We start from the raw sequence: 115,343 nt of genomic DNA on the forward strand, positions 1-115,343 counted from the left end.
AAACGTGTAGCTTCGTGCCGCTGTATTACAAAACGACCTCGATTTTCAGTAGAAAAATCGGCGCCCGGTTCAGGCGTATTTTTAAAGTTTCGCTTATTTTTATAATCGTCTAAACTCATCGCTTAGGATGCTTTAGACTTTTTCTTTTTATCAAGACTGGCCTTTAATTTCGCCATGAGGTCTTTAGCCTGGGTAGGTTCTTCCTTAAATTTTTGCGGCTTGGGTTTCTTGCCGGTGCTTTTAGATTCAATGATTTTCATCAACTGATCATTATACACATCTTTGAACTTATCAGGATCAAATTCGGTAGTATATTGTTCAATTAAGGAGATTGCCATATCCACCTCCTTTTTGGCCACTTTGGTTTTTGGCAGTTTCAGATCTTTAGTTTCCCTAATTTCATCAGAAAACCGAATCACGTGCAGTACCAGTGCTTTGTCATACACCCCTACCAAACTTAAATGTTCTTTTTGGCGCATTACAAATGTAGCTACCCCAAGTTTCCCGGTTTTCTTTAAGGCGTCGCGCAATAAATTATAGGATTTGCCTCCTTCTTTTTGCGGTTCCAGGAAATAAGGCTTTTTATAGAGGACTTCAGCTACATCATCTTCGGCAACAAATTCTTCAATATCTATAGTTTTACTTTTTTTGAGGTTGGCATTTTCAAAATCTTCTTTTTCCAGAACTACGTAATCTTCATCATCCTGCTTAAAACCTTTTACAATATCTTTCCATTCTACTTCTTTGCCTGTATCTTCATTTACACGCTTGTACCGTATTCTCGCATTATCGTGCCTATCCAGCATATCGAGATCTAGTTTTCTGCTTTCTGAAGCAGAATATAATTTCACCGGGATTGAAACCAGTCCGAAGCTAATAGAGCCATTCCATATAGATCTCATTTTAGTGGTTTCTAAGGGCTTTTATTAATTCATCTTTAGTCATATCACTTCGTCCTTCAATTCCAATTTCCTGGGCTTTCTCGTAAAGTTCTTCTTTGGTACGTTCCTCATATTTATCGGCTTTTCCGCCTTTCTCTCCAGAATTAGAATCGTTAGCAATTCTGGCTGCTTTAGACTTACTCATTCCTTCATCCCTAAGTTCCTCGTACTGTTCATCATTTTTAATTGATGGTCCATGATCTTTAGCCATAATATTCAATTTTTTTTTAGTGATTGTTTTCTACTTAAAATTAAAGGAATTAGCGCGTAAGCTTAGTTGTAGCTTTGTTAAAATTGGCAAGAGCTTTCAGCAAAAAAATTAAGGAATAAACAACAAAGCTTTACCACTCATTTAACTACTAAAAATATGCTTTGCTTATAAATTTATCTATCAATTATTAACCAATAAATATTTAATCATGAAGAAGTTAGAAGATTTATTCGAGCACCAGCTAAAAGACCTTTATAGTGCAGAAAGTCAATTGGTAAAAGCTTTACCTAAAATGGTAAAAGCCGCTAATGATGAAAAACTAAAAAAAGCTTTTGAAGAGCATTTAGAAGAAACCAGGGAGCATAAAAAGCGCCTGGAAGAAATTAGCAAGGAACTTGGTTTTAAACCTACAGGTGAAGAATGCAAAGCCATGAAAGGGCTTATCGAAGAAGCTGAAGCTTTTCTAAAAGAGGATGCGGAAGTCGATGTAAGAGATGCAGGACTTATTGCAGACGCTCAACGTGTAGAGCATTATGAAATTTCAGGGTATGGAACTGTAGTGCGTTATGCAAAAGAATTAGGGCATAAAGCGATTGCAAATAAATTACAAAAAACACTGGATGAGGAGTATAATGCAGATAAAAGTCTGGATAAATTAGCAGAAGGCAGAATTAATAAAAAGGCAAAATAAGCTGATATTAAAAGAAAAAGGCTGTTTGAATTCCCTTTTAAACCGTCATCCTGAACTTATTTCAGGATCTAATAGGTTAGAAGCTGAAACAAGTTCAGCTGGACGAAGACAGGAAAAATCAAACAGCCTTTTTTATTTTATAATATTCTTCAATTTTAAATTGAAGCAGAAGCAGTTTCCATTTGCCTGTCAATCTTTTTTACTAATCCCTGTAAAACCTTACCGGGACCAACTTCAGTAAAACTTTTTGCACCATCTTTAATCATATTTTGAACACTTTGTGTCCATTTCACCGGTGCGGTTAATTGAAAAACCAGGTTTTTCTTAATCTCTTCAGGATCTGTGACAGCAAAAGTGCTTACGTTCTGATAAATAGGGCAAGTTGGAGTATTGAAAGTTGTATTTTCAATAGCCGCGGCAAGTTCTTTTCTGGCCGGTTCCATTAAAGGAGAATGGAAAGCACCACCTACTGGTAACATCATGGCTCTTTTTGCTCCGCGCTCTTTTAAGCTTTCACAAGCGGCTTCCACAGATTTTATATCACCAGAAATCACTAATTGGCCGGGACAGTTATAATTTGCTGCCACCACGGTTCCTTCGGTTTCAGCACAAACGGCTTCAACAATCTCGTCTTCCAGGCCTAAAACGGCTGCCATGGTAGATGGTTCCAGTTCGCAAGCTTCCTGCATTGCCATTGCGCGTTTATAAACCAATTTTAATCCGTCTTCAAAAGAAAGCACATTATTTGCTACCAGGGCAGAAAGTTCCCCAAGGGAATGACCGGCCACCATATCTGGTTTAAAATCGTCGCCCAAAACCTTGCTCAAAATTACAGAATGTAAAAATACAGCCGGTTGTGTAACCCTGGTTTGCTTAAGATCTTCAGCAGATCCTTCAAACATAATATCGGTAATTGAAAAGCCCAATATAGCATTGGCTTTTTGAAAAAGTTCCTGTGCTTTAGCAGATTTTTCGAAAAGGTCTAAACCCATTCCTGAAAACTGCGCTCCCTGGCCGGGAAAAATATATGCGTTCATAAGTTTCAATTTAGATTCAGCTAAAATAGAAATAATAAAAAAGACCTCATAACGAATGCGTTGTTACGAGGTCTTTTCACTAATAAATATAAGGTTTAAAGGTTTAGTTTCCCTTTTTCACCAATATCTGTATTTTTATCGCCGGTTACTGCTGCCGATCCTATTTTTAGGAAAGTCACAAATTTATTCTGCTTATTATCCCAAAAATAAGCTTCTTTAGGAACCACTTTAATCGCGGTTAAATTAGGATCATCTACCCCATTAAACCAGGCATCGTCCATTTTTCCGTAGAATTCTTTTAGAACAGCTTCATTGGTTTCAATACTGGCTTTACCATAGATGCTAATAAACTCCATATCTGAGGTGTCACTATACAAAAGTTGCACATCATCATCTTTAGCAATATCGCCATTGTGATCACTATCTAACCTGCTAAAGAACCAGATATTTCCTTCTTTATCTACTTCTTTGGTAGTCATAGGTACAGCGCTTAATGGTTTATTACCAAAGTCTGTAACGAACATACAGGTTTTAATGTCATTTACCATAGACTTCATTTTAGACAAAGCCTCTTTATTATTCAAATTTTCAGTACTCATTTTTTTTTAGTTTAAGTTGGAAAGTTGAATTTAACGAGTAAATCTGCCTATCTGCGCTAATAAACTCCTAAAAGAATAAAGCGGCCTGTTAAGAATTGTGAAATTAGCTGAATTGCTTAATAATACTGGCAACTTGAGGTCTATAACCTGCACCAAATAGATTGAGATGAACCAATAAGTAATAAAGTTGCCATAGCGGAATTCGCTCCTCTAACCCGGACACTAAAGGAAATTCCTCTTGATAAACTTCGAAAAGTTCTTTGTCAAAACCGCCAAACAATTTCATCATTGCAAGATCCATCTCGCGGGGAGCAAAAGCTGTAGCAGGATCTATTAGGCATGGGTCACCATTTGCATTTACCAAATAATTACCGCCCCAAAGATCACCGTGAATTAGCGCCGGTTTCTCATCTGATATTATCGCTGAAATATTACTGAAAAAAGATTTTCCAATGTCAAGATCATATCCCTTTTCAGTGGCGAGTTTTATTTGTGGTTCCAGGCGTTCTGAAATATAAAAATCTGCTGCTGAAGATTTAGCATTATTTCGCTGCGGAAGACTACCAATATAATTATCCTGATGAAATCCGAATTCTTCTGAAGTATTTTTATGCAAAGCAGCCATTTGTTTTCCAAAGTCTGCCCAGAAATTGGAAGATTTAGCGGCACTTTCTTTAAATTCTAAAAGTAAATATGAAGTTTTATCAATTTCACCAACTCTCAAAACATTTGGAACATCAATTACTTTTGGTTCTTGAAGCGCTTGCAAACCGGCCTTTTCTGCTTCGAACATTCCCGGAAATTTTTCAGCAGAATTTAATTTTATCACATATTTACCAGAATCGGAAGTAATAAGAAAGACCTCATTAATATCCCCGCCGGTAAGTCGGCTAAATTTTGGGATTGTGAGTTTATTCTCTTCAGCTATTTGGTCAAGCGTTTTATTTTCTAACATAAGTAAGGTACGTAAAAGCGTATTCGTGTTTTTCGTCCTTAGGGTGAAATTCTTCAGTTTCTAACTTCCATTTAGCCTCGTCAATTTCCGGAAAAAAAGTATCAGCTTCAAAAGTACCGTGTACCCTGGTGAGTTCTATTTTATCGGCTATATCCATCCCTATTTTATAAATTTCCCCTCCGCCAATTATAAAAGGCTGCTCATCGGTTTTAGTAAATTCCAGTGCTTTTTCTAAAGATCCCACCACGGTAGCATCTTTATTTAAGTAATTATCTTTCCTGGTAATTACGATGTGGGTTCGATTGGGAAGTGGCTTATTAAAAGTTTCAAAGGTTTTTCTCCCCATAATAATATTGTGCCCGGTAGTTAATCTTTTAAATCTTTTAAAATCATCTGGCAGGTGCCAAACCAATCCCTGGTCTTTTCCCAGTGCATTATTTTCCGCAGCGGCGGCAATCATTGTAATCATATATCTAAGTATTGTAAGGTTGGTCCGGTTTTTCTGGATCGTTAGTTTTGGGTTTAAATCGCTCGTTTTCTGCTTTTAACTCAGACTTGCTTTCGGGTTCCGGCGTAGTTTTTTTCTGAGGTGCATTTGTAGGAAAATCTTTCTCCACCTGCTTCTGCATTTTAGCGATCTTTTCTTTTTGTTTCTGCACCAGTTTCGAGATTTGTTTGTCCTGCCATTCCTTACCCAGGAATTTATTGGTAACAAAAACATTAAAAACGTGTACCAGGAATATAAAAGCCCAAATTAAAATAGCCCATACAAACCAATTATAACCCAGCGGCATAAAATTCTCCTGGTAGCCAATTACCACATTCAATACGATGAGGAAAACGGCACCGATAAGGAAAATAATAAAATGCTGAAATAACCTTTTCTTTTGCAAGGTGCGTTTACGAGCGTGTTCGTATAGTTCACGCTGTTCGGCATCTAGTTTTGATGTGCTTTTCTTTTTAGAAAACATAATTTAGAAGTACTTTAGTGTCTATTCCAAATTTACAGTTTTCGTTAACAATTTGCATAGGATTATGGAGAATTTAAGAAAAGGCTTTCCGGTTTTAGAACAATTTACTTATCTAAATACAGCTGCCTCGGGCTTATTACCAGAGGCAGTTTGGGAGTTTAGACAAAACCACGACTTAGATTTTCTATTAGGTGCAAGTGTATTTAAAGATAAACAAGCTAAAATTTTAAGCGAAACCCGGGAACTAACCGGGGAAGTTTTTGGCTGTCCCCCTTCCCAGGTAGCTCTGGTTCCTAATTTTTCCTACGGATTTAATACCTTATTGGAAGGATTTGAAAAACCCCATAAAGCATTATTGTTGAAAAATGATTATCCCTCGCTAAACTGGTCCGTAGGATCAAGGGATTTTGAAATTAATTATGCCGAAATTAATGCAAATTTAGAAAGAAATATAGCTGAAGCTTTTGTAAAACAACAACCCGATTTTTTTGCTTTTAGTATGGTGCAATATCTCAACGGTATAAAAATAGACCTGGATTTTATAAGAGATTTAAAAGAAAAATATCCAGAGACTTTGCTTATAGCTGATGGCACCCAATTTTGCGGAACAGAACAATTAAACTTTGAACAAAGCGGTTTGGATGTTCTTATTTGTAGTACTTATAAATGGTTAAATGCCGGTTATGGCAATGCCTTTATGCTCTTTAAAAAAAAATTAGAAAACAAAATCTCGCCTAAAACGTTAGGGTTTGGCTCTTTCCAGGGAAAATATAAAGCCCATGAAGGAAATTTTATAGGGAAATTTGAACCCGGCCACCAGGATACTTTAAATTACGGAAGTTTAGCCGAAGCTTTAAAATTGACTAAAAAAATAGGAATAAATGAAATTTCTTCACGCATTAATTCTTTGAGCAAAAAAGCCAAAACTGAGTTTATAAAATTAAACTTGCTGGAAGAAAGCGTAGTAAAGCGAAAAGCACATTCCTCAATTTTTAATCTAAAAGGAGACGACAAATTATTTGAATATTTAAAAAGCAAACAAATTATAGTCTCCAAACGTGGGGACGGTATAAGAGTAAGTTTTCACTATTTTAATACTGAAAAAGAACTGGATTTTTTATTAAAGGAATTAAAGAAATTCGGTGTTTAACTTTTCTTCCTGAAAATGTAATTTTTATAGCAATTCTCATTATCCTGAAAGCTCGTTTGAATTTCCAAACCGGCTTCTTCCGCCAGCCAGGCAACAACCGTATCGTCATATTTTTGTGAAATTTCGGTATGTATGCTTTCCCACGCGTCAAAATTCACTTCCAAATCCAATCTATTAATGGCTATCTTTTGCTGAACTTTACTTACCAGAAAACTTTTTGCAGTACCAGATTCAGGATCATAAGTTTCCCAATGCAGAAAATTATCAAGATTAAAGTTAGCATCCATTTCACGGTTAATCCTGGTTAGAAGATTTTTATTAAATGCTTCAGTAATTCCAGTTGGATCATTATAAGCATCCAGAATTTTTTGAGGATCTTTTTTCTGGTCAAAGCCCATAAAAAGCATATCCTCCTGCGTCATAGCCTCTTTTATATTCCGAAGAAACTCAATCGCATTTTCGTGCAAAAGGTTTCCAATGTTGGAGCCAAGAAATAAAATCACTTTTTTTCTTGCACTATAATCGGCAAGGTTTTCAAGTGTTTTAAAATAAGTTCCCTGTTGGATCTTTACCTTAACTTCAGGGATTTCGCTTTTTAAAGAGCTCTCCAGTTCTTCTAAAACATGCTGACTAATATCTATAGGTAAATAATTAAAATCGTATTCTTTATCTACCAAATGTTGCAAAAGAATCTTTGTTTTCTTGCCATCGCCGGCACCTAATTCAATAAGATCAAATCCGCCTTCTTTATTAATTATATCCGCTATTGCGTCTTTATGATTTTTTAGGATATTTAATTCGCAGTTGGTAAGATAATACTCTGGCATCGCCATAATTTGCTGAAACAGCTTATCTCCTTTTTGATCATATATATATTTTGAAAGCAAATATTTTGGAAAACTGGTAAGGCCTTTATAAACATCTTCTTCAAAAGCCGATTGAAATGTGGTTTGTGTGGTTTTCATTTAGGTATGTAAGTTATTTGGTCAGTCTCAATCCTGTGAACTGCCAGCGTAAATGTGGGTGAAAAAAATTGCGATAAGTTGGTCTTGTATGTTTCGAAGAAGTAGCTACTGAAGCTCCTCTTAATACTTTTTGACTTACCATAAATTTGCCGTTATATTCGCCAAGCGCGCCATCTGGCTTTATGTAATTTGGGTATGGGGAATACGCACTTTCTGTCCATTCCCAGCGGTCTCCCCATTTAAAATATTGTTGTGCGGTTTCCCATTCAAATTCGGTAGGCAGTCTCAAACCTTTCCATTGCGCAAAAGCAAAAGCTTCAAAATATGAAATGTGACTTAGTGGGGCTTCAGGAATTAATTTCTTAAGTCCGTTTAGGGTATATTGCTGCCATTCCCCATTCACTTGGTGCCAATAAAAAGGCGCTTCAATTTTGTTGTTGTTTACCCAGTCCCAGCCTTCAGCGTGCCATAGAAGTACATCTTTATAAGCTCCAGCTTCTATAAATTCTATAAACTCAGCATTAGTGACCAGTTTATTTGAAATTTTATAATCATTAAGGTAAACCTTATGAACACCCTGCTCGTTATCGTAACAAAAATCGTCAGATTTATGGCCTACTTCATAAACACCTTCAGAAATTGAGATCCATTCCTGCTTAAAATCCTGGATGGGATTTTCTCTAAATTGATCGTTATATTCTGGAAATAACGGATTGTTTCCGAGGATATATTTAATATCGGTAAGCAGAAGTTCCTGGTGTTGTTTTTCATGATGACAACCAATTTTAACAACACTGCAAAGCTCTTCTGAAATTTTTTCATCTTTCAGAAATTGCTGCATGGCTTTAGAAACGTGATTTCGGTATTCGTAAACCCAGGCAACTGTTGGTCGTGATAAATTACCACGATTGGTACGTATTACTTTTTCACCTACGCTTTCGTAATAACTATTAAAAACGTAAGCTGAATTTTCATCGAAAAGCTTATAATCTTTCGAGTTTGGTTTTAGAACAAATTCTTCAAAAAACCAGGTAGTATGCCCCAGGTGCCATTTGGGTGGAGAAACATCTTCTGTGGGCTGCACCACGTAATCTTCGATTTCCAAAAATGAACAAATAAGTTCAGAATGGGCCCTGGTTTCATTAAAAAATTCGAGTAATTGTTCCTGTGACTGCATAAAAAAAGTGGTACTTTTATGGGTACCACTCAAATTTACAATTTTTTCGTTCCGTCTGAAACCTTTGGTAGTTAACGGCAAGTTAAAGTATAACGCATCTCTTAAAGATTTAAAGGTAGAGTGTAGCTAATCTTAGTCGCTTTCCCTCCACGGGTGCCTGGTTTCATTTCTGGAATCTTTTTTAGCATCTCTTCAACTGCGGCAATTACCGGTTTTTTATCCCCTTTTACTGAAGTTACTATTGTTTTGCCTTCCTCGTCTACATGCATTTTAACCACTACCTTTCCTCTTACAAACTCGCCTTTTTCATCACGCGGATATTTATAATTATTCTTTACGTGATCTAAAAGCTGTTGATCAAAACAGGCTTTTTGGTCTGCATTAGATTCGCATCCCGGCCATACCGGTGCTTTTTCTTTTGTGGTAACCGTGTTACCTTTTACATCTACATCCTCTTGCGCAAAGGCAAAAGTACCGCTTAGAAGGAAAAAGTAAAACATTAGTTTTTTCATAGCTTAAAGGTTTCCGGTTATTACACGGTGTTTCTAGAAATTAAAAGGAACGGTGAAATTACGATCATCTGGTTCTCCCTGTAAAGTTCCAGGCTCCATATCTGGAATTTTTTCAATCATTTCTTTAGCTGCCTCATTTACTTTTGGCTCAGCACCTTCAACTGAATTCACTACAGCTTTTCCTTCTTCTGTTATCGTAAAAGAGATTTTTACTTTACCCCTAACATAATCGCCATCTTCGTTTTGTGGGTATTCATAATTCTCTCTTACATGTTCTGATAGTTTTTGATTAAAACAGGCTTTTGTATCTTCAGCATCTTCACACCCTGGCCAAACCGGTGAGGTTTGTTGCGCTTCAGCTGTAGTTAGACCTCCAATAACAAAACATGCGATAAGCATTAACTTTTTCATAAATTTTAAAATTTTTAATTATTGATTTTATTTTACACCGCAACCTTCGCTTTAATTCCCGGATGCGGATTATAATCTTCTAATTTAAAATCTTTATAGTCAAATCCAAAAATATCTTTTATTTCCTTATTGATTTTCATTTTTGGTAAAGCCCTGGGTTCTCTGGAAAGTTGCAGTTTCACCTGCTCCATATGATTACTGTAAATATGAACATCGCCAAAGGTGTGAATAAAATCTCCCGCTTCGTAGCCGCAAACCTGCGCCATCATCATCGTGAATAATGCATAAGAGGCGATATTAAAAGGTACCCCAAGGAAAACATCGGCGCTTCTTTGAAAAAGCTGCAGTGACAGTTTTCCATCGGAAACATAAAATTGAAAAAATGCATGACAAGGCGGAAGTGCCGCTTTTCCATTCGCTACATTTTCTGAAAAGGATTTTGAAGAATCTGGCATCACTGAAGGATTCCAGGCTGAAACAAGCATTCTTCGACTGTTAGGATTTTTCTTTAAAGTTTCTACGATCTCAGCAATCTGGTCTATTTCTTCGCCATTCCAGTTACGCCATTGTTTGCCATAAACGGGACCAAGATCGCCCTTCTCATCGGCCCATTCATTCCAAATTCTAACTCCGTTTTCCTGCAAATATTCAACATTGGTATCACCCTTTAAAAACCACAGTAATTCATAAATAATAGATTTTAAATGTAGTTTTTTAGTTGTAACCATGGGAAAACCCTCGCTAAGATCAAATCGTAATTGGTGGCCAAATACGCTTCTGGTTCCAGTGCCTGTACGGTCTCCTTTATCGGTTCCGTTATCTAAAATATGTTGTAAAAGCTCGTGATATTGTTTCATAAGTTTAGGGTACAGAAGATTAATTTTGCTAAAATAGCAAAAGCAAAAGCTTCTCAAATAAAATTCGGAAAGGTATTTTTTAAATTAACCAATGATCATCCCGGCGATCGTTGCTGAAAGTAACGATGCAATAGTTCCGCCAATTAGTGCTTTCATACCAAATTCAGATAAAGTTTTTCTTTGCCCCGGTGCCAGCGAGCCAATTCCACCAATTTGAATTCCTATGGATGCAAAATTTGCAAATCCACAAAGCATATAAGTAGCCATAATTACCGATTTTTCATAATTAAGACTCAGTGCGTTTGCAGTGTTTTTAAGATCAGCCAATTGAACATATCCTACAAATTCACTTGCAGCGAGTTTAATTCCCAGCAGTTGGCCCATAAGCATCATATCTTCCTTCGCGACACCGATAAGCCACATTAAGGGTGCGAAAATAATCCCAAGAATAGATTCCAGGGAAAACCCGGAATATGGAGTATTTTCAGCTAAAATAGCATTTAGACCTGTCCAGGAACCTGTCCAGTTTAGCACATAATTTATCATTGCGATAAAGGCAATAAAAACCAAAAGCATCGCTGCCACATTGGCTGCGAGTTTTAAACCTTCGGTAGTACCATTGGCTATAGCGTCAAGAATATTCGATCCAATTTTATCAGAAGAAACATCTACATTGGTATTGACTTTATTTTGCTGCGGATATAATATTTTTGAAACTACAATCGCTCCAGGTGCCGCCATTACTGATGCTGCCAGCAGGTGTTTTGCGAATTGAAGCCTAAGTTCTGGATCATCGCCACCCAAAAAGCCAATGTAAGCGGCTAAAACTCCTCCGGCAACCGTGGCCATCCCGCCAATCATTACCAGAAGTATTTCAGAACGCGTCATACGTTCCAGGTAGGCTTTTATCATAAGCGGGGCTTCGGTTTGACCAAGAAAAATATTACCGGCAACGCTCAAGCTTTCCGCACCAGAGATACCTAGTAGCTTAGTAAGAATATAGGCCAGTCCCTTTACTACAATTTGTATCACACCCAGGTAAAATAATACCGAAGTTAAAGCTGAAAAGAAAATAATGGTAGGTAAAACCTGAAAAAGGAAGATAAAGCCAAAACTTTCTACATCCATCATACCACCAAGCAGAAATTCACTACCTGCGGCAGTAAAATCAAGAATAAGCACGAAAATATTACCCACAAATTCGAATATATTCTGAATAAACGTAACCTTTAAAACTCCGATAGCGAGCAATAGTTGCGCACTAAGACCAATTAAAACGGTCTTCCAGTTAATCGCTTTTCGATTACTACTAAATAAAAACGCGATTATAAGCAAGGTGAACATCCCTAGTACACCACGGCCAATACTGCTTACAGAAAGTCCTGCACTGGGTATCATTTCCTTTACCATGGGAGCCGGGATAACCTCCTGTGGATCATTGAAACCGGAATCTTTAAAATAAAATTCCTTATTCGCCTGGTTAATAACGAGACTGGAATCGGTTAATGTGGAAACCCTGTAATTTACAATACTATCTTCGGGGCTGTTATAAAAAAGTACAAGCAGTTTGTTTTGAAAGATATAATCTCCTGTCGCAAGCGTGTCTTCAGCTTTAGTTATGCTGAATAAACCTTCGTCTAGATTTAAAGTGTTCCCGTTAATGAAAGTCTCCTGGCCAGAATCTTGTTGCTCTGTATCTAAGCTCCAGGTTTTTGAAATGTTTTGAGAAAAAGTGCTGGTAACACTTAACAGAACTAAAATCAGGCAAAACCAGGTTTTATTCATAAATGCGAGCATTATTTGCGTTTGGATATTTCGTCCCTTATGCGTGCCGCCTTTTCGTAATCTTCATTGTTTACGGCCTGGGAGAGGAGCGTTTTAAGCTCGTCTAGAGAAAGTTTTTTGTAATTTGTATCGTCAGATTTTATATCAATATCATCGGGAAGTAATTCCTCTGAAATTATTTCTTCTTCTTGTTTTTCTGAAGGCACCTGTTCGCCTTCATCGCCTTTTAAGAAGATACCGGCCTTGTCAAGAATATTTTTATAGGTAAAGATGGGGGCGTCAAATCTTAAGGCCAAAGCAATGGCATCGCTTGTACGCGCATCTATAATTTCTTCAATCTTATCGCGTTCGCAAATAAGACTGGAATAAAAAACGCCATCTACCAGTTTATGGATAATTACCTGTTTAACGGTAATTTCAAACCGATCTGCAAAATTTTTAAAAAGGTCGTGGGTTAACGGGCGTGGAGGTTTAATCTCTTTTTCCAGGGCAATCGCGATAGATTGCGCTTCAAAAGCTCCAATAACTATGGGAAGTTTACGTTCACCATCTACCTCGCTCAGGATTAAAGCGTAAGCTCCGTTTTGGGTTTGACTATAAGAAATTCCTTTTATATTAAGGCGCACTAAACTCATATATCATCAATTAAAAAGGGCTGTCTAAAGCAGGACTTTTCACTACATTTAGACAGCCCTTTTAAGGGGTGCAAGTTATAAAAATTATGCGTTTTTCGCTTTAAATTCCTTTAGTTTTTCGTTTAGCTTAGGTACGATCTCAAAAGCATCACCCACCACACCATAATCTGCAGCTTTAAAGAAAGGCGCTTCAGGATCGTTGTTGATCACTACTTTGGTTTTAGCAGCGTTAATTCCAGCTAAATGCTGAATTGCTCCTGAAATACCCACAGCTATGTAAAGATTTGAAGCAACAGGTTTTCCTGTTTGCCCCACGTGTTCACTATGTGGTCTCCAGCCCATATCACTTACAGGCTTGGAGCAAGCGGTTGCTGCACCCAAAATATCGGCCATTTCTTCAATCATCCCCCAATTCTCAGGGCCTTTAAGTCCGCGGCCACCAGAAACTACTACTTCAGCATCTGCGATGGTTACTTTATCTTTGGCTTTATCAACCGATTCTACATTCACTGTAAAGTCTCCTTCTTTTAGTTCCGGAGAAAAATCTTCAACCGTAGCATCACCTTGATTCTCCTTTAAACCGAAAGCATTTTGAGACAATCCTACTATTTTCACATCGGTAGTGATTTTGGTAAAATTGAATGCTTTATTGGTAAAAGCACTTCTTTTAACCGTAAAAGGATCGGTGCTTTCTGGAGCAGCCATTACGTTTGAAGCGTAACCAGCATTTAAATGTACTGCTAAAAGAGGCGCTAAATATCTGCTGTTCGCACTCTGGCTTACTACAACTATTTTACTTCCTTCTTTTTTTACAGCTTGTGTCAATGCATCTGCATAAGCTTCAGCATTAAATTTGCTCAATTTATCATTCTGGATGTTAAGCACTTTGCTAACACCATAATTTCCAAGTTCAGAAGTATCAGTTGCGTTAAAACTAACTGCAACAACTTCATCGCCACCGGCTACTTCTTTTGCATAAGAAGCAACTTCAAAAGCAGCTTTTTTAAACTTGCCATCTTCGGTCTCTGTATATACTAAAACTGACATATCTATTTATTTTTGTCATTTCCGCGAAGGCGGAAATACTATTTTATATTTTTTCCACATTCTAAAGCGGAAATCTTATTTAATCTTTTCAAATCTCAAAGGTTTTAAAAACCTGTGAGGCTTCTTCTAAATTATATTGCTTTTGCTTCGTTATGAAGTAAATCTATCAATTCGTCAAGATTTTCAGGGTCAATAAGTTTTACATCTCCTTTTGGAGCTGGTTTTTCAAATTTCACAGCTTCGGTTTGAACAGAAACTTCTTCTGCAGCCACAACATTTAAAGGTTTTTTACGCGCTTGCATAATTCCACGCATATTTGGGATCTTAAGGTCGCTTTCTTCAACCAAACCTTTTTGACCACCAATTACCAATGGAAGAGAAGCTGTTAAAGTTTCTTTACCACCGTCTATTTCACGAATAGCTTTGGCTTTATCACCATCAATTTCTAAACTGATGCAGTTATTTACAAAGTTAGCATCCAGAATTGCAGCAAGCATTCCCGGTACCATTCCGCCATTATAATCTATAGATTCACGGCCGGCAATAACAAGATCATATCCGCCATCTTTCGCAACTTTTGCAAGTTGTTTGGCTACCTGGAAACCATCGGTTGCAGGAGTATCTACTCTTATAGCATTATCGGCTCCAATAGCCAGGGCTTTTCTTAAAGTTGGTTCTGTTTCAGCGCCACCTACATTTACTACATCTACACTTGCGCCTTGCTTTTCTTTAAACCACATAGCGCGAGTAAGTCCAAATTCATCATTTGGGTTAATTACAAAATTCACTCCGTTGGTATCGAATTTCGAATCGCCGTCGGTGAAATTGATTTTTGAGGTAGTATCAGGAACGTGACTAATACATACTAATATTTTCATTATAGCGAGTTTTTTAAATTTATAACGATTTCGTTTACGAAGTTACATAATTTAATTCGAAAAATGCTATGCACGCATAATAAATTTCAAGAATTTTATCTACCCATAAATTATGGAATTCCTAAATAAGTTATATAAATGATGAAATAAAGTCGCAAAAGCTTAATGAAAATGATTATTTACTAATTGGAATATTAGTTTTTATTAGAGATTAAAAGGACCTACAAATTTTTGTGGATTATTAGTGGTGAAAACTTTATTGAATTACTATTTTTGTTCCTTTAATATGAATAAAAATATTTAGCATTATATATAATGAAGACAATTCAATTTAGGGAGGCCATTCAGCAAGCAATGAGCGAAGAGATGCGAAAAGACGATACCATTTATTTAATGGGCGAAGAAGTAGCAGAATATAATGGTGCTTACAAAGCCTCTAAAGGTATGTTAGACGAATTTGGCCCTGATCGTGTTATAGATACCCCAATTGCCGAGCTTGGTTTTTCGGGAATTGGTGTAGGTTCAGCAATGAATGGTAACAGGCCAATTATTGAGTTTATGACCTTTAATTTCTCTTTAGTTGGAATTGACCAGATTATAAATAACGCGGCAAAAATGCGCCAAATGAGTGGTGGGCAATTTAATATTCCTATCGTTTTTAGAGGGCCAACCGCCTCTGCAGGTCAATTAGGTGCAACGCACTCACAGGCTTTTGAAAGCTGGTTTGCTAATTGCCCGGGCTTAAAAGTTATTGTTCCTTCAAATCCTTATGACGCGAAAGGCTTGCTTAAAGCTGCCATTCGTGACGATGATCCTGTGATCTTTATGGAAAGTGAACAGATGTATGGAGATAAGGGTGAAGTGCCAGAAGATGAATATGTAATTGAAATTGGGAAAGCCGATATTAAAAGAGAAGGTAGTGATGTAACTATTGTTTCTTTCGGAAAAATTATAAAAGAGGCCTATAAAGCAGCAGATAAATTAGCTGAAGACGATATTTCTTGTGAGATCATAGATCTTAGAACCATTCGACCAATGGATCACGAGACCATTCTTGAATCTGTAAAGAAAACCAATCGTTTGGTGATTTTGGAAGAGGCCTGGCCTTTTGGCAATATTGCTACCGAAATTACTTACCAGGTGCAATCTAAAGCTTTTGATTATTTAGATGCGCCAATAGTAAAAATAAATACTGCCGATACTCCAGCTCCTTACTCTCCTGTTTTACTTAAAGAATGGTTGCCAAATAGCGACGATGTAATTAAAGCAGTAAAGCAGGTTATGTATATTGACTAAACCAGCACAATGCCGGTGGCAAAAATTAGCAATACAGTCAATTAATTGTAAGTTTATGTGTAACTCCAAGTATAGGCTTAAACTTATAAATAAATAGAAAAATTCCTTATAAATTTGAAACTTCATCGGATGTTAATTCGGTGAAGTTTTTTTTGTCTTATGATTAATAGATCACAACTCTTCACTTTCCTCTTCTTATTTACCTGTATTCTGGGAATAGCCCAAACCAAAGTTGGTGGTGTGGTGAAAGATTCTACCGGGCAATCGCTTCCGTTTGTAACGGTGATTTTTAATAAATCTTCAGAAGGAACAACTTCAGGCGAAAATGGGAAATTTTATTTACAAAGTAAAAATGATTATGCCGAGCTTAAAATTTCTTCTGTAGGTTATAAGACTGAAATAATCCAACTTCAGCAAAAAACAAACCTTGATCTGGAAATTGTTTTAAATGAAGAAACTTCTAATTTGGACGAAGTTCTAATTTCAAGGGGAAAAACTTCAAAAAACAACAACCCGGCATTAGATATTCTTCGAAAAATATGGGAAAATAAGCGAAGCAATGGGGTTTCGGCTTTTAAACAATACGAGTATAAAAGATACGAAAAATTGGAGTTTGACCTGGATGGAATTGACAGTTCCGTGGTAAAAAACCCGCTTTTCAATGGGATGGAATTTATTTTTGATTATACCGACACTAATAGGATTTCAGGAAGAAGTTATTTACCAATTTTCATCAATGAATCTGTTTCAAAAGTTTACGGTGACAATGTTGATAATGAGAAAAGAGAAGATCTCTTAGGAAATAAAAATTCCGGCTTTGAGCAAAACCAAAATCTTATCGCCGCCGTTAAAGATGTAGCCGATGAATATGATGTCTATAATAATTATATCAAGGTTTTTGACAAGAGTTTTGTGAGTCCCCTTTCCAAAACAGGCATCAACAACTATAATTATGTATTAAGCGATAGTACATATATAGAAGATAAATGGTGTTATAATATTATTTATTATCCAAGACGGGAAAACGAGCTGACTTTTAAAGGAGATTTTTGGGTTAATGATACCACCTGGGCGGTAAAGAAAATTAATCTTGAAGCTTCTCGTGATGCCAATATAAACTGGGTAAAAGAACTATATATAGAACAGGAATTTGAAGTGCTTAACGATTCTGTTTTTCTGATTTCTAAAGATTATTTTCAGGCTAATTTCTCATTAACCAAGAAAGAAACTTCAAAAGGAGTTTACGCAAAACGCACTCGCATTTTTGATGAATATACCTTTAACCAGAAAAAAGCAAAAGAATTTTATAATAAAAGAGTATATAATTTCAACGAAGAAATTTATAAAAGGGAAGAATCATTTTGGAATGAAAACCGCCTCGAGAACTTAAATAATGAAGAAGAAGGTATTTATGCTATGTTAGATAGTTTAAGGAAGGTACCTGCTTTTAGGAGGATATATGATATCGCAACTATCGCGGAATCTGGTTATGTAGAATTTAATGGCTGGGATTTTGGACCGGTTTATTCATTATTTGATTATAACCAAATTGAAGGATTTAGAACTCGTGTGGGTGGAAGAACCTATTTTGGCCAACACGATCCCTGGAGAATTGAAGGGTATTTAGCCTACGGGTTTAAGGATGATAAATTTAAATATGGAATTTCAGGAAAATGGTTGTTAGATCCCCAATCCCGTTTAATTATTTCTGGCGGAAAAAGACGGGATATTGAGCAGTTAGGCGCTAGTTTAACCAATAACACTACCGATGTTTTGGGGCGTAGTCTCGCCTCTTCGGGACTTGTTAGTGTTGGAGATAACACGAAACTAAGTAATATAGATTTAAGCACTTTTAATCTGGAAATTGAACCCTGGTATAATTTTAATATTCGATTTGGTGCTGCCTACCGCGAAATAAGCTCGGCCTCCCCTACTTTTAGTTTAGATTATTATATAGATGAAACCTTTACAGAAACGGCTTCAGAAATAAAGCAAACCGAAATTTCCAGTATTTTCACCTATACCCCCGGCAGAGAAACTTCGGGATTTGGAGTAGAACGAAATGTGGTGAACGATGAAGAATTTCCTACGTTTTTCCTAAACTATACATTAGGTCTTAAGAATATTCTAAATAGCGATTTCGATTATAAAAAACTGCAATTTTATTACGATCAGCCTCTTAGAATTGGTGGATTTGGGAGAGCTAATGCCAGTTTAGAAGCAGGAAAAACCTTTGGAGAAGTTCCTTTAGGACTCTTAAATGTAGTCCCGGGAAATCAAACATATTTCGCAATGTACAATTCATTTCCCGTACTTAATTTCTATGAATTTGTAACGGACACCTATATTTCAGCACATTTTAATCATAATTTCAATGGAAGGCTTTTTGCCAGGATTCCACTTTTACGAGATTTAAATTTGCGAGAATTAATAGGTATTCGCGGGGTTTGGGGAGAAATTTCAGAAGAAAATAAACAATTAAACGCATCAGGAATAATGCTGCGAGCGCCCAACAGGGAACCTTACTATGAGTATAGTTTTGGTGTTGGCAATATTTTTAAATTTTTAAGCCTGGAAGCGCATTTTAGAGGTAATTATCGTCAAATTCCCGAAGCCCGAAATTTTGCAATTACAGCTTCCTTCGGTTTTCACTTCTAAATAAGCCGAATTAATATTGATTTTCACTATATTTGCCGCCCTTAATTGAGAAAAACGAAAGAAAATGTCAGATAGTTTTGATGTATTAATAGAGATCCCGAAAGGGAGTAGAAACAAGTATGAGTATGATTTTGAGTTAAAGAAAGTCCGTTATGACAGGATGATCTTTTCTTCCATGATGTACCCTGCAGATTATGGGTTTATCCCCAACACGCTTGCTCTGGATAGTGACCCATTAGATGTTTTAGTGTTGGTAAGCGAGCCAACTTTCCCTGGTGTGGTTATGGAAGTTAAGCCAATTGGTGTTTTCCATATGGCCGATGAAAAGGGACCAGATGAGAAAATTATTTGTGTGCCGGTTTCAGATCCTATTTGGAATAGATTGAACGATCTTAAAGAACTTAATGGCCACATGATCAAAGAAATTGAACATTTCTTTAAAGTTTACAAAGATCTTGAGAAGAAAAAAGTAGATGTTGGTGGTTGGGGCGATGCTAATGAGGCGCGTAAAATTATTCAGGATTGTATAGACCGTTTTGAGAATTATGATGGTGACAAGGACCGTTTTGGAATACTACCATAATTAAAACAACATATTTTTGATAATTTAAAAGCAATAACCTTAAAAAGTTATTGCTTTTTTAATTATAGCCGATTTACTACATTAGCCATATTAACTAAAACTTAACAATTAATATGGAATCAATGATGATTTATATGCCTGCAATATTGGCTATTATAGGACTCATTTTTATGTGGGTTAAAAGATCCTGGGTAATGAAACAGGATGCCGGGGACGGAAAAATGAAAGATATTGCTGCTCACATCTACGAAGGAGCACTTGCCTTTTTAAATGCAGAATATAGATTATTAAGCTTTTTTGTAATTGGTGCCAGCATTGCCCTGGCCGCAGTTGCGTACATAGTACCTACTACCCATTATCTAATTATTGTTGCTTTTATCTTTGGTGCATTCTTCTCTGCCCTGGCAGGAAATATGGGAATGAAAATAGCTACCCAAAGTAATGTGCGCACCACCCAGGCAGCCAGAACCAGCCTACCCCAGGCCTTAAAGGTATCTTTTGGAGGTGGTACTGTTATGGGATTGGGGGTTGCCGGTTTAGCCGTACTTGGGCTCACCGCATTTTTCATATTCTTCTATCATTTTTTTATGGGTGGAGCATGGACAAGTACTGGCCAGATGACTATCGTTCTTGAAACGCTTGCCGGATTTTCACTTGGAGCTGAATCTATAGCCTTATTTGCCCGTGTTGGTGGCGGTATCTATACCAAAGCTGCCGATGTTGGTGCCGATTTAGTGGGTAAAGTAGAAGCGGGAATTCCTGAAGACGATCCAAGAAATCCAGCTACCATTGCTGATAATGTGGGGGATAACGTAGGTGATGTAGCAGGAATGGGAGCCGACCTCTTTGGAAGTTATGTAGCTACTGTTCTCGCCGCAATGGTATTGGGAAATTATATAATTGAAGATATGGGTGGAAATATCGTCGATTCCGGGTTTGGCGGAATAGGCCCTATTTTATTACCAATGGCTATCGCCGGCGCCGGAATTATAATTTCAATTATCGGAACACTTTTAGTTAAAATTAGCAGTAATACAGCAAAAGAAGCTGAAGTCCAAAAAGCCTTAAATATTGGAAACTGGACAGCAATTGCTCTTGTAGCCGTAGCCAGTTATTTCCTGGTAACCTGGATGCTCCCAAAAGAGACACTAACTATGGGCTTCTTTATTGGTGGCGCTGAAGGCTTCGAATATATTGCTATAGATTCTATTAGGGTGTTTTATGCCTGTTTAGTGGGAATTGTAGTTGGTGGGGTAATTTCTGCAGTAACTGAATATTATACAGGTTTGGGTAAAAAACCAGTACTTTCTATCGTACAAAATTCAAGTACGGGAGCCGGAACAAACATAATCGCTGGACTCGCAACCGGAATGATCTCTACTTTTTTATCTGTTTTGTTATTTGCCCTGGCCATTTGGGCTTCTTATGCTTTCGCTGGATTTTACGGAGTCGCTTTAGCAGCTTCAGCAATGATGGCTACAACCGCTATGCAATTGGCAATTGATGCTTTTGGACCTATTGCCGATAATGCCGGTGGAATCGCAGAAATGAGTGAACTTCCCGCTGAAGTTAGAGAACGTACCGATATATTGGATTCCGTAGGAAATACTACTGCGGCTACTGGAAAAGGTTTTGCGATTGCTTCAGCAGCACTTACCTCTTTAGCACTTTTTGCCGCTTATGTAACTTTTACCGGTATTGACGGAATCAATATTTTTAAAGCTCCTGTTTTAGCAATGTTATTTATTGGTGGAATGGTGCCGGTTGTTTTTTCGGCATTAGCGATGAAATCGGTTGGGAAAGCGGCTATGAAAATGGTAGAAGAAGTGAGACGACAGTTTAAGGAAATTCCCGGAATTATGGAGGGAACCGCAAAACCGCAATATGATAAGTGTGTGGAGATCTCAACACAAGCTGCACTTAAAGAAATGTTGTTGCCGGGTGTTTTAACCATTGGCTTCCCTATTGCTATTACTTTATTACCCATGATTTTTGGTTATGAAAATGTTTTAATTGCTGAAATGCTTGGGGGGTATATGGCGGGAGTTACCGTAAGCGGTGTACTTTGGGCGATTTTTCAAAATAATGCCGGTGGCGCCTGGGATAATGCAAAAAAGTCTTTTGAAGCTGGGGTTATGATTAATGGTGAGATGACCTACAAAGGCTCTGAAGCGCATAAAGCTGCGGTTACCGGAGATACTGTTGGCGATCCGTTTAAAGACACCTCAGGACCTTCTATGAACATTCTAATTAAACTTACCTGTCTAATTGGTTTGGTGATCGCGCCAATTCTTGGTGGGCATACCGAAACCGACGTTCCAAATGAAGGCGCTTTTATAGAAAATGAACAAAATGCTACGGAAATTACCGGGAATAGTTCAGAAGAAATCCAGGTGAATATGACATCCAAAGGAAATGAAACTATTGCTAAAGTTAGGATCACCACCACTAGAAAAGGAGAAACCAAAGTTCAACAAAAAACCTTTACCGGAAGTAAAGCTGAAGTAGAAAAACAAATACAGGATTTAAAAGACAAGGCCTGATAATTTTTAAATTTTAGAAAAAAGAGGCTGTTTGAATATACTCTTTTCGTCAACCTGAACTTGTTTCAGCTTCTAACATGTTAGATCCTGAAACAAGTTCAGGATGACGGTTTTAAGATTTCTCAAACAGCCTTTTCTCTTTCAATTCCCTTAATAAATAGGAAAAGCGCCATTACCATAGGGACGGTAACAACGCTCTTCCACAACCTAACCAATAAATAAAACCAACAATTATGACATATAATCGCGGAACTTGTTCACCTCGATTTTTGCTTCGAGATCGTGCAATAAATTATATAATCCAAAAAATGTTCGGTTGATATACAGGAAGTGTTTACTACCACGATTTCCGTTCATTTTTCTCAGTTCTGTATCTTTACTGTATTTTTCACTTAATTCGGTTATTGAACTCCAAAATGTTTCATCTGCAAAATCAAAAGTTTCTTCATGAAACGGACTCGTAAACAAGCTCAACATTTGATAGAATAACTCTGAAAAATATTTGATTTCTCTTTCAGTATCATCTTCCCTTAAAATTTCCAGTTCAAATAATTTTTTATTGAAAAATTCAGGATTATTGATATTTTCTTTCTTCGCTAATTCAAAGTACGGCACATAAAAATCATCTGGCACCTGCTTGATGCAACCAAAATCTATCGCTATAAGATTTGCATCTTTATCTATTAAAAAATTTCCCGGATGAGGATCGGCGTGTACTTCTTTAAGCACGTGCATTTGGTACATATAAAAATCCCATAGCGCCTGTCCTACTTTATCTGCTTTTTCCTGACTTTTGTTTTCTTTGGCAAACTCGCTTAAATGCTTACCATCCATCCAATCCATTGTGATGATTCGCTCACTGGATAGATCCTCGTAATATTTCGGAAATTTTAGATTTGGAATATGGGAACAAGCTTCAGAAATCTCTTTACTCTGTTTTACTTCAAGAATATAATCTGTTTCTTCGAGTAATTTCCCTTCAACTTCCTTAAAATATTTCTCAGAATCCTTTCCTTGAAGATTGAACATCCTGGTTGCAATTGGTTTCACCATCGCAAGATCTGAACTGATACTATCTGCAACCCCAGGATATTGAATTTTCACAGCAAGTTTTTTCCCATCTTTAGAAGCCTTGTGAACCTGGCCTATACTGGCCGCATTCACCGACTGGGTTGCAAAAGTATCATATAGTTCTTCGGGATATCCCCCATTATATTTTTTAAAAGTTTTTCTTACTAAAGGCGCAGAAAGCGGCGGAACGCTAAACTGCGCAAGGCTAAATTTCTCCACATAAGCATTTGGTAAAAGGCTTTTTTCCATGGAAAGCATTTGTGCCACTTTTAGCGCGCTTCCTTTTAAGCTTTTAAGGCTATCATAAATATCATCAGCATTATTTTGATCTAATTCATCACGAGTAAAATCAGAATTAAAAGCTTTCTTGCTATAATATTTAAGGTAATTACCTCCTAACTTCACACCGGTTTGCATCAGTTTTGAAGTTCGGCCAATTTTGCCTGTTGGTATTTTATCTATTGTTTTCATTTGTTGTTGGGGTAGACTTTATTAAGCCATTTTTTCTTTCCACAGGAACTTTCCTAAATCTATAACCCGCTCTAGCGGGGTGTTATCAAACACATCAAAAACTGTGTTTACCGATTTTTCTATCGCAACATCTGTACTTTCGAATTGCGCAGAATTATCATCCATCCAAAATTTCATTAGGAACATTAGTTGTACCCAGGCCGCTTCAGAAAAAATACTTTCAGACTGCTGTAAAGCTTTTACAGCTTTATCGGTATTTCCGTCCTGAATTAGGTCTCTGGCAAAAGATTTCACTCTTTTTCTTAATCCTTTTAATTGTTCCAAATTTTTCATTTGGCTCTCATGCTCTTTCAATGAAAATAATACGTAACTTCTATTTGCCGTTAGCATTTCAAAGAAGGTATAATAAAAAGTGAGCATTTTTTCACGGTTGGTGAAAGTTTCAAATTCAGGGCTTTTATTTAATACCGTAATTGTATGCTCGTAAAAACGCTCCCAGATACCTTTTTGCAATCCTTCAAAACTTCCGAAGAAATTATAGAATTCCTCCTCCTTAATTTTATTCTCCTTGCAAAATTTATATACCGTTTTAGGTCTATGCTCCTGCTCCAATACATAGTCCATGTACATCGCAATAAGCTTATCCTTATCTAAAACTTTTTTCGTGGTAGTCTTCTTATTTGTGGTAGCCATAATTTTTATTTCTTTTCCAAAGATACAACCTTGTTTAATCTTTATTTCATAATATTAAACAAAATGTTTGTTAAAAATATCTTTGCTGGTTAAAATTGTATTTCAGATGTTTAGACGTGAGCTCGCTTCTTTAATTACAACTTATGCCAGTTTGTCAGCGGGCTTTTAATGGTATTTTTTTTGACTGTAGGTAAGCAACAATAAATAGTATTAAAAACGAAAATATATGGCAACCGGAAAAATTAATGTTTCTGTAGAAAACATTTTCCCACTGATAAAGAAATTTCTTTACAGTGATCACGAAATCTTTCTAAGGGAATTGATTTCTAACGCAACAGATGCAACTTTAAAACTAAAACACCTTACAGATATTGGGGAAACCGATGTAAAGTACGGTAACCCGGTAATTGAAGTAAAAGTAGACAAAGAAGGAAAAAAACTTCACGTTATAGACCAGGGTGTTGGGATGACGAAAGAAGAAGTTGAAAAGTACATCAACGAAGTAGCTTTCTCTGGCGCTGAAGAGTTCCTTGAAAAATATAAAGACTCGGCTAAAGATAGCGGGATTATTGGCCATTTTGGTCTTGGATTCTACTCTGCCTTTATGGTGGCGAATAAAGTAGAAATTATTACCAAATCTTACAAAGACGAACCTGCAGCCCATTGGGTTTGTGAAGGAACTACTGAATTCACCCTTGGAGATGCCGACAAAGAAGTGCGAGGCACCGAAATTATTCTTCATATAAATGATGACGAAGAAGAGTTTCTAGAAGAAAACAGAATCCAGGAATTGTTGGTGAAGTATAACAAGTTTATGCCAATTCCAATTAAATTTGGAACTAGAGAAGAAACTTTGCCCCTTCCGGAAGATGCTCCTGAAGACGCTGAAGCAGAAACCAAAACGGTGGATAACATAATCAATAATCCTGAACCGGCGTGGACTAAGCAGCCAACCGATTTAGAAGATAAAGATTACAAAAGTTTTTACCGCGAATTGTACCCAATGCAGTTCGAGGAACCTTTATTCCACATTCACCTTAATGTAGATTATCCTTTTAATCTTACCGGGATTCTTTATTTCCCTAAGATGACGCAGGATATGAATATTCAAAAGGATAAAATTCAGCTTTACCAAAACCAGGTTTATGTAACCGATAATGTTGAAGGTATTGTTCCTGAATTCTTGACGATGCTTCGCGGAGTAATTGATTCTCCAGATATTCCATTAAACGTTTCCCGTTCTTACCTACAGGCAGATGGAGCTGTTAAGAAAATCTCCAGCTACATTACCCGTAAAGTAGCCGATAAGCTAAAATCCCTTTTCAATAATAATCGTGAGGATTTTGAGCAAAAATGGAACGATATTAAAATCGTTATTGAATACGGAATGCTCTCTGAAGATAAATTCTACGAAAAAGCACAGAAATTCGCACTTTACCCAACGGTAACTAACGAGTATTACACTTTTGATGAACTTCAAGAGACAATAAAAGATAACCAGACCGATAAAGATGGAAACCTGGTAGTGCTTTATGCTTCTAATCAAGACGAGCAACACAGTTATATTGAGGCAGCTAAAGCCAAAGGCTACAAAGTGTTGTTATTAGATTCTCCAATTATTTCTCACCTGCTTCAAAAAATGGAAGGTGAAAAAGAGAAATTCACTTTTGTTCGTGTAGATTCAGATCAGGTAGATAACCTCATCAAAAAAGACGAAGAGAAGATTTCTAAACTTTCTGATGAAGAAAAAGAGAAGTTAAAGGGAGACTTTGAAAAAGTTATTCCGAAGGAAAAATATACCGTACAGTTAGAAGCTATGGATAGCGATGCTGCGCCATTGTTAATCACGCAACCAGAGTTTATGCGCCGAATGAAGGAGATGCAGCAAACCGGTGGCGGTGGTATGTTTGGAATGGGCAATATGCCAGAGATGTACAACCTGGTGGTAAACACCAATCACCCATTAATTTCTGATATTCTAAACACCAAAACCGAAAAGAAACAGGAACGCTTAATCAAGCATTCTTTAGATCTTGCGAGATTATCTCAAAACCTGCTTAAAGGGGAAGAGTTAACCAACTTCGTAAAACGTAGTTTTGATATGGTAAAATAATTTCTCTTACGAGGAAAATTATAAAAGGTCTGGGAAGTCTTGTTACCGTCAAGCTGAACTTGTTTCAGCTTCTAACATCTTAGATCCTGAAACAAGTTCAGGATGACGATTAAAACAACTTTTCAGACCTTTTTATTTTAAAATAAAACGATAATTATTCTAAATATCTGAGAAAGATAAATTATTTGAAATCTAACTTTTAGAAGTGACTTCCATATTCAAGCTCAGATTACGTTTTATAATTTGATAAAAACGCTCTACATCATAAGGTTTTACGATAATATCGTTCATCCCTGCCTCGTGAATTTCCTGTCTAACTTCTTCTATTTCTACTGCGGTTAAAGCAACTACAGGCACGTGTTTATTGAATTGCCTAATGCGTTTGGTTGTTTCCATACCATTAATACCCGGCATATTCAAATCCATTAAAATAAGATCAAAATTCTCAGCTGTTGCCCTTTCTATAGCTTCAACCCCATTTGCCGCAACCACACATTCAAAATTTTGCTTCTCCAAGATTCTCTTAGTAACTACCTGGTTAATTCGGTTATCATCTACCACCAAAATTCTTTGAGCTTCCTTTAGATTATCTAAATAAACTTCATGTGCAAAACCGGCTTTCTTTGATGGGGATTGATCTTCTTTTAAACTTAGGCTAAAACAAAAGGTAGAACCTTCGCCTTCCTTACTTTTTAGATGAATTTGAGAATCGAAAAGTTCCAGCAAACGTTTAACAATGGGCAGTCCCAGGCCGGTCCCCTGGTAATTGTAATTTGATGATTTAAGCTGGGAAAACTCTTCAAAAATTATTTTCTGTTTACTTTTCGGAATTCCAATCCCGTCGTCTTTTACTTCAAAATAAATCACCGATCTGTCCTCTACCCTCGCCTGCAATTCAATATTTATAAAGATGTTCCCGTTTTCTGTAAATTTTACCGCATTGCCCACCAGGTTCATTAGAATTTGAGATAACCTAACGGGGTCTCCTATAAGATCTACCGGTATTCTTTCATCTATACTGTAGTGCAACTTAGATTTATTTTGAAGACGCGTAAATTCAAAAGTATTTACGATGCTAAGCACCAATTCCTGAATATTAAACGGAATATTCTCCAGTTTTACCTGGTTAGATTCCATCTTGTTCATTTGTAACACATCGTTGATAAGCGCCAAAAGATAATCGGCTGAGAATTTTAAGGATTTTAGATCACTTTCGTGCTTTTTCAGGCTTTTATCATCTAACAATAATGAAGTAAGTCCCACTACGCCATAAAGCGGAGTTCTTAACTCGTGACTTACAGTAGATAGAAATTCGGTTTTCAATCTGGATAGTCGCTCGGCATTATCCCGAGAATCCAGCAACTGATTATTTTTCTCCTTTAGCTCGTCAATAAGCTTTTTTCTATCCTGGTTTATTTTATTTAAGATAAGTAGAATTATTATAAGGATTAGTGAAGCTACCACCATAATCAAAATCTTCTCAGTAGATTTACCGATTAGTTCATCTTGATAAGCTTTTTCTTTTCTGGAAATTTCCAGGTTACGGCGATATTCATCTACATCAAAACGAGCATTGACAGCTTCTATTTCAGCTATTTTCTCATTTTCAAATAATTGCGAGTTATTTACATTATGCTTTTCAAGATTTTCATAGGCCTTTTCATAATCACCATTTTCAAAAAGCATATTGGCGTAATCTTTACTTAAAAGGGAGATTGGAAGTAATAGCGAATCTTTTTCAGCCAAACGAAGACCTTCACTAAAATAATAATCTGCCGAATCTAATTCATTTGTTTTATGATGATATTTTCCCAATAACATATAAAGCTGGGAACGAACATTATTATTTTCTTCAGCCCCAAGAAGTTTTAAGGATTTCTTCAAATATGGATAGGCAAAAGAATATTTTTCACAATCCATATACGTCCATGCAATATTCACGGTGGGAAATAACTTCTCTTTTTCAACAGCTATAGAATCAGCAAGATTAATCACTTTATTATAGTAAGCTATCCCCTTATCTTCACTCCCTTTAGTTTCAGAATAAATATTCCCCAGGTTGTTATATATATATATAAGAAGGGTATCATTTTTTAATCCGTTCGCATAATCTAAAGCCTGTAAATAATTTTTCTTGGCTCTAAGGGTATCCTTTAAATCATTATATGCATTTCCAAGAAAATTATGGGCGTGAAACTTATAGTAATCATCCTTTACACTTTCAGCATGATCAAGCAAAAGATATGCGTTTTCAACACCATCTTTATAATTGTACTTCTTTAAATATTCAGAAGTAATATTGGCAAGATTCTCCAGGCTGTCTTTTGAAACAGGATTTTCCTGTGCAGAAAGCAAATTGAGACCTAATAAATAAAAAGTAAAAAGTAAGTAGTTATGTTTCAATATTACAATAAGTTAGGTTGTAGAAAGGGCGGTGAAAAATACTCTATTTTCACGAATTATACAACAAATTTGAGCTTAGACCGATTATAATTTATAAAAAATAGCTAGTCCTTATAATATATTTTTATCTTTAAATTATGCAATATCCCTGGCACCTTTACGTAATGGGCGCGATGTATATCGTTGCCGGAACGCTCCATTTCATCAAACCCAAAATGTATATGCGCATTATGCCGCGTTACTTACCGGCGCATAAAGCTTTAGTTTTATTAAGCGGACTGGCAGAAATTCTTCTTGGTCTACTCTTGTTTTTTCCTGAAACCAAAGATCTCGCGATCTATGGAATTATCTTAATGTTAGTCGTTTTTCTGCTGGTACATTTTTATATGCTTTCTTCTAAAAAAGCAGCTGCCGGCATTCCAAGATGGGCCTTAATGCTAAGAATACCACTTCAATTTTTTCTTATATATTGGGCCTGGTTCTATTTACAATTTTAAAGATGAAATCAGAAATATTTAGTTTGCCAGATGCGGAGCTGCGGTATTTTCCAGATTTTCTTAGCTCCGAAAAAGCCGATTTCTTTTTGGAAAAATTACTGAAAGATATTCCCTGGAAACAACAAAATATTAAACTCTTCGGAAAAGAAATTCCGCAGCCACGTTTAACCGCATTTTATGCCGAAAAGGGGATTTCCTATACTTACTCGGGCCTGCAATTAGATCCAGAATATTTTTCAGCTGAAATTTTAGAATTGAAACAGAAAACCGAGAAAATTTCAGGATTTGATTTCAATACCTGCCTCGCTAATCTTTATCGCGACGGGAATGATAGTATGGGCTGGCACGCCGATGATGAAAAAGTTTTAGGCAAAAATCCTGTAATTGCTTCTATAAGTTTAGGTGGTGTTCGTAGTTTCCAGTTTAAACACAAAAAGGATAAAAACCTAAAAGAAAAAATTGAACTGCAACACGGTAGTCTTATAGTTATGCAGGGAAGTATGCAGCATTTTTGGAAACATCAGCTTCCTAAAACAAAAAAAGAAGTACCGCCAAGAATCAATCTTACTTTTCGGAAAATTCAATAAAAAAAGCCATTATGAATACCAAGTCACAATGGCTTTTACCAATTAATTTTAGACGGAAATTACCCGTAAATCTCGTTTAGTATTTTCGCAAGGCGAATTCCACCTTTTTGCAGTTGCTCTAATACAGTAGGAAGGTGATGATACATATATTCGTAACCTAACTTCTCACCCATTTCAACCGAATCATAAAGTTCGTTGGCCATATCTCCAGATTCATAAACCCAATCTAAAACCTCACCATCTTCTATCGCTTTAATCTGCGCTCTGTTTAGTTGCCTGGTATTCGCGGCAAGCTCAGTATAACTCATTTGGTAAGAATCTATCATTTGGCTATCCCATACCCTGTGAATATTAGAACCTTCGTTATACCAACGCACCTGCACATCGTTACCACCTTTATCGGCAGCTCTTCCTACGTGAAAAGGTTGATGAAGATCTCCTACAAAATGTACTAACATTTTAAGGTGAAATTGTTTGTCTTCTTTAGATGCATTTTCATTCTTTAAAACTTCCTTGCACTTTAAAATCGCCTGGTAAAGATCTCCTTTAGGATTTGCGGCTTTCTCATCATATTGAGTTTGTCCTTCGGCTAAATTCACATAATGCCAGGGGCCATACTGTCTGAAATCGGGGTCACTTTTAATATCATCGGCATAATTAGCCACAAAAGCTAAACCCTGCCCGTTTAAAATTTTATCTATAGCTTTTTTAGCTTTTTTACTTAAATAATTTTCAGCTATTTCCCCGGTTGCACGGTGTCCTGTTTTCCCCCAGTCATTATCATTAGCAAACCCGGAGGTTAGGCTTAATAAAACCAAAGTAAGAATCAGCAATTTTTTCATTTATAGATTTTTTTGAGATTATAGAGATAATATCTCTACCATAATTTTCGCAAATATAACGAAGCACATATTTTTTAAATGTTAAATCTTTTTAGATTCTAAATTATTACAATATATTTATGATATCATTTTAATATCAACCAATTTAAAATATCATGACTCAGGAAAAAGATCTCAAAGCATCAAACGGCTATATCATGTTGTTTGTTTTTCTATTTTTATTCTTCGGAAGTATTATCAGTTTTATTGTACTCAGTAATGCCTGGTTTATTCTTGGAATAGTTATCTCATTATTTATACTTCCCGGACTTATCCTTGTAAATCCTAACGGCTCAAGAGTACTTTTACTTTTTGGAGATTATAAGGGTACTGTAAAAAAGAACGGACTTTTTTGGGTTAATCCATTTTATACTAAAAAGAAGGTTTCATTGCGAGCCCGAAACTTTGACAGTGAACGTCTAAAAGTAAATGACAAGTTAGGAAACCCGGTAATGATAAGCACTATACTGGTTTGGCGTGTACGCGACACCTATAAAGCATCTTTCGACGTAGATAATTTCGAAAATTTTGTCGTGGTACAAACTGATGCTGCCGTAAGAAAACTTGCCAGTCTCTATCCTTATGATAATTTTGCAGATGAAGGTTTAGACGAGGATATTACGCTGCGATCTAGCGTAAATGAAGTTAGTGATGCATTAGAAAAAGAGCTCGAAGAGCGCTTGAATATCGCCGGGATCGAAGTTCTGGAAGCCAGGATTGGCTACCTGGCCTATGCCAATGAAATTGCAAGCGCAATGCTAAAGCGCCAGCAAGCCACCGCCATAGTTGCTGCACGCCATAAAATTGTGCAGGGCGCCGTAGGAATGGTAGAAATGGCACTGCACGAGTTAAGCGCAAAAGAACTGGTAGACCTTGATGCTGAACGCCGCGCCGCAATGGTTAGCAACTTAATGGTAGTTCTTTGTAGTGATAAAGATGCAACCCCGGTAGTAAATGCTGGCACTTTAAATCACTAGACAATGAAGGTTTTCGAAGAAAAACAAAGCTTTAGGCAATGGTGGCTACTGCTCGTTGCAGTTGCCGCGTTAGGTATTCCTATGGCATTTATTATAGACGATTTATTAATCGGGAACCTGGAAAACATAAGTATTGAATTACTAATAGCTCTAATAACATTGCTCCCATTTATATTCTTATGGAAGTTAAGTCTTCACACAAAAATAGACCAAAGTGGAATCACAACTTGGTGGGAGCCTTTTCATTTCCTGGAGAAAAAATTTCTTTGGAAAGATTTAAAAGAAGTTTACGTAAGAAAATATAACCCTCTAACGGAATATGGCGGTTGGGGAATAAGGGGTTTAGGAAAAACAAGAGCTTATAACGTTTCTGGCAAACAGGGAATTCAGCTGGTAAATCCTAAAGGGAATTTTCTAATCGGTACACAGAAGCCTACTGAAGCAGAAGCAATAATAAAAAAATACACAGTATGAAGATCGCTCAAAACATATTCATAGGCTTTTTCTTTATCAGCATAAGCTTGTTTGCACAGGAGAAAAATTATACAGAAGATACCTTATCTATAAATCAATTTACAGAAGGTAACCTTGTAACTCCAAAGACAGCACAGAAACCTCCCCTGGTAATTTTTATTCAGGGATCTGGGGGTACCAATCGTGACGGTAATCAAAATTCTTTAAAGAGTGATTTTGCGAAAAAAATAGCCTACGAATTAGCCCGGGAAGAAATTGCAAGCTTTAGATTTGATAAACGCAGCATAAAAGCCAAAGAATTAAATTTAAAAACAATTTCCTTTGATGATTTGGTATTTGATGTGGAAAGCATACTTAGCTATTTTAATGAAAAAGACAACTTCAGTAATTTAGTTTTCGCCGGCCATAGCCAGGGTTCTTTAATAGGAATGCTGGTAGCAAAAGGTAATGCTGACGCTTTTATTTCTATCGCTGGACCAGGAAAAAGCATAGATCATATTTTAGCAGATCAACTTTCGGCGCAACTACCGCAACTTAAAAATGATATAGAAAAAAGTCTGCAGGAAATAAAGAAAAATGGAAGCTCTACAGATTATCCGAAAAATTTTGAAAACATTTTTCATCCCAGAAATCAGCCTTTTTTACATTCCTGGATGAAGTATGATCCTGCAGAAGAAATCGCCAAACTTGAAATTCCTGCTTTAATTATCAATGGAACCAATGATTCCCAGGTAAAGGAAGAACAGGCTGAATTACTACATACCGCAGCTAAAAATTCAGAATTAGTTTTATTGGAAGATATGAATCATGTTTTTAGAAAAGTTAGTTCTAATGATTTAACTAAGAACTATCAAACTTACAATAATGCTGAATTACCATTGCATCCCGAAATAATTCCGGTTTTAACCGATTTTATTAAAAATCTGGAAAATAAATAAAATGAGTAATAAAAAAGCATTCGCCCTTAGAGTCGATGAGAAGATGCTGAAAGCCATTGAAAAATGGGCTGCTGATGAATTCAGGAGCACCAATGGGCAGATCGAGTGGATGCTAAACAAAGCCCTAAAAGAAGCAAATCGCCACCCAAAAAATAAAAAAGAAGAATAATGGCATACAAAATAGTATTTTCAGACATTGATGGAACTTTATTAAACCACGATAGGGAATTATCTCTCGCTACCATCTCAACAATAAAAAATTTAAAAAACAAGCTTCCCTTTGTACTTATTTCAGCAAGGATGCCATCAGCGATGCGCCACCTTCAAGCCGACCTCGATATCGAGGAGCAACCTATAATATGCTACAATGGAGGTTTAATTTTGGTAAATGGCCAGGCAGTAAGTTCAACTGAGATCCCATTTAATATATTAGAAAACCTCTGCGATTTCAACAAAAGTATGAATTGCCATTTAAGTCTTTATAACAGCGATGAATGGTATGTGCCGGAATACGATCAATGGGCAGCAAGGGAAGTAAACAACACTAAAGTAAAACCAGAAATTAAATCGAATAACGAAGTTCTTTCTACCTGGAAAGAAACAAATAAAGGAGCACATAAAATTATGGCGATGGGAGATGAAGCACATATTGATAAAATCAAGGATTATTTGTCAGAGAATTTCCCAGGGCAATTACATCTGTATCGTTCTAAAGCCACTTACCTGGAAATTGCTAACAAAGAAATTTCAAAACTTACGGCGATAAAATTTTTATTAGACAATCATTTCAATATAAAAACTGAAGAAACTATAGCTTTTGGGGATAATTACAATGATGTAGAAATGATAAAAGGTGTAGGAATGGGTATTGCTGTGGGAAATGCAAGAAAAGAAGTGCTAGAAGTTGCCAACATTGTAACCCAAAGCGGTAAGGAAGACGGGGTTGCCAATAGCCTGCAGGAATTGTTCAAAACCCAGGTATAGAATCCCCTATTTCTTTAAGAAGAGTTTAAGAAAAATTGTATTTTGGCGCCGCTTATAAAATATTTTCTATGGAAGATGCACCGGTTTTCACCAATGATGCAGTAGTATTTGGACTTTTAATGCTCGCGCTGGGCTTCGTATTCTATACCTCTTCAAAAAAAGAAGGTTTCTGGAAAAAATTCTACGCAGTTGTACCGGCACTTTTAATGTGCTACTTAATACCGGCAATCTTTAATTCCCTTGGGTTAATTGACGATGGTACTTCTCAACTATACTTTGTAGCCAGTAGATTTTTATTACCTGCTGCCCTGGTATTAATGACATTAAGCATAGACTTAAAAGCTATTTTTAACCTTGGGCCCAAAGCACTTATTATGTTCTTTGCAGGTACCGTGGGAATTATTGTTGGCGGGCCACTGGCCGTTTTAATTGTTTCGGCAATTTCTCCTGAAACCGTGGGCGGCGTTGGCCCCGATGCTATTTGGCGTGGTCTTTCTACCATTGCCGGTAGTTGGATTGGTGGCGGAGCCAATCAGGCGGCAATGCTCGAAATTTATGAATACAACCCCGATCTTTATGGTGGGATGGTACTGGTAGATATTGTAGTTGCCAATTTACTCATGGCTGGATTACTTATGGGTATTGGAAAAACTGAAAAAATAGATAAATGGTTAAAAGCCGATAATTCAGCTATTACAGAGCTTAAAGACAAAGTTTCTAATTACGCAGCCAGTGTAACCAGAAACCCAAGCCTGCCAGATTATATGATTATGCTTGCTCTTGCTTTTATAACCGTAGGAATTGCACATTGGGGAGCCGATGAAATCTCAGTATTTCTATCTTCTAATTTTGAAATTTTCACCGACAATAAAAGTGCCCTTTCTTCATTTTCATCATCGTTCTTCTGGATGATCACCATAGCAACCGCCATTGGAATCGGTCTTTCTTTTACCAGGTTTAAAACCTATGAAGGTGCAGGAGCCAGTAAATTAGGAAGTATCTTTATTTACATTCTTGTGGCCACTATAGGTATGAAAATGGATCTTGGGATGGTTTTCGATAACCCGGGACTTATTGGCATAGGGGTTATTTGGATGCTTGTTCACGTTATTTTTCTATTTGGTGTCGCAAAACTTATAAAAGCTCCTTACTTTTTCCTTGCAGTAGGAAGCCAGGCAAACGTAGGAGGCGCCGCTTCGGCACCGGTAGTAGCAGCGGCATTTCATCCTTCTCTGGCCACGGTAGGCGTATTACTCGCTGTATTTGGCTATGTTGTTGGAACCTATGGTGCAATTCTTACCACTATTTTAATGCAAATCGCGGCCGGGAGTTAGTTTAAAATAGAAAATTATAAGATATTTGCCGCCTAAATCAGAAACCTGAAACCAGCTAGATACTGGATAAAAAATTAGGAGTACATAATAAGATTTATCGCTTGTCAAGTATTTCCTATTGAAAGAAAACTATAAAACAAAATGAAAAAAATTAGCATTCTTTTACTGGCCATTATCGCCCTTAGTTCCTGCAATAATAAAGAAAGCAACCTTATTGTAAATGCCAATATTGACGGACTTAGAAAAGGAACCGTTTATCTTCAAAAAATAGAGGATACGCTTATGGTAGATCTAGATTCCGTAGAAGTTAATGGAGATGCTAATATAAGACTGGAAACATTTATTGAAAGTCCACAAATTATGTATCTATATCTTAAGAAAGTAGATAATTCTCAATATGATGATCGCATAGATTTCTTTGCTGAAGAAGGAGAAGTAAACATAAACACCAATTTGGAGAAGTTTGTAACCGATGCAAAAATAACCGGGGCTAAAAATCAGGAAAAACTGGAAGAGTATAGAACAATGATGAAGCGTTTCAATGACAAAAATTTGGAACTTATACAGCAGAATTTTAAAGCACAGCAGCAAGAAAATGAGGAACAACTTATTGCCATAGATAAGCAATATGAAAGTTTACTTAAAAGAAAATATCTTTATACTGTAAATTTCGCCATAAATAATAAAGATTTAGAAGTAGCCCCTTACCTCGCGCTTTCTGAAGTATTTGATGCGAATATTAAATACCTGGATACAATCTACACTTCTTTAGAGCCTAAGGTTAAAAACTCTTTATATGGAAAAGAGTTAAAAGAATTTCTAAAAGAAAGAAAAGCTGAAGAGGAGGAAATAGAAAATATACAATCTGAAGAAAACAATGAAGATGCAGAAGGCGTAAGTTAATTAAGCATCTTTGTTTACTCTCAAGCCTGCAAAAATTTGCAGGCTTTTTTTATAGAATCTTCTCTAATAAAGAGAGGAATTCACTTATATTTTCGCAATAAAAACTTATACTTGTTATCGTATTGAATCAAATACGATAACATCATTGCAAAATCAATTTAAATGAGTTCTTCAAAGAAAAACCGTTGGCTAATTGCCGCTTCTGCAGTATTTATCCATCTTTCTATCGGTGCGGCATACGCTTATAGTGTTTATACTCAACCTCTGGTAGAAACCCAAGAATGGTCAATGGCTTCAGTAACCACAGCATTTACTATAATGATGGTTTTAGGAGGTGGTTCCGCCGCATTATTTGGGAAGTTTGTAGAAAGAAGTGGCCCAAGGAAATCGGCTATGCTAGCTGCTATTTTATTTGGATTGGGCCAGGCGGGTTCCGGTTTCGCCATTTCTATGGATTCTCTAACAGGATTTTTACTAACCTATGGACTTTTAAGCGGATTCGGTTTGGGAATTGGTTATATTTCACCGGTTTCAACCCTGGTTAAATGGTTCCCAGATAAAAGAGGTCTTGCAACGGGTATGGCGGTTCTTGGCTTTGGTACTGGCGCACTTATTACCGCTCCCGTAGCTGCCAGCCTCATAGAATCTATTGGCATTAGCAACACTTTTTATATTTTAGGAGGCTCATATTTTATTCTAATGATGCTTGGCGCATCTTATATCGCACCCCCACCAAAAAATTGGATGCCTGAGGGAATGAAGGAAGCTGTAAAAGCAGGAACCCGAAAAATAAAGAAAGACTTATCACAAGCGACTTCAGGAGAAGCAGTTAAAACTAAACATTTCTGGATGCTCTGGACGATGATGCTTATTAATACCAGTGCAGGAATTATGATGATCTCGGTAGCCTCCCCAATGGCACAAAATATCGTAGGACTTTCGGCAGGTGCAGCGGCTACAATGGTGGGGATTATGGGGATATTTAATGGTGGTGGCAGGTTAGGCTGGGCTGCGGCTTCAGATTATATTTCACGCCCAAAAGTTTTTATTATTTTTTTCGTAATTCAGCTTATTGCCTTTATAACATTACCAATTATTACAAGCGCCTTTATCTTTCAAATTTTTATATTTTTTGTAGTAAGTTGTTATGGTGGCGGTTTCTCTAACCTTCCAGCTTTTATTGGCGATCTCTTCGGAACAAAAGAGTTGGGCGCTATTCACGGTTATTTATTAACAACCTGGTCTTTAGGAGGTCTCATTGGCCCCACCCTGGTTTCTCAAATTTATACCAGAACCGGGAGTTATATTCCGGTATTTTATGTGTTCACAGTATTAATAATTATCGCTCTGATTATTAGTATATTATTAGACAGAAGTATTCAAAAAGTAAGAACTGAACACAAAGAACTCAAGTACGAGAACTCAACTTCTTAATTTGAAGAGTAAAAGAAGCTAATGAAATTATAAGTTTCCACCTCCACCCCTTCCGCATATAGCATAAAAAAACCTCTCAAAAAATTGAGAGGTTTTTAATTAAGAGCCGATGGAGGGACTCGAACCCACGACCTGCTGATTACAAATCAGCTGCTCTAGCCAGCTGAGCTACATCGGCCAGTAATTTTTATAATGCGTTGATCTTCGCGATAAGAGCTTCAGCTTTTGCTTCCAACTCTTTTTCTATTGCTTTAAAATGTTGTTTTTTATTCTCAACATCTTTCTGATTGATCTTAGTGATCAATTCGTCAAAATCTGCAATGGCTTCATCTACAATCGCTTCAGTTTTAGATGCGTCTTCAGGGTTAGCCATTTGATGTATATATGCGGCATCAATAATGTCTCCCATTACGTAATTCACATCTCTTTTCAATAATCTTTTACTTGCCATATCACTTAAATTTCGGCTGCGAATTTAAACTATTTTCTAATACAAAAAGCAAGATATAAAGAATTATTTTTCCTGAATTTTCTTTAGGGAATTAAGTGCTTCAGGAATATGCTGTGAAGCTCCCATATTATTGAATTTATGAATTAATCTTTTATTCTTATCAAACACAAAAGTTTCCCTTCCTGGCAGTAAACCAAGCAAACCTGCTTTTACTCCAAAAGCCTGGCGTGCACGTTTTTCCTTATCTGAAAGTAAAATAAAGGGCAGTTTGTGCTTTGTAGCAAATTTTTTATGCGAATTTTCATTATCTGTACTTATGCCAATCACCTCAGCACCTAAATCCTGAAATTCTTCGTAATGGTCTCTAAAACTGCAAGCTTCTTTTGTACAACCCGGTGTAAAATCTTTTGGATAGAAAAATATTACCAGGGCTTTATCTTCCACACGGGAAAAATGATAATTTTCCCCTTCCTGATCTTTTAGAGTTAATCTCGGTAATTTATCGCCAATTTTAAGTGCCATCTATTCTCCTTTATAGGTTACGTAATTCCGTGGAGTTTCATATAGAGTAATCTCCAAATCTAAATCGGGTTTTAATTGCTCCCTTATTCTATTCCAAATCACTACAGCAATATTTTCTGCCGTAGGATTAAGTTCATCAAAAGGAGCTACCTCTTCATTTAAATTCTTATGGTCAAAGGGCACTTCTACCTCTTTATAAATTAGATCTTTAAGTTGCTTTAGATCCATTACAAAACCAGTTTCCTGGTCTATCTCACCGGTTACTGTTACGATTAGTTCGTAATTATGACCGTGATAGTGAGGATTGCTGCATTTTCCAAAAACCGTGAGGTTTTTCTCATCACTCCAGTCTTTGCGAAACAAGCGATGCGCCGCATTAAAATGAGCTTTTCTATGTACACTTAATCTCATTTTTGAATACTTGAATAATATTTATCAAAAATAATTTTGAACCACTCTGTATAACCCCCTGGATTCACTTCCATATCAGATTTTATGGCTCCAAGACTCATCCATTTCCAACTGGCAACTTCATCTGGATTAGGTTTAGGATCGGCTTCATAATTTCCAATCATAATATAGTCAAATTCGTGCTCGGTTAGTCCGTTATCAAAAGGCGCTTTGTAAATAAAAGACATAATTTCCTTTAGCTCAGTGCTAAAACCCATTTCTTCCTGGAGTCTTCTCTTTCCCGCGGCAATATTACTTTCCCCTTCTCTCTGGTGACTGCAACAAGTGTTGGTCCATAAACCGGGAGAGTGATATTTAGAATGCGCACGTTGTTGAATCATCAACTCATCTTTATCATTGAACACAAAAACTGAAAATGCCCTATGCAGCAAAGCTTTTTCGTGAGCTTCTATCTTCTCCATAAGGCCAATTTGCTCGTCCTTTTCGTTAACTAATATTACTTTTTCTTTTCCCATTATTTTTATTGAACTCCAAATGTACAAAATCACCAGGGGGTTTTACAAGTCCACATTTCCTAAAATTAAGCCACTTTTCCTCTAAAACGCTGTAAGGATTGGTTCATTTTTAAAACTCTTTTGTTGAATATAAATCACAATCAATGGCAAGAATAAATTCTGAACGTCTATTTCTTTCGTGATCGGCTTCAGTACATATTCTATTATTTCCACAATTATTTAGCAGCTCTGTTTCGCCATAACCTCTTCCTGTAATTCGTGTGCTCTCAATCCCTTTATTTATCAAATACTGAATTGTTGCCGCCACCCTTCTTTCAGAAAGTTCCATATTATAGGCATCGTTCGCCCTGCTATCGGTATGTGATCTAATATCAAGTAAAAGTGCAGGCTGTTCTATCATAAAAGCTACAATACTATCTAAGGCCGGCTTATCGCCAATTCTAATTTCGGCTTTATCAAGATCAAAGTGAATGGGGTTTAAACTTAATACCCCGGTAAGATCATCGCCAACTTTTGCACCAACTACCGGCAGGCCTTCTTTATTTCCAAATTCCAGTGCATTTTTTCTTCGTTTGATTTCCGCAGCATAAAAACTCCAGTTAAAGAAAGCTCGCATAGCTGCAATATTTGCGGGATCTTTACCATAAATATCGTGTCCCGACTGGTACATAACCAGGCCATTATCAGGATTACCATAAGCGTGACCATAAGCAGTAATTACTGCAGTATCTTCGGAGATTTCAGGAATATCGGGAGCGTTGTAGTCTACCACTATCTTTTTTGTCTCTTTACGCCACCTGTTTATTTTCTTCGGAAGGAAAATCCTCTCAGACCCGTTCAAATGAGCTTCATCTGGATTACCTAAATATTGTGCAACTGGATCTGCCGGTAATAGGTTTTCATAAGGCGGGGTACCGTGACGATGATCTTTATAAGGAATCAAGCCAGCACTCTGCGCACCCGGAAATCCCGAACTCAGAAAATTAAGCTGAATAAATTCAGTGGTGTCTTTTTCTTCAATTGCTATATTTCCAGTGAGATTTTCTAATTTACTTACCGCGTGGCAACCGGCCCAAATCGCTCCTTTAAACTTTTTATTCCAATGATAGAGGTTTTTATGGGTACTAAAAGCAGGATCTGCATGTGGCATTACAAAGATATCATCACATACCCCCAGATCTTCAGGCGATTTCCAGTTTTCTCCTTTGCTTCCGCCATGAGCATGATCAGGTATTGCAGCAGCTTTAAAAAAAGGCAAAGCGATATACCCATTTTCCCTATCTAAGGTCCACCGGGGCGCTACCGATAGAGTAGTAAAAACCGGTACACTAACAACTTCCTCTGTATAAAGCCCAACTATTCCCTTTTCTTCCCACTTGCTAATAAGGTTTTTAACTTCATCGTTTAAATAGGAAACAGGAATAATAAAAGCACCTCCTTTAAATACGGTATCCAGGTAGGTGAAATCGGCAGCATCTTTCTCTTTATTGGGGTTGATGATCCATTTAATTTCAATTTTCTCATACTTCAACAATTCATAAATCAACCCATAAGCCTGCAAAGAATTTTCTGTAGTTTGCGGATTTACGCCCATATTAATCACGTAAGCGCCTGGAGCGATAAGCTGTTTTCGTTGTTGCCCAAACAAAGGAAGCACGGAATTAATCAGCAATACAAAAGCCATTAATATTTTAAAAGAAAGCCCCATAAATGTAAAATTACTGAATGTTTTCTACGCCGGATTTTTTTAACAAATTTTAGCTAAAATCTTAGTGTCAGATAGAAAAAATGGGGTTCTAAATTATCCCGAATTTTCCTTAAAATAATAGTACTTTTGCAGCTCTAAATTATCTGGTTTAAAAGCTAAAATCAACTTTTTCCAGAGAAGAATTGCTATTTCTATTTGAGCAAGTCAGGACCCGTTAATATTTTATAGATGAAGAGTTTTCAGAAAGAACTAAAACGAAGAAGAACCTTTGGAATTATTTCCCACCCCGATGCGGGTAAAACCACGCTTACCGAGAAACTGCTGCTTTTTGGTGGTGCTATTCAGGAAGCCGGGGCGGTAAAATCTAACAAGATCAAAAAAGGTGCGACCAGTGACTTTATGGAAATTGAACGCCAAAGAGGGATTTCGGTAGCTACTTCGGTTTTAGCTTTTGAATATAAAGACATAAAAATTAATATCCTGGATACACCGGGTCACAAGGATTTTGCTGAAGACACTTTTAGAACTCTTACTGCGGTAGATAGCGTTATTGTAGTGATAGATGTTGCCAAGGGTGTAGAAGAACAAACCGAAAAACTCGTTGAAGTTTGTAGAATGAGAAACATCCCGATGATCGTTTTTATCAATAAAATGGACAGGGAAGGTAAAGACGCTTTTGAACTGCTTGACGAAATTGAACAAAAATTAAATCTTACCGTAACCCCTTTAAGTTTCCCAATTGGAATGGGGTACGACTTTAAGGGAATTTACAATATTTGGGAAAAGAACGTAAACCTGTTTACCGGGGACCCAAAAAGAGATATTGAAGATACTATTGAAATTTCTGATCTAACTTCTAATGAATTAGATGAGTTAATTGGCAAGACTGCAGCAAATAATTTAAGGGAAGAATTAGAATTGGCCCAGGGTGTTTATCCTGAATTTGATAAAGAGGCCTATTTGGCAGGTCGCTTACAACCTGTATTTTTTGGTTCTGCCTTAAATAATTTTGGAGTTCGAGAACTTTTAGATTGCTTTATAAATATTGCACCCACCCCAAGACCAAAAGAAAGTGAAGAACGCCTGGTTAAACCAGATGAAGATAAATTTACCGGCTTTGTGTTTAAGATCCACGCGAATATGGATCCTAAGCATCGTGACAGGCTTGCTTTTATAAAAATTGTTTCAGGAAAGTTTGAGCGAAATAAAGCTTATTTGCACGTAAGGCATAATAAAAATCTGAAATTCTCCAGCCCAAATGCATTCTTTGCTGAAAAGAAAGAAATAGTAGATGTTTCTTATCCCGGTGATATTGTAGGCTTACACGATACCGGGAATTTCAAAATTGGAGATACACTTACCGAAGGTGAAAATTTAAATTACCGCGGAATTCCAAGCTTCTCTCCGGAGCATTTTAGATATATCAACAATGCCGACCCAATGAAATCTAAACAACTAGCCAAAGGAGTTGACCAGTTGATGGATGAAGGTGTGGCACAGCTTTTCACATTAGAGCTAAACGGAAGAAAAATCATAGGAACCGTGGGTGCCTTGCAGTTTGAGGTTATTCAATACAGGTTGGAACACGAATACGGTGCTAAATGTACCTACGAAAACCTAAACGTTTACAAGGCAACCTGGGTAGAGGCTGAAGATGAAAAAAGTGAGGAATTCAAAGATTTTAAGCGATTAAAAGCGAAGTTTCTCGCGACGGATAAAAAAGGACAATTGGTGTTTTTGGCAGATTCTCAATTCTCGCTGCAAATGACCCAGGATAAATATCGTACTATTAAATTTCATTTCACTTCAGAATTTTAAATTATTGATTGCTAAGTATTAAGCTATTGCAATAAAGAAACCTATTAGCGCGCTGTGTTAAATAGGACTTAATTTCATATATTTTCAGCGTAATTAAGGTTTTATGAATGCATTAGATGAACTCATTTCCCAATTTGCATCAGCCGTTTGGGGACTTCCATTAGTAATTTTATTAATTGGCGGCGGATTTTACCTCCTCATTCTATCTAACTTCCTTCCGTTTCGCTACCTGGGGCATTCCCTGGATCTTTTACGCGGAAAATATGATAACCCTAACGACCCTGGGGAAATTAGTCACTTTCAATCGCTTTCTACCGCATTATCTTCTACCGTGGGAATGGGAAATATTGCAGGTGTTGCTGTAGCAATCGCTTTGGGTGGTCCCGGTGCGATCTTTTGGCTTTGGGTAAGTGCCGTTGTTGGGATGGCCACAAAATTTTTTACCAATAGTCTTTCAGTAATGTATAGAGGGAAAGATACCCAGGGAAATATCCAGGGTGGTGTCATGTATTTTATTGAAGAAGGCCTGGGAAAAAAGTGGAAATTTCTTGCTATATTTTTTAGTGTTGCTGGCCTAATTGGCGCTCTCCCGGTTTTTAATGTTAACCAACTTACACAGGCTATAAATTTTATTTTATTAGAACCTAATAATATACCTACAGGATTTGGTACTAATCTAATCATAGGTATTATTTTAGTGGTCTTAACTTCAGTAGTAATTTTGGGCGGTTTGCAGCGAATAAGTAAAACTGTTTCGCGACTGGTGCCGGCTATGGTAGCCCTTTATTTTATTTCGGTTCTCATTATTCTGGCTGTTAATTTTGATGTTGTTCCGCAATACTTCTCCATGATCTTTACCGATGCCTTTGCTGCTGAAAATTATAAAGGCGAGCCTATGCTAGGCGGAGTTTTAGGTGGCTTAATTATCCTCGGGGTACGAAGAGGTGCTTTTTCTAATGAAGCAGGTATAGGAACCGCTACAATGGCTCACGGAGCCAGTAGAACCTCTGAGCCAATTAGAGAAGGTTTAGTAGCTATGTTAGGTCCTGCGATAGACACATTGGTGGTTTGTACCTTAACCGCTCTTGCAATTTTAGTAACCGGAATTTGGCAAACCACAGATGTAAACGGAGTTAGTCTTACCGCTGCTGCTTTTGAAGCTTCTATTCCTGTAGTTGGAGACTATTTATTGCTCTTGTGTATTGCCGCATTTAGTATTTCCTCGCTTTTTTCATTTTCTTACTACGGAACAAAATGTCTTTCTTATTTGGCGGGAGCCGAAAACAAACATTATTACAACTATTTTTATATCATTAGTATTCTGTTGGGTGCAACTACTTCCCTGAATATGATGATTAACCTAATTGATGGATTCTTTGCTTTAATGGCTATCCCTACAATGATCTCAACCTTAATACTTGCTCCCCGGGTTATGAAGGCTGCAAGGATTTATTTCAAGAAATACCTTAATTAATACTTTGAACTAAACGTCATCTTTTTCCAGGATTTGAAAAACCTTAAGTTTCTTTCCGGTTAATTTTTCCAACAACTCGCCTTTTCTCAAAGTTCCCCATATTTCTAGCTCAGGATCAGCTTGCGTTGTGATAAAAAGATTAAGTACTTCTTTTTCATTTTTAATTTCCAGTTTTTGCACATTTTGATAATGGCTGCGATCCAAACCATCGGCAACCCTTAAAAGCGCAGAAAGCTTTTTAACCCTTTTTCGGTTTTTTTTATTTAATTGTTTATAGCGAGTATGACGCTTGTGTGGGGTAGATTTTCTATGATATCTGGCTACATTGGCCATTACATTAATTTCATCTTCCTTAAAACCAAGCAAATCTGAATTCCTTATCAGATAAAGCGCGTGTTTATGGTGCTTTCGGTAGGAAATATAATACCCAATATCATGCATTAAGCTGGCGTATTCTAATAATTCTTTATGCGATTCCTCTAACTCCAATTCTTCCTTAAATGCATCGAAAAATTGCAAAGCAAACTTAGCTACTTGTTTAGAGTGCGCTTCAGCCCAGTTACATTTTCGCAGTAATTCATAAATACTTCTTCTACGCGGATCTTCAAAATTCGCTAATAAATCAAGGTTAAGCTGCTCTTTTTTATTATTGATAAAATTAATGATCATACCTTCTCTAAGAGCCGCTTCCGAAATTTTTATGTTTTCAATCTTAAATTCATCAACCAGGAATTTCAAAAGTACCATCCCGGGATTTATAATATCTACTCTCTTTTCTTCTAAATCCTTTTCCTTTAAGCGCTTCTTTTTATCAAATTTGATAAAATCCTCATATAATTCATTAAAATCACCGGCACTAAATTCCAGCTCATTTAGGCTCATTTTGGCAGTAAGGGAATTCCTATTAGCCACCATTGCGCCTATATTTTCCATAGTACCAGAAGAACCAATTATGGTTTTTACATTATGCTCTTTTGCGAGTTTTGCAACTGCTTCTAACTCATTTTTAAAATGCTTTTGAAGCTTTGTGATATCTTTCTTTTTAATAGGATCGGAATCCACGAATTTAGCAGCCATCCTGGCAACTCCCAATTTCAAACTATTGTAATAAATAAATTCTTCGTTATTACCAATTATAAATTCTACGCTTCCACCTCCAATATCCACCATCAGCACTTTTTCATCACCTAAAACAATACTATGTCTAATGGCTAAACCAATCATCTCGGCTTCCATTTTTCCGGAAATTGCGCGCACTTTAACCCCAACCAGGTGCCCTACTTCTTCAATAAAATCGCCTCCATTTTTGGCTTCTCTAATAGCGCTGGTTGCGTAGGCCAGAATATTTTCTACATCATGGCTATCACATAAAAATTTAATTCGTTTAAGTGCTTCCAGGCCGCGATCCATAGCATCACGACTAAGTTTATTTTCAAGTCCTTTTTCTGCTAGAACCACCATTTCTTTAAGCTTATTTACCGTTCTAAAGCTCCCGTCTGGATAGATATCTACAAGTACCGCGTGGAAAGAATTAGTACCAAGATCTATTGCGGCTATTCGTTTGGTCGGTAAAGATTGGGTAGTGTTATCGGTCATAATTTTAATTTTAAAATGCTGAAAACTTATTTAGACTGGTTTAGTGGGATGTTATGTAATTTACCGAATTACATTTATTTAAACCTTTATGATGACTGAAGATTTTTTTAATACTGAGGAGAAAATTAAAAAACCTCATAGTATTTAAAGATCTATGAGGTTTTCTTAAAAGTTTTAAACGGGATAATGCCCGGAATTCTATAAGTATTAAGCCTGCCCCGTAGGCCCAAAATTTAATGGTACTGGTGCCTTCTCGTAATCTCTAATTTCCCCATGGGCTTTTTCAAAACGATGAATATTATCATTTAAAGCCTTTAACAGGCGTTTCGCGTGTTGTGGTGTTAAGATTATTCTGGATTTCACCTTACTCTTAGGTCTTCCAGGCATAATATTCACGAAGTCTACCACAAATTCTGAAACCGAATGATTAATAATAGCCAAATTGGAATAAGTCCCTTCAGCTATAGCTTCATCAAGTTCTATGTTTATCTGACCTTTTTTAGGTTTCTTTTTTTCTTCACTCATAATATTAAATTCAATTTTATTTAAAAGATTCCGAAGTACTTAACGGATTGTCTTATTTAGTGCTAAATATAAAAATACAAAAAATCCCGACTTAAGATCGGGATTCCCTTTTTTATAAAAAGAAAAGAGCCGCAAATGCGGCTCTTTTTATTGACACTAGTTATAATTAACTTCTTGCTTGTGCTCCATTCTTTCGTCAAATTCTTCTTTAGAACCAACGATAATGCTATCGTACTCACGCATACCCGTACCTGCAGGAATTCTATGTCCTACAATTACATTTTCTTTCAATCCTTCAAGCTTATCGATCTTACCGCTTACGGCAGCCTCGTTCAATACTTTTGTAGTTTCCTGGAAGGAAGCCGCAGAAATAAACGATTTTGTTTGTAGCGATGCTCGAGTAATACCCTGAAGAACCGGTGTAGCGGTTGCAGCGGTTACGTCTCTTGCAGTTGCAAGGTTTTTATCTTCACGTCTTAACAACGAGTTCTCATCTCTAAGCTCTCTTGGTGAAACGATTTGTCCTGGTTTCAGATTTTCTGAATCTCCAGCGTCTTCAACTACTTTCATGCCGAAGACTTTATCATTCTCCTCGATGAAATCTGATTTATGAACAAGTTGGTTTTCAAGGAAAATAGTATCTCCCGGATCCTGAATTCTAACCTTACGCATCATTTGTCTTACAACAACCTCAAAGTGCTTATCATTAATCTTCACACCTTGAAGTCGGTAAACTTCCTGAACTTCGTTAACAAGATACTGTTGTACTGCGTTTGGCCCTTTGATATTAAGAATATCTTCTGGAGTTACAGAACCATCAGAAAGTGGCATACCTGCACGAACATAATCGTTTTCCTGAACAAGGATCTGGTTAGATAACTTCACTAAGTATTTCTTAACCTCTCCTAATTTAGATTCAACGATAATCTCGCGGTTACCTCTTTTGATTTTTCCGAAGGAAACAACACCGTCAATCTCACTAACAACGGCTGGGTTAGATGGGTTACGTGCTTCAAAAAGTTCTGTTACCCTTGGAAGACCACCGGTAATATCACCTGCTTTAGATGATTTACGAGGAATCTTAACCAAAATCTTACCAACTCCAATTTTCTCTTCGTTGTCTACCATAAGGTGAGCCCCTACCGGAAGGTTATAAGAACGAATTACTTCGTCTTTTTTACCTAAAATATGAAGGGTTGGGATAAGCTTTTTGTTACGGGATTCAGAAATTACTTTCTCCTGGAATCCTGTTTGCTCATCTATCTCTACCTGGTAAGTTACGCCCTGTTCAACATTTTCATATTTAATCTTACCGGCAAATTCTGAAATAATTACACCGTTATATGGATCCCACTGGCAAACTACATCACCTTTGGAAACTTCAGCACCGTTATCGATAAAGATTTGAGAACCGTAAGGAATGTTATTGGTACTCAATACCACGCCGGTCTTCTTATCTTTAACTTTAAGCTCGGCAGTTCGTGAAATTACAATTTCGGCCTGGCTACCATCAGGAGCTTCTCCTTTTACAACTTTAAGGTCTTCAATTTCGGCAATACCGTCAAATTTAACCTCTAGTTTGTTATCTTCTGAAATGTTACCTGCAATACCACCCACGTGGAATGTACGAAGTGTTAACTGTGTTCCCGGCTCTCCAATAGATTGGGCAGCAACAACTCCTACGGCTTCACCTCTTTGTACCAGTTTATTAGTAGAAAGGTTTCTTCCGTAACATTTCACACAGATTCCTTTTTTAGCTTCACAAGTTAGTGGGGATCTTACTTCTACACTTTCTATTGGAGCATTTTCAATCTTAGTAACAATTTCTGAAGTAATCTCATCTCCCGCGCTAACTAAAAGTTCGCTAGTAGAAGGATTCACAACATCGTGAAGTGAAATACGTCCTAAAATACGCTCTCCAAGAGATTCAACAATTTCTTCGTTCTTTTTAAGTGGTCTAACTTCTACTCCTCTTAAAGTTCCGCAGTCTTCTTCATTAACAATAACATCTTGCGAAACATCTACCAATCTACGAGTTAAGTAACCAGCATCGGCAGTTTTAAGTGCGGTATCGGCAAGACCTTTACGTGCACCGTGAGTAGAGATAAAGTATTCAAGAATTGAAAGTCCTTCTTTAAAGTTAGAAAGAATTGGGTTTTCAATAATTTCACCTCCACCAGAGTTAGATTTCTTAGGCTTAGCCATAAGACCACGCATACCGGTTAGCTGGCGAATCTGTTCTTTAGATCCACGAGCACCTGAGTCAAGCATCATAAACACAGAGTTGAAACCTTGCTTATCTTCACGAATACGTTTCATCGCCAATTCGGTTAGACCGGCATTGGTAGAAGTCCAGATATCAATTACCTGGTTATAACGTTCGTTGTTAGTAATAAGACCCATATTATAGTTTCCTACAATACCTTCAACCTGCTGATTTGCCTCATCAATCATAGTCTGTTTCTCTTCAGGGATAATAATATCACCTAAACTGAAGGAAAGTCCACCACGGAAAGCATATCCATATCCCATCTCCTTAATTGCATCAAGGAATTCTCCGGTTTCAGGAACGCTGGTTTTAGCTAATACATCACCAATAATATCCCTAAGGTTTTTCTTGGTTAAAACTGTATTTACATAACCTACTTTTTCTGGTACAGCCTGATTAAACAATACTCTACCAACTGTAGTTTCTATAATCTGGTAAGTTAACTCACCTACTTCATTAAAATCTTTAGCGCGAATTTTAATTTCAGCATTAAGATCTACTCTCTTCTGGTTGTAAGCGATTACCACTTCTTCATCAGAATAGAAAGTAAGTCCTTCTCCCTTAACCTTAAGTTCGTCTGAAGATTTTCTAGACTTGGTCATATAATAAAGACCAAGAATCATATCCTGAGACGGTACTGTAATAGGCGAACCATTTGCAGGGTTGAGGATATTATGAGAAGCAAGCATTAATAACTGCGCTTCTAAAATAGCCTCTGGCCCAAGCGGTAAGTGAACCGCCATCTGGTCACCATCAAAGTCGGCGTTGAATGCCGTACAGGCTAATGGGTGTAATTGTATCGCTTTACCTTCAATAAGTTTTGGCTGAAATGCCTGGATACCTAAACGGTGAAGCGTAGGAGCACGGTTAAGTAATACAGGGTGTCCTTTAAGAACGTTCTCAAGGATATCCCAAACTACCGGCTCTTTCTTATCTATTATTTTCTTGGCAGATTTTACTGTTTTTACAATTCCTCTTTCAATTAGTTTTCTAATTACGAAAGGCTTGTAAAGTTCAGCCGCCATGTTCTTTGGAAGACCACATTCGTGCATCTTCAACTCAGGTCCTACAACAATTACCGAACGTGCTGAATAATCTACACGTTTACCAAGTAAGTTTTGACGGAAACGTCCCTGCTTACCTTTAAGGGAATCTGAAAGCGATTTTAACGGACGGTTAGAGTCTGTTTTTACCGCTGAAGATTTTCTTGTGTTGTCAAACAATGAATCTACTGATTCCTGAAGCATACGTTTTTCGTTACGTAAAATCACTTCAGGAGCTTTGATCTCCATTAATCTTTTTAGACGGTTGTTACGAATAATCACCCTTCTATAAAGATCATTTAAATCTGAAGTCGCGAAACGTCCACCATCAAGAGGTACAAGAGGTCGTAATTCTGGTGGAATTACAGGAACCACTTTCATAATCATCCATTCCGGAAGATTTTCGCGATTGTTATTGGCATCCCGGAAAGCTTCTACAACCTGAAGACGCTTAAGCGCTTCAGTTTTACGTTGTTTTGAAGTCTCGTTATTTGCTTTATGTCTTAACTCGTAAGAAAGTTCGTTAAGATCTATTCTTCTTAATATTTCAATAAGACACTCTGCTCCCATTTTAGCGATAAACTTATTTGGGTCGCTGTCCTCTAAATACATATTTTCCTGCGGAAGGCTATCTAAAACGTTTAGATATTCTTCTTCAGTAAGGAAATCCATTTTCTTTAATGGTTCACCTTCTTCGTTTTTAGCAATACCGGCTTGAATTACTACGTAACGTTCGTAGTAAATGATCATATCTAATTTCTTAGATGGAAGACCAAGCAGGTATCCAATTTTATTAGGTAAAGAACGGAAATACCAGATATGTGCTACAGGAACTACCAAATTAATGTGCCCAACACGGTCTCTACGTACTTGTTTTTCGGTTACTTCTACCCCACAACGGTCACAAACAATTCCTTTGTAACGTATTCTTTTATATTTACCGCAGGCACATTCGTAATCCTTTACAGGACCAAAAATACGCTCACAAAACAAACCGTCACGTTCGGGTTTGTGCGTACGATAATTGATAGTTTCCGGTTTTAGAACTTCACCACGAGATTCTGCGAGGATAGATTCCGGGGAAGCCAAACCGATAGAGATTTTATCAAATCTCTTTACTGTATTCTTATCATTATTTCTAGCCATAATAACTCTGCTGCTATAATTATTGTGAAAAATCTGTTTTTGGGGCGCCGTAACGCCCCTTTAAAACAGTATTTTATTCTTCTAATTTAATATCCAAACCAAGACCTTTCAATTCGTGCATAAGTACGTTGAAAGATTCCGGCAGGCCGGGTTCTGGCATAGGCTCTCCTTTTACGATAGACTCGTAAGTTTTAGCCCTTCCTATCACATCATCTGACTTCACTGTTAAGATTTCACGCAAGGTTGCTGAAGCTCCATAAGCCTCAAGTGCCCAAACCTCCATCTCACCAAAACGCTGTCCACCAAATTGTGCTTTACCACCAAGTGGTTGCTGTGTAATAAGCGAGTATGGTCCAATAGATCTGGCGTGCATCTTATCTTCAATCATATGTCCTAACTTCAACATATAGATTACACCTACAGTTGCAGGTTGGTCAAAACGATCTCCTGTTCCACCATCATAAAGATAGGTGTGCCCGTATCTTGGAATTCCAGCTTCGTCTGTAAGCTCATTAATCTGATCTATGGTAGCCCCGTCAAAAATTGGAGTTGCATATTTCTTACCAAGCTTTTGTCCTGCCCATCCAAGTACAGTTTCATAAATCTGACCAATGTTCATACGTGAAGGTACCCCAAGTGGGTTCAACACGATATCAACCGGTGTACCATCATCAAGGAATGGCATATCTTCCTGGCGAACTATTCTTGCAACAATACCTTTGTTACCGTGACGTCCCGCCATTTTATCACCTACTTTTAATTTACGTTTCTTAGCGATGTAAACTTTAGCAAGCTTAAGGATTCCAGAAGGAAGCTCATCTCCAACAGAGATCGTAAACTTCTCTCTTCTAAGGTTACCCTGAAGATCGTTTTCCTTAATTTTATAATTGTGAATAAGGTTTGCTACTAAAGAATTTAAATGATCATCTGTAGTCCAGGTACCGTGAGTTAAGTGGGTATAATCGTCTACTGCATTAAGCATTTTCAACGTATACTTCTTCCCTTTTGGCATTACCTCTTCCCCAAGATCATTTTGAACTCCCTGAGCAGTTTTTCCACCTATAATAGCAAATAACTTATCTACCAGATCAGCTTTTAAATTGGCAAATTTAGCATCGTACTTTTTCTCAAGTGCTGCGACATCTTCCTTATCCTGAGCTCTCTTGCGCTTATCTTTAATAGCACGTGCAAAAAGTTTCTTCTCAATCACCACTCCATTAAGAGATGGAGAAGCTTTAAGCGATGCATCTTTTACATCACCGGCTTTATCTCCAAAAATGGCACGAAGTAACTTCTCTTCTGGTGTTGGATCACTTTCTCCTTTTGGAGTAATCTTACCAATTAGAATATCACCAGGTTTAACCTCGGCTCCAATTCTAATCATCCCGTGTTCATCAAGGTCTTTAGTAGCCTCTTCTGAAACGTTAGGAATATCGTTGGTTAATTCTTCGTTACCCAACTTAGTATCACGAACTTCAAGAGAGTATTCATCTACGTGGATAGAAGTAAAAATATCTTCTCTAACCACCTTTTCAGAAATTACAATCGCATCCTCAAAGTTGTAACCTTTCCAGGGCATAAAGGCAACCTTCATGTTTCTACCTAAAGCAAGTTCCCCAGCTTCAGTTGCATATCCCTGACATAAAACCTGGCCTTTAGCGACTCTATCTCCTACCCTAACAATTGGCTTAAGGTTAATAGAAGAACCCTGGTTGGTTTTACGGAACTTAATAAGATCGTATGACTTTGAATCGGTATCAAAGCTTACCATACGTTCCTCTTCAGTTCTATCGTACTTTATTATTATTTTCTTAGCGTCTACATATTCTACTTCACCTTCTCCCTCAGCATTAATCAATACACGAGAATCTGTAGCTACCTGTCGTTCCAATCCAGTTCCAACAATCGGAGAATCGGCTTGTAACAATGGTAATGCCTGACGCATCATGTTAGATCCCATTAACGCACGGTTCGCATCATCATGTTCAAGGAACGGAATTAACGAAGCCGAAATAGAAGAAATCTGGTTTGGTGCAACATCGGTATAATGAACCTCTTTAGGATCTACTACCGGGAAGTCACCTTCCATCCGGGCAATTACTCTTTCAGAATCTATAGTTCCATCTTCTTTAAGCGGAATGTTAGCCTGGGCAATTTTCTTGTCCTCTTCCTCTTCAGCACTTAAATAAATAGGTTCTTCTGAAAAATCTAATTTTCCATTTTCAACTTTACGATATGGCGTTTCAATGAAGCCCATTCCGTTCACTTTAGCATAAACTGAAAGTGAAGAAATAAGTCCAATGTTTGGACCTTCAGGAGTTTCAATTGGGCAAAGTCTTCCGTAGTGAGTGTAGTGAACATCACGTACCTCAAAACCTGCTCTTTCTCTAGATAAACCACCTGGCCCTAATGCTGAAAGTCTACGCTTGTGCGTAATTTCTGCAAGCGGGTTGGTTTGATCCATAAATTGAGACAACTGGTTGGTACCAAAGAAAGAGTTGATCACAGAAGATAATGTCTTCGCGTTAATCAAATCTATCGGGGTAAATACCTCGTTGTCACGAACGTTCATTCTTTCACGAATGGTACGTGCCATACGAGCAAGACCAACACCAAATTGCTGAGACAATTGCTCACCTACAGTTCTAACGCGACGGTTAGACAAGTGGTCAATATCATCAATCTCAGCTTTAGAGTTAATAAGCTCGATTAAATATTTAATTATGGTAATAATGTCTTCTTTGGTAAGCACTTGCTTATCCATAGCCACATCAAGACCTAATTTTTTGTTCATTCTATATCGACCAACTTCTCCTAAGCTGTAACGCTGATCTGAGAAGAATAATTTATCGATAATTCCACGTGCAGTTTCCTCATCTGGCGGTTCTGCATTACGTAGTTGACGATAAATATGTTCTACCGCTTCTTTTTCAGAGTTGGTAGGGTCTTTTTGTAATGTATTATGAATAATAGCATAATCCCCGGTAGAATTATCCTCTTTGTGAAGAAGAATAGTTTTACTTCCGGTTTCAAGAATTTCTTCTATATGCTCTTTATCAAGTTCTGTATCACGATCTAAAACGATCTCATTACGCTCTATTGAAACTACCTCTCCTGTATCTTCATCTACGAAATCTTCATACCAGGTATTCAATACACGGGCCGCAAGTTTACGACCTAATACTTTTTTAAGTCCTGTTTTTGAAACTTTCACCTCTTCTGCAAGGTCAAAAATTTCTAAAATATCTTTATCGCGTTCAAAACCAATGGCGCGGAAAAGTGTGGTAACAGGTAATTTTTTCTTTCTGTCGATATAAGCGTACATAACGCTGTTAATATCGGTAGCAAATTCTATCCATGAACCTTTAAAAGGAATTACACGGGCAGAATATAGTTTTGTTCCGTTTGCATGAAACGATTGTCCAAAGAAAACTCCAGGTGAACGGTGAAGCTGAGAAACTACCACACGCTCTGCCCCGTTGATACAAAAAGTACCACTTGGCGTCATGTAAGGTATAGTCCCTAAGTAAACATCCTGTACGATGGTTTCAAAATCTTCGTGTTCAGGGTCGGTACAATATAGTTTTAATCTTGCCTTTAGCGGCACACTATACGTTAAACCACGCTCTATACATTCCTGAATGGAATATCTTGGCGGGTCCACAAAATAATCTAAAAATTCTAGTACAAATTGGTTACGGGTGTCCGTAATAGGGAAGTTTTCCAGGAAGGTATTATAGAGACCTTCATTTCCCCGCTCTTCTGATTTGGTTTCTAATTGAAAGAAATCCTGAAAAGACTTGATCTGGATATCCAGGAAGTCCGGGTACTCAGGTCTGTTCTTTACAGAAGAGAAACTCACTCTTTCAGTTTGCTTTGCTAACATCAATGGACGGATTATAATTTATAAAAAAACGGGCGTTTAAGAGGTTAATCCCCTATATACGCAAAAGGGTTTAGACCTTCAGGAGCGCATCCTGAGGTCTAAACCTAAATAATATTGCTGCTGGCAAGCTTATTTAAGCTCAACCTCAGCTCCTGCTTCTTCTAGCTGTGCTTTAAGTGCTTCTGCTTCGTCTTTAGCTACTCCTTCTTTAACTGGAGCTGGTGCGCCATCTACTAATGCTTTAGCATCTTTAAGACCAAGACCGGTAAGTTCTTTTACCAATTTAACTACTGCAAGCTTAGATCCACCTGGAGCGGTAAGAATTACGTCGAATTCAGTTTGCTCTTCAGCTTCTTCACCACCACCAGCAGCACCGCCACCAGCAACAGCTACTGCAGCAGCTGCAGGCTCTATACCATATTCATCTTTTAAGATATCAGCTAACTCATTTACTTCTTTTACAGTTAAGTTAACTAATTGTTCTGCGAATTCTTTTAAATCTGCCATTTTCTATCGTTTTTAAAAAGTTCTTTGATTATAATTGTTAAAAAGTGCGTACTTATTATTCTTCCTTTTCAGAAAGGGTTTTAAGGATTCCTGCGATTTTACCTCCACCAGACTTAAGTGCTGAAATAACATTCTTAGCAGGTGATTGTAATAATCCAACGATATCCCCAATAACCTCTTCTTTAGACTTGATGTTAACCAAGGCGTCAAGGTAATCGTCTCCCACATAAACAGCTTCTTCAACAAAAGCTCCTTTAAGTAGAGGTCTATCATTTTTCTTTCTAAATTCCTTAATTACTTTTGCTGGTGCATTTCCAGTTTCAGAAAACATTATTGAAGTATTTCCTTTCAATACTGAAGGAAGGTCTCCAAATTCTTTATCTGAAGCTTCCATAGCTTTAGCCAACAAAGTATTTTTAACTACCGCAAGTTTTACGTTAGCTTTAAAACAAGCTCTACGTAAATTTGAAGTCGTTCCGGCGTCAAGGCCAGATATATCTGCTAAATAAACGACAGAATTATCTGATAACTGGGCAGTTAAATCTTCAATTACTATTGATTTTTCTTCTCTTGTCATAATCTATACTATTATTGCTCAGTGAACCTTTTAGTATCAACCTGAACGCTCGGGCTCATTGTAGAAGACATGTAGATACTTTTAATATACACACCTTTAGAGGCCTGAGGTTTCAATTTCACTAAAGTAGTTAATAATTCTCTCGCGTTTCCTGCAAGCTTTTCAGCTTCAAAAGATGCTTTCCCAATTCCAGCGTGAACAATACCAGTTTTATCAACTTTAAAGTCAATTTTACCAGCTTTAACATCAGATACTGCTTTTGCAACATCCATTGTTACTGTTCCTGTTTTTGGGTTAGGCATAAGTCCTCTTGGTCCAAGTACACGTCCCAAAGGTCCTAATTTACCCATTACGCTAGGCATAGTGATAATTACATCAACATCTGTCCATCCACCTTTTATCTTGTCTAGATATTCATCAAGACCAACATAATCGGCTCCGGCTTCTTTAGCCTCTTCTTCCTTATCTGGAGTAACTAACGCAAGTACTTTTACATCTTTACCAGTACCGTGTGGAAGGGTTACAACACCTCTTACCATTTGGTTGGCTTTTCTAGGGTCTACGTTCAAACGAACCGCTAAATCCACAGATGCATCAAAGTTTTCGTTAGCAACGTCTTTAATTAAAGCAGAAGCTTCTGCAACCGAGTATGCTTTATTGCTCTCGATCTTAGACTGGGCTTCTTTTTGCTTTTTAGTTAATTTTGCCATTTTTAATTTCTTTTTGGATTAAAACGGTGCATCACCTTTTACAGTTATTCCCATTGAACGAGCTGTTCCAGCAACCATTTTCATTGCAGATTCTACGGTGAAGGCATTTAAATCCTGCATCTTATCTTCTGCAATAGTTCTAACCTGATCCCAAGAAACACTTGCTATTTTCTTTCTGTTTGGTTCTCCTGAACCTTTTTTATTCTTCGATGCTTCCAACAATTGTACTGCAGCTGGTGGGGTTTTAATAACAAAGTCAAAAGACTTATCTTTATAAACCGTAATCGCAACCGGCAATACTTTACCTTGTTTATCCTGAGTCCTACCATTGAATTGCTTACAGAATTCCATGATATTTACCCCGGCAGCACCTAAAGCAGGTCCAACTGGTGGTGATGGGTTAGCAGCACCTCCACGAACTTGTAGTTTTACAACTTTACTTACTTCTTTTGCCATTTTATAAATTTTTAAGGTGATAGTTTATTAGAGTGGAAGCTTTAAAAAACCATCAAAAAATATGTAACTAAAATTTTTATACTTTTTCTACTTGCATATAACTCAATTCTAATGGCGTTTTTCTTCCGAAAATCTTAACCATCACTTCAAGTTTACGCTTTTCTTCATTTATTTTCTCTACAGTTCCATTAAAGCCGTTAAACGGACCGTCTATAACTTTTATGGTTTCTCCTATAGTGAATGGAATCGCAACATTATCGGTTTTCACTGAAAGCTCATCTACTTTTCCAAGCATTCTGTTCACTTCAGATTTTCTAAGCGGAACAGGATCTCCTCCTTTAGTTTCGCCCAAAAAACCAATAACACCGTTAATATTTTTAATTACGTGCGGCATCTCCCCATCAAGGTTAGCCTGAATCATTACATAACCAGGAAAGTAAACACGTTCTTTGTTTACCTTCTTGCCGTTCCTAATTTGGATCACTTTTTCGGTAGGAACTAAAACCTGATCAAGATAATCTTCCATTCCAAGATGGTTAACTTCTTTCTCAATATAATCCTTAACCTTGTTTTCCTGACCACTAACGGCACGAACTACATACCACTTTTTTTCCTTTCCTTCTGCCATCTTAATATCTTTAAGATTTAATCCATTTGAAATATTCCTCGATAGCGGAGCTAAATACGGTATCCACACCCCAAATTGCTAAAGAGAAAATTATAGAAAAAACCGCAACAAGTATGGTAAGCCTTTGTGCTTCTGGCCAACTTGTCCAGGTAACGTGGTTTCTTAATTCGTTATAAGATTCTGATATATAATTGCCGATTCCTGCCATGTGATTCTAAAGGTATTTGCACGAATTGAGAGGCTTCCTATAATTATCCTAAGGATTGGCTTCTCGCCTCGCTTTATCTGCACGGGTTGAGAGGCTCGAACTCCCGACACCTGGTTTTGGAGACCAGTGCTCTACCAACTGAGCTAAACCCGTAAATATAATATAAAGGAAGGTTTCCCGCCCTGGCGGGAAACCTTTTTATATTTAAACTGTAATTAGTCTAAAATTTCAGTAACCTGTCCAGCACCTACTGTTCTACCACCTTCACGGATAGCGAAACGTAGACCAACATTCATTGCAATTGTCTGGATAAGTTCAACAGTAATTGTAAGGTTATCACCAGGCATTACCATTTCTACTCCATCAGGAAGATTAATTGTTCCTGTTACATCAGTTGTACGTACATAAAACTGGGGACGGTAGTTGTTATGGAATGGAGTGTGACGTCCACCTTCTTCTTTCTTAAGGATATAAACCTCTGCTTTAAACTTAGCGTGAGGAGTTACAGATCCAGGCTTAGTGATTACCATACCTCTTGAAATCTGAGACTTTTCAATACCTCTAAGTAGAATACCTACGTTATCTCCAGCTTCACCTCTATCAAGAATCTTACGGAACATTTCAACCCCAGTAATAGTAGAAGTAAGTTTTTCAGCCCCCATACCAATGATCTCTACAGAATCTCCAGTGTTAGCTACACCAGTCTCAATACGACCAGTTGCAACAGTACCACGACCTGTAATAGAGAATACATCTTCTATAGGCATCAAGAAAGGCTTATCTACATCACGCTCTGGCAATTCGATCCAGTTATCAACAGCTTCCATCAAATCAAGAACTGTTTTAGACCATTTCTCATCTCCTTCAAGTGCACCAAGAGCAGAACCTGAAATTACAGGACCATTATCTCCATCATACTCATAGAAAGAAAGAAGATCTCTAACCTCCATTTCAACTAGCTCTAAAAGCTCTTCATCATCAACAAGGTCAACTTTGTTCAAGAATACAACGATTCTTGGAATTCCAACCTGACGCCCTAAAAGGATGTGCTCACGAGTCTGAGGCATCGGACCATCTGTAGCAGCAACCACAAGAATAGCACCGTCCATTTGAGCAGCACCTGTAACCATGTTCTTTACGTAATCGGCGTGACCAGGACAGTCAACGTGAGCGTAATGACGGTTAGCAGTAGAATACTCTACGTGAGAAGAGTTAATTGTAATACCTCTTTCTTTTTCTTCAGGAGCATTATCAATTTGATCAAAAGCACTAGCTTCTGAATATCCAGCATCAGCCATTACTTTAGTAATCGCTGCTGTTAAAGTCGTTTTTCCGTGATCTACGTGTCCAATTGTACCTATGTTAAGGTGCGGTTTGGAACGATCGTATGTTTCCTTTGCCATAATTAATACTTATTTAATCTTAGTTATATATTAGTGTTCAATTTAATACAATCTAGAGCCAACGACGAGAATTGAACTCGTGACCTCTTCCTTACCAAGGAAACGCTCTACCCCTGAGCTACGTCGGCAAGCCGAAAGTTTCCACTTTCAAGGTTCACCGGTTCAAAACAAGAAAAACCATAAACCAGCATTGGTTTACGGATGTTTAATTTTTACTTAAACCGGAAAAATAAATTTAGAAAACAAGAAATAAATTCTCTTGCTTTCTAATTAAGAGCGGGAGACCGGGTTCGAACCGGCGACATTCAGCTTGGAAGGCTGACGCTCTACCAACTGAGCTACTCCCGCATTACCATTAAATCTAATTAGATCATCTTCTAAGCTTGATGATCTCGTTTGGATGGTTCCAAACTTCGACTCAAAAACTACTGTTTTTAAATCTTTGTGGGGAGAGCAGGATTCGAACCTGCGAAGACGTAGTCAGCAGATTTACAGTCTGCCCTCGTTGGCCGCTTGAGTATCTCCCCAAATTTATTTTTCCACTATTTCATAGAACCATAGCTGGCAAGCCAACTAAGCTTTATGACGGTTTGTTTTTTTAACGGCTGCAAATAAACGTAATTTTACAGCACCGTCCAAAGCATTTTTTAAAATTTTTCTATAAAATTTTTAGCAACTTAATTTTCAATAAATTAAGTTTAAAAAATACATTTTATTTCAAAATTTCAAGAGCCGATGGAGGGACTCGAACCCACGACCTGCTGATTACAAATCAGCTGCTCTAGCCAGCTGAGCTACATCGGCCTTTACGCTACTTTTTAGCATAAAAAAGTCCGCTATTTCTAACGGACTGCAAATGTATATAAATTATTTCTTTCACAAAACATTTCTGCCAAAAAAATATTTAAACATGCGCACTTAATTTTTCTTTGCGTTTAATTAACTGTCTTTGCAGGGATGTAGCACATTCATCTACACATTCCTCAAATTTCTTACAGGTTTTTTTAACCATGATATCTCCACCGGGAATACTCAATAAAATTTCAGTTACCTTATTATCTTTTCCGCTGGTATTTTGAACTTTTAGAAAGACATCAGCATAAATAATTTTATCGTAATAATTTTCAAGCCTATCCAATTTTCGTTGGATGAAATCAATTAATTTTTGATCGGCATTGAAGTTAACAGATTGCACATTTACTTTCATCTTCAGTAGAATTTAATTAAACATTATTTTAATTGGTCTTTTTATTACGTGGGTGCGCCATTTGATGAACTTTACTAAGTTCTGAAATACTATTGTGGGTATATACCTGCGTAGCTGCAAGACTGGAATGCCCAAGCAATTCTTTTACGGCGTTTAGGTTAGCACCCTGGTTTAATAAATGCGTAGCAAAGGAATGCCGCAGGATATGCGGACTTTTTTTTATTTTGCCAGACACCTTACTAAAATAATTATTTATAATTCTATAAACAAGACTTTCGTATAATTTAATACCTTTTTGAGAGACAAATAGATAGGGAACCTCCTGGCTTGTTAATATCGTTGCGCGTTGATCTATATAGTTTTTCAGATTTGAAATTACGCCGGGTAAAAGCGGAATAATTCTTTCTTTCTGCCTCTTACCCAGAACTTTTATATATTTCCCGGCTAAATCCACGTTCTGGACCTTGATATCAATAAGCTCTATACGCCTTATTCCCGTAGTATAAAAAAGCTCTACAATTAGCCTATCCCGAAGTCCCTCAAAATCTGAAGTATCAATTTGTTCCAAAACCTCTTTTATTTCTATTTCAGAAAAGGGAACCTGGATCTTAGATGCAGTTTTTAAAGCTTTATGTTTCGCCAGAGGTGAAAATTCTATATCAGCCGTTTTCTGAAGAAATCGATAATAAGCCTTTAAAGAACTAATTTTTCGATTAATACTTCTATTAGATACCCCCTGATCTACCAAAGAAACAATCCAATTTCTTATTTGGGCATAATTCACTTTACTCAGATCATTTTCTTCAAATTCAAATTGAATAAATTCAGAGAAAGATTCTAAATCGTTCTTGTAAGCAGTTAAGGTATTGGGAGAATATTTTTTCTCTAATTGGAGGTAATCTAAAAATTGAGGAAAGGGCATAAAAAAACTGTTGATAGACAAAGTTAGCAAACTTTAATCTATCAACAGTTATATTGTTTTCCCGAATAGCTTCGGGGAAATTCGATTATATCTTACTAGATATCTTCCTGATCTCTCAAATGCTGAATGTACTCGGCTTTTTGAACCTGAGCTCTCTTCGCAACAGAAGGTTTCGTAAAATGCTGGCGGCTTCTCAGCTGGCGCATTGTTCCGGTTTTATCGAATTTTCGCTTAAAACGCTTTAGCGCTCTATCTATATTTTCTCCGTCTTTTACTGGTATTATTAACATAGTGTCATCACCCCCTTTCTTTAGAAATAGGCTGCAAAGATAATTTAAATCTAAGAACCTGCAACCAATATTTTAATTAATTATTTAAGCCTATTTTGCTGCCGGCTTATACTCTTTTTTATCGATAATCATTTTAGCGATAAATGTGGAATTTTCGCTAAAATAATTACCTCAACTATCGTGCTGCAGGTTTGTACTCTTTTTTATCGATAATCATTTTAGCGATAATCTCTCTTAAAATTTCAGAAGTTCCTCCTCCAATAGGTCCTAAACGACTATCGCGAAACATTCTGGCTAAAGGATAATCTTCCATATAACCATACCCTCCTAATAATTGCAGACAGTCGTAAATAACTTTATCGGCCATTTTAGTGGAAAGCAATTTAGACATACTTGCTTCTTTCACTACATACTGCCCGTCATTAAGTCTTTTAGCGATAGAATAGTTAAATTCCTTATTCATCTCTACTTCGCTAGCCATATCGGCTACCGAATGTCTTAAAGCCTGAAATTTATCTATAGTGGTACCAAAAGCTTCTCTTTCGGCCATATAGCCTAGAGTATAGTCCAGGGCATATTCTGCGCGAGCGTGGGCGTTAATTCCCATAATAAGACGCTCTAAAGCAAAATGTTGCATGATATAAGAGAATCCTTTTCCTTCTTCACCCATTAGATTTTCAGCAGGAATTTCTACATCATCAAAGGCCAGCTCAGCAGTGTCTGAAGCTCTCCATCCTAATTTATCTAATTTTGAAGCCGAAATTCCTGGAGTATCGCGATCTACAATAAAAATACTCATTCCTTTATTTCCTTTATCAGGATCAGTTTTGGCAGCAATTGCCAAATAATCTGAATATACCCCATTTGTAATAAAGGTTTTGGAACCATTTAAGATATACTTATCTCCTTTTTTTATTGCGGTACTTCGCATTCCTGCCACATCAGAGCCACCAAAAGGTTCTGTAATACAAAGGCAACCAATTTTTTCACCCTCAATACTTGGTGTTAGGTATTTTTTCTTAATCGCATCGTCACCTTCTTTATTTACGTGAGTCATTGCCAAATAGGCGTGTGCCCACATTGCAGCAGCAAAACCACCGCTGTTTATCTTTTGAAGTTCTTCAAGAAATATTACGGTATAAAAAATATCAAGATCCATCCCGCCATATTCTTCGGGTTGATTAAGACCAAAATATCCCATTTCCCCAAATTTCTTCCAGATAAAACGTTCTATAGTTCCAGATTTCTCCCATTTATCAATATGAGGCACCACTTCTTTTTGCAAAAATTCCTGAAAACTTTTCCTAAAGAGTTCGTGTTCCTCTGTAAAATACATTGTATTCATAATAATTTCTTTTTTCTTTTATTGCGAAAGGGAAAGAAATCCCCGGTTCACTAAAATAAAATCATTTTTTTAATATTAGAGATATTCGTACTTATTAAATAAAATTCTTTTAATTCCGAATAATCAATCTAAGCTCAAATATAATTGAATTCTATCGATTTTATCTGAAGGAAAACTTTCTATTTTTGATAATTCTTCAAAAGACCTGATTTCTTCGTGCAGTTGGCGATAGTCGATAATTTCTCTGGCAAGTTCATATCTTATATAAGGCACCTCAACCAATTCTAAAACTTTCGCTTCGTTAATATTTATTAAACTGAAATTTTCAAGCTTAATAACACGAAATTGTCTTTGAAGATTCTCCCGGGTTTCATAATTTAAACCATAGATATCTTTTAATTGGAGTTCACTTCTAAAACCACCAATTTTGGTTCGGTAGTTTACAATACGGTTTGCAAGCACCTCTCCTATTCCGGTGACCTGACGCAAATCTTCTGGTTCCGCATTATTCAAATCTGAAACAGCTACAAGAGATGTAGGCTCTGCAAACTTCTTTTCCTTTTCAGCTTCAATAACCCAATCTGGAAATTTAAAGTATGGCGAAATAACAGCAAGTAAAGAATCTGAAACCCCGGTAACTCTCTTAAAATCTTCCGCAGAATTAATCCATTTATTTTCATTTCTAAATTGATGAAGCCTATCAATTTCTGCAAGACTCATTCCAAGACTGTAACCTTTAAAATCGGTTATATAATTAGGATTAAAAGGAAATATTTTCACCGAATCTGCTTCGGCTCTGGCGAGTTTTATGGAATCTATTTGAGCCTGGAAACCTTCAATTTCCTCCTGGCTTAAATCGCTTTTTGTACTTTCAGTAGAAAAATTAGAGAAATAATAAATAGCCTGAAGCACAATTATAATACATACCAAAAGAAAAATCCCATTTTGTTGGCTCCTTGTGAACACAAAATGGGATTTTATCGGTTTCATATTATTTAAAGATTAGCTAGCATTCGCTTCTCGTTGCTTCTTAAATAATTCCCCGGCTTTAAGCTTTCGGGAGTATTCATTAAGGTCTCTTCTAACTTCACTAGACATTATGTAAAGCCCTATTATATTAGGGAAGGACATTGCAAGAATCATCATATCAGAAAAGTCAAGTACAGCACCTAAACTAATAGAAGCTCCTACAACTACAAAAACAAGGAATAGTATTTTATATGCCAATTCGGTCTTTTTACTTTTTCCAAATAAATAGGTCCAGGAACGCATCCCGTAGTAAGACCAGGAGATCATTGTAGAAAAAGCAAATAGGAATACCGCCATTGCCAGTACGTAAGGGAACCAGGAAACTACACTGGCAAAAGCATCTGAAGTTAATTGAACTCCACCTACTCCCTGTACTTCGTGCATTCCTGTGAAAATTAACACCAATGCTGTTAATGTACAAACTACTACAGTATCTATAAAAGGTTCCAATAAAGCTACAAAACCTTCAGATGGCGGATGGTTTGTTTTCGCTGCCGAGTGGGCAATCGCTGCCGATCCAACCCCGGCTTCATTAGAGAATGCCGCACGTTGGAAACCAACGATTAATACCCCAATAATTCCACCTTTTAAGGCTGTGGGGTTAAAAGCACCGTCGTAAATAGCTCCAAATGCCGGACCTATATTTTCAATATTGATAAATATTACAGTTAAAGCTCCAAGTACATATACTGCAGCCATAAACGGTACAACTTTACCAGTTACTTTAGCTATACTTTGAATACCTCCAATAATTACAATACCTACAAGTACCGCTACTCCTAAACCAAACCAAAAACCATTACCGATTAAAAAAGTAAATTGCCCGGAAAGTATTTCAAAAGACTGGTTGGCCTGAAACATATTACCACCTCCAAAAGAAGCACCAATACCAAGTACGGCAAAAAATGCAGCAAGGAATTTACCTAAACCGCGCATATTTCTTTTTTCAAGGCCATAACGCAAATAATTCATTGGTCCTCCAAAAATTCTACCTTCAGAATTGATAAAACGATACTTTACACCAAGTGTACATTCCACAAATTTTGATGCCATCCCTAATAAACCTGCAATAATCATCCAAAAAGTTGCACCTGCACCACCAAGGGAAATTGCAACGGCAACCCCGGCGATATTACCAAGCCCTACTGTTGCAGAAACTGCTGTAGCCAGGGCCTGGAAGTGAGTAATACTACCCGGCGCGTTAGGCTCATCATATTTTCCTCTGGCAAGATCTATAGAGTGTTTAAATCCTTTAAAATTGATAAAGCCCATTTTTACAGTGAAAAATGCGGCTCCAAAAATTAACCAAACAACAATAAATGGAATATTATGCTTTTGTGGCGTTCCATTTGGATTGGTTAAAAGTTGTGGCTCGTCATATTGAATTCGAGCGAGCATGTGCGCGTTTGTTTCAATAAGATCTGAGCTATTTTGGTAATCCCAAATAGTTCCACCTTCATCTACGAGGTAACTTACAGTTCCGGTAGCATTAGCAGTAGCTTCTAAGTCTCCACTGTTGTCTGAACTTACAATAGCAATAAGATCGCCTTCATTTACGTGGCTACCTTCTTCTACCCTCCATTCTTTTAAAGTGAACTTATCTTCAGTATCAGCGGCCCAATCTGGAGTAGGTACCATTCTTTCTTCAGCATAAACTTTTGGATCGTAGACACCAAGAGCTGTAAAAGGATCCCAGAATAAAACTGCTGTCATCCCTTCTACGATAGGCACAAAAGTCCCATTAAAATGTTCAGTAATGGCTTCAGCCTTAATCTCAAAGCTTTTGGTTACAGAATTCCCCTGACTATCGCTAACAGTTACTTTATAAGGAACACCCTCGGTAAGACCTTCAGCACGGGAAGACTCCAAAGAAGTATCCGGGTCTGACCATTCATACTTGTAAGGGGGTTCCCCACCTGTTACTTCAAGATCAATAAAACCGTTATTGATGACGTTAGATGGATTGCCAACTTTGGCCTGTACATCCAGTTCTTGTGCATTAATTGCTAAAATTGAAAACAAAAAGAACATTGAAAGTAGATACTTTCTCATATAGAATAGTGGTTGTTTAATTTAGAATGAATATTTCCGCGAAGCAAGATGCTAAAAAAATAGGCTTTTTCAAATTTTTACGAGTTAAATTGTAAAGGTTTGTTAAATTAAATTGGTTTAAACTTGCCAATTCTTCATTTTCCCTAAAAAAATGCAGCTAAATACAGCTTATAGGTCAAAAACTGAAGTTCTTTTAGTGTAAACTAAATCTTTAAGTTTTAACCAAAATGCCAGGGTTAAATAAACAACAAACCAGGAGCCTAAAGTAAAAAATGAAGCATAAATAAAAAACAGGCGAACACTTTTAGCGCGCATTCCCATTTTATCTGCTACCCGGGAAGACACATAAAAACCGTGCCTTTCAAAAAAATACCGAATATTATGCACCATCTTTTTCATAGTTGCAAATATAACATTTTAAGCTCTTCTTTGCAGTAATTTGATACCAATACCACATTCCAAACACTTGTTTTTATTACAATAATTACTTTTTAATTGTACCATTGCCTGGGAATGCATCGCATTTTCTACAGTGCCTTTACGTATCTTTTTAAAATTCTGAATAATTTTATTCCCCTCTGAAGGTATATTCTCCATCATCAAAAGTAAATCATCAACCTCATCATTGCCGCAAGCACGTGAATAACAAAACCGCAAAGGAATAATGGTATTAATTAGCACCAGATCTTTAAATGCTGAACTCAACTTCTTTTGTCTTTCTATATGTTTCTTCGGAAAAGTAAAATGCTCTTTCCAAAAGGCTGAAGTTTCTACATCCAGGATTTTATAGGTATCCTTCAATGACTTTGAGGCGATTAATACTGAAAATAAGTTTTTATGCTTAGAATAAAGGGAAGCTAATTGAGAAAGTCTGATATTAGGAAAATTATCTGGTCTCAACCTGAAATACTTTGGAGGAATTATTCCGGAATTGGATAAGGTATATTTATGTTTTAAATAAGAATACTCTTGTTTTAAATCTTTAAAATAAGTGATATTAAGTTGCTTTCTCAGCAAACCAGCCTGACCAAAAAATAATGCTTCTAAAGTAAAATTATTATTAGAAGCCTTCTTGACCACTGAAAAATCAAGACTTTGCGCCATACTTAAAAAAGCATCGCCGTTAAGATTAAGACCGAAATTCTTGGCCAACATTTGGAATAAAACCGCTTCCCAATTGTTATCTGACTTTTCTAACAATTCCGTAATAAGTCCCGATTTCTCCTCCAAACGTTCCAGGTATAATCGTTCCTGCCAATGCCGCAGCGTAAAATCATCTATATCTTTAAAGTTCTTTTCGCAATTAATCCAGTTTTGTGAGGAAGAAAAAAGTTGCCTGTAATCATCTAACAGGTTTTTATCTACCAGGTTTTTAAGGCTTAAAGCAGGAATTGTAGTATCATTATCTCTTTGAATCTCGGTGTCGTTTTCCCAAACCACGTGAAGAATAACATTATTGTAGTTTCTATCTTTTTCGTGTTGATGAAAATACCAATCGGAAGCTTTTATGTGTAACTCGACATTTCCAGCCCAAAGCTGTTCTCCTATTTTTAACCGGGCATTAAAAAAATCGGGGCCTGAGTTGAAATTATGTGTACCACTATCTATAAGAAGTACTTTCTCTCCCTGCGTAGTTTCAGCATTGGTAAAATCGAATTTCTTATATTTCCAGAGATAATGTAAAAAGTCTTCCCGCATCTTTTAAAATTAAAAAAATGCGGCCTAAAACTAAGCTTTTAGGCTATTGCGGTAACATTTGGGGGATTTCATCTATAACCTCATCAACCCAATAGCGGTACATCAATGCGCTGGGGTGCAAACCGTCTTCAGCAATAAGATCTCCATCTCTTGCAGCTTCTCTTGAGATTGGGGTTATATTATAAAAGTCAACTTCAAATTCAGAAGTAACCTTTCTAAAAACTGCATTAAATTCATCGATTTCGACTCCAATAGTTTCGGCATTTTCTTCACCAAAAGGCGTTGCTCCATAATCTGGAATACTCAAAGCAAAAACTCCCTTTTCCCTTAGTTTAGAATGATTAAGCGCCAGTTTAAAGATTTCACGTAATTCTTCTTCATATTCCTTAATAGTCTTTCCCTGATATTGGTTATTAACACCAATTAAAATAGAAACCAGGTCAAATTTTCGGGTATAATTTAATTCTGAACGCATTGCAGACAAAAGATTTCCGGTGGTCCAACCAGTTTTAGCAATAATCTTTGGAGGTGCAACTTTATGACCTCTTTCATTAAGTTCTGCTACCAGCTGCACCGGCCAGCGGTCTTTTTCGGCTACACTCTCCCCAATAGTGTAAGAATCTCCAAGGGCGAGATAACTATAATCCATTCCTGACGGATTATCGGTTTCGGTATTTGTTGTTACTGAATTTGAAGAACTGCAACCAATTAATAAAGAAGCAAAAAATAATAAGTATAAATTTTTCATAGGATATCTTTCTAAGGCAATAAATAGTGTATTTTGCAGCAATTTATAACTTTTACATCATTTTAAATATGAAATTATATTACTTTTTATTCTTTTTCAGTACAGCCATAATTGCTCAAAATAGTCCGTCGGAAGAATTTTGGAGCAATCTGCAAAACCATTGCCGCAAAACTTATGAAGGCACTATAACCGAAGGGATGGGTAATGATGATTTTGATGGTAAAAAACTAATAATGCACGTTCGTTCCTGTGAAGAGAATGAAATTAAAATTCCGTTTTTTGTAGGAGAAAATAAATCACGAACCTGGATTTTAACGCTTGAGGATGATAAAATTCAGCTTAAACACGATCACAGGCAGCCTGATGGCAGCGAAGATAAAATCACCCAATACGGCGGAACTTCTTCAAATACCGGCCTTGCAAACATCCAGGTTTTTCCTGCCGACGAGGAGACAGCAGCTTTAATTCCAGCAGCGGCTACCAATGTTTGGTGGATTACTTTAAATGAAGAAATCTTCAGCTATAACCTAAAGAGAATAGGTTCTAAAAATAACTTTACGGTAGAGTTTGATCTCTCCAAACCGGTAGATACTCCAGCTGCACCCTGGGGATGGGAAGACTAATTGAATTTAAGATAGTTTTAAAAGCTACGCCTAAATTCAGGTTAAACTTTAAAGCAAAAACTCGATTTTAATAATTTTGCTTATCTTATTTTTGAATAGGAAATCAGCGAGAAAATTATGAGACCTAACCACAAGAAAGAAGTTGAAACCGGGAAAACTTCAAAGCAGGCACAAGCTAACCCTTCGCCAGAACAGGAGGAATCAAAAAATGCATTTGCTCGTTTTTTTTCTAAAATGGGATATTCAATCTGGTTTGCAGTTATGGTTATTGGCGGCGTAATCGCCTTCATTGTTTCACTGCTAGTTCTATGAAAAGCCTAAAATCAGTATTTTTTATATGTTGCCTTCTTTTCGCTATTCTTCAAAGCCTTTATTTTTTAGATCAACCCGTCCCACAACTTTTAAGGTTCTACCTGGCAGATTTTCTTTGTATGCCTATTGTATTAAGTATTTGTCTTTTTGCGGTTCAATACCTTAAAAAAGATAAAAACATTCGTCTAAATCTAATAACAGTATTCTCGGTATTTTTAATGTACACTATTTATTTTGAAGTAGTTCTCCCACCCTTACACTGGAGATATACCGCCGATATTTTTGATGTTTTCCTTTATCTCATTGGAAGCGGACTTTTTTATTTGCTGCAGAAGCTTCCTTAAGATTGCAATAAATAAAAAACGTCATGCTTAACTCGTTTCAGAGTGCAGCATGACGAGATAAAACTTTTATTAATTCTGTAAGTTTATTAGGCCTATTTTAATCTAAAAAACCCTGTTTTTTCATCCATTCATCGTTGAAAATTTTCCCTACGTAACGACTTCCGTGATCGTGAAATAAAACTACCACAACATCATCCTTGGAAAAATGCTCTTTTAACTGAAGTAAACCTTTTGCCGCAGCACCCGCAGAATTCCCTAAGAAAAAACCTTCTTCTTCAGCAAGTTTTCGCGTGTATACCGCTGCGTCTTTATCGGTGACTTTGGTAAAGCCGTCAATTACACTAAAATCTACATTCTTTGGTAGAATATCTTCTCCAATCCCTTCAGTGATATAAGGATAGATCTCTTTTTCATCGAACTCGCCGGTCTCGTGGTATTTCTTAAAAACAGAACCGTAGGTATCAATTCCCCAAACTTTAATATTTGGATTTTTCTCTTTTAAATATTTACCAACACCAGAAATGGTTCCGCCAGTTCCTACACCCACTACAAAATGTGTCACTTTGCCATCGGTTTGCTCCCAGATTTCAGGACCGGTGCTTTCGTAATGTGCTTTGGTATTGGCCAGATTATCATACTGATTCACATACCAGGAATTTGGTGTTTCCTCTGCCATTCTTTTGGAAGTCGAATAATAAGACCTGGGATCCTCTGGAGCAACATCGGTTGGGCAAACAACTACTTCACAACCCACAGCCTTTAGAATATCAATTTTTTCCTTGCTTTGCTTATCAGAAAGCACGCAAACCATTTTATACCCTTTTACAATAGCAGCAAGTGCAAGGCCCATCCCGGTATTTCCAGAAGTTCCTTCAATAATAGTTCCTCCGGGTTTTAAGATCCCATTAGCTTCAGCCTCCTCTACCATCTTCACCGCCATACGATCTTTAACCGAATTTCCAGGATTAAAGGTTTCATATTTAGCCAGCACAAGTGCATCAATCTCTTTAGTAACTTTATTCATTTTCACCATTGGCGTATTCCCAATCGTGCCTAATATATTTTCTACGTAATCCATAGTTTAATTTTTGAAGTTGCAAAGGTAGAAAATTGAATCTATTTCAACTTAAATACCAAAAACTCCTGATATTTTAAATTAACTCGATAATCGAGATTTATATATTCCGAGGTGGGCAATAAGAGCTTAATTGTCTCGTGAAACAGTTCTGGAGTAGTTTATTCAAATTTAATTGCTCTGGAAGGAGAAATCTTTGAAATAATTACTGAAGGAATTATTAGCATCAACATACAAAGAATTAAAGTACCCAGGTTTACCGCAAGGATATAATCCCAACTTAAATAAACGGGCACTTCAGTAACATAATAGGTTTCTGGATTTAATGGAATGAGTTTAAAATATTTCTGAAGTAATAGAAGCCCCAGCCCGATTAAATTTCCCCAAAAAAGTCCTTTAATAATAAGATACCCGGCATTATAAAGAAAGATTTTTCTAATGCTCCAATCGTCTCCTCCCAACGCTTTTAGAATCCCTATCATTTGAGTGCGTTCAAGAATTAACACTAGCAAAGCGGTAATCATATTAATACCCGCCACCAGGATCATAATTCCTATTATAAGCGCAATATTAAAATCGAAAAGCGCGAGCCATTCAAAGATCGAGTAATACTTCTGGGTGATCGTTTCTGTATCTAAAAAGGAGCCGGTATTTTCATAAACCTCCTGGCCTTTTTCGTTTATTTTATCGAAATCATTTAGAAACACTTCAAAATTCCCAATTTCGTTATCTTCCCAACGATTTATTCGCTGAATATGCCGAATATCAGCCAGCACATACAGCTTATCAAATTCCATAAAACCTGAATCATATATCCCGGTGATCAAAAAGCCTCGCGTTAAAGGCCTGTCACTTCCATCTCTTAAAAAGTAAGTAGGCACTCTATCCTCAACTTTCAATTGAAGCCTATTTGCTAAATATGCCGAAATTAAAATTTCATCATTAAGCTTATTATTATAATCGGGTAGTTTTCCTTCAGTCAAAAATTCTTCAAAATAACTCCAGTCATAATCGGTTCCCACACCTTTAACCACAACGCCTTCGAAATCGGTTTCAGTACGAATTATCCCAAACTTGGTGGCCACCGCCTGCATGTGAGAAATCCCTTCTACGGTTTCAAACTCAGGATAAAAATCCTGGTTTTTATCAACGGGAACTAAGGTGACCTGTGAGCTATTATTATCGTAGTTAGAAATATTAATATGCCCATTAAAAGCAGCGATTTTATCTCGTATTTTTTCCTGCAAACCAAGACCCGTGGCGAAAGAAACCAGCATCATAACCACACCAATCGCAATTGCCGCGATCGCTATTTTTATAATAGGAGCAGAAATACTACTTTTATGGCTTTTACCGCCAATTAGGCGTTTAACAACAAAAAATTCGAAATTCAAATTATCACGATGCTTAAAAGGTTATTCAAAAGTACATTTTTATTCGCTTTTATAGGTATTCTTTCCTGCGGAAACCAAAATAAGAAAGAGCAATCTTCAAAAGAAATTGCTATCAATAATCAGCAAGAAAATCAAGTTGAAGAAATTATTCTTGCCGCCAATCGTACTGAAGCTTATCTCCCCTTGCTAAAAAACAAGAAAGTGGGAATTGTAGGCAACCAGACTTCAATTATGAAGAATAAAAACGGTGAATTTACGCACGTGGTAGATTCTTTGCTGGCATTAGAAGTTAACCTTGTAAAAGGTTTCGCCCCAGAACACGGATTTCGAGGCACTGCAGATGCCGGCGAAGCGGTAAAAGATGGTAAAGATGCGCAAACCGGTTTACCTGTAATCTCTCTTTATGGCGATAACAAGAAACCGAAAGCAGAACAGCTTGAAGACCTGGATGTATTAATTTTTGATCTCCAGGATGTAGGCACCCGCTTTTATACTTACATTTCTTCCCTTCATTATGTTATGGAAGCCTGTGCCGAAAACGATATTCAACTTATTGTTTTTGACCGTCCCAACCCAAACGGGCATTATATAGATGGTCCTATTCTGGAAACCGAATTTAAAAGTTTTGTCGGGATGCATCCAATTCCCACGGTCCATGGATTGACCATGGGAGAATATGCCCAGATGATCAATGCTGAAAAGTGGTTAAAAAATGGAATTACTTGCGAGTTAGAAGTTATAGGAATGGAAAATTATAACCATTCTAAAGGTTACGACCTACCGGTAAAACCCTCTCCGAATTTGCCTAATGCGCAGGCTATAAATTTATATCCAAGCCTATGTTTCTTTGAAGGAACCAATGTGAATGCAGGTCGAGGAACCGATAAGCAATTCCAGGTATTTGGCTCGCCTTTTTTAGATGAGAATCACTTTGATTTCACCTATACCCCTGAATCTAAAGCAGGAGCTAAAAGCCCAAAACATCTTGGAAAAGAATGTTACGGAAGGGATTTAAGCGAAATTGCCAGGATAGATCAAATAAATTTAGAATGGCTCATTGAAGCTTATCAAAACACCGAAAACAAAGGAGAATTCTTCAACGCTTTTTTCACAAAACTGGCGGGAACCAAAGAATTACAAACTCAAATTGAAAAAGGTTTATCTGCTCAAGAAATAAGGGAAAGCTGGCAGCAAGGTTTGGAAAATTTTGAAGTGAAAAGAAAGCAATACCTAATTTATTAAGGGGGTTGCGGGATACGAGTTGCGGGTTTCGGAATATTAACTTTTCCAGTTCAATTCTACATATTGGATGAATTTATTAATTTTTGCTCCCAGAATTTCGTAGTTCTTAACAAGGTCTTCCTGAGGTCCCATAATAGCAGGATAAAGGTGTAATAACTTATTAAAATGTAAAATGGTTTCATCATTACTGGCGTGGGAATAAGTTAAGAACTTAATGAAGTCAGCTTTGTACCGCTTTCTTCCATAACCTTCAACAATATTTGTAACTACAGAATCTGAAGATCTTCTTATCTGACTCCCCAATTCGTACAATTCATATTTTGGAAGCTTTAAACTTAGAGAATGAACTTGAAAGAATAAATTAAGGGAAGACTTGTAAATATCAAGATCGCGGTAATTAGAACTCATATTTTAGGTTTTATTTTGTTTCAATATATAAAAATGAATCAAATTCTTAACGCGCAAACCGAAACACGCAACAACTACTAAGAAAACTACGGCTACGAACAACGCGCATCTTGCAACCCGCAACAAAATCAAGAACAAACCATCTTAAATCACTACAATTCATTCGAAGCCATAACCTAAACAAGCATTCTAAGTCTTCACCCTCCTTTTCATCTCCTCAACGATATTGTAAGCAGCAGGACAAATGGCGGTATTTTTAATCGTGAGATTGGAGATTTTATGAAAATCCTTCCTATCGGTATGCGGAAATTCCCGGCAGGCTTTTGGGCGAACATCATAGATTAAGCAATAATTATCGGGAGCCAAAAAAGTACAGGGCACTTGCTGCAACACATAGTCATTATCTTCATCTATTCGCAAATACTGCTCAATAAACTGCTGCGGTTTTTGCTTTAAATGCTTGCTTATTCGCTCTACATCTTTGTTTGTAAAGAGCGGCCCGGTAGTCTTACAGCAATTTGCACAATCCAGGCAATTGGTTCTGGAAAATTCTTCCTCATGCATTTCCTGCATTTGCCTATCCAGATCTTTGGGCGGCTTTTTTCTAAGTTTTGCAAAAAACTTTTTATTTTCCTTATGCTTATCTTTGGCCTTTTCAGGGAGATTTTTAATAATTTCCTCCATTAGGCAAAGATATAAAACGAACCTACACCGCGTTAATGAATCAGCAAACTTCAGTAAAAGACATTTTTGGAAAAGCGATCTCAGCTTATTATCACCAAAAAGATGAAACCGATATCCAGGTGCATTCTCCCGATTTTGATGATGATATAATTCCTGTCCCCTATTTATTCCGAGGTTATGCCGAAATGCCTCCTTTAGAAAAAAAAGCCCTGCAACTTGCTAAAGGTCGGGTTTTAGATGTTGGTTGCGGCGCCGGCAGCCATTCGCTTTATCTTCAGCAGGAGAAAAAATTAGAAGTGATGGCTATTGATACTTCAAAAGGAGCTATTGAAGTTTCCCGTCTACGCGGAATTAATGATGCCCAAAACATTGATTTCTTCGAATTAAAAAATGAAAAATTCGACACCATAGTCATGCTAATGAATGGCAGCGGAATCATTGGTAAACTCAAAAATTTGGACAAATTTTTTAAAAAATCTAAAGAATTACTAAATCCCGGCGGAAAAATACTCCTGGATTCTTCAGATCTAAGTTATTTATTTGATCGCGACGAAGATGGCGGAATTTGGATAGATTCTGAAGCGCCTTATTATGGAGAGTTAGAATTTAAAGTAACTTACAAGGGAGAGAGTTCAGATTATTTTGATTGGCTTTATATAGATTTTCAAACCCTTAAATTTGCCGCCGAGACAAACAATTTTAGTTGCAATCTTATTAAAAAAGGAGAGCATTTCGATTATTTAGCTGAATTACAGCCTTTAAACCAATAAATTTATATTTTTACAAAAAAATGCTTTTCAATGTTCAAATATAAATACGCACTTCTCCTGTTTTTTATTTCTGTTTTAAGTGTCTCCTGTTCCTCAGAAACTGATGAAGATGATGGTGGAATTCCCGGAATTGATAGAACAGCCAACTTACAGGGGCTTGGGGATTCAGCGGGTGACCTCCTTAGCGATATGAATTTTACTTCAATGAATATTGAAATTGTATATGTAAATGGATTTGAACCCAATGCGGCAGCCCTGGCAAATTTCAAAAGTTTCCTTGAAGAACGCACTTTTAAACCAGATGGCATCAATATTAGCCTTAGAGCTGTTTCCTCCTCAGGGAAAGCGCCTTTTTCTATAGAAGAAATTGTTGAAATTGAAAAAGATACCCGAACGATTTATAATGCAGGTGATGAAATTGGAATCTATATTTATATTGCTGATGGCAGTAGCGAAAAAGACGAAGAAAACAAGTTCACTTTAGGTTCTGCATTTAGAAATACTTCCATGGTAATTTTTGGGGAAACCATACAAAACTTTGCCGGTAGACCAAATGCACCAAGCGAAAGCGATATTGAAGCTGCAGTGTTAAACCACGAGTTTGGCCATTTATTTGGACTGGTTGATATTGGTACCGAGCCACAATCTGATCATAAAGATGAAGATAACGAAGGACATTGTAATGTTGATGATTGCCTAATGCGCGCTTCTATTGAATTTGGTAGTGGAGTTATGGATGGTATTGAAGGTGGTCGTATTCCAAGACTTGGCCCAGAATGCATAAGAGATCTGCAAGCTGCCGGGGGGAGATAATCTGTTAAATACAAGGTTTGAAATACGAGGTACGAAGTTTAAAATCGTAACAATTCACTATCATCCGCAAAACCTGTTTTCAAATGTAATCCCTAAATTCTTTCAAAGCCTGCCCCGATTTTTATCGGGGATCTAAGATGTATTGAATAAAACGTGTAAGAAGCTAAAATGAGTGCAACTTAACGAAAACCATAATTCTTCACTTCAAGCTCCACCTTAATTCGCCACTTCACTAATAAATTTAATGCGGTATAGCCTCAATTCTTCATCGTCGTAATCACCGTCAAATTCCTGGATTGCTTCATCTATTTTATCGGTTTGAGCTTCCAGGAAATAGTCATGAATTTCTTCCTGTTGGTCTTCATCTAAAATATCGTCTATCCAGTAATTGATATTCAACTTGGTTCCGCTATATACAATGGCCTCCATTTCCTTAATAAACTCTTTCATCTCCATACCTTTAGCGGAAGCAATATCATCTAAAGGCAATTTTCGGTCTACATTCTGAATTATATATAATTTCAAAGCCGAATTAGCGCCGGTACTTTTCACCACCAGATCATCGGGTCTAATAATTTCGTTATCTTCTACATAGCGCTGAATTAGCTCTACAAAATCTTTTCCGAATTTTTTGGCTTTGTTCTCTCCTACGCCAAAAATATTGGTAAGCTCTTCAATAGAAACCGGATATTTTATAGCCATATCTTCCAACGAGGGATCTTGAAATACTACAAAAGGCGGCACCTCATTCTTAACAGCTACTTTTTTCCGAAGATCCTTAAGCATTTTAACCAATTGCTCATCTATACCCCCTGCAGATTTATTGGTGGTTGGAACAGCTTCAGTAGTACTGTCAAAAATATGATCGTCGGTCATCATAAAAGATTTCGGATTTTTTAGAAAATCCTCTCCTTTAGGAGTTAGTTTGATCACGCCATAAGTTTCAATATCCTTTTTCAACAAACCGGCAACCAAAACCTGGCGTATTAAAGCCATCCAGTATTTACCATCCCTGCCTTTTCCTTGTCCAAATAAAGGATGTGCATCGGTTTTATGAGATAAAATAACCGCGTTAGATTTACCAATTAAGGTTTTCACAACCTCCTTGGACTTATAAAGCTGTTTGGTTTCTTTTATTGTTTTTAGAAGTAATTCTACCTCCTGCCCGGCTTCATGTTGTTTTTTAGGATTTCGAACATTATCATCCATCGAGGCACCCTCACCGGTTTCACCGTCAAATTCTTCTCCAAAATAATGGAGAATAAACTTTCTACGGGAAATAGAGGTTTCAGCATAAGCCACAACTTCCTGTAGAAGGGCGTGACCAATTTCCTGTTCAGCAACAGGCTTTCCGCTCATAAATTTTTCCAGCTTTTCTATATCCTTATAGGAATAAAAAGCAAGGCAATGACCTTCTCCTCCATCACGTCCTGCACGGCCTGTTTCCTGGTAATAACTCTCTATACTTTTTGGAATATCGTGGTGAATTACAAACCTAACATCGGGTTTGTCTATTCCCATCCCAAAGGCTATCGTAGCCACAACTACATCAATTTCTTCCATAAGAAACTGATCCTGGTGCTTGCTTCTGGTTTTTGCATCCAGCCCAGCATGGTAAGGCACGGCATTTATACCGTTTACCTGCAATGTTTGCGCGAGTTCTTCAACTTTCTTTCGACTTAGGCAATAGATGATTCCAGATTTTCCATCATTCTGTTTTATAAAACGAATAATATCGGCATCAACATTTTTTGTTTTCGGCCGTACTTCATAATATAAATTTGGGCGGTTAAAGCTCGCCTTAAAGGTATTGGCATCTGTAATACCCAAATTCTTTAAAATATCTTCCTGCACTTTTGGGGTTGCAGTAGCAGTAAGCGCTATAATTGGAATATTATCTCCTATTCGCTGTATTATGCTTCTTAAATTCCGGTATTCCGGTCTAAAATCGTGACCCCATTCACTAATACAGTGAGCTTCGTCTATAGCCAGAAAAGAAATTTTCTGTTGCTTTAAAAACTCCACGTGATCTTCTTTAGTAAGCGATTCTGGAGCTACATAAAGCAATTTCGTGACACCGTTAGCGATGTCTTCTTTAACCTTTCTAACCTCGGTTTTATTAAGGGATGAATTGAGCACATGCGCTACGCCGTGCTCTGAAGAGATACTACGTATAGCATCTACCTGGTTTTTCATTAAAGCGATAAGGGGCGAAACGACAATTGCCGTTCCTTCTTCAATCAACGCAGGGAGTTGGTAACATAGGGATTTCCCTCCTCCGGTAGGCATCACCACAAAGGAATTATTCTTATTCACAATACTGGTAATCACCTCTTCCTGAAGCCCTTTGAATTGGCTAAATCCAAAGTACTTCTTTAGCTGTTGGTGTAAATCAATTTCCGTCAAACTCATTCAATTGTGTTACAATTTTACATACATTTGCATAACTAAAGATACATATTTCTTTAAACTCACAATCCTTAATTTTATCAAAATTTGAAACTGAAGGAAAAAATTCTTAACGCAGCAAAAGAAACCATTTCCATTGAAGCCAAAGCAATTGCAAACCTGGAAAATTATATTGATAGTGAGTTTGCTGAAGCCGTAGAACAAATTTATAAAGCCAAAGGAAGGGTAATTGTTACCGGTATAGGAAAAAGTGCCGTGATTGCTACAAAAATAGTTGCTACCCTAAATTCTACAGGCACTCCAGCAATTTTTATGCACGCTGCAGATGCCATTCACGGCGATCTTGGAACCATACAAAAAGACGATGTGGTAATTTGTATTTCTAAAAGTGGAAATAGTCCTGAAATTAAAGTTTTAGTACCCTATATAAAGGATTTTAAAAACTTGCTTGTAGGAATTACCGCCGATAAAGAATCTTTTCTGGGAAGGGAATCTGATTATGTTTTAAATTCCTATGTTGAAAAAGAAGCCTGTCCAAATAATCTTGCCCCCACAACCAGCACTACTGCGCAAATGGTAATGGGAGATGCGCTGGCAATTTGTCTTTTAAAATTAAAAGGATTTTCAAGAAAAGATTTTGCAAAATATCATCCCGGTGGTTCGCTTGGTAAAAAGCTTTACTTGCGGGTTAGCGACATTACCGCTCAAAATATGAAACCCCAGGTTACTCCAGAAACTTCGGTTACCGATGCAATTATTGAGATTTCAGAGAAAATGCTTGGAGTTACCGCGGTACTTGAAAACGATAAGATTATTGGAATAATTACCGATGGTGATATTAGAAGAATGCTTAAAAACAATACGGAATTTAAAAATCTTACCGCAAGAGATATTATGAGTCCAGCACCAAAAACTATAGATCAGGATTCCCTGGCGGTAGATGCATTAGAAATGTTGGAAGAAAATAAGATCTCACAATTACTGGCACTGGAAAACCAAACCTATGCGGGTGTCGTACATATCCATAACCTAATTCGAGAAGGAATTTTATAATGAAGCAAATTGGCACCCCTGAACCAGAGATGTCCTTCTTGGACCATTTAGAAGATTTAAGATGGCACTTAATAAAGGCGGTTATCGCAATAGTTGTTGCCGGTTCCATAGCCTTTGTTTTAAAAGGCTTCATCTTTGACGTATTACTTTTTGGCCCCAGTAGAGGCGATTTCTTTTCCTACGATATGCTATGTAGAATCTCTACATCGCTTGGTCTGGATGCGGGATTCTGTTTTGATGAGATGCCATTTAGAATTCAAAGTAGAACTATGGGCGGTCAATTCTCTGCCCACGTTTGGACCTCTATCACAGCTGGTTTTATTATCGCATTCCCTTACGTAATCTATCAATTTTGGTTATTCGTATCCCCTGCAATGCACGATAATGAACGTAAGCATGCAAAAGGATTTATTTTCATAACCTCTCTATTATTTTTTATTGGGGTAGTTTTCGGATATTACGTAGTAACTCCTTTATCAATAAATTTCCTTGGAAAATATCAGGTAAGTGAAGCCGTTTTTAACGATTTTGACCTTAGTAGTTATATTGGCCTGGTTAGAGCTTCGGTGCTTGCCAGCGGACTTATTTTTGAATTGCCCATCGTGATTTACTTCCTTACTAGAGTTGGGGTAGTAACTCCGCAATTCTTAAAAAAATATCGAAAATACGCGTTAGTAATAGTGCTGATTCTATCAGCTGTAATAACGCCACCGGACATTGTTAGCCAGATAATTGTGGCCATTCCGGTATTGATACTTTATGAAGTAAGTATTGTTATTTCAAAAGTGATTTACAAACAAGAATTAAGAAAAATTAATCAAAAATAGCTATGATCAATAAAGTTGACGAATTCAATGCTTACCGTCAGCAGATGAATGATAAAATTCTGGGCGAGAACAATAAGGTACTCAAAAGAATTTTTAATTTAGACACAAATGCTTTCACTGAAGGCGCTGTAGATAAAAAAACAAAAGAATTATTAGGTCTTGTGGCCTCCCTGGTTTTACGTTGTGATGATTGCGTAAAATATCATTTAGAGTCCAGTTATAAACAAGGTCTAAGCCGGGAACAGGTAATGGAAACGCTTAGTATTGGGACTTTAATTGGCGGCACTATTGTTATTCCTCACCTAAGAAGAGCTCACGAATACTGGGAAGCGCTGGAAAATGCCGACGTATAATAGGCTGGCATAAAAAATGTACCTTAGCTCTAAAATGCTTTTTGAATGAAATTACGCGCCGAGAATTTAGTTAAAGCCTACAAAGGAAAAAAAGTTGTAAAAGGAATTTCCCTGGAAGTAAACCAGGGAGAGATCGTTGGTTTATTGGGACCAAATGGTGCGGGAAAAACCACTTCCTTTTATATGATCGTAGGCCTTATTAAACCAAATTCAGGAAAGATAATTTTAGACAAAGAAAACATCACTAAATTCCCAATGTATAAAAGGGCGCAGCACGGCATTGGGTATCTCGCGCAGGAAGCTTCGGTTTTTAGGAAACTAAGTATTGAAGACAATATTATGAGTGTGCTGGAACTAACCGATCTTTCGAAAGAAGAACGCCACCATAAGATGGAAACCCTTATCGAAGAATTTGGTTTAAGCCATATTCGCAAAAACCGAGGTGATCTTTTAAGTGGTGGTGAAAGAAGACGTACAGAAATTGCCCGGGCACTGGCAACCGATCCTAATTTTATACTACTCGACGAACCATTTGCGGGAGTAGACCCGGTAGCGGTAGAAGACATTCAAAGAATTGTCGCACAATTAAAGGATAAAAATATCGGGATTCTTATTACCGATCACAATGTACAGGAAACCCTTGCTATCACCGACAGGACTTACCTGATGTTTGAAGGAAGTATTCTAAAACACGGGCAACCCGAAGAACTCGCAGAAGATGAAATGGTACGAAAGGTTTACCTCGGACAAAACTTTGAGTTAAGGAAGAAGAAGTTGTTTAAGTAACTATTCGGTTATATTTTTCAATCATTGATTTTTTAGTTTTTTCGTATATTAGACTTTGCCAGAGATCAGTAGGTTTTATGGAATAGTCATCTATATGTTCTTTAACGACCATAATCCCCCTCATTTTCACGTAAATTATCAGGGATATGAGGCAATTATCGAGATAGAGAATGGCACAGTTACCGGGCAGATTCCAAGAAGAGCATTAAAGATGATTTATGAATGGCTGGATTTACATAAGGATGAACTTATGAATAACTGGGAAAAAATGACGCAAAGAAAACCACTTTCTAAAATAGAACCATTAGATTAAGATGAAAGTAATTCGAATAATATCGGCTGATTACCTTGAGGATTATAAAATTAAACTAAAATTTAATGATGGTCTGGAAAAGAGGATTGATTTGGAGAAGGAACTTTATGGGGAAATCTTCGAACCCCTAAAAAATATGGACTATTTTAAAAACTTCAGTTTGAATCACTTTACCATAGAATGGCCAAATGGAGCTGACTTCGCACCAGAATTTCTTTACAATTACAATAAAGAATTAGTTTAAGTGTAAATTAAAATTTCAGGCTTAATCTTTCTCTCACAACTCCTCTTTCTTTGGAAATACTACCGACAAAAGCACATAACTTAATATAATAAGTGGCACAGCTACAAACTGGAACACCAGGATAAGGGCCAGGCATAAAAGCAGGAAGAAGTATCTCAATTTATTATCGGCAAAACCCCAATTTTTAAATTTAAGGGCGAATAATTTTATTTCTGCATTTAAAAGATAGCAGCTTAAAAAAGTGAGACCAATCAAAAACCACTCGTTTAAAATTAAGCCGGTTAAAAAGCTATCAGGTTGGTAAGTGAGAATAAGCGGAAAACTTAAAATTAAAAGTGCATTGGCAGGCGTTGGAACTCCTATAAATGAATCGGTTTGGCGATCGTCCACATTAAATTTAGCCAATCTGTAAGCTGAGGCTAAACTAATTAACAAGCCAATTAAAGCCAGGGGGTTAAAATTCCAATCCCACCAACCGGGATTTACTTCCCAGCCGGTATTTTCTACTCCAGAACTACCGGGCAACGCATTATCTAATAATTGATACATCACAATGCCAGGCACCACACCACTGGTTACCACATCGGCCAGCGAATCTAGCTGCAAACCAAGCTCTCCTGCAACTTTCAAACTTCGGGCGGCAAGTCCGTCAAAAAAATCGAAGAATATTCCACCGGCAACAAAGATTGCAGCCATAATGAGGCTGCCCTGCACCGCAAAGATTACGGCTATAGTTCCGCATAGAAGATTTAGAAGCGTAATAATATTCGGAATATGTCTTTTTATCGTCATAGATTGGTTTTCTAAAATACTAAACTAAGCAATTGCAACCTGTTTCCATAAGTTTTTTTAATTTCAGAATAAACAATTACAAAAGCTTTAACTTCAAAGAAATTATTAAAAACCAAATAAAGATGACTGATTTTTTTGAAAATCGTCATTCTGAATTCATTTCAGAATCTAAGATATTGATAATCAAACCATGTGAGAAGCTGGAACAAGTTCAGCTTGACGAAATCAGACTTTTCACGCAACCTCGGGAATCGGAAAAAAATCTTGACCTTCGGTACAAGCCCGCCATTCCGCGCAGGCCTCGGGAATTAATCCCTCAATGAGGGATTAAAATATAATAGTTTGCTATTTTTGAAAAGAATTTCCTGAGTATGAAAAATCTTCTTTACGCAATTTCAAGCGGAATTTTACTGGCACTGGCCTGGCCAACTTACGGCTTTCCCTTGCTTCTATTTTTTGCATTCGTCCCCCTACTCTATGTAGAATATAAAGTAAGAAATTCTAAAAAGAAATTTATAAAATGGAAGGTTTTTGGACTGGCGTACCTGAGCTTTTTCCTTTGGAATCTTATTACCACTTACTGGATTTATTTCTCAACAGCTTTTGGTGGTGCCTTCGCTATTTTAGTGAATTCCCTGCTTATGGCATTGGTCTTTATGTTATACCACGTTGTAGCAAAAAGAACCGGATTTAGTGCAGCCTCGGCATTTTTGATAAGTATTTGGATGGTTTTTGAAAAACTGCATCTCGCCTGGGAATTTTCCTGGCCCTGGTTAAATCTAGGTAATGCATTTTCTGAATTTCAAAACTGGGTACAGTGGTATGAATATACCGGAACATTTGGCGGTACACTTTGGGTTTGGCTGGCAAACATCGCCGCCTTTAAAGCCATTTTGCTTTTTAAAGAGTTTAAAGACAAAGCTGTAATCTACCGCGGAATTTTCAAATTAGCATTACTCATTTTAATTCCGATAGGGATTTCTTACTTATTGCTAAGCCAGGTAGAAAAAAAGGGAGAAACGATGGAAGTGGTAATCCTGCAACCCAACATTAATCCTTATACCGAAAAATATAATACTAACGATACTCGTATTGGAGAATTATTACTGAAACTAAGTGCAGAAAAAGTAAGCGAAAACACCAGGCTCATTGTAGCCCCTGAAACTGTTTTTGCCGATGGAACCGTACTTCCAAATTTTGAACAATCTGAAGCTGCTTTTTTCTCCAGGCAACTTATTAATAAATATCCGCAAACTAATTTTCTTAGCGGAATTTCCTTCTACGAAAGATTCAAGGATCCTGGAAAAGTTAGAGAGCAAAGCAACCAATTAGGTACCGGCGATTGGTATGATGATTATAATTCGGCTTTTCTAATGAATTCTGAAGATACGCCACAGCTTTATCATAAATCGAAGCTTGTAGTAGGTGTTGAGAATTTTCCTTACCAGGAAGTTTTAAAACCTATTTTGGGAGATGTAATGATTGATCTTGGGGGCACCGTAGCTATGAAAACCACACAGGAAGACCGCGAAGCTTTTGCGCTAAATAATAATTCATTTACAGGCCCCATCATTTGCTACGAATCTGTTTACGGAGAATATGTAACAGGATACGTAGAAAATGACGCCGATTTTCTTAGCATAATTACCAACGATGCCTGGTGGGGTAATACTCAAGGCCACCAACAACATCTTAGCTACGCAAAATTGCGCGCAATAGAGACTCGTCGCGATGTGGTGCGAAGCGCTAATACCGGAATTTCAGCATTTATTAATCAAAAAGGGGAAGTAACCGAAAGCTTGGGATATGAAAAACAAGGGAGTATTAGAGCCGTTATTCATTTAAATTCAGACAAAACCTTTTATGTAAAATATGGAGATTACCTGGCGAGAGTTGCGCAGTTCCTGGCTTTATTTATTTTCTTATTTGCAGTGGTAAAATATAAACGCAACAGACCTTCGTAAATTTTATTGTTTACTGAAACTGCTCACTGCCAACTGAAAACTGAGAACCGACAACCGAGAACTGAGAACTAACAAACTGCTTACTGCCACTGATTACTGGATACTGAAAACTGGATCACTGTCCGCGAAAGAAAATAATGGTGCTTAGGGTTTTTAAAATGATATTTAAATCCAGGAACACACCCCGGTGTTTAATATAATATAGATCATACTGAAGTTTTATAAGGCTATCGGTTTGGCAATTTCCATAATCGGCTCTCACCTGTGCCCAGCCGGTCAGCCCGGGTTTTATAACATGGCGGGTTTCGAAAAAAGGAATCTTTTCAGATAATTCCTTTACAAAAATCGGTCTTTCAGGCCTTGGACCAATCAGGCTCATCTCTCCCTTTAAGACATTGTAAAACTGCGGAATTTCATCAAGTCTGGACCTTCTTAAAAACTTTCCGAAGCGAGTAGTTCGCAAATCATTCTTTTCAGCATATTGTGGACCGTTTGGCTCAGCATCTTTTACCATAGTCCTCAATTTTAAGATCTTAAAAACTTCTCCAAATTTCCCTATTCGTTCCTGCCGGTAAAAAAGTGAGCCCTGGTTTCCAACTAAATTTGCGAGAAGGATTATTGGTAAAATCAACAAAAGGAATATCAATCCGAAACAAGCGACAATAACATCGAATATTCTAAAGAAAACCTGGTAAAATTTATTTTGATTACTTCGGCTAAACGGAAAATATCTATAAAAATCTTTATCTACATGCTGCACCGGGATTCGCTGCGTTACTTCCTCGTAAACCTGGTTATAATCTTTAATAGGAAAACCGGCTTTCAGCAAATAGCTAAGTTGATTGTATAAAGGAAGCATCAGCCCTTTTTTATATCCGCTTGCTACTACAACCTCATTAATATGATGCTCTTTTATGGCTTCCCTAATATCCTTAACTTCAAATCGTATCAGCTTTTCCGCTTTAATTTCCGATGGGATTCGGTCTTCAGTTTTAATATAACCTACCACCATATAATTAGGATCCGATTTCTGAAGATCGGAACTTATAAGATTAATATCAAAAGAATTCCCAACCACTAAAACACGTTTATAGAAGCGCGGAGATGAAATTAAAGTGATGTAGACAAGCCGCCATAAAAGCAGTGGCAGCAAAATAGCCAGGAAGAAAAAGAGTATTTGCAATCTGTTTTCCGGAAGGCTTGGGGTTAAAAGTGGCGTAAGCATATAGAATAAAACCGTAGCCCCGGAGCTTAAAACCGAATTCTGTAAAACGCTATCAAATTTTGAAGCCTTTTGCAGATCGTAAAGCTCGAATATACTGGCGAAAAGATTAAAGTAAAGAAGTAAAACCAGGGTCCAGTACCAGTTTTGAGAATTTACCCGAAAGTAATCGAATTCAAAGATAATTCCTACCAGGCTAAGGCAGGTTAAAATACACAGAGAGTCTAACAAACGTAGTAAAACCTTGCGCTCAGAGATTTCAAAATGTACAAGGGGCCGTTGAGACATGAATTACCTGCTTACGGGTTAAAGATAGAATTTTTTTGATTTCTACATCCTTTTATCCGGTAAAATGAGACAGGAGCATTTTGGGCACGAATACACTAAAATCTTTTTGATGGAAGTGAAGAAATCCCGCCGTCTTTTAAGCTGTGCTGAAAAAATCATATAATCGTTACCCTGAACTTGTTTAAAAGGCTGCTCCGGAAATTATTCGGAGGTCTAAGTTGATTGAAATTCTATTCATGTTAGATGCTGAAATAAATTCAGCATGACGCCTTCGTTGATTTAGGGTAAAAATTTCAAAAACTCCGTCATTGCGATGGAGGAACGACTGAAGCAATCTTTTCAAACGGAAAACTTCCCATTAAAAAGAATAAACAAAACCTGAAAGTGAAAGCTCCAGAGGAAAGGCATTTATTAAATTAACCTTGTTTTATTTTAAAAAAATATCCTGGTCACGAATACACGAATACACGAATATTTTTTTGCTTTTACTGAAATCAACATAACCCCTCCGACTTTTCCGCTACCGCAGAAAAGCCACCTCCCCTTGAAAATAAGGGGAGGAGCTTTTTGGGATAATTCTGAAAAGATAATAAAATCGTCACTCTAAACTCGTATAAAAGTCTGCTCCGGAATCTATTCGAAGGTCTAAGTTGATTGAAATTATATTCGTGTTAGATGCTGAAATAAATTCAGCATGACGCCTTCGTTGATTTGGGGTAAAAATTTCAAAAACTCCGTCATTGCGATGGAGGAACGACTGAAGCAATCTATTTAATTCCCATAACCTCTTTAAAAATATAAAATAATTAAAGCTCCTCCCCTTTTTTCAAGGGGAGGTGGATTTTCGTTTGCAAAACGAAAAGACGGAGGGGTTCTTTTCTGTTAAAAAAAGTCATTAGTCGTTAGAAAATAGTCATTTGAAATATGCTCTAACAATAACTCATTTTATTTCAGAATCTAAGATAGTAGTAATTCAAAACATATTAGAAGCTGAAACAAGTTTAGCTTGACGAAACCAAATCTTTTCAGACAGGCTACTTTCTCAAAACCAAGAGCCAGAAAAAACGGTATATTATCTAAATTTTATTCAGAAAGTAAAATTTCTTTCCAATCTTCTTTTACTCTCGCCCAATCAAATTTTTCTGCCTGATTACGAGCATTTTGACTTATATTTTCGGCTAAATCTGGATTTTCCAACAAGGTGCTAATTGCCTCTACCATTGCTGATTTGCTATTATACGGAACTAGCAGGCCGTTTTCTTGATCCTTGAGTAAGTATGGAATTCCACCAACATTTGTAGAAACAATCGGAAGGCCCAGGGCCATGGCTTCAATTAAACTCACCGGGGTATTATCTACATTGGTTGTATTAAGAAAAATATCGTAATCTTTTGAAAGTTCGGTCCATTCCTGCTTAGTTAGTTTTCCGGTAAACTTTACCGGTAACTTCTTACTTTCAGCATAATTAAAACATTCTTTATAAGATTCATCCTTTTCCGGCCCCACCATACAAAGTTCAGCTCCGGGATATTCTTTTAAAAGTTCCTCCAGAACCTTTATCGCAAGCATAGGATTATAAATTTCAGCAAAAGCACGTACCCATAATACTTTTGGTTTTAAATCTCTTCTAATCTTAAATGAATAATCTTTTAGAAAAATAGAATTCGGAATGTATTTCAGGTTTGTAAATCCGGCTTGCTGAAATACTTCATAAAGATATTTGGAAGGCGCAATATTCAACTTCGCATTATTGAACAATTCAGCAGAAAGCTTGGGGTTTTTCTTCAATCTCAAAGGGAGATCACCACCGTGAAGAATGGGAATATAATCCAGTTCCAAAATTTTACAAAGTTTTGCTGTGACTACGGCGTACCAAAAATTTCGGGTGCTATAAACATCGATGAGCACTAAATCAGCCCAGGATCGATTTTCAAGCAGCGATTGCTGCATATCTAATAACCTAAAAAACTGATTTTTTCTAGTAGAAGCTGTTTTCACCTGAAAACCTTCTTTTCTAAACAGGGGCGCCAACCGATCTATCGATGTGGATGCCCCGCCGCGGGATTCCAGTTCATTACCTATATAAAGCAGCTTTTTCATCTGTTTATATTTTTAACCCCAATGCTGGAATTAGGAACAAATTTATAATTATATACTTCAATTTGTTGCCAATTTTCGGGTCCAGTATCGTGTTGGCTTCATGCTTTAAGCACGCTATTCCAAGCGGTCTTCACCTTTTCCCAGGCAAAATTCTCTACTTTGCTTCGGGCATTTTCAGTCAGGATTCTGGCTTTCTCGGGGTTTTCAATAAGTTTAGTAATTTCAGCAGCCATAACCTCAGCATTATTTACCGGTACTAATAAACCATCCTTATTATTATTAATTAACATAGGCATTCCGCCTACATCGGTAGAAACAACTGCCAAACCAAGACTCATAGCTTCTATGACACTTATTGGCGTGTTGTCTATATTGGTAGTATTAATAAAAAAGTCATAGTCTTTAGATATTTTAGCCCAGTCCTTTTTCTTCAATTTACCGGTGAATTTAAGATTGAGGTCGTGTTTCGCGGCAAACTTTTTACAGGTTCTCATAGTCCCGTCTTTATCGGGCCCAACCATACATAATTCAGCATTCGGGTAATCCTTTTTCAGCAATAATAGCACTTCAAGTGCCATCACCGGGTTGTAGCGTTTCTGGAATCTACGCACCCATAATAATTTCGGTTGAAAATTCTCCCGCTTTTTAAACGGATAATTCTTCATCTGGATCGCATTGGGTATAATCTGGGTATTATGAAATCCTTCCGCTTTAAAAATATCATATAAAAATTTAGAAGGCGCAATATTGATCTTTGCTTTTCCGAAGAGACTTGCACTGTATTTCTTTGTAACGCTTAAACGCTCAGGTAGGTTTCCACCGTGTAGAATAGGAATATAATCTAATTTATAAGCCTGGCATGTTTTGGCTACCAGGTAGGCGTAATAAAAATTCATTGCGCCGTAGGTATCGATAAGAACAACATCTGTAGTTTTGTGATAACGAACAATAAGCCCAAGCATTTCGATTAATCTCAGGCCTTTATTACTTCGGGTAGAAGCTGTTTTCACCTTATAACCTTCTTTCCGCAACATTTTGCTAAAAAAAGATATATAGGTTGCCGTAAAGCTGTTAATCTGTAAGTCGTTTCCTATGTACAGGATGCTTTTTGTCATCTACTATATATAATAAGGCCAGGCCATAAACGAAGCCTGGAAGTGCAATTCGCATCGCCGAATGATTAACGGTTAAAAACCAAAATGCTAAGAACGCCAAAAAATAATAATTGTTCTTAAACTTTGTCCAGAAAATTATAGGAACTAAGATAAGAATTAGAATAGCAACCAGCCCCAAAAGACCATGTTCTGATAATAATCTACTAATTTCATTATGTGAAGCAGTAGCAGTACCGGTCATTTCGCTTCGCATTCCCTTTCCCTTGCCAACACCAATACCAATAACTGGGTTATAATAAAATCCCTGCAACTCGGTAATAATAAGTTCGGCTCTTCCGGTAGTGATATCATCCTCAAGTTTACCAGCTGCATCTCTATTCGTATATCTATTAACGATAAGACCGCCAGTTTTAATAGCTGTAAACATCCATAAAACAAAGCCTATCACAGCAAAGACTCCCATTTTAAATACAATTTTACTTTGCTCCCTGTTTTCTTGTTTATAGAAATAGACTATAATAAACGCAAAAATACAGATAACAGAAGTTATTACCCCGCCGCGAGAAAATGTTATAATAGCTCTATAGCTCATTAAAGCTAGTAAACCCAGATCTATGAAATTTATCGCTTTATTTTTTATTAAAAAAAATCTAGTGAATAAAATTATGGCCCCCATCCCCATTACTGTTGAGATTTGATTGGGTCCATACCCTCCTGAAGTGGCATAATTAGAATTTGTACCGCTCATTAAAGCCTCACCCACACTGGGTGTATATAGAAATAAATAGATCATGTTTGCTATTAGCGGAAGTAAGAGCATTAACAAAACATAATTAAACTGCGTTTTAGTTATTTTCTTATAATAGCAGTATAATGCTGAGACTCCTAAAGTCACCGGGCCACTAAGATTAAAAGCTACAGCTTTTCTAAAAACAACATCATACTCTAATGTAAACGAAGCCACGACCACACCAGGAAAAAGAATAAGAAGATAAAACCAATACGAAACAGTTTTTATAGAAGTCCCCTTATAAAACATTCCAATGAGCAGAAACAAAATGACGGAATATTTTCCGGTTTCATAAAAAACCATAGAACCGGTCATTCGATAAAAAACCTCAGCCCCGGAAATATAGGCCGCAGCCATAAGAGCTTCATTATTTTTATTTTCTTTTAAAATGACATAAAATATCCAAAACCCTAGCGTACCGAATAATAAAAACTGGCCTGCCGGTCTATACATATATACCACCACTGCTATCAAAAGATGAAGCAATAATAATTTTAGATAATTTATGTATTCTAGCTTTTTAATAATGTTTCCTTTTATATATAATTTTAAAATGGAATCATTGAATAAATTTTAATATCCTAAAACCTGTTCATTTCTTCACTTGTTTCAATAAGATTTCGCTTGAATAAACTTAAATTCTTTTGTAGAATTTAAGTAAATCTAATCTATATGAATTTTCTCCAAATCGAGAACTTATTCTACTTTTTAGTTCTGCTCCTTTAAGTAAGCAAAGTTCATTATTTTCGGCAAAACTTAAAATCGCCTGAGCAAGTTCTTCGGAGTTGTTCCGATCCACCAAAATTCCGGCGTTTCCGACTACTTCTGAAATCTGCCCCACATTTGTGCATACCACCGGTAGAGCGGCCATTCCATGTTCCAATAATGCCAAAGGCATACCTTCTGAACGAGAAGATAAAATTCCCAGGTTTGCCTGCTCCAATATTTTAGGGATATTCTTTTGGGTTCCATAGAAAAAGATTCTATCAGCGACTGCAGATGAAGAAATTTCTTCCAGCACAGCTTTAGAGTAGACAGTGTCAGGATCTTCTCCTATTAAATGTAAACTAATTATCCGGTTAGATACCGCCGCTATTTCGAAAGCCCTCAAGAGATTAAGATGATCTTTTTGCGGTCTTATATTTCCGACACATATAATCTTAAAACTGTTAATTTCTCCTTTTAATTTAGGAAATGGACTTTTTATTCCATTTTCAACAATAAAGTTATTTAAGTGAATTACCCGTTCAGCCTTCAGTGTTTTTTCGGCCCATCCTTTCAAAACTATATTTACAGATATAATTCCATCAAAATATCCTGAAAGTGGCTTAAGAACTGTTATACTTCTAGCTTCCAAATTTTCGCTTTCGCCATAATGATCGTGCCATACGAGTTTTATTTTACTAGATAACTTCATTAAGACTCCCAAAAACCAGGAAGTCCCGTGAGCATGAATAATATTAATTTTATTTTCACGAATATATCTTGTCAATTTTAAAATCGCTTTTGGATCGAGACTGGATTTTTTATCCAAAAACAGATACCCCACCTCAGGTTTTAATTCTTTTTTAAATAAACCTTCCTGCCGTGCACAACATAAGAAAGAACCATTCACAAATGACTCTAAAGAATTAGCGGTATTTACCGCCATTCTTTCTGCTCCACCCGGTCTCAAACTATCTATTAATTGTAGTACTCTTAATGGTGCCCGGTCTGGGGATTCTTGGTCTATGCTGTCGGTTATGGGTTGTGAGTTGTCAGTTATTAGTTGTGGATTTTCGGTTTTCGGTTTATTGTTTGATGTTTGTTGTTTGGGGTTATCGCTTATCGGTTGGCGGTTGTCGATTGTGAGTTCTCGGTTATGGGTTTTCAGTTGTAGGTTTTCGGTTCCCGGTTCTCGGTTCTCGGTTTTTGGTTCTCGCTTGTGGGTTGTGGGTTGTTGGTTGTGCTTTCCTAAAATTTCCTGAATTGCCGTTTCAAATTTTTCTAAAGTATATTGCTGACTCCATTCCTGGGCAGCCACAGACATCTTTTTTAATTTTTCGGGATTTTCTATTAGCCTCGCTATTTCTGACAAGTCTTTTTCAGAAAAACCTGTTCTAGATATATTCCGACTCCCTTTGGAATACTCGAATTGACGGCCTTTTTGAAATTTAATTGAATATATATTATTTAGTAAAATTCCTCTTTTCGCAAGTATAATTTCGCCAGTTTCCCCTTCGGGGGCGGAGGGGGCTTTTAACATCCACGGCACGCAACTCACTGGTGTAGCGACGGGAATACAACCGTACCACATCCCTTCCGCCAGGGCTTTGGGCCAGCCTTCGCTTTTTGAGAGTAAAATAACAAAATATGCTTTTTTATAAGCCTGCTTTAATTCTTCCAGACTTTTACGGCCATTTAGTTTTACGAAACTTTGGAGTTTTTTCTCTTGAATATACGATCTTAAAGAATCTTCCAATACTCCATCACCATAGATATCAAGTTCTGAAATCACTCCCTTATTTTTTAGACTTCCAATAAGGTCTATAGCTTCAAAAATCCCTTTATCTTTTACCAGGTTACCCGTGAAGATGAATTTATAGGGCTGTTTAAAATTTTTAACAAGGGATTCTCTTTCCTTTTCCGAAAAACTCGCGGTAAAAAATGGGACTATATTATCTGACTGATTCGGCCAATTCCCATAGACCAGAACTTTAATGTTCCTGCTCAACAACCTGTTACTTAAAATCCATTTCTGAAGTCTGTAGGTCCAGGGCTGTTTTGCTTTAGGATCCCAGTTTCCTGCATATTTAACCGACTTAGGTTTCTTCGGAAAAAAGACCTGAAGTAAACATCCTATTAGACTAATGTTGCCGGGACAGCGCAAATGGATGTGATCTGCTCTCTGCATTACTTTAAATACAGTAAAAAAAATATAAGGTAATTTTATTAATGAAGTAAGAACCTTTTCAATTCCTGTAAAACTTATAGCTGGAACCTTAAAAAAATAAAGGCTATTAATATTATAGGCTTCTTTTTTATTCAATGGTTTTGTAATATCTGCAGGCGCAACTATCAAAACCTCATTCACCTGCTGGAACCATATATTCATTTCTCTAATATATGGCGTATAGCTGTAGTACCTATTATTTTGAATTGAATGGGGAATATATGTGATTACAGCGAAACGCATTTATTGAAAAAGATTATAAAGATCTATAAAATTAAATTTTAAAGTTCTTTTATATTGAAAAGCCTTTTCTCCATTTGTATTTCTATCACCATCATATACCATATAATATCCCTTTTCGTTTGACTGTACATCCAGGTGATGCATACCACGATTAAACCAGGGAATTTCTGATTGAGGACCGAGATACATTTTGTGAGCTAAAGTTAAGTCTAATTGTCCAGAATTGTTCTCCAGTTTATGTATTGAAATACCGGTCCCATATCCCAGTGTTCTGTTTTGAACAGGCAAATACCAGTCGCCTTTTATTTTAAAAAATCGACCTCCGGGTCTACTCTCATTCCCCCATCTCGATTTATAATTTGGATGTTCTTCCCATTTTCCATCTAAAGAATCTGCGGTGAAGAAAAATTGTTCAAGATTATCATTTACCCCCACTATAAGGTTCAGTTCTTCACTTAATAAAATAGAAGGGTCTTTAATTCCAGTATTAAACAGTAAAGTATCTTCTACCTCCCATTCCAATGGAAATTTTCTTGCTTTATATAATAAAACATTTCCGCTTCCCTTAGTTTCCGGAAGCATATAATATTCATGCTTATATTTAAAGACTTGCGGATAAGAAAGATGAAAATCTTCATCCAGAACTATTCCCCGATATTGATAATTCTTTCCATCCTCTGATGAGAACAAAGCAATATTGGCATTCTCTCTTCCTTTTAACTCGGTAAAGAGATAAAATTTTGAGCTATCCTGAATAAAAAAGGGATCAGCTATATAATCAATATCTTCGGAAATTAAAGCATCGATTTCTTTATAACTAAAAATATTGTTTTCGTCCAATTTCGGGACAGGAAACAGCTTTTGGGTTTGCATATAGCCAACTGACCAATTTCCTACGGCCGGAGTTATAAAAGGATATCTATAATTAAAGATCATGAGAACGATCAATCCACAACAAAATGCGATAACAGCAAACTTAATTATAGATTTTCTCATTTATCACTTTTCGGTTTATTCCAGAGCAAACTCCACCATCCTATAGCTCGTCCCAGACTCTCGGTAAAAGCCTTTTTTCTTTGTGAAGTGGTAATTACATTACTGAATCGAACTAAAGTTAGCAAAAAAGCTATAGCGTGCCATTTTACCTTCGACTTTAAACCTGGTGAGGGATATTTTATCCGCCATACATACCAGCCATTTCTTATTACCATTTTGCCGTATTTAAACTGATTGGGACGACCAGATTCATGATGATGATGATAAAGTTTGGCTGAAGTATTAACGTATAGCTGACCTAATTTTGAAGCTCTCAAGCAAAAATCCATATCTTCGTAAAGGCCATAGCCTTGAAAGTAAGGTGAAAATTTAATTTTATTAAATAGATCTTTTCGATAGGAAGCCACACCTCCCATAAAGCTTTCTACTTTATAGCTTTTTCCGGTAGGCGGTAGAAATCCAATAGCATAACCATTAGAAAAATCGGGCATATATCCCGGTGGAACATCTGGCTGTAAGCCTAGCTTCTTACGTAATAAATGCCTACTACCTAAATTTCTTTTAAAGCCGTCATATTCAAATTCATTAAAACTTATAACCTCGCTACCTTTTTTCCATTCTACTTCATTTTTAATATACCCCCCAACCCCCAGGGCATCAGGAAATTTTCGGTAAGTATTTAAAAGGTTTTGAAAATATGTTGGAGTAAGCACAATATCATCATCCAGAAAAGAAACAACTTCAGAAGAAGTGTCTACTCTTTCTATACCGAAATTTCGTTGCTTTGTGAGCCCCCTATTATTTTTTCCCACCTTGAAGTATTTCATTTTTTTAAAAGAATATCCTTCGAGTGCCTTTCGGGTCTCATCATTCCTGGAACCGTCTATAACAAGAATTTGATTAGGAAAAAGTGTTTGTTTTGCTACTGAATTAAGTAGTGTTAACAAAGGTCCCGGCCGCTGGTAGGTGCAAACGATTAAGGTGAATTTCATTAAATTCTATTAAAAGCGCTCTCCTCTTTTCAGAAGGTTTTGAGCATAAAACATGGTTTTATTAAATTGCATGATTTTAAAGGGTAGATTAAGAAAACGTAACGGTGTTTTTTTAAAATCTTTCGAAAGGTACAAAAAGAGATAACGTTTTTTATATTCCTTCACTTGCTCAGACTTAAAATGCTTTAAAATTCCATAAAGAATGGTAGGGCTTGGTACAGGTTTAATTTTACCTACTGGCTTATCTAACTCCCATGGCTGTCTTTTTCGTTTTTTTCCTAAGACTGAAGATTGCATTCCCCAAAATCTGTATCCTCCTGAGGGTGGTTTAAGATGTAAGTTAACCGAATAAGGATTAAACATTAATAGCATACCATTTTTTATAAGCCTGAAACCAAAGTCAGCATCTTCTCCGTAACCGCCATCAAAATTAATATCATTTCCTTTAATTTCTTCCACCCACTCTTTCTTCACGCAAGAATTCGCATTATTAAAGGTTTGAGCAGCCCCTGCCTTATAGCGTTCTCTCCCTTTTCCTTTCAAAATTCTACGCAAATCATCTAAATCCTGACGATAATCTGAAGCTTGAATATCCAATCCGGTACAACCCTCAACCTTATAAGTTTGTAGAAATCTAAGATGATTCTCAACAAAATTCGGAAGAATTCGTGTATCATCATCTGCAAAAATTATATAATCCGATCTACACAGTTCAATCGCCTCATTCCTGGCTTTACAACTTCCTTTAGATTTTTGCCACTTGATGATCAATTCAAAAGGATAATCTGATTTTTTATACAAACTTATGTCCCTTTCTTCTTTTGGTGTAGCATCAACAACAATAACTCGTTGGGGTAAATAAGTTTGATTTTTATAATCTTCCAGTAATTGCACCGTATAATCCTGGCGAAACATAGTGGGAATAATTACATCCACTGTTGGCTTACCCATCAATTTAGTGAGCGGTCTTGAAGGAAAACTAACAAGATTATGCTTTTTGAATTCTTTTCTTCTTGATTTACTAAAAGATCTAAATTCTCCTATTGGAGCAGTTAGAGATTCTCTCAAATACATATACCAACTATGTCTCTTTTTAAAATTTTTTAGAAAAAATAAATAACGATCTTCTGCAGAAATAATAGGGTCATTAGTTTCGCTTGAAAAAAGTCCATCAACAAAGAGCGGAACGGCACCGCCAAATCTTAACATTCTATAACCAAGATCAAGGGCAGCAGTAGACGTTGAAAAATAATCCTCACTAAAACCATTAAAAAATTCCCAACTGTTTTTTCTAACCACAAAACTATGTGGGTTAATCCTCCAATTCACAGAACAATTCAGGTTAGGCAAATCGTTTAAATAAAACCAAAACACAGCTGTTTGATAGACCAGTTCAGGAAAAATATCTTGATAACCTTGTGTCAGCGAACTATGCCATAAATCACCAGGGCCGGAAACCAGGTCTTCCAAAAGATTAAAATCAGGTTCTCCTGTATAGAGCAAATGCTCTCCATCTTTCGTTTGATATTGCTTTAGTTCCATTTAATCAAACATTTATATTTTTCCATTTTCAACGACCTTCTTGTAAAACTCTAAATTTCTTTTGACAACTACTTGAGTTGAAAATCTATTTTTTACTCTATCTCTAGCTGCCTTACCCATTTCAGCCGCCTCACAAGGATTATCTAACAAATAAAGGATTTTTTCTGCATAAGCTATATGATCTTTAGGATCTTCAGTAAATCCAGTTACCCCGTTAAGCATTACTTCTTTTGCCCAACCAATGTTTGAGGTAACCAGTGGATTTTCCATTGCCATGGCTTCCAACCACGTCATCGGTAAAGCCTCTGCAAAACTGGGCAGAGCGATTACAGCTGCCCTAGAGATATGTTTTTTTATCTCTGAATAACTTACTTCGGGAAAATATTTAACCTGGTTTGCAGCTTCAACACTTAATCTTTCTTGAAACAATTCCAGGGTAGATTTGTCTTCAAAAATATCTACCACATCTTTACCGATAAGAAATAATTCTGCTTCCGAATTTCCATAAATTACTTCATTAAAAATTTCGGCAAGTTCCAGCACCCCCTTTTTCCTTATAAGGGTCCCAAAATACAAAACCCTGTTTTTAATCGCTACTTCTTCAGCTCCTGAGAACTTATCTGTCTCAATACTATTTGGAATAACTTCTATATTATCTTTTAACCTAAATATTTCCCTGGTTTTCTCTGCAGTGAAACGACTTACCGAAACAAGAACATCTGCCGATCTTAATGCTGAATTTTCAAAAAAGCGATTTTTAAATTTCTGTTTCCTACTTTCCAGGGCACAGAAATAAGCATCAGATCCATTCATTCGAATAATTAACGGACATGGAAACTTCATAAAAGCACTAATCCCTGTCCAGTCTGGCGCTTCTATAAGATCAATTTTATTTTTAGTTATCGCACTATTTAGATAGGCCTGTAAATATTTCCTATAAAGGTACCATCCAAAAAACTTATATTTTATCTGTTCAATAAAATGGAAATCAATATTGTTCTCTTTAAACCTGAGTGATGTTTTTTGCCCATAGACGAATACACTTACTTTTATATTTTCGGCGACAAGAGAAGATGCCAGGTTTTTAATACTTGTGCCGAGTCCGCCCGATGATGTAGATTTAGGGTGTGGGTATTCAGGGGTAAGAAATCCTATGTGCATGGCAACAATTTTATATGTTCTTCTACCATTCTTTCCAGGGAAAATTGCTCTTTAATTAACAGGTTTACTTTCTCATCAATTCTATTTCGCTTCTCTAAAACCTTGTTTATAACAGCAGATAAGGTTTGTATATCTCCAGATTTAAAAATAAATCCATTTTCTTCTTCTTTGATGATCTCTGGATTTCCGCCAACCGGAGTAGTAATTACCGGGACATTTGCGGCAAGACTTTCTAAAATAGATAGGCTAAAGCATTCCATATAAGTAGGTTGTAATAAAAAGGAATATTCTTGCAACAGATTAGGCAATTCAGAAGAACTTCCTTTAAAAGTGATTTGATTTTCCAGGTCATATAACTCTACTTTGCGTTCTAACTCCATTTGCATTGGGCCTTCTCCGTATATATCTATCTTAAGGTAGACTTTATTTTCTTCAGGCAACAAATTCACAGCATCAAGGAGATCCTGAATCCCTTTTGATTCTCTCAAATGAGAAGCCACGATCATTTTTCCAAAATTTTCGGATTTTCTTTCTTCATATAAAGAAGCTTTTACTCCGTTATAAACAAGTGCCGTCTTCCTTTTTAAATGACTGCCGTAATCTTCTAGAATGCAATTAATGGTATATTTTGATACTCCCACAAAACAATCGATATACTTAGCGTATAAAAGCCCCTTTAGCCTATTTCTCAGTTTCTTTTTAATAGGAAAGCCATTAATAGGTCTTGGATTATGATCTACTGCAATTATATAAGCTTCCTGTTCATTTTTTAACTTCTGAAAAAATGGAGTACATAAGGCAACAAAATGAGTAATTACAATATCATACAGCTTTGCCTCCTTTGAATATTCAAGAAAAATATCTTCTGCGGAAATTCCCTCAGAAGCAAAAACCTTTAAATTTTTATAAAAAGAATGATCCTCGCTGTGACTAAAAAACCAGTCTACCTCATAGCCCCTTTCTTTACAAGCCTGGTCGTAGGCTATAAAGAAGCGATCCATTCCCCCTATCCTTTCCGGCTTTAGTTCATAATTACAAATTACCGCTATGTGTTTTGAACTTTTCAAGCTATGGAAAGTTGTTTTAGTGAAGCGGCAATCTCTGCACTAGTTCCCTTAAGAGGTTTACCTATTTGCAATCGCAATAAAGATTTACGTTCCGGGGAATGCAAGCATGGTTTTTCTAAATATGTATTTATTCCTGCTATTAATTCCTGTTTATCTTTAGCTATCGTAACTGCACCGCTTTCTACCACTTTTTTATAGTGAGCATATTTCAAAAAACGTTGATCATTATAAAGTCCGTTATTTTCATTACCAAAAACCGGATTTATTACCGGTTTATCGAAAACCATAAAATCCAGGCTCATCGTAGAACACATATTAATGCCAAGATCTGAAAATTCTAAAATCATCCTAAGGTCTTTAAGATCTTTGGTTGAGGGAATTCGTTGCGACCAGGTTTCAGAATGATTACTTCTGCTTTGGGTCCAGGCGGGATAATTCCACTTTATAAAAGGATATTTTTCTCTTAAATAAGTAAATCTTTCAGGTTCCTCTGCCGGGGAGGTTCTTACAAGAAAATTAAGATTCTCCTCAATTTCATTTTTTATTAAAGCCTCGGCTATGGTTTCAATATATAACGGATCGTTTGCACTGGTTGAAACATCTCCACAACTAAAGCAAATAGTCTTCAATTCAGAATCCAGGTCAAACCGATTATGGAATTCATTTTTAGTACTACTGTACTCTGGCATCACATAAGGTTCAAACTGTGGAGTTCCCACCACTTGAACCTGTTTATCTGAAATTCTACCATAAAACTGAAGTAGTTCATCTTTCATCAACCCACTCCATACCAAATAATGATTAAAATTTCCCGCCATTCTTCCTTTAGAAGCAAGATTATCCCAACTAAAAATAAAGCTGCAGGTGTTTATTTTTTCTTTTTCCGCGGCGTATAAAAGTGGTGCGATATAAGGAGGTCTTTGATGAGTAAAAAAAAGAAGACCAGGTTTATACTGACTTAGAAGTTTTCTATAGGTTTTAGTTGAAGGATGATTTGCAAAACTTTTTTGTTGAAGTTTATTGTATAAGCCTATCCAATTTTCAGAATTAAAATGTTTTGCCCATTTAAAAATTCCCCGGGTTAACTTGCCTCGTCTACTATTTGAATTTGAATACGTAGTCCTTAAGTTATCCTGAATCCCGAAATTTTCTGGCTTGTTAAGCTGTAAATGTGAGTTTTCTTTTAATTTTCGAAAAAACCAGGTTTGCCCCAGCTCAATAAAATCATATAATTCCTCAATTACACAATTCGGAGTTTGAAATTTCTCATAAACCGAAATTGGAAGACCCGAAAAAATAATTATTTGGGTAAATTCTTTTTGTACTTCCTTTAGAAAACCACTCAATATAAAATTACGAAAACCCACTCCATCGGTAATCACCAATCCTAATGTCTTATTATTTTGTTTCAAGGCAGGTCTTTAAATTGTTTTTGCTGATTTAACTTCCAAATATCAGGCTTCTCAAGGCAACTTAAAAATAATTCAGTGCTATTCCCCTCACCGAATTTGGAAGGTTCCGCTTTTATCCTATTCTTCTGAATATTTTTTAAGGATTCTAAAATACTATTTTCATCATATCCCACATTTACTATATGTGATTGCCGTGATCTATTTTGCTGACGTGTTCCTATATTTATAATTGCTTTATTGTAATAAGGAGCTTCTCTAATCCCCGCGCTACTATTACCTATAATAAATTGCGCTTCTTTCAATAGGCTCAAAAAATATTCAAACCGCAAGGACGGGATTACCCTAAATCGTTCATTTCCCTTCAATTTCATATATTCTTTAAGAATAAAAGAACTGCCCAAGTCATTATTTGGGTAGATCACCACGTAATTATGAGCATCTTTAAGTAAAGCCTGCACAAAATTCTGGGCATATTCTTTCATATCCTCTGCCTCGGTAGTAACCGGATGAAACATAGCCACCGCGAAATCCTCAAAAGGTATTTCATAATATTCTTTTACCTCGGAAAAAGCGGGAAGATCTTTTGAAAACATTAAATCTATATCAGGCGAACCAATCACAAAGATGGATTTATCAATTTCCCCCATTTGCTCCAGTCTTTTAGCTGCTTCTATGTTTGAAACAAAATGGATATGACTTAGTTTGCTAACACTATGTCTAATCAGCTCATCTACAGTCCCTGAGATTTCTCCTCCTTCTATATGCGCCACAAGGATATTATTTAGTGAACCCACTATGGCACCGGCCAGAGTTTCAACCCTATCGCCGTGTACCACAATAAGATCTGGATTTACTTTTTTAATATATTCAGATAGACCTTCTATTGTCTTAGCCAGAGTAAGATCCATCGTTGTTTCGTGGGTATGATTCCCGAAAGTATGCACATTAGAAAAATTACAACGTTCTATTTCCAGTAAGGTGTAGCCATATTCCCATTGTAGATGCATTCCGGTAACGAATACAAAGACTTCAAAATTAGAATGTTGTTCAAGACTTTGAATCAGACTTTTAATTTTACCAAAATCAGCACGGGTTCCGGTGAGAAAGAGTATTTTTTTATTCATACATAATTAATAGTTTCTCTAATTAAGTTTTACTGGCAACACCTCATCACACTTCGACAAGCTCAGTGTGACGATCCCAGTGTAACAGTTATGCCCTATCGTCAGTCTGAGCCTGTTGAAGACCTTTTTAAGATTCAGAAACTCATAGTAATGAGCCTCATCAACTTCCTATCACCGACAGCGCAAGTTTACATATTTTTTTTCAACTCCTAACCACACTTCGACAAGCTCACTGTGACGGTTTCGATGCATCAGCTAAAACCTACCGTCAGTCTGCGCTTGTCGACGAATCATCCTTTCCATATTCCGTATAATTTCTCGAATATTTAACCAATTTATCCCAATCCTGCTCAATCAATGCAAGTTTCTTCCTCCGACTCCATCCTTTAATCTGTTTTTCTACTAAAAAAGCTGAAAAGGAATCATTAAATTCCTGAACCCATTTTAGACTCACCGGCCTTCTACTGTAGGTATAAGCTTTAGGGTGCAAGCCAGCATTATGCTCATCGATGCGCTTTTGAAGGCTGGAAGTAACTCCGGTATAAAAAGAACCATCACTACACTCAACTATATAAACATAAAACTTCTTCATTTTAACTAATATAATCATTTAGCTAATGATAACCCGCGGTACATCGTCAGTCTGAGCTTGTCGAAGACCTATTTAACACCTTCAATTTTCTTTAAAATCCCTCGATTTAGACTTAGAATACTATAAAATAAAAATTCCAACTTAACAAATACACTTCGACAGGCTCAATGTGACGACCACAATGCCACCGCTACGCGACATCGTCAGTCTGAGCTTGTCGAAGACCCTTATAAAATATCTTCTCGTTTTAACTGTACATTATTATTTATATCTCTTTTCGCCTTTTTACCTAGCACCTCACTATACTGTTCAGCTGAGATCCCTCCTTTACCGGGTCGTTTAACCCAAATATTTTCTTTAGAAAAATATTCTCCTTTTTTTACAGGTGCAATAGTACAAACACTAGCAAAAGCGAAGTCGATGGTTACCTGTTCCTCTTTTGTAGGTTGTTTTTCACCACCTCGCATCAGCGCAATCTCTGCGGTATCTTTAAGAAGTGCCCCGCAGGCGTTCTCATCCATACTGCAATTAATATCAGGGCCCGTTCTGTTCATATGGTCGGTAAAATGTCTTTCAAGGATGGATGCTCCTAAAGCTACTGCTCCAAGGCAGGCATTGTTATTTAAAGTATGATCTGAAAGTCCCACAACTTTATCCGAAAATGCTTCTTTTAGTTGCTGAAACGCTCCAAATCTCACTAAATGGGCAGGAGTAGGGTAAAGATTGGTAGTATGTAATAAAGCTACCGGCACTTTTTTATTATCAAATATCTGAACGGCTTTTTCTATACTTTTTAAACTATTCATCCCTGTACTTAAAATTACAGGTTTTCCAAAACCGGCAATATGCTCAAGTAATGGATAGTTATTGCATTCCCCACTACCTATTTTATATGCCGGTACATTAAAATTTTCAAGCCTATTGGCTGCAGCCCTGGAAAATGGGGTAGAAATAAAGATCATCCCTCTATCTTCCACATAGTTTTTTAGTGCCAGCTCATCTTTTTCGTTTAAAGAACAACGTTCCATAATTTCATAAATAGAAATATCGGCGTTCCCTGGTATTACTTTTTTTGCCTCAATGCTCATCTCATCTTCAACAATATGAGTTTGATGCTTTATCATTTCCACACCTGCTCTCTGGGCAGCATCTATCATTTCTTTAGCTACTTGAAGTGAGCCTTCGTGGTTAATACCTATTTCGGCAATTACAAGAGGCGGATAATCAAGACCTATTTTACGGCCGGCTATTTCTAAAAATGGATTCATTAATTCTCTGTTCTGTTTAGTAAGAATTCAGCATATTCAAAATCTTCTTTTTCATCTATATCTACATTAGAAAATAGATGATCTACAATAAACGGAAAGTTATTTTCTCCTAATAATTTATCCTGCCTTATTAAAGAAGCTTTTATGATATAAAGCAAACCATTTTCAAAGTAGAACGGTTCAAGATCCTGACTTCTCTGTCCCATTTTATAATTAAAAGGAATAAATTGGTTGTTTCTAATTTTCCCAAACTTTTGATAGCTTCTGCTTACGGTTATAAGACTTTCGTATTTACCCTTAGAGAATTCTTTAAAAGCATTTTCCAATAGATTATCCGGTCTTAATGGGTTAGTAGGCTGCAATAAAAATACATTTTCTACATCCTCTTTTATATTTACCAATACGTGTTGTAAAGCGGAAAGTGTAGTAGCCTCATCCCCTGCAATTTCCGGAGGACGATCAATTACTTCAACTCCTTCAGAAAGTGCTATAGCTTTTATATCGGCATCATTTGTAGAGACTATAATTTTATCAATCAAATTATTATAGAGTTTTGCATATCTAATACTATGAACGACCAAGGGGATTCCTCCAAGCAAGAGTTTATTTTTACCGGGAAGCCTTTTAGAACCTGCACGGGCTGGGATTATAGCGATATTTCTGAAATTGAAATTGTTTTTTACAATCATACTTTAAGACAATTTCATTTTAACTTTCTTGAATGTTTTGGATACCTGCATTTTAATGAAGAAAAAGGTATCCTTAAAAATAATTGGTTTCCTGGGATTTGATGCAAAAGATATTTGCTTTAAAACTTCATCTATCCTTGCAGTATGCTTCTCATTCTTCCCATACGAGCGCGCATACCAGGTATGAATTAATAAGGAAGTACCATTAGGGTCAAAAACTTCATTACTAATTTGCTCATTTTCCTCTTCTATCATTTTGGAATTCAAAAAAAGTATTTTTTCTCCTTTTCGTCTTAACCAAAAATAAAAACAATAATAAGGTTCATAGAGACTTTTTTTATCAAAACTATATACTAATTTGCTTAAATCATCTTCAAACTCTCCTTTATTAACGTATTGATTACCTATGATTTCATTAGTATTAAATAGCTTGGAAACTTTTTTAAAATTAAGAATTGAAAAAAAAGTATTTATAGCATAAGGATTATTATTTCGGTGCTTAATTGCACCACCATCACGAACCCCAGAAACGCTATATTCATTTCGCTTCATAAATTCAATAAGTTCCAAAACGGATTGCGGATTTGTAAAAATAACATCCTCATCCGCCATAACTAACCAATCTATGCCCTTATTTTTAAGCTTTTTAAACATATAAAAAATACTATGCAATGCGTGCATTCCATTTCTACCATCGATCACATATGTTTGGATACCTTCTGGAAACAAATTGGCCGTTTTTTGGTACAGCTCAAAATTGGCTACGGTGGTAAGTATGGCGGTATCTTTAAGAGGTTTCAAAATTATTGGGGCTTTTGGTTATTTACCATAAAATTTGAAGGTTCATTATTTAGACCCTTGTAGATTACAATTAAATTATGATAAAAATGAATAGAAGTAATATTTAATTCAAAGTAATTAGGTTTATAGCCAGGTTTATCAAATTCCTGATAATTTAAACCATCGGTTAATGATTTAAAATAACCCATTATGGAATTAAAGCTATTGAATTCTTCGCTTGTCCCCCCCATTTTTTGCCAATAAGAGGTTTGCGTATCTTCTATAAAATAAATTCCATTTTGCTTTAAAAGAGGAAACATAAACTTAAAAGTATCAATTACGTGAGAATTAATATGGCTTCCATCATCAACAATTATATCCAATTCACTAATTTTAAGTGAAACATTTTTCATAAAATCAAAATCTACCTGGCTTCCTTTAAAAATTTTTATTCTGGACTCTTCTAAAAATTTTTTATCATAGATATCAACAGCATAGATATTTGCTTTCGGGAAATATGCTTTCCACATTCGGAGTGAATGGCCACCCGACTTGGGGTCTTTATAGCCTCCAACTCCTATTTCAAGTAAATTAAGACGTTTTTTTCTTAATGGCTTTAAATGAAATTGATAATGCTGGGTATAATAGTGAATACCGTTTTTATCTGTTTTAAAAATTTTTGCCAAACGATCTAGATCATTTCGATAAAATCGTGATTCAAACCGTTCCCAACTTCTAATGATTTGAAGTTTTTTATCCGTGGTCACAGAAGCTTTAAGTTTTTTTAATAAATTCATTTTAAGCTCTTATTCTTTGTGAGTTACAGATAAATCGGGTCTCCAGTAAATTTTAGCATCAGGTAATTCCTTCCATTTCTGATATTCAATATATGTTAAGCTGTTCTGGTTTTTTTTCAACCTACTTGTATTCATTAACAAATCGCCAATACCTAAAAATAGACTTTTTAAAAATTTAATATCTTTCGTTCTTTTGGCTTTAAGAATTTGATTTTTTATTGAGTATATAAATATTCTAATTATTTTCGATTTAGGATAGAAGATCATAAAATTATACCAATCTGCCCTCAAGGACCTTCTTATTCGCCAATAGTAATCCCTCTCTTTTCTTCTTGCCTTGTTATCAACACGATGATGTACCAAAACCGATGGCATATAATGTACCCCCCATCCTTTTTTAAAAAGCTGTAAAGACGCAAAATTCTCCTCACCATAAAATCGATACCAATCTGGGTAGGAGGGTATTTCCCTCCATGCTTTCATTCTCCATACATGTGCACAACCCACAAAACTTTTCACAATTTGCGAGCTTTCATAGGTACATGTGATTTTTGGTTTACTTAAACCCCAAAATATCCTAAATGCTATAACTCCACATTTTGGTTCATCTTTAAAATATTCAAGTATTTTTTGAAAAGGATTCGGACTTATAAAATTGGCATCATCATCTAAGGAAATTGCATAAGGGGTTTTTACTTGATCCATTAAAAGGTTCCTGCTATAAATAAGCCCTTTATTTACTGGATTGATCAATAGTTGGATTTTAGGATACTTTTCCCTTATAAATGCTGATGTGCCATCGGTACTTGCGTCATCGCATATTATAATCCTTACTCCATCTCTAATTAATATTTCTAAAGAAGTAAGAGTATATTTTAATTCTTCAAGCCTATTAAAAGTGGTGATTAAAATACTAAACTTGCTCCCCATGCTTAAAATGATTTTCTGGCTGCTTCTGGCATTCCCAACTGTTTCAAATATAGCATTCTCAATTTATGAGATTTTAATATCAGTTGGATCAGCTTCCGTTTTAAAAAATATGCCCAATTGAATCCTGGGTAAATAAAAGCAGGAATATCAGGAAAAGATTCCTCTTTAATTGTAAAGTTATTTCCAAGATTCATTTTTTCCAAGAATTTATTATCAAGTTTATTCCCCAGATGAAAAGCCATATTTTTTGGGGTAGTAAACCGATAATATCCTTTTTTAGGCGCTGTCTCATCCAATAGTTCTTCACTATTCCCGCCCATTTTGAATGGATTAAATTGAGCTAAATCTTGAAGTATCTCTCTACGATATGATGCAACCACGTGGCCTGAGCCTACAATTGCTTCAAAACCTCCATTATTTAAATACAGAGTAAATTTCAATCTTTCTTTTGGATAGTTAGGTTTCCAACCTATACTTTCATAAAATCCAGCTAATGCCTCTGGTTCTTTCACGTTGGCAAATTTTAATTTAGAAGAGAAACTATAATCAAAAAGCAAATTCTCACTATGACTCTGATAGCTGAGAAATTGCGGGATAAGACCTACAACCCCAACTTTTTTAAAATTTTGAAATATTTTATAAGTCTCCTCTTGCCAATTTTCTTTAAAAAAAACATCTGCATCGCTAATAGTGACTAATGGAATATTATGGCCTGATACCGCTTTTATAATCGAATTATATTTACCTATGTTAGCACTAACTATTATTTCCTGGACCTTTCCTTCTTTATAGAGATCCAGAATGTATTCTTCTACTTCACTACAACTTCCATTATTTACTAAACTAATAAAAGTATAAGGCCGGGAAGAGCGCAATAGGGATTCAATACAAATTTCTAAGACCTGTAAACTTTCTTCAAAATAACCTTCTTGGTTAGGGATGTAAATTGGAATGATGACCTGGTGTAAATAATTAATTCCACCGGTTTTATCCTTATTTGGATTTAGACCTTTCCTCATCTTCTTTGGAAATAATTAATAATATAATCGAAGTCTATAAACGACAGGGCTCCCCAAAGTCCCTTAAAATAAGTGAACACATATTTGCTCTTTAGCGCAATTTTGCTTCGAGAAATGATTTTTCTAAAAAAATGCTGTTGAAACTTAAACTTATCGTCTTCTTCACTTATAGCTTGTATAGTATTTTTATAAACCAATAAATCAGCAAGAATCATTGAGCGGATAGTTGTGGGTGAATTAATGCCATTGATACTTTGCGAATGTTGTCGATAAAAGAACAAGCATTCATTAACAATCTTATAATTGGCGCTTTGGGCCAGTATTCGATTGAAAAATTCATAATCCTGCTTGCGTTGCAATGTTTCATTCCAAAGTTTTTTTCCATCTAGAAAATCCCTGCGAAACATTGGAGCATTAGTCTGGAAATTAATCCTCCCTAGTGCTTGATCAAGAACCGGAGTTGTTCCCGATAGCTTATCCCAATCCCCAATTTTATTTTCAATCTTCCCTTTAAAAATGGCTCCTTTACAAACAACAAAATCTGAATAAGATTTTTTGAATTCTTGAACTTTCAATTCTAAAAATCTAGGATGCATTAAGTCGTCAGAATCAAACCATTGTATAAAATTACCACTAGCTTTTTCAAACCCAAAATTTCTACACGTATTTGCGCATTTAATTCGATTATTTGGTCTTTTCAAGAACTTAATCCTTTTATCCTTCTTGCTATATTTAATTATAATTTTTTCTGAATCATCTACTGAGTCATCATCAACAAGAATACATTCCCAATTGAAATAGGTTTGATTTAATACCGAATTTAAGGTCTCATCAATCCATTTAGAACTATTGTAAGTGGGAATTATTATTGAAATTAACTCATTCATCTTAAGATTGATTATTAAAAGTATTTGACAATCGTTCAGTTTTTTGAATTAATTGAGTGATCTCATTTAGATACAACTCACCTATTTTTTGATTTGAATAATTTTCGATAATTTTTTTTCGCAAATTGCAGGAAATATTTTCTAAGGCAGTTGTCTCTTCGCTCTTTAATTTCCGGATAGCTGAATCTAAGGTTGAAATTTCATTAATATTGAACCAAAAATCATTATTTGTACCTTCCAATCGATCTTCCATCGCACCTACTCTTGTACTAATTATAATTTTTCCTGCAGCCATTGCCTCTAACCCAGTGTAAGGTCCCGCTTCTTCATAAGAACTAATAATTAAAACATCAATTTTAGCGAAAAATGATTCGAGCTTATCCTGTGCTACAGCTCCCAAATATGTTGAATTAGGATTGGTTTTAATATTCTTTAAAATTTCATTTTTTAGCGGACCATCTCCCGCAATAAAAAATTGCTCATCTCTGCTTCCGAAAAATTCTGATAACTCTAAAGCTCCTTTTTCTTTAGTAAATCGTCCTAAAAAACCAAACCTCAAATTTCTTTCTTTTTTTAGTTTCAATTTTAGTAATTGTTCTTCTTGTAAACTCGCCTGGTCGATAATTGAATAAGGAACTTTTAAGTTAAATAATTTATTTGCAGTTCTATTAGAGTGATGAATAAAACGGCTAATCTTTTTAAAATGCTTACACTCAAACACCTCTCCATTAATATTACCCGTAGTCCTGAAAACACAAGGAATATTTTCTTTTTGGCAGAACTCAATAATTTCTTCTGCAAAGTTAGAATGTAGCTGCATTACAAGTAAAACTAAATCAGATTTAGAAATTTTATTTCTAAGTAAATTAGAACGCTTTTCATCATATTTTAAATATTTCTTTGTAAAATAATTATTTCCGAAAGTGGATCGCCTTTTCCTTAAACCATTTTTAAAATATGTGAGAAAATTTATTATTCGAAAAATTAAAAATTCATCATATACCAATCGGTCTAAGAAATTTATTTTAATGTTATTTAAATCAGTAAAAATTAACGACTTATTATTAAAATATTCACTTGATATTATTTCAACTGTATGATCGTTTGTTAGGGCTCGCCCGATTTGGTTAATTTCAATAACCCTTCCACCCGTATTAGCAACTGGACCAAAAATTAAGACCTTTTTATTTTTCAGAATTGGTAGTATTAATAATATAATTCAACTTTTTTCTAAATTCCGTTTGTGAAAAATAGCCTTCTAATTCATATTTTTTAGGTTCCTTATTTAGAACCTGACTTATTGTAAGCATTAAATTTTCAGCTATATCTTTCTTGCGGTAAGAACTAAAAATTCCATTTTCCTTAGCCAATCTTTTCAATTCACTCCTTTCAGGACCCAATATAAAAAGGTGTTTTTTCAGTTGGATTAAAACTGGCACTTTTCCCGGCAAAATATTGCTATGACTTGAATTATTCTCTAATATTAGGCCTATATCTGTTTCATTTTTTAATTCTTCAAATGAAATATTGAAACTAGCGAATGATCTTATTTCTATATTAGGATGATTATTATATTTCATTTTCAACTCATTCACTCCTTCCCCTTTTATTCTTAAAAACACTTCAGTCTCTTTTTTAATAACCGGATTTTTATCAACTAGCTCTACATACACATCAAGGAAATTTGTAAGACTGCGTCCTAATTGAATAGCCCCATGATAAGTAATACAAACACACTTTCTCTTTTTCCTGATTGCATTTTTATCTTCAATTTTTAGATCAAATGCTTTTGGAGTAAATTGATGGGGAAGCGTATGGAACTTTTTTCTGGTTCCGTATAGAAATTCTAGATCCTGGGATAATAATTTTGAAGGAGAGATACAAGCTTGTGAACGATCTACAACCCCTTGCATTCTTTTCAACTTCTGCAGCTCTAAATTTGTAAGGAACGATTGTGATCCAGTATCCCAATAACCAGGAAAAGGGTCATGAAAATTAATTATTGACTTTTCTAATAATTCTGGATTGTGTATAGCGCCTAAAATAAGTTCAAATGCTGTACCTGAGCTTCTCAAAAATACAAGATCATATAATGAAGAGTCTATCTTTTTTAATTCTTGTCCAAATAATTTCTCGATATACAAGTCCTTCAATGAAATACCCGTCAGCCTCCAATAAGGTTTATTTAAAAATATTGTTTTACCAGGAATTTTCTTATAAATGACTTTCTCATCATAATTATCCACGCCTAGTAGCTTTGGCTTCACATCTGTCGTGTGATTTTTTAAGTAAAAAACATCAATCTTGAAATCTGGATAGCATTCCTTCAATTTATAGATAAAAGACCTGGAAACAATGCCTTCACTTGTTCCCGAAATCCGAAGGTCTTGCGCTACAACCAATATTCTCATAAATATTTTTTTTTAAACCTTAAATATTTACTTATCAAGGGATAGTACCTTCTAATCACCTGGTATCTATAAATTTTAGTCCTTGATAGATTAGTTAATTTACCTAGAAAATTAATTAATGCGCGATCATTTAGGAGAAACGCCAACTGTATAAAATACCTGGTCAAAAAAGGCGTTAACAACTCTTTTTCCTGCAAATTTATAGCAACCAGTTGAATAGCTTTTATTTTAGATTCCCTTCTAATTTTATCACCTAAGTAAAACTCCCCCGTATTCGAGGCATTATGCTTTCTGCCAAAATAAAGTGTTTTATCAATACTAATACCAGTGAAACCATTCGACAATAAACGAGAGTAAAGTTCCCATTCTTCTGCGTATAACAGCTCCTCGTTAAATCTGTTGTTGAAAAAACATTCTTTTTTCCAAATTACGGCGCAAGAATTAAATGGCAATTCATGTGTAATTATTTTTTCTAAATTTTTATAATCTATGTGCTTAGAGCTATAATTTAGATTTCTATTAAATTCCCGATTAAATTCCCCAAAAAATACCTCCCTGGTATAATGACAAAAATGAAAATCATTTTTTTTAAGAATAGGAATAGTAATTTTAAAATGATTCGGATGTGCGATATCATCATCGTCAAAAAAAACTATGTAATCTCCCTTAGCTAATTCAATACCATAATTCCGGCAGCCGGGCAAACCCTTTTTGTGTTTTGCACTTCTAGGTAAATAACGAAATCTGGAATCGCTTAAAGAAGGTTTTATAGCTTCCTTTGTCTCATCAGTCGAACCATCATCTATTATTATACATTCCCAATTTTCGAAAGTCTGGTTTTGTATAGAAGTTAAGCTCTCATGAATTAAATGCGCCCTGTTATAAGTGGCCATAATTATGCTAACCTCTGGTTTTTTATGTAAGGTCACCATTTTAAAATCCTTTTTATCCTTCGTAGGGGATTTAAAAACGCTTTTCCAAGCCTAAACTCTAATCGTTGAGTATGTTTAATTTTTTCCCTTTCTTCTCTTTCAATTTTACCTAATAAATGTTCTACAAACACTTCAAAATACTGCTTATATAGATTCTGATGCTTAAAATAGATATATTTTTGTAACTCATATTTAATTTTATTAGCAGAACCCCTCATAGATTTTTTTTTCTGGCGGTAATTAAACAATGCTTCCTCTAAAACATAGGCATAGCCTCCAGGCTTAAGTAATCTTATATAAAATTCCCAATCTTCAAAGCCCTCTTGCATAGATTCATCATACTTCCCAACCAAACCCCAATCCTGCTTTCTAATCATAGAATTTCCGATTGCAGCGTTATATCCTAGAAAGTTTTTAATATCTCCCCCAGCTGGCTTAAAAATATCTATCACACCATTTTCATTAAATCGTCTTGCATAACAGGTTACTATTTTAACAGACTTATCTTCAGAAATAATGGGTAGAGCCTTTTCACAAAATTCAGGTTCAAAAAAGTCATCAGAATCTAATAGAACAATAAAATCTCCTTTAGCATTTTCAATACCAATATTTCTTGCCGCACTTAAGCCTTTATTTTCCTGAGTAATTAGTAAATCGATTTTAGGTTCAAGTTCTTTTAATACTCTTTTAGTTTCCATATTTGAACCATCATCTACAACAATAATTTCTTTATTACCCCAAGTTTGACTGATAGCACTTTGTACAGCTTCTTCTATATAAACTGCATCATTATAGCAAGGAATTATAATGGATATTATATCGTTTATAGACATCGTCAGCTTTATTTTTTTAAAACAAGTTTTCGTACTGTATTAAAGCCAATATATCTTTTATGATTTAATTTCGAAATATAATATAAAGAGAAAAACATCGATTTAAAGAAAAACAATAAAGAAATATTTCTCGTTTTTACACCTAAAGATAGAGTTTTCTTAAAATACTTAAACGAAAAATCATCGCAAAATAATGATTTAATGATCTTATAAAAATATGCAGAATTATAATTTCTAAATTCATTTTTATATTTCTTGGCAAACTTTAATTGGTATTTCCAGATTTGTATTTGATCACGCTTTGAAACATTGTTAGTACGATAAAAAGTATCAATCTTACCTTCTATATCTGTTACTATTTTTCCATCTGCCAATAAAGATTTTACATGTAGGACTGGATCTTCCAAAAGAAGAAATTCAGTGTCGAAACCGTTTAATTCTCTAAGATATTGTTTTTTCCAAATTGTTGAAATTACAGTAAAAGGATAACTTCCATCGAGGAAGCTTTTTAAATAAAAATCTTTTTCATTTTGCAAATTTGGCAAAGTGTTAAATAGCTGCGGCACGCTACCGGTATGAAAATTTGCAGTTTTAAATACCCAAAGATTGTTTCTAGGATAATTAATTATAAATTGTATTCTGTTTTCTAAGCAGGACTTACTAAGAAGATCATCAGAATCAAGAAATTGAATAAAATCACCAATGGAATTTCGAATTCCTATATTCCGACACCCTGCTGCCCCTTTTGATAGTTCTTCAGGTCTCTGAAAAAGTTTAATTCTTGGATCTTTTTTCCTGTAGAAATTAATTAATTCCTCTGTATAATCGTCAGATCTATCATCTACAACAATACATTCCCAATGAGAATAGGTTTGGTTAATTACAGAGTCCAAAGTTTCCCCAATTAAATGAGAACGATTATATGTAGGTATTATAATAGAAACTAAAGGCCTCACATTTTTATTTTAAGGTTCAGTAATTTTTTTTCAATTCTGTAACTTCTTCTCTTTAGACTAAATATAATCCCTCCAAAAAATAAAAACTTAGATGCAACTTTAATATCAATACTTTTTAAACAGGAAGTAACTTGAATTAAAATATACTTTGCATTTTTATAATGGGAGTTATCAATACTATCAAAATAAAATAATAGTATGTTTTTATATAAATAATTAAATAATTCTAGGTCTTTTATCTTTATAGCTTTTTTTAAATTTTCAATTGCTATATAACTCCGGGATTCTCTATGATAATTAATATAATATTTATCTTCGTTAGATTTTGATAACTGATGTTGCCTGTAAAGGAATAAAGGTTTATCAACAATATTATACCTCTGCGGATTTAATTTAAAAAATAATCTTGAAAAAAATTCTGCTTCCTGCCCTCGCGTGATTTGAGTATTAAATAAAGAAACTCCTGACAAAAATTCTCTTTTGAATAAAACAGAATTTGTAATTATTTGGTTTTTCCATAAAATCATTCCTTTAAATAATTCATTTTTCAAATCAAATTTTAGTGTCTTTCTATCATTTAAAGATTCATTCACTAAATATCCTGTAGTAATAATAAAATAATGTTTCTCATCAATAAATTCCAGTCTTGCTTGAATTAATTTTTTGAACATCACATCATCATCATCAAACCACTGAATATACGCCCCACTACTTAATTCAAAACCATAATTTCTACAAGCATTTGCGCCTTTCGGTCGATCTTGTGGGCGATGATGATATTGTATTCTGGAATCTTTTCCACAATAAAACTCCAGTAATTCTTCAGTATAATCGGCAGAACCATCATCTACCACAATACATTCCCAATTTTGGTAAGTTTGTGCAATAACCGAGTCTAAAGTTTCCCCGATTAAGTGAGCGCGGTTGTAAGTGGGAATTATTATGGAAACTAAATCTTCATTCATTTAAAGCCGATAATATTAAATAATTATTTCCCCTTTCTTAGAACAATAGTATAACCCGTTTTTTGATACTTTTTAAAACCTTTCTTAC

111 protein-coding genes and 6 tRNA genes (2 of these 117 cut by a window edge) are annotated in these 115,343 nt (G+C 36.3%); 32 read left to right on the plus strand and 85 right to left on the minus strand.

Annotated elements, in window-relative coordinates:
* The 3 genes in view from ligD to FG27_RS04910 are tightly spaced (at most 3 nt apart) and all read right to left on the minus strand, a layout consistent with a single transcriptional unit that may run on beyond the window.
* On the minus strand, nucleotides 1–119 hold the 5' end (the start) of the coding sequence (gene ligD, locus FG27_RS04900; RefSeq protein WP_037316296.1) for a DNA ligase D. The gene continues 2,329 nt to the left of window position 1, outside the view; only the first 119 of its 2,448 coding nucleotides appear in the window; it begins with the start codon at nucleotides 117–119; its stop codon lies beyond the left edge, outside the window.
* Between the two features lie 3 nt (nucleotides 120–122).
* Complete coding sequence (locus FG27_RS04905; protein WP_037316299.1) at nucleotides 123–902, minus strand: Ku protein; 780 nt, start codon at nucleotides 900–902, stop codon at nucleotides 123–125.
* Between the two features lies 1 nt (nucleotide 903).
* Nucleotides 904–1,152 (minus strand): Rho termination factor N-terminal domain-containing protein, encoded by a 249-nt coding sequence (locus tag FG27_RS04910; protein ID WP_037316301.1) that lies wholly within the window; start codon nucleotides 1,150–1,152, stop codon nucleotides 904–906.
* Between the two features lie 208 nt (nucleotides 1,153–1,360).
* Between FG27_RS04910 and FG27_RS04915 the strand changes: the two genes are divergently transcribed.
* Complete coding sequence (locus FG27_RS04915; RefSeq protein ID WP_037316303.1) at nucleotides 1,361–1,843, plus strand: ferritin-like domain-containing protein; 483 nt, start codon at nucleotides 1,361–1,363, stop codon at nucleotides 1,841–1,843.
* Nucleotides 1,844–1,998: 155 nt separating this feature from the next.
* Here the strand turns inward: FG27_RS04915 and fabD are convergent, their stop codons facing one another.
* The 5 genes from fabD to FG27_RS04940 all read right to left on the minus strand — a co-directional run bounded on the left by fabD (nucleotide 1,999) and on the right by FG27_RS04940 (nucleotide 5,405).
* Nucleotides 1,999–2,880, minus strand: coding sequence for an ACP S-malonyltransferase (gene fabD, locus FG27_RS04920; protein ID WP_037316305.1), 882 nt, complete (start codon nucleotides 2,878–2,880; stop codon nucleotides 1,999–2,001).
* Between the two features lie 95 nt (nucleotides 2,881–2,975).
* Nucleotides 2,976–3,479 (minus strand): pyridoxamine 5'-phosphate oxidase family protein, encoded by a 504-nt coding sequence (locus FG27_RS04925; protein WP_037316308.1) that lies wholly within the window; start codon nucleotides 3,477–3,479, stop codon nucleotides 2,976–2,978.
* 103 nt (nucleotides 3,480–3,582) lie between these two features.
* On the minus strand, nucleotides 3,583–4,434 hold the full coding sequence (locus FG27_RS04930; protein WP_037316313.1) for a fructosamine kinase family protein: 852 nt from the start codon (nucleotides 4,432–4,434) through the stop codon (nucleotides 3,583–3,585).
* Entirely contained in the window at nucleotides 4,421–4,903 is a 483-nt protein-coding gene (locus FG27_RS04935; protein WP_037316315.1) for a dihydrofolate reductase, read from the minus strand. Before FG27_RS04935 ends, FG27_RS04930 begins: the two co-directional genes overlap by 14 nt.
* A gap of 4 nt (nucleotides 4,904–4,907) precedes the next feature.
* Nucleotides 4,908–5,405, minus strand: a complete 498-nt coding sequence (locus FG27_RS04940; RefSeq protein ID WP_037316318.1) for a 2TM domain-containing protein — start codon at nucleotides 5,403–5,405, stop codon at nucleotides 4,908–4,910.
* 64 nt (nucleotides 5,406–5,469) lie between these two features.
* On the opposite strand from FG27_RS04940, the gene FG27_RS04945 reads away from it, so the two are divergent.
* Nucleotides 5,470–6,555 (plus strand): aminotransferase class V-fold PLP-dependent enzyme, encoded by a 1,086-nt coding sequence (locus FG27_RS04945; RefSeq protein WP_037316321.1) that lies wholly within the window; start codon nucleotides 5,470–5,472, stop codon nucleotides 6,553–6,555.
* On the opposite strand, the gene egtD is transcribed toward FG27_RS04945, so the two are convergent.
* The 9 genes from egtD to FG27_RS04990 form a co-directional block, all read right to left on the minus strand.
* Entirely contained in the window at nucleotides 6,552–7,520 is a 969-nt protein-coding gene (gene egtD, locus FG27_RS04950; RefSeq protein ID WP_037316324.1) for an L-histidine N(alpha)-methyltransferase, read from the minus strand. The genes FG27_RS04945 and egtD overlap by 4 nt on opposite strands.
* 13 nt (nucleotides 7,521–7,533) lie before the next feature.
* Nucleotides 7,534–8,697, minus strand: coding sequence for an ergothioneine biosynthesis protein EgtB (gene egtB, locus FG27_RS04955; protein WP_037321956.1), 1,164 nt, complete (start codon nucleotides 8,695–8,697; stop codon nucleotides 7,534–7,536).
* Between the two features lie 101 nt (nucleotides 8,698–8,798).
* Nucleotides 8,799–9,209, minus strand: a complete 411-nt coding sequence (locus tag FG27_RS04960) for an energy transducer TonB (protein WP_037316328.1) — start codon at nucleotides 9,207–9,209, stop codon at nucleotides 8,799–8,801.
* Nucleotides 9,210–9,242: 33 nt separating this feature from the next.
* Entirely contained in the window at nucleotides 9,243–9,620 is a 378-nt protein-coding gene (locus FG27_RS04965; protein ID WP_037316331.1) for an energy transducer TonB, read from the minus strand.
* Nucleotides 9,621–9,652: 32 nt separating this feature from the next.
* Nucleotides 9,653–10,477: a thymidylate synthase gene (locus tag FG27_RS04970; protein WP_037316335.1), complete on the minus strand. Its 825-nt coding sequence runs from the start codon at nucleotides 10,475–10,477 to the stop codon at nucleotides 9,653–9,655.
* 84 nt (nucleotides 10,478–10,561) lie between these two features.
* Nucleotides 10,562–12,262 carry a NupC/NupG family nucleoside CNT transporter gene (locus tag FG27_RS04975; protein ID WP_037321958.1) on the minus strand — a complete coding sequence of 567 codons (1,701 nt, stop codon included), beginning with the start codon at nucleotides 12,260–12,262 and terminating at the stop codon, nucleotides 10,562–10,564.
* A gap of 11 nt (nucleotides 12,263–12,273) precedes the next feature.
* Nucleotides 12,274–12,897 (minus strand): bifunctional nuclease family protein, encoded by a 624-nt coding sequence (locus tag FG27_RS04980; protein WP_037316337.1) that lies wholly within the window; start codon nucleotides 12,895–12,897, stop codon nucleotides 12,274–12,276.
* Nucleotides 12,898–12,981: 84 nt separating this feature from the next.
* Nucleotides 12,982–13,944, minus strand: a complete 963-nt coding sequence (locus FG27_RS04985) for an electron transfer flavoprotein subunit alpha/FixB family protein (RefSeq protein ID WP_037316339.1) — start codon at nucleotides 13,942–13,944, stop codon at nucleotides 12,982–12,984.
* A gap of 131 nt (nucleotides 13,945–14,075) precedes the next feature.
* The gene (locus FG27_RS04990; protein WP_037316341.1) at nucleotides 14,076–14,822 is read right to left on the minus strand and encodes an electron transfer flavoprotein subunit beta/FixA family protein; all 747 of its coding nucleotides are present in this window, start codon (nucleotides 14,820–14,822) and stop codon (nucleotides 14,076–14,078) included.
* Nucleotides 14,823–15,137: 315 nt separating this feature from the next.
* On the opposite strand from FG27_RS04990, the gene FG27_RS04995 reads away from it, so the two are divergent.
* The 4 genes from FG27_RS04995 to FG27_RS05010 all read left to right on the plus strand — a co-directional run bounded on the left by FG27_RS04995 (nucleotide 15,138) and on the right by FG27_RS05010 (nucleotide 21,902).
* Nucleotides 15,138–16,118 carry a pyruvate dehydrogenase complex E1 component subunit beta gene (locus tag FG27_RS04995; RefSeq protein ID WP_037316343.1) on the plus strand — a complete coding sequence of 327 codons (981 nt, stop codon included), beginning with the start codon at nucleotides 15,138–15,140 and terminating at the stop codon, nucleotides 16,116–16,118.
* Between the two features lie 159 nt (nucleotides 16,119–16,277).
* Complete coding sequence (locus tag FG27_RS05000; protein ID WP_037316345.1) at nucleotides 16,278–18,776, plus strand: DUF5686 and carboxypeptidase-like regulatory domain-containing protein; 2,499 nt, start codon at nucleotides 16,278–16,280, stop codon at nucleotides 18,774–18,776.
* A gap of 64 nt (nucleotides 18,777–18,840) precedes the next feature.
* Nucleotides 18,841–19,359 carry an inorganic diphosphatase gene (locus FG27_RS05005; protein WP_037316347.1) on the plus strand — a complete coding sequence of 173 codons (519 nt, stop codon included), beginning with the start codon at nucleotides 18,841–18,843 and terminating at the stop codon, nucleotides 19,357–19,359.
* Between the two features lie 113 nt (nucleotides 19,360–19,472).
* Nucleotides 19,473–21,902, plus strand: coding sequence for a sodium-translocating pyrophosphatase (locus tag FG27_RS05010; RefSeq protein WP_037316349.1), 2,430 nt, complete (start codon nucleotides 19,473–19,475; stop codon nucleotides 21,900–21,902).
* 231 nt (nucleotides 21,903–22,133) lie between these two features.
* On the opposite strand, the gene FG27_RS05015 is transcribed toward FG27_RS05010, so the two are convergent.
* Nucleotides 22,134–23,444 carry an AarF/ABC1/UbiB kinase family protein gene (locus tag FG27_RS05015; RefSeq protein WP_037316352.1) on the minus strand — a complete coding sequence of 437 codons (1,311 nt, stop codon included), beginning with the start codon at nucleotides 23,442–23,444 and terminating at the stop codon, nucleotides 22,134–22,136.
* Nucleotides 23,445–23,465: 21 nt separating this feature from the next.
* The gene (locus tag FG27_RS05020) at nucleotides 23,466–24,137 is read right to left on the minus strand and encodes a TetR family transcriptional regulator C-terminal domain-containing protein (protein WP_037316355.1); all 672 of its coding nucleotides are present in this window, start codon (nucleotides 24,135–24,137) and stop codon (nucleotides 23,466–23,468) included.
* A 226-nt stretch (nucleotides 24,138–24,363) separates the two neighbouring features.
* On the opposite strand from FG27_RS05020, the gene htpG reads away from it, so the two are divergent.
* Nucleotides 24,364–26,250, plus strand: coding sequence for a molecular chaperone HtpG (gene htpG, locus FG27_RS05025; RefSeq protein ID WP_037316358.1), 1,887 nt, complete (start codon nucleotides 24,364–24,366; stop codon nucleotides 26,248–26,250).
* Nucleotides 26,251–26,442: 192 nt separating this feature from the next.
* Here htpG and FG27_RS05030 read toward each other — a convergent pair whose 3' ends face one another.
* Nucleotides 26,443–28,653, minus strand: coding sequence for a response regulator (locus FG27_RS05030; RefSeq protein ID WP_037316361.1), 2,211 nt, complete (start codon nucleotides 28,651–28,653; stop codon nucleotides 26,443–26,445).
* Nucleotides 28,654–28,790: 137 nt separating this feature from the next.
* Here FG27_RS05030 and FG27_RS05035 point away from each other — a divergent pair, with 137 nt between their 5' ends.
* Both FG27_RS05035 and FG27_RS05040 read left to right on the plus strand, forming a co-directional pair.
* The gene (locus FG27_RS05035) at nucleotides 28,791–29,150 is read left to right on the plus strand and encodes a MauE/DoxX family redox-associated membrane protein (RefSeq protein WP_037316364.1); all 360 of its coding nucleotides are present in this window, start codon (nucleotides 28,791–28,793) and stop codon (nucleotides 29,148–29,150) included.
* Nucleotides 29,151–29,152: 2 nt separating this feature from the next.
* A complete protein-coding gene (locus tag FG27_RS05040; RefSeq protein WP_051935766.1) occupies nucleotides 29,153–29,737 on the plus strand; it encodes an alpha-ketoglutarate-dependent dioxygenase AlkB in 585 nt (194 codons plus the stop codon).
* 59 nt (nucleotides 29,738–29,796) lie between these two features.
* Here the strand turns inward: FG27_RS05040 and FG27_RS05045 are convergent, their stop codons facing one another.
* Nucleotides 29,797–30,579, minus strand: a complete 783-nt coding sequence (locus FG27_RS05045) for a S1/P1 nuclease (RefSeq protein ID WP_037316367.1) — start codon at nucleotides 30,577–30,579, stop codon at nucleotides 29,797–29,799.
* A gap of 155 nt (nucleotides 30,580–30,734) precedes the next feature.
* Between FG27_RS05045 and FG27_RS05050 the strand changes: the two genes are divergently transcribed.
* From FG27_RS05050 to FG27_RS05080, 8 genes are all read left to right on the plus strand, one after another.
* Nucleotides 30,735–31,595: an SPFH domain-containing protein gene (locus FG27_RS05050; protein WP_037316370.1), complete on the plus strand. Its 861-nt coding sequence runs from the start codon at nucleotides 30,735–30,737 to the stop codon at nucleotides 31,593–31,595.
* A gap of 3 nt (nucleotides 31,596–31,598) precedes the next feature.
* Nucleotides 31,599–32,069 (plus strand): hypothetical protein, encoded by a 471-nt coding sequence (locus FG27_RS19345; protein ID WP_037316373.1) that lies wholly within the window; start codon nucleotides 31,599–31,601, stop codon nucleotides 32,067–32,069.
* Nucleotides 32,066–33,007, plus strand: a complete 942-nt coding sequence (locus FG27_RS05060; RefSeq protein ID WP_037316376.1) for a S9 family peptidase — start codon at nucleotides 32,066–32,068, stop codon at nucleotides 33,005–33,007. Before FG27_RS19345 ends, FG27_RS05060 begins: the two co-directional genes overlap by 4 nt.
* 1 nt (nucleotide 33,008) lies before the next feature.
* Nucleotides 33,009–33,176, plus strand: coding sequence for an Arc family DNA binding domain-containing protein (locus FG27_RS18915; RefSeq protein ID WP_070053311.1), 168 nt, complete (start codon nucleotides 33,009–33,011; stop codon nucleotides 33,174–33,176).
* On the plus strand, nucleotides 33,176–33,991 hold the full coding sequence (locus FG27_RS05065; protein ID WP_037316378.1) for an HAD family hydrolase: 816 nt from the start codon (nucleotides 33,176–33,178) through the stop codon (nucleotides 33,989–33,991). Before FG27_RS18915 ends, FG27_RS05065 begins: the two co-directional genes overlap by 1 nt.
* 68 nt (nucleotides 33,992–34,059) lie before the next feature.
* Entirely contained in the window at nucleotides 34,060–35,325 is a 1,266-nt protein-coding gene (locus FG27_RS05070; protein ID WP_037321961.1) for a DUF819 domain-containing protein, read from the plus strand.
* A 141-nt stretch (nucleotides 35,326–35,466) separates the two neighbouring features.
* Complete coding sequence (locus FG27_RS05075; protein ID WP_037316381.1) at nucleotides 35,467–36,228, plus strand: DUF4369 domain-containing protein; 762 nt, start codon at nucleotides 35,467–35,469, stop codon at nucleotides 36,226–36,228.
* Nucleotides 36,229–36,390: 162 nt separating this feature from the next.
* Nucleotides 36,391–37,662, plus strand: a complete 1,272-nt coding sequence (locus tag FG27_RS05080) for an OFA family MFS transporter (protein ID WP_037316384.1) — start codon at nucleotides 36,391–36,393, stop codon at nucleotides 37,660–37,662.
* Nucleotides 37,663–37,766: 104 nt separating this feature from the next.
* Here FG27_RS05080 and FG27_RS05085 read toward each other — a convergent pair.
* The 6 genes from FG27_RS05085 to FG27_RS05110 form a co-directional block, all read right to left on the minus strand.
* A tRNA-Thr gene (locus FG27_RS05085) sits at nucleotides 37,767–37,840 on the minus strand.
* A 9-nt stretch (nucleotides 37,841–37,849) separates the two neighbouring features.
* Nucleotides 37,850–38,113, minus strand: a complete 264-nt coding sequence (locus FG27_RS05090; protein ID WP_037316387.1) for a hypothetical protein — start codon at nucleotides 38,111–38,113, stop codon at nucleotides 37,850–37,852.
* 63 nt (nucleotides 38,114–38,176) lie between these two features.
* Nucleotides 38,177–38,635: a peroxiredoxin gene (locus tag FG27_RS05095; RefSeq protein ID WP_037316390.1), complete on the minus strand. Its 459-nt coding sequence runs from the start codon at nucleotides 38,633–38,635 to the stop codon at nucleotides 38,177–38,179.
* Nucleotides 38,636–39,046, minus strand: a complete 411-nt coding sequence (locus tag FG27_RS05100; RefSeq protein WP_037316393.1) for a 6-carboxytetrahydropterin synthase — start codon at nucleotides 39,044–39,046, stop codon at nucleotides 38,636–38,638.
* Complete coding sequence (idi, locus tag FG27_RS05105) at nucleotides 39,043–39,561, minus strand: isopentenyl-diphosphate Delta-isomerase (RefSeq protein WP_037316396.1); 519 nt, start codon at nucleotides 39,559–39,561, stop codon at nucleotides 39,043–39,045. The genes FG27_RS05100 and idi overlap by 4 nt, the downstream gene beginning before the upstream one ends.
* Nucleotides 39,562–39,670: 109 nt before the next feature.
* A complete protein-coding gene (locus FG27_RS05110) occupies nucleotides 39,671–41,269 on the minus strand; it encodes an OmpA family protein (RefSeq protein WP_037316398.1) in 1,599 nt (532 codons plus the stop codon).
* A gap of 228 nt (nucleotides 41,270–41,497) precedes the next feature.
* Here FG27_RS05110 and FG27_RS05115 point away from each other — a divergent pair, with 228 nt between their 5' ends.
* Together FG27_RS05115 and FG27_RS05120 are read left to right on the plus strand one after the other, a co-directional pair.
* Nucleotides 41,498–43,087, plus strand: coding sequence for a peptide chain release factor 3 (locus tag FG27_RS05115; RefSeq protein WP_037316400.1), 1,590 nt, complete (start codon nucleotides 41,498–41,500; stop codon nucleotides 43,085–43,087).
* 103 nt (nucleotides 43,088–43,190) lie between these two features.
* Complete coding sequence (locus FG27_RS05120; RefSeq protein WP_037316402.1) at nucleotides 43,191–44,561, plus strand: sodium:alanine symporter family protein; 1,371 nt, start codon at nucleotides 43,191–43,193, stop codon at nucleotides 44,559–44,561.
* 9 nt (nucleotides 44,562–44,570) lie between these two features.
* Here the strand turns inward: FG27_RS05120 and FG27_RS05125 are convergent, their stop codons facing one another.
* The 25 genes from FG27_RS05125 to FG27_RS05245 form a co-directional block, all read right to left on the minus strand.
* Nucleotides 44,571–46,157 carry a Ppx/GppA phosphatase family protein gene (locus tag FG27_RS05125; protein ID WP_037316404.1) on the minus strand — a complete coding sequence of 529 codons (1,587 nt, stop codon included), beginning with the start codon at nucleotides 46,155–46,157 and terminating at the stop codon, nucleotides 44,571–44,573.
* 207 nt (nucleotides 46,158–46,364) lie between these two features.
* Nucleotides 46,365–46,682, minus strand: a complete 318-nt coding sequence (locus FG27_RS05130; RefSeq protein ID WP_037316406.1) for a DUF3467 domain-containing protein — start codon at nucleotides 46,680–46,682, stop codon at nucleotides 46,365–46,367.
* A gap of 156 nt (nucleotides 46,683–46,838) precedes the next feature.
* Entirely contained in the window at nucleotides 46,839–51,140 is a 4,302-nt protein-coding gene (rpoC, locus tag FG27_RS05135; protein WP_037316408.1) for a DNA-directed RNA polymerase subunit beta', read from the minus strand.
* Nucleotides 51,141–51,213: 73 nt separating this feature from the next.
* Nucleotides 51,214–55,026, minus strand: a complete 3,813-nt coding sequence (rpoB, locus tag FG27_RS05140; protein ID WP_037316410.1) for a DNA-directed RNA polymerase subunit beta — start codon at nucleotides 55,024–55,026, stop codon at nucleotides 51,214–51,216.
* 129 nt (nucleotides 55,027–55,155) lie between these two features.
* Nucleotides 55,156–55,533 (minus strand): 50S ribosomal protein L7/L12, encoded by a 378-nt coding sequence (rplL, locus tag FG27_RS05145; protein WP_037316412.1) that lies wholly within the window; start codon nucleotides 55,531–55,533, stop codon nucleotides 55,156–55,158.
* A gap of 55 nt (nucleotides 55,534–55,588) precedes the next feature.
* Complete coding sequence (rplJ, locus tag FG27_RS05150) at nucleotides 55,589–56,110, minus strand: 50S ribosomal protein L10 (protein WP_037316414.1); 522 nt, start codon at nucleotides 56,108–56,110, stop codon at nucleotides 55,589–55,591.
* A gap of 11 nt (nucleotides 56,111–56,121) precedes the next feature.
* Nucleotides 56,122–56,820, minus strand: coding sequence for a 50S ribosomal protein L1 (gene rplA, locus FG27_RS05155; protein ID WP_037316416.1), 699 nt, complete (start codon nucleotides 56,818–56,820; stop codon nucleotides 56,122–56,124).
* Nucleotides 56,821–56,838: 18 nt separating this feature from the next.
* Nucleotides 56,839–57,276: a 50S ribosomal protein L11 gene (gene rplK, locus FG27_RS05160; RefSeq protein ID WP_037316418.1), complete on the minus strand. Its 438-nt coding sequence runs from the start codon at nucleotides 57,274–57,276 to the stop codon at nucleotides 56,839–56,841.
* A gap of 76 nt (nucleotides 57,277–57,352) precedes the next feature.
* Entirely contained in the window at nucleotides 57,353–57,904 is a 552-nt protein-coding gene (nusG, locus tag FG27_RS05165; RefSeq protein ID WP_037316420.1) for a transcription termination/antitermination protein NusG, read from the minus strand.
* A 10-nt stretch (nucleotides 57,905–57,914) separates the two neighbouring features.
* Nucleotides 57,915–58,112 (minus strand): preprotein translocase subunit SecE, encoded by a 198-nt coding sequence (secE, locus tag FG27_RS05170; RefSeq protein WP_037316423.1) that lies wholly within the window; start codon nucleotides 58,110–58,112, stop codon nucleotides 57,915–57,917.
* An 80-nt stretch (nucleotides 58,113–58,192) separates the two neighbouring features.
* Nucleotides 58,193–58,265 (minus strand) — tRNA-Trp (locus FG27_RS05175).
* Nucleotides 58,266–58,327: 62 nt separating this feature from the next.
* A complete protein-coding gene (tuf, locus tag FG27_RS05180; protein ID WP_037316426.1) occupies nucleotides 58,328–59,515 on the minus strand; it encodes an elongation factor Tu in 1,188 nt (395 codons plus the stop codon).
* A 56-nt stretch (nucleotides 59,516–59,571) separates the two neighbouring features.
* Nucleotides 59,572–59,643, minus strand: a tRNA-Thr gene (locus FG27_RS05185).
* Between the two features lie 147 nt (nucleotides 59,644–59,790).
* Nucleotides 59,791–59,863, minus strand: a tRNA-Gly gene (locus FG27_RS05190).
* A gap of 97 nt (nucleotides 59,864–59,960) precedes the next feature.
* Nucleotides 59,961–60,042: transfer RNA gene (locus FG27_RS05195), tRNA-Tyr, on the minus strand.
* A gap of 203 nt (nucleotides 60,043–60,245) precedes the next feature.
* A tRNA-Thr gene (locus tag FG27_RS05200) sits at nucleotides 60,246–60,319 on the minus strand.
* Nucleotides 60,320–60,419: 100 nt separating this feature from the next.
* On the minus strand, nucleotides 60,420–60,722 hold the full coding sequence (gene hpf, locus FG27_RS05205) for a ribosome hibernation-promoting factor, HPF/YfiA family (RefSeq protein ID WP_037316429.1): 303 nt from the start codon (nucleotides 60,720–60,722) through the stop codon (nucleotides 60,420–60,422).
* Nucleotides 60,723–60,750: 28 nt separating this feature from the next.
* Nucleotides 60,751–61,644: a tyrosine-type recombinase/integrase gene (locus tag FG27_RS05210; protein WP_037316432.1), complete on the minus strand. Its 894-nt coding sequence runs from the start codon at nucleotides 61,642–61,644 to the stop codon at nucleotides 60,751–60,753.
* A 95-nt stretch (nucleotides 61,645–61,739) separates the two neighbouring features.
* Nucleotides 61,740–61,934 (minus strand): 30S ribosomal protein S21, encoded by a 195-nt coding sequence (gene rpsU / locus FG27_RS05215; RefSeq protein ID WP_037316435.1) that lies wholly within the window; start codon nucleotides 61,932–61,934, stop codon nucleotides 61,740–61,742.
* 175 nt (nucleotides 61,935–62,109) lie between these two features.
* Nucleotides 62,110–63,279 (minus strand): acyl-CoA dehydrogenase family protein, encoded by a 1,170-nt coding sequence (locus FG27_RS05220; RefSeq protein WP_037316437.1) that lies wholly within the window; start codon nucleotides 63,277–63,279, stop codon nucleotides 62,110–62,112.
* Nucleotides 63,280–63,402: 123 nt separating this feature from the next.
* A complete protein-coding gene (locus FG27_RS05225; protein ID WP_037316440.1) occupies nucleotides 63,403–64,269 on the minus strand; it encodes a helix-hairpin-helix domain-containing protein in 867 nt (288 codons plus the stop codon).
* Nucleotides 64,270–64,281: 12 nt separating this feature from the next.
* On the minus strand, nucleotides 64,282–66,360 hold the full coding sequence (locus FG27_RS05230) for an amino acid carrier protein (protein ID WP_037316443.1): 2,079 nt from the start codon (nucleotides 66,358–66,360) through the stop codon (nucleotides 64,282–64,284).
* 168 nt (nucleotides 66,361–66,528) lie between these two features.
* A complete protein-coding gene (locus FG27_RS05235) occupies nucleotides 66,529–66,759 on the minus strand; it encodes a hypothetical protein (RefSeq protein ID WP_037316446.1) in 231 nt (76 codons plus the stop codon).
* 18 nt (nucleotides 66,760–66,777) lie between these two features.
* Complete coding sequence (locus FG27_RS05240) at nucleotides 66,778–68,058, minus strand: DUF2851 family protein (RefSeq protein WP_037316449.1); 1,281 nt, start codon at nucleotides 68,056–68,058, stop codon at nucleotides 66,778–66,780.
* A gap of 43 nt (nucleotides 68,059–68,101) precedes the next feature.
* Nucleotides 68,102–68,806: an SGNH/GDSL hydrolase family protein gene (locus tag FG27_RS05245; protein WP_037321962.1), complete on the minus strand. Its 705-nt coding sequence runs from the start codon at nucleotides 68,804–68,806 to the stop codon at nucleotides 68,102–68,104.
* 68 nt (nucleotides 68,807–68,874) lie between these two features.
* Between FG27_RS05245 and FG27_RS05250 the strand changes: the two genes are divergently transcribed.
* The 3 genes from FG27_RS05250 (at nucleotide 68,875) to FG27_RS19350 (ending at nucleotide 70,085) form a co-directional block, all read left to right on the plus strand.
* Entirely contained in the window at nucleotides 68,875–69,429 is a 555-nt protein-coding gene (locus FG27_RS05250; RefSeq protein ID WP_037316452.1) for a hypothetical protein, read from the plus strand.
* A 117-nt stretch (nucleotides 69,430–69,546) separates the two neighbouring features.
* Nucleotides 69,547–69,741: a hypothetical protein gene (locus FG27_RS05255; protein ID WP_037316455.1), complete on the plus strand. Its 195-nt coding sequence runs from the start codon at nucleotides 69,547–69,549 to the stop codon at nucleotides 69,739–69,741.
* A gap of 119 nt (nucleotides 69,742–69,860) precedes the next feature.
* A complete protein-coding gene (locus tag FG27_RS19350; protein ID WP_156101207.1) occupies nucleotides 69,861–70,085 on the plus strand; it encodes a hypothetical protein in 225 nt (74 codons plus the stop codon).
* Nucleotides 70,086–70,182: 97 nt separating this feature from the next.
* Here the strand turns inward: FG27_RS19350 and FG27_RS05265 are convergent, their stop codons facing one another.
* Nucleotides 70,183–71,163, minus strand: a complete 981-nt coding sequence (locus FG27_RS05265; RefSeq protein ID WP_037316460.1) for a PLP-dependent cysteine synthase family protein — start codon at nucleotides 71,161–71,163, stop codon at nucleotides 70,183–70,185.
* A gap of 158 nt (nucleotides 71,164–71,321) precedes the next feature.
* The gene (locus FG27_RS05270) at nucleotides 71,322–72,554 is read right to left on the minus strand and encodes an ABC transporter permease (protein WP_037316464.1); all 1,233 of its coding nucleotides are present in this window, start codon (nucleotides 72,552–72,554) and stop codon (nucleotides 71,322–71,324) included.
* 9 nt (nucleotides 72,555–72,563) lie between these two features.
* Between FG27_RS05270 and FG27_RS05275 the strand changes: the two genes are divergently transcribed.
* Nucleotides 72,564–73,796 carry an exo-beta-N-acetylmuramidase NamZ domain-containing protein gene (locus tag FG27_RS05275; RefSeq protein ID WP_037316466.1) on the plus strand — a complete coding sequence of 411 codons (1,233 nt, stop codon included), beginning with the start codon at nucleotides 72,564–72,566 and terminating at the stop codon, nucleotides 73,794–73,796.
* Between the two features lie 36 nt (nucleotides 73,797–73,832).
* On the opposite strand, the gene FG27_RS05280 is transcribed toward FG27_RS05275, so the two are convergent.
* Entirely contained in the window at nucleotides 73,833–74,204 is a 372-nt protein-coding gene (locus FG27_RS05280; RefSeq protein ID WP_037316469.1) for a four helix bundle protein, read from the minus strand.
* 189 nt (nucleotides 74,205–74,393) lie between these two features.
* Nucleotides 74,394–74,888, minus strand: a complete 495-nt coding sequence (locus FG27_RS05285; RefSeq protein WP_037316472.1) for a YkgJ family cysteine cluster protein — start codon at nucleotides 74,886–74,888, stop codon at nucleotides 74,394–74,396.
* A gap of 35 nt (nucleotides 74,889–74,923) precedes the next feature.
* Here FG27_RS05285 and FG27_RS05290 point away from each other — a divergent pair, with 35 nt between their 5' ends.
* Nucleotides 74,924–75,658 carry a bifunctional 2-polyprenyl-6-hydroxyphenol methylase/3-demethylubiquinol 3-O-methyltransferase UbiG gene (locus FG27_RS05290; protein ID WP_037316475.1) on the plus strand — a complete coding sequence of 245 codons (735 nt, stop codon included), beginning with the start codon at nucleotides 74,924–74,926 and terminating at the stop codon, nucleotides 75,656–75,658.
* A gap of 30 nt (nucleotides 75,659–75,688) precedes the next feature.
* Nucleotides 75,689–76,471 carry a hypothetical protein gene (locus FG27_RS05295; RefSeq protein ID WP_037316477.1) on the plus strand — a complete coding sequence of 261 codons (783 nt, stop codon included), beginning with the start codon at nucleotides 75,689–75,691 and terminating at the stop codon, nucleotides 76,469–76,471.
* 216 nt (nucleotides 76,472–76,687) lie between these two features.
* Here FG27_RS05295 and recQ read toward each other — a convergent pair whose 3' ends face one another.
* Entirely contained in the window at nucleotides 76,688–78,883 is a 2,196-nt protein-coding gene (gene recQ, locus FG27_RS05300; protein ID WP_037316480.1) for a DNA helicase RecQ, read from the minus strand.
* 84 nt (nucleotides 78,884–78,967) lie between these two features.
* On the opposite strand from recQ, the gene FG27_RS05305 reads away from it, so the two are divergent.
* The 6 genes from FG27_RS05305 to FG27_RS05330 are packed head-to-tail and all read left to right on the plus strand — an operon-like array spanning nucleotide 78,968 to nucleotide 82,456.
* Nucleotides 78,968–79,933 carry an SIS domain-containing protein gene (locus tag FG27_RS05305; RefSeq protein WP_081912592.1) on the plus strand — a complete coding sequence of 322 codons (966 nt, stop codon included), beginning with the start codon at nucleotides 78,968–78,970 and terminating at the stop codon, nucleotides 79,931–79,933.
* On the plus strand, nucleotides 79,933–80,760 hold the full coding sequence (tatC, locus tag FG27_RS05310) for a twin-arginine translocase subunit TatC (RefSeq protein WP_037316483.1): 828 nt from the start codon (nucleotides 79,933–79,935) through the stop codon (nucleotides 80,758–80,760). The genes FG27_RS05305 and tatC overlap by 1 nt, the downstream gene beginning before the upstream one ends.
* Before the next feature lie 2 nt (nucleotides 80,761–80,762).
* Nucleotides 80,763–81,113: a carboxymuconolactone decarboxylase family protein gene (locus FG27_RS05315; protein ID WP_037316486.1), complete on the plus strand. Its 351-nt coding sequence runs from the start codon at nucleotides 80,763–80,765 to the stop codon at nucleotides 81,111–81,113.
* A gap of 45 nt (nucleotides 81,114–81,158) precedes the next feature.
* The gene (gene lptB, locus FG27_RS05320) at nucleotides 81,159–81,899 is read left to right on the plus strand and encodes an LPS export ABC transporter ATP-binding protein (RefSeq protein ID WP_037316489.1); all 741 of its coding nucleotides are present in this window, start codon (nucleotides 81,159–81,161) and stop codon (nucleotides 81,897–81,899) included.
* Nucleotides 81,900–81,954: 55 nt separating this feature from the next.
* Nucleotides 81,955–82,212, plus strand: coding sequence for a DUF4160 domain-containing protein (locus tag FG27_RS05325; RefSeq protein ID WP_037316495.1), 258 nt, complete (start codon nucleotides 81,955–81,957; stop codon nucleotides 82,210–82,212).
* 1 nt (nucleotide 82,213) lies between these two features.
* Nucleotides 82,214–82,456 (plus strand): DUF2442 domain-containing protein, encoded by a 243-nt coding sequence (locus FG27_RS05330; RefSeq protein WP_037316498.1) that lies wholly within the window; start codon nucleotides 82,214–82,216, stop codon nucleotides 82,454–82,456.
* A 33-nt stretch (nucleotides 82,457–82,489) separates the two neighbouring features.
* Here the strand turns inward: FG27_RS05330 and FG27_RS05335 are convergent, their stop codons facing one another.
* Nucleotides 82,490–83,248 carry a phosphatidylcholine/phosphatidylserine synthase gene (locus FG27_RS05335; RefSeq protein WP_037316502.1) on the minus strand — a complete coding sequence of 253 codons (759 nt, stop codon included), beginning with the start codon at nucleotides 83,246–83,248 and terminating at the stop codon, nucleotides 82,490–82,492.
* 371 nt (nucleotides 83,249–83,619) lie between these two features.
* Here FG27_RS05335 and lnt point away from each other — a divergent pair, with 371 nt between their 5' ends.
* Nucleotides 83,620–85,212 carry an apolipoprotein N-acyltransferase gene (lnt, locus tag FG27_RS05340; RefSeq protein WP_037316506.1) on the plus strand — a complete coding sequence of 531 codons (1,593 nt, stop codon included), beginning with the start codon at nucleotides 83,620–83,622 and terminating at the stop codon, nucleotides 85,210–85,212.
* A gap of 115 nt (nucleotides 85,213–85,327) precedes the next feature.
* Here the strand turns inward: lnt and FG27_RS05345 are convergent, their stop codons facing one another.
* The 27 genes from FG27_RS05345 to FG27_RS05475 all read right to left on the minus strand — a co-directional run.
* Nucleotides 85,328–86,722, minus strand: coding sequence for an exopolysaccharide biosynthesis polyprenyl glycosylphosphotransferase (locus FG27_RS05345; protein WP_037316509.1), 1,395 nt, complete (start codon nucleotides 86,720–86,722; stop codon nucleotides 85,328–85,330).
* A gap of 1,083 nt (nucleotides 86,723–87,805) precedes the next feature.
* Nucleotides 87,806–88,822, minus strand: coding sequence for a glycosyltransferase family 4 protein (locus FG27_RS05350; RefSeq protein ID WP_037316512.1), 1,017 nt, complete (start codon nucleotides 88,820–88,822; stop codon nucleotides 87,806–87,808).
* A 98-nt stretch (nucleotides 88,823–88,920) separates the two neighbouring features.
* On the minus strand, nucleotides 88,921–89,937 hold the full coding sequence (locus FG27_RS05355) for a glycosyltransferase family 4 protein (RefSeq protein ID WP_037316515.1): 1,017 nt from the start codon (nucleotides 89,935–89,937) through the stop codon (nucleotides 88,921–88,923).
* Nucleotides 89,894–91,213: an O-antigen ligase family protein gene (locus tag FG27_RS05360; RefSeq protein WP_231563265.1), complete on the minus strand. Its 1,320-nt coding sequence runs from the start codon at nucleotides 91,211–91,213 to the stop codon at nucleotides 89,894–89,896. The genes FG27_RS05355 and FG27_RS05360 overlap by 44 nt, the downstream gene beginning before the upstream one ends.
* Nucleotides 91,214–91,361: 148 nt before the next feature.
* Nucleotides 91,362–93,821, minus strand: coding sequence for a glycosyltransferase (locus tag FG27_RS18920; RefSeq protein ID WP_231563267.1), 2,460 nt, complete (start codon nucleotides 93,819–93,821; stop codon nucleotides 91,362–91,364).
* 81 nt (nucleotides 93,822–93,902) lie between these two features.
* A complete protein-coding gene (locus FG27_RS05370; protein WP_156101208.1) occupies nucleotides 93,903–94,898 on the minus strand; it encodes a hypothetical protein in 996 nt (331 codons plus the stop codon).
* Nucleotides 94,895–95,890 carry a glycosyltransferase family 2 protein gene (locus tag FG27_RS05375; protein ID WP_037316524.1) on the minus strand — a complete coding sequence of 332 codons (996 nt, stop codon included), beginning with the start codon at nucleotides 95,888–95,890 and terminating at the stop codon, nucleotides 94,895–94,897. The genes FG27_RS05370 and FG27_RS05375 overlap by 4 nt, the downstream gene beginning before the upstream one ends.
* 9 nt (nucleotides 95,891–95,899) lie before the next feature.
* The gene (locus FG27_RS05380) at nucleotides 95,900–97,432 is read right to left on the minus strand and encodes a glycosyltransferase family 2 protein (protein ID WP_037316527.1); all 1,533 of its coding nucleotides are present in this window, start codon (nucleotides 97,430–97,432) and stop codon (nucleotides 95,900–95,902) included.
* Nucleotides 97,433–97,444: 12 nt separating this feature from the next.
* On the minus strand, nucleotides 97,445–98,593 hold the full coding sequence (locus FG27_RS05385; RefSeq protein WP_037316531.1) for a glycosyltransferase family 4 protein: 1,149 nt from the start codon (nucleotides 98,591–98,593) through the stop codon (nucleotides 97,445–97,447).
* Complete coding sequence (locus tag FG27_RS05390) at nucleotides 98,584–99,660, minus strand: glycosyltransferase family 4 protein (protein WP_037316535.1); 1,077 nt, start codon at nucleotides 99,658–99,660, stop codon at nucleotides 98,584–98,586. Before FG27_RS05390 ends, FG27_RS05385 begins: the two co-directional genes overlap by 10 nt.
* On the minus strand, nucleotides 99,657–101,072 hold the full coding sequence (locus FG27_RS05395) for a hypothetical protein (protein ID WP_037316538.1): 1,416 nt from the start codon (nucleotides 101,070–101,072) through the stop codon (nucleotides 99,657–99,659). The genes FG27_RS05390 and FG27_RS05395 overlap by 4 nt, the downstream gene beginning before the upstream one ends.
* Complete coding sequence (gene neuC, locus FG27_RS05400) at nucleotides 101,069–102,196, minus strand: UDP-N-acetylglucosamine 2-epimerase (RefSeq protein WP_037316541.1); 1,128 nt, start codon at nucleotides 102,194–102,196, stop codon at nucleotides 101,069–101,071. Before neuC ends, FG27_RS05395 begins: the two co-directional genes overlap by 4 nt.
* Nucleotides 102,197–102,464: 268 nt before the next feature.
* Entirely contained in the window at nucleotides 102,465–102,788 is a 324-nt protein-coding gene (locus tag FG27_RS05405; RefSeq protein WP_037316543.1) for a GIY-YIG nuclease family protein, read from the minus strand.
* Nucleotides 102,789–103,015: 227 nt separating this feature from the next.
* Nucleotides 103,016–104,056, minus strand: coding sequence for an N-acetylneuraminate synthase family protein (locus FG27_RS05410; RefSeq protein ID WP_037316546.1), 1,041 nt, complete (start codon nucleotides 104,054–104,056; stop codon nucleotides 103,016–103,018).
* Nucleotides 104,056–104,745, minus strand: a complete 690-nt coding sequence (locus FG27_RS05415; protein WP_037316549.1) for a cytidylyltransferase domain-containing protein — start codon at nucleotides 104,743–104,745, stop codon at nucleotides 104,056–104,058. Before FG27_RS05415 ends, FG27_RS05410 begins: the two co-directional genes overlap by 1 nt.
* Nucleotides 104,746–104,748: 3 nt before the next feature.
* Complete coding sequence (locus FG27_RS05420; protein ID WP_037316552.1) at nucleotides 104,749–105,546, minus strand: hypothetical protein; 798 nt, start codon at nucleotides 105,544–105,546, stop codon at nucleotides 104,749–104,751.
* 2 nt (nucleotides 105,547–105,548) lie between these two features.
* Nucleotides 105,549–106,322 carry a class I SAM-dependent methyltransferase gene (locus tag FG27_RS05425; protein WP_037316555.1) on the minus strand — a complete coding sequence of 258 codons (774 nt, stop codon included), beginning with the start codon at nucleotides 106,320–106,322 and terminating at the stop codon, nucleotides 105,549–105,551.
* Between the two features lie 9 nt (nucleotides 106,323–106,331).
* Nucleotides 106,332–107,252 carry a glycosyltransferase family 2 protein gene (locus FG27_RS05430; protein WP_037316558.1) on the minus strand — a complete coding sequence of 307 codons (921 nt, stop codon included), beginning with the start codon at nucleotides 107,250–107,252 and terminating at the stop codon, nucleotides 106,332–106,334.
* A gap of 2 nt (nucleotides 107,253–107,254) precedes the next feature.
* Nucleotides 107,255–108,271, minus strand: coding sequence for a glycosyltransferase family A protein (locus FG27_RS05435; protein WP_051935769.1), 1,017 nt, complete (start codon nucleotides 108,269–108,271; stop codon nucleotides 107,255–107,257).
* Nucleotides 108,268–109,158 carry a glycosyltransferase gene (locus FG27_RS05440; protein WP_037316561.1) on the minus strand — a complete coding sequence of 297 codons (891 nt, stop codon included), beginning with the start codon at nucleotides 109,156–109,158 and terminating at the stop codon, nucleotides 108,268–108,270. The genes FG27_RS05435 and FG27_RS05440 overlap by 4 nt, the downstream gene beginning before the upstream one ends.
* Before the next feature lies 1 nt (nucleotide 109,159).
* Nucleotides 109,160–110,164 (minus strand): glycosyltransferase, encoded by a 1,005-nt coding sequence (locus FG27_RS05445; RefSeq protein ID WP_037316564.1) that lies wholly within the window; start codon nucleotides 110,162–110,164, stop codon nucleotides 109,160–109,162.
* Between the two features lie 178 nt (nucleotides 110,165–110,342).
* Nucleotides 110,343–111,569 (minus strand): hypothetical protein, encoded by a 1,227-nt coding sequence (locus FG27_RS05450; RefSeq protein ID WP_037316567.1) that lies wholly within the window; start codon nucleotides 111,567–111,569, stop codon nucleotides 110,343–110,345.
* Nucleotides 111,566–112,501, minus strand: coding sequence for a glycosyltransferase family 2 protein (locus tag FG27_RS05455; RefSeq protein WP_037316570.1), 936 nt, complete (start codon nucleotides 112,499–112,501; stop codon nucleotides 111,566–111,568). The genes FG27_RS05450 and FG27_RS05455 overlap by 4 nt, the downstream gene beginning before the upstream one ends.
* The gene (locus tag FG27_RS05460; protein WP_037316573.1) at nucleotides 112,495–113,334 is read right to left on the minus strand and encodes a glycosyltransferase family A protein; all 840 of its coding nucleotides are present in this window, start codon (nucleotides 113,332–113,334) and stop codon (nucleotides 112,495–112,497) included. Before FG27_RS05460 ends, FG27_RS05455 begins: the two co-directional genes overlap by 7 nt.
* Nucleotides 113,335–113,342: 8 nt before the next feature.
* Nucleotides 113,343–114,290 carry a glycosyltransferase family 2 protein gene (locus tag FG27_RS18925; RefSeq protein WP_081912594.1) on the minus strand — a complete coding sequence of 316 codons (948 nt, stop codon included), beginning with the start codon at nucleotides 114,288–114,290 and terminating at the stop codon, nucleotides 113,343–113,345.
* Entirely contained in the window at nucleotides 114,287–115,255 is a 969-nt protein-coding gene (locus tag FG27_RS18635; protein ID WP_051935770.1) for a glycosyltransferase family 2 protein, read from the minus strand. The genes FG27_RS18925 and FG27_RS18635 overlap by 4 nt, the downstream gene beginning before the upstream one ends.
* Before the next feature lie 23 nt (nucleotides 115,256–115,278).
* A protein-coding gene (locus tag FG27_RS05475) for a bifunctional 2-polyprenyl-6-hydroxyphenol methylase/3-demethylubiquinol 3-O-methyltransferase UbiG (RefSeq protein WP_037316575.1) crosses the window boundary here: on the minus strand, nucleotides 115,279–115,343 show its 3' portion. The gene runs 595 nt beyond the window's last position; the window shows 65 of its 660 coding nt (coding positions 596–660); its start codon lies off the right edge, out of view; it ends in the stop codon at nucleotides 115,279–115,281.

The sequence above is a fragment of the Salegentibacter sp. Hel_I_6 genome (assembly GCF_000745315.1).
Taxonomy (GTDB): domain Bacteria; phylum Bacteroidota; class Bacteroidia; order Flavobacteriales; family Flavobacteriaceae; genus Salegentibacter.

Coding starts and splice junctions, on each gene's coding strand:
- FG27_RS04905 (WP_037316299.1), bottom strand. CDS start 902: ATGAGATCTATATGGAATGGCTCTATTAGCTTCGGACTGGTTTCAATC.
- FG27_RS04910 (WP_037316301.1), bottom strand. CDS start 1,152: ATGGCTAAAGATCATGGACCATCAATTAAAAATGATGAACAGTACGAG.
- FG27_RS04915 (WP_037316303.1), top strand. CDS start 1,361: ATGAAGAAGTTAGAAGATTTATTCGAGCACCAGCTAAAAGACCTTTAT.
- fabD (WP_037316305.1), bottom strand. CDS start 2,880: ATGAACGCATATATTTTTCCCGGCCAGGGAGCGCAGTTTTCAGGAATG.
- FG27_RS04925 (WP_037316308.1), bottom strand. CDS start 3,479: ATGAGTACTGAAAATTTGAATAATAAAGAGGCTTTGTCTAAAATGAAG.
- FG27_RS04930 (WP_037316313.1), bottom strand. CDS start 4,434: ATGTTAGAAAATAAAACGCTTGACCAAATAGCTGAAGAGAATAAACTC.
- FG27_RS04935 (WP_037316315.1), bottom strand. CDS start 4,903: ATGATTACAATGATTGCCGCCGCTGCGGAAAATAATGCACTGGGAAAA.
- FG27_RS04940 (WP_037316318.1), bottom strand. CDS start 5,405: ATGTTTTCTAAAAAGAAAAGCACATCAAAACTAGATGCCGAACAGCGT.
- FG27_RS04945 (WP_037316321.1), top strand. CDS start 5,470: ATGGAGAATTTAAGAAAAGGCTTTCCGGTTTTAGAACAATTTACTTAT.
- egtD (WP_037316324.1), bottom strand. CDS start 7,520: ATGAAAACCACACAAACCACATTTCAATCGGCTTTTGAAGAAGATGTT.
- egtB (WP_037321956.1), bottom strand. CDS start 8,697: ATGCAGTCACAGGAACAATTACTCGAATTTTTTAATGAAACCAGGGCC.
- FG27_RS04960 (WP_037316328.1), bottom strand. CDS start 9,209: ATGAAAAAACTAATGTTTTACTTTTTCCTTCTAAGCGGTACTTTTGCC.
- FG27_RS04965 (WP_037316331.1), bottom strand. CDS start 9,620: ATGAAAAAGTTAATGCTTATCGCATGTTTTGTTATTGGAGGTCTAACT.
- FG27_RS04970 (WP_037316335.1), bottom strand. CDS start 10,477: ATGAAACAATATCACGAGCTTTTACAACATATTTTAGATAACGGAACC.
- FG27_RS04975 (WP_037321958.1), bottom strand. CDS start 12,262: ATGAATAAAACCTGGTTTTGCCTGATTTTAGTTCTGTTAAGTGTTACC.
- FG27_RS04980 (WP_037316337.1), bottom strand. CDS start 12,897: ATGAGTTTAGTGCGCCTTAATATAAAAGGAATTTCTTATAGTCAAACC.
- FG27_RS04985 (WP_037316339.1), bottom strand. CDS start 13,944: ATGTCAGTTTTAGTATATACAGAGACCGAAGATGGCAAGTTTAAAAAA.
- FG27_RS04990 (WP_037316341.1), bottom strand. CDS start 14,822: ATGAAAATATTAGTATGTATTAGTCACGTTCCTGATACTACCTCAAAA.
- FG27_RS04995 (WP_037316343.1), top strand. CDS start 15,138: ATGAAGACAATTCAATTTAGGGAGGCCATTCAGCAAGCAATGAGCGAA.
- FG27_RS05000 (WP_037316345.1), top strand. CDS start 16,278: ATGATTAATAGATCACAACTCTTCACTTTCCTCTTCTTATTTACCTGT.
- FG27_RS05005 (WP_037316347.1), top strand. CDS start 18,841: ATGTCAGATAGTTTTGATGTATTAATAGAGATCCCGAAAGGGAGTAGA.
- FG27_RS05010 (WP_037316349.1), top strand. CDS start 19,473: ATGGAATCAATGATGATTTATATGCCTGCAATATTGGCTATTATAGGA.
- FG27_RS05015 (WP_037316352.1), bottom strand. CDS start 23,444: ATGAAAACAATAGATAAAATACCAACAGGCAAAATTGGCCGAACTTCA.
- FG27_RS05020 (WP_037316355.1), bottom strand. CDS start 24,137: ATGGCTACCACAAATAAGAAGACTACCACGAAAAAAGTTTTAGATAAG.
- htpG (WP_037316358.1), top strand. CDS start 24,364: ATGGCAACCGGAAAAATTAATGTTTCTGTAGAAAACATTTTCCCACTG.
- FG27_RS05035 (WP_037316364.1), top strand. CDS start 28,791: ATGCAATATCCCTGGCACCTTTACGTAATGGGCGCGATGTATATCGTT.
- FG27_RS05040 (WP_051935766.1), top strand. CDS start 29,153: ATGAAATCAGAAATATTTAGTTTGCCAGATGCGGAGCTGCGGTATTTT.
- FG27_RS05045 (WP_037316367.1), bottom strand. CDS start 30,579: ATGAAAAAATTGCTGATTCTTACTTTGGTTTTATTAAGCCTAACCTCC.
- FG27_RS05050 (WP_037316370.1), top strand. CDS start 30,735: ATGACTCAGGAAAAAGATCTCAAAGCATCAAACGGCTATATCATGTTG.
- FG27_RS19345 (WP_037316373.1), top strand. CDS start 31,599: ATGAAGGTTTTCGAAGAAAAACAAAGCTTTAGGCAATGGTGGCTACTG.
- FG27_RS05060 (WP_037316376.1), top strand. CDS start 32,066: ATGAAGATCGCTCAAAACATATTCATAGGCTTTTTCTTTATCAGCATA.
- FG27_RS18915 (WP_070053311.1), top strand. CDS start 33,009: ATGAGTAATAAAAAAGCATTCGCCCTTAGAGTCGATGAGAAGATGCTG.
- FG27_RS05065 (WP_037316378.1), top strand. CDS start 33,176: ATGGCATACAAAATAGTATTTTCAGACATTGATGGAACTTTATTAAAC.
- FG27_RS05070 (WP_037321961.1), top strand. CDS start 34,060: ATGGAAGATGCACCGGTTTTCACCAATGATGCAGTAGTATTTGGACTT.
- FG27_RS05075 (WP_037316381.1), top strand. CDS start 35,467: ATGAAAAAAATTAGCATTCTTTTACTGGCCATTATCGCCCTTAGTTCC.
- FG27_RS05080 (WP_037316384.1), top strand. CDS start 36,391: ATGAGTTCTTCAAAGAAAAACCGTTGGCTAATTGCCGCTTCTGCAGTA.
- FG27_RS05090 (WP_037316387.1), bottom strand. CDS start 38,113: ATGGCAAGTAAAAGATTATTGAAAAGAGATGTGAATTACGTAATGGGA.
- FG27_RS05095 (WP_037316390.1), bottom strand. CDS start 38,635: ATGGCACTTAAAATTGGCGATAAATTACCGAGATTAACTCTAAAAGAT.
- FG27_RS05100 (WP_037316393.1), bottom strand. CDS start 39,046: ATGAGATTAAGTGTACATAGAAAAGCTCATTTTAATGCGGCGCATCGC.
- idi (WP_037316396.1), bottom strand. CDS start 39,561: ATGGGAAAAGAAAAAGTAATATTAGTTAACGAAAAGGACGAGCAAATT.
- FG27_RS05110 (WP_037316398.1), bottom strand. CDS start 41,269: ATGGGGCTTTCTTTTAAAATATTAATGGCTTTTGTATTGCTGATTAAT.
- FG27_RS05115 (WP_037316400.1), top strand. CDS start 41,498: ATGAAGAGTTTTCAGAAAGAACTAAAACGAAGAAGAACCTTTGGAATT.
- FG27_RS05120 (WP_037316402.1), top strand. CDS start 43,191: ATGAATGCATTAGATGAACTCATTTCCCAATTTGCATCAGCCGTTTGG.
- FG27_RS05125 (WP_037316404.1), bottom strand. CDS start 46,157: ATGACCGATAACACTACCCAATCTTTACCGACCAAACGAATAGCCGCA.
- FG27_RS05130 (WP_037316406.1), bottom strand. CDS start 46,682: ATGAGTGAAGAAAAAAAGAAACCTAAAAAAGGTCAGATAAACATAGAA.
- rpoC (WP_037316408.1), bottom strand. CDS start 51,140: ATGGCTAGAAATAATGATAAGAATACAGTAAAGAGATTTGATAAAATC.
- rpoB (WP_037316410.1), bottom strand. CDS start 55,026: ATGTTAGCAAAGCAAACTGAAAGAGTGAGTTTCTCTTCTGTAAAGAAC.
- rplL (WP_037316412.1), bottom strand. CDS start 55,533: ATGGCAGATTTAAAAGAATTCGCAGAACAATTAGTTAACTTAACTGTA.
- rplJ (WP_037316414.1), bottom strand. CDS start 56,110: ATGACAAGAGAAGAAAAATCAATAGTAATTGAAGATTTAACTGCCCAG.
- rplA (WP_037316416.1), bottom strand. CDS start 56,820: ATGGCAAAATTAACTAAAAAGCAAAAAGAAGCCCAGTCTAAGATCGAG.
- rplK (WP_037316418.1), bottom strand. CDS start 57,276: ATGGCAAAAGAAGTAAGTAAAGTTGTAAAACTACAAGTTCGTGGAGGT.
- nusG (WP_037316420.1), bottom strand. CDS start 57,904: ATGGCAGAAGGAAAGGAAAAAAAGTGGTATGTAGTTCGTGCCGTTAGT.
- secE (WP_037316423.1), bottom strand. CDS start 58,112: ATGGCAGGAATCGGCAATTATATATCAGAATCTTATAACGAATTAAGA.
- tuf (WP_037316426.1), bottom strand. CDS start 59,515: ATGGCAAAGGAAACATACGATCGTTCCAAACCGCACCTTAACATAGGT.
- hpf (WP_037316429.1), bottom strand. CDS start 60,722: ATGAAAGTAAATGTGCAATCTGTTAACTTCAATGCCGATCAAAAATTA.
- FG27_RS05210 (WP_037316432.1), bottom strand. CDS start 61,644: ATGCCCTTTCCTCAATTTTTAGATTACCTCCAATTAGAGAAAAAATAT.
- rpsU (WP_037316435.1), bottom strand. CDS start 61,934: ATGTTAATAATACCAGTAAAAGACGGAGAAAATATAGATAGAGCGCTA.
- FG27_RS05220 (WP_037316437.1), bottom strand. CDS start 63,279: ATGAATACAATGTATTTTACAGAGGAACACGAACTCTTTAGGAAAAGT.
- FG27_RS05225 (WP_037316440.1), bottom strand. CDS start 64,269: ATGAAACCGATAAAATCCCATTTTGTGTTCACAAGGAGCCAACAAAAT.
- FG27_RS05230 (WP_037316443.1), bottom strand. CDS start 66,360: ATGAGAAAGTATCTACTTTCAATGTTCTTTTTGTTTTCAATTTTAGCA.
- FG27_RS05235 (WP_037316446.1), bottom strand. CDS start 66,759: ATGAAAAAGATGGTGCATAATATTCGGTATTTTTTTGAAAGGCACGGT.
- FG27_RS05240 (WP_037316449.1), bottom strand. CDS start 68,058: ATGCGGGAAGACTTTTTACATTATCTCTGGAAATATAAGAAATTCGAT.
- FG27_RS05245 (WP_037321962.1), bottom strand. CDS start 68,806: ATGAAAAATTTATACTTATTATTTTTTGCTTCTTTATTAATTGGTTGC.
- FG27_RS05250 (WP_037316452.1), top strand. CDS start 68,875: ATGAAATTATATTACTTTTTATTCTTTTTCAGTACAGCCATAATTGCT.
- FG27_RS05255 (WP_037316455.1), top strand. CDS start 69,547: ATGAGACCTAACCACAAGAAAGAAGTTGAAACCGGGAAAACTTCAAAG.
- FG27_RS19350 (WP_156101207.1), top strand. CDS start 69,861: ATGCCTATTGTATTAAGTATTTGTCTTTTTGCGGTTCAATACCTTAAA.
- FG27_RS05265 (WP_037316460.1), bottom strand. CDS start 71,163: ATGGATTACGTAGAAAATATATTAGGCACGATTGGGAATACGCCAATG.
- FG27_RS05275 (WP_037316466.1), top strand. CDS start 72,564: ATGCTTAAAAGGTTATTCAAAAGTACATTTTTATTCGCTTTTATAGGT.
- FG27_RS05280 (WP_037316469.1), bottom strand. CDS start 74,204: ATGAGTTCTAATTACCGCGATCTTGATATTTACAAGTCTTCCCTTAAT.
- FG27_RS05285 (WP_037316472.1), bottom strand. CDS start 74,888: ATGGAGGAAATTATTAAAAATCTCCCTGAAAAGGCCAAAGATAAGCAT.
- FG27_RS05290 (WP_037316475.1), top strand. CDS start 74,924: ATGAATCAGCAAACTTCAGTAAAAGACATTTTTGGAAAAGCGATCTCA.
- FG27_RS05295 (WP_037316477.1), top strand. CDS start 75,689: ATGTTCAAATATAAATACGCACTTCTCCTGTTTTTTATTTCTGTTTTA.
- recQ (WP_037316480.1), bottom strand. CDS start 78,883: ATGAGTTTGACGGAAATTGATTTACACCAACAGCTAAAGAAGTACTTT.
- tatC (WP_037316483.1), top strand. CDS start 79,933: ATGAAGCAAATTGGCACCCCTGAACCAGAGATGTCCTTCTTGGACCAT.
- FG27_RS05315 (WP_037316486.1), top strand. CDS start 80,763: ATGATCAATAAAGTTGACGAATTCAATGCTTACCGTCAGCAGATGAAT.
- lptB (WP_037316489.1), top strand. CDS start 81,159: ATGAAATTACGCGCCGAGAATTTAGTTAAAGCCTACAAAGGAAAAAAA.
- FG27_RS05330 (WP_037316498.1), top strand. CDS start 82,214: ATGAAAGTAATTCGAATAATATCGGCTGATTACCTTGAGGATTATAAA.
- FG27_RS05335 (WP_037316502.1), bottom strand. CDS start 83,248: ATGACGATAAAAAGACATATTCCGAATATTATTACGCTTCTAAATCTT.
- lnt (WP_037316506.1), top strand. CDS start 83,620: ATGAAAAATCTTCTTTACGCAATTTCAAGCGGAATTTTACTGGCACTG.
- FG27_RS05345 (WP_037316509.1), bottom strand. CDS start 86,722: ATGTCTCAACGGCCCCTTGTACATTTTGAAATCTCTGAGCGCAAGGTT.
- FG27_RS05350 (WP_037316512.1), bottom strand. CDS start 88,822: ATGAAAAAGCTGCTTTATATAGGTAATGAACTGGAATCCCGCGGCGGG.
- FG27_RS05355 (WP_037316515.1), bottom strand. CDS start 89,937: ATGACAAAAAGCATCCTGTACATAGGAAACGACTTACAGATTAACAGC.
- FG27_RS18920 (WP_231563267.1), bottom strand. CDS start 93,821: ATGAATATATGGTTCCAGCAGGTGAATGAGGTTTTGATAGTTGCGCCT.
- FG27_RS05370 (WP_156101208.1), bottom strand. CDS start 94,898: ATGAGAAAATCTATAATTAAGTTTGCTGTTATCGCATTTTGTTGTGGA.
- FG27_RS05375 (WP_037316524.1), bottom strand. CDS start 95,890: ATGAAATTCACCTTAATCGTTTGCACCTACCAGCGGCCGGGACCTTTG.
- FG27_RS05380 (WP_037316527.1), bottom strand. CDS start 97,432: ATGGAACTAAAGCAATATCAAACGAAAGATGGAGAGCATTTGCTCTAT.
- FG27_RS05385 (WP_037316531.1), bottom strand. CDS start 98,593: ATGCACATAGGATTTCTTACCCCTGAATACCCACACCCTAAATCTACA.
- neuC (WP_037316541.1), bottom strand. CDS start 102,196: ATGAATAAAAAAATACTCTTTCTCACCGGAACCCGTGCTGATTTTGGT.
- FG27_RS05405 (WP_037316543.1), bottom strand. CDS start 102,788: ATGAAGAAGTTTTATGTTTATATAGTTGAGTGTAGTGATGGTTCTTTT.
- FG27_RS05410 (WP_037316546.1), bottom strand. CDS start 104,056: ATGAATCCATTTTTAGAAATAGCCGGCCGTAAAATAGGTCTTGATTAT.
- FG27_RS05415 (WP_037316549.1), bottom strand. CDS start 104,745: ATGATTGTAAAAAACAATTTCAATTTCAGAAATATCGCTATAATCCCA.
- FG27_RS05425 (WP_037316555.1), bottom strand. CDS start 106,322: ATGAATTTATTAAAAAAACTTAAAGCTTCTGTGACCACGGATAAAAAA.
- FG27_RS05430 (WP_037316558.1), bottom strand. CDS start 107,252: ATGGGGAGCAAGTTTAGTATTTTAATCACCACTTTTAATAGGCTTGAA.
- FG27_RS05435 (WP_051935769.1), bottom strand. CDS start 108,271: ATGAGGAAAGGTCTAAATCCAAATAAGGATAAAACCGGTGGAATTAAT.
- FG27_RS05440 (WP_037316561.1), bottom strand. CDS start 109,158: ATGAATGAGTTAATTTCAATAATAATTCCCACTTACAATAGTTCTAAA.
- FG27_RS05450 (WP_037316567.1), bottom strand. CDS start 111,569: ATGAGAATATTGGTTGTAGCGCAAGACCTTCGGATTTCGGGAACAAGT.
- FG27_RS05455 (WP_037316570.1), bottom strand. CDS start 112,501: ATGGTGACCTTACATAAAAAACCAGAGGTTAGCATAATTATGGCCACT.
- FG27_RS05460 (WP_037316573.1), bottom strand. CDS start 113,334: ATGTCTATAAACGATATAATATCCATTATAATTCCTTGCTATAATGAT.
- FG27_RS18635 (WP_051935770.1), bottom strand. CDS start 115,255: ATGAATGAAGATTTAGTTTCCATAATAATTCCCACTTACAACCGCGCT.